The organism is Flavitalea plasmicola, from assembly GCF_030546645.1.
Lineage (GTDB): Bacteria > Bacteroidota > Bacteroidia > Chitinophagales > Chitinophagaceae > Puia.
Genome location: NZ_JAUOTO010000004.1, coordinates 230,687 through 346,029, shown reverse-complemented (window position 1 = coordinate 346,029; position 115,343 = coordinate 230,687). Strand labels below are relative to the sequence as shown.

Annotated in this window: 82 protein-coding genes, 6 tRNA genes and 1 riboswitch (2 of these 89 running past the window's edge); of the genes, 36 read left to right on the top strand and 52 right to left on the bottom strand. The window is 50.9% G+C overall.

Features of this window, described 5'->3' with window-relative positions; genetic code table 11:
- Positions 1-939 carry the 5' portion of a hypothetical protein gene (locus tag Q4E93_RS15640; RefSeq protein ID WP_303586723.1) on the bottom strand. Its footprint begins 612 nt before the window's first position, so 939 of the gene's 1,551 nt are visible here — the first part of the coding sequence; it begins with the start codon at positions 937-939; the stop codon falls past the left edge of the window.
- 199 nt (positions 940-1,138) lie between these two features.
- Here Q4E93_RS15640 and Q4E93_RS15635 point away from each other — a divergent pair, with 199 nt between their 5' ends.
- The 16 genes from Q4E93_RS15635 to Q4E93_RS15560 all read left to right on the top strand — a co-directional run bounded on the left by Q4E93_RS15635 (position 1,139) and on the right by Q4E93_RS15560 (position 24,516).
- Positions 1,139-2,308 carry a 2-isopropylmalate synthase gene (locus Q4E93_RS15635; protein WP_303586721.1) on the top strand — a complete coding sequence of 390 codons (1,170 nt, stop codon included), beginning with the start codon at positions 1,139-1,141 and terminating at the stop codon, positions 2,306-2,308.
- Between the two features lie 9 nt (positions 2,309-2,317).
- A complete protein-coding gene (leuC, locus tag Q4E93_RS15630; RefSeq protein WP_303586719.1) occupies positions 2,318-3,715 on the top strand; it encodes a 3-isopropylmalate dehydratase large subunit in 1,398 nt (465 codons plus the stop codon).
- A 7-nt stretch (positions 3,716-3,722) separates the two neighbouring features.
- The gene (gene leuD, locus Q4E93_RS15625) at positions 3,723-4,319 is read left to right on the top strand and encodes a 3-isopropylmalate dehydratase small subunit (protein WP_303586717.1); all 597 of its coding nucleotides are present in this window, start codon (positions 3,723-3,725) and stop codon (positions 4,317-4,319) included.
- A 33-nt stretch (positions 4,320-4,352) separates the two neighbouring features.
- Positions 4,353-5,468 carry a 3-isopropylmalate dehydrogenase gene (gene leuB / locus Q4E93_RS15620; RefSeq protein ID WP_303586716.1) on the top strand — a complete coding sequence of 372 codons (1,116 nt, stop codon included), beginning with the start codon at positions 4,353-4,355 and terminating at the stop codon, positions 5,466-5,468.
- 326 nt (positions 5,469-5,794) lie between these two features.
- Complete coding sequence (locus Q4E93_RS15615) at positions 5,795-6,688, top strand: branched-chain amino acid transaminase (protein ID WP_303586715.1); 894 nt, start codon at positions 5,795-5,797, stop codon at positions 6,686-6,688.
- A 48-nt stretch (positions 6,689-6,736) separates the two neighbouring features.
- Positions 6,737-8,416, top strand: a complete 1,680-nt coding sequence (ilvD, locus tag Q4E93_RS15610; RefSeq protein WP_303586714.1) for a dihydroxy-acid dehydratase — start codon at positions 6,737-6,739, stop codon at positions 8,414-8,416.
- 119 nt (positions 8,417-8,535) lie between these two features.
- Positions 8,536-10,302 carry a biosynthetic-type acetolactate synthase large subunit gene (gene ilvB, locus Q4E93_RS15605; RefSeq protein WP_303586712.1) on the top strand — a complete coding sequence of 589 codons (1,767 nt, stop codon included), beginning with the start codon at positions 8,536-8,538 and terminating at the stop codon, positions 10,300-10,302.
- A 119-nt stretch (positions 10,303-10,421) separates the two neighbouring features.
- A complete protein-coding gene (locus Q4E93_RS15600) occupies positions 10,422-11,195 on the top strand; it encodes a class I SAM-dependent methyltransferase (protein WP_303586710.1) in 774 nt (257 codons plus the stop codon).
- Between the two features lie 54 nt (positions 11,196-11,249).
- Positions 11,250-11,846: an acetolactate synthase small subunit gene (gene ilvN / locus Q4E93_RS15595; protein ID WP_303586708.1), complete on the top strand. Its 597-nt coding sequence runs from the start codon at positions 11,250-11,252 to the stop codon at positions 11,844-11,846.
- A gap of 58 nt (positions 11,847-11,904) precedes the next feature.
- Positions 11,905-12,990, top strand: coding sequence for a ketol-acid reductoisomerase (gene ilvC / locus Q4E93_RS15590; protein WP_303586706.1), 1,086 nt, complete (start codon positions 11,905-11,907; stop codon positions 12,988-12,990).
- Positions 12,983-14,260 carry a threonine ammonia-lyase gene (gene ilvA / locus Q4E93_RS15585; protein WP_303586703.1) on the top strand — a complete coding sequence of 426 codons (1,278 nt, stop codon included), beginning with the start codon at positions 12,983-12,985 and terminating at the stop codon, positions 14,258-14,260. Before ilvC ends, ilvA begins: the two co-directional genes overlap by 8 nt.
- Before the next feature lie 256 nt (positions 14,261-14,516).
- Positions 14,517-19,031 (top strand): glutamate synthase large subunit, encoded by a 4,515-nt coding sequence (gene gltB, locus Q4E93_RS15580; RefSeq protein WP_303586701.1) that lies wholly within the window; start codon positions 14,517-14,519, stop codon positions 19,029-19,031.
- 128 nt (positions 19,032-19,159) lie between these two features.
- Positions 19,160-20,629, top strand: a complete 1,470-nt coding sequence (locus Q4E93_RS15575; protein WP_303586699.1) for a glutamate synthase subunit beta — start codon at positions 19,160-19,162, stop codon at positions 20,627-20,629.
- A gap of 466 nt (positions 20,630-21,095) precedes the next feature.
- Entirely contained in the window at positions 21,096-22,163 is a 1,068-nt protein-coding gene (locus tag Q4E93_RS15570) for an outer membrane beta-barrel protein (RefSeq protein WP_303586698.1), read from the top strand.
- A 144-nt stretch (positions 22,164-22,307) separates the two neighbouring features.
- A complete protein-coding gene (locus Q4E93_RS15565; protein WP_303586697.1) occupies positions 22,308-23,831 on the top strand; it encodes an ammonium transporter in 1,524 nt (507 codons plus the stop codon).
- 358 nt (positions 23,832-24,189) lie between these two features.
- Entirely contained in the window at positions 24,190-24,516 is a 327-nt protein-coding gene (locus tag Q4E93_RS15560) for a hypothetical protein (RefSeq protein ID WP_303586695.1), read from the top strand.
- A 213-nt stretch (positions 24,517-24,729) separates the two neighbouring features.
- On the opposite strand, the gene Q4E93_RS15555 is transcribed toward Q4E93_RS15560, so the two are convergent.
- The 7 genes from Q4E93_RS15555 to Q4E93_RS15525 form a co-directional block, all read right to left on the bottom strand.
- Entirely contained in the window at positions 24,730-26,094 is a 1,365-nt protein-coding gene (locus tag Q4E93_RS15555; RefSeq protein WP_303586693.1) for a sigma-54-dependent transcriptional regulator, read from the bottom strand.
- A gap of 5 nt (positions 26,095-26,099) precedes the next feature.
- The gene (locus tag Q4E93_RS15550; protein ID WP_303586692.1) at positions 26,100-26,471 is read right to left on the bottom strand and encodes a hypothetical protein; all 372 of its coding nucleotides are present in this window, start codon (positions 26,469-26,471) and stop codon (positions 26,100-26,102) included.
- Between the two features lie 18 nt (positions 26,472-26,489).
- The gene (locus tag Q4E93_RS15545; RefSeq protein WP_303586690.1) at positions 26,490-27,911 is read right to left on the bottom strand and encodes an outer membrane beta-barrel protein; all 1,422 of its coding nucleotides are present in this window, start codon (positions 27,909-27,911) and stop codon (positions 26,490-26,492) included.
- Between the two features lie 333 nt (positions 27,912-28,244).
- The gene (locus Q4E93_RS15540) at positions 28,245-28,607 is read right to left on the bottom strand and encodes an outer membrane beta-barrel protein (protein ID WP_303586688.1); all 363 of its coding nucleotides are present in this window, start codon (positions 28,605-28,607) and stop codon (positions 28,245-28,247) included.
- Complete coding sequence (locus tag Q4E93_RS15535) at positions 28,592-29,350, bottom strand: outer membrane beta-barrel protein (RefSeq protein WP_303586686.1); 759 nt, start codon at positions 29,348-29,350, stop codon at positions 28,592-28,594. The genes Q4E93_RS15540 and Q4E93_RS15535 overlap by 16 nt, the downstream gene beginning before the upstream one ends.
- Positions 29,351-29,377: 27 nt before the next feature.
- The gene (locus tag Q4E93_RS15530) at positions 29,378-29,539 is read right to left on the bottom strand and encodes a hypothetical protein (RefSeq protein ID WP_303586684.1); all 162 of its coding nucleotides are present in this window, start codon (positions 29,537-29,539) and stop codon (positions 29,378-29,380) included.
- A gap of 47 nt (positions 29,540-29,586) precedes the next feature.
- Positions 29,587-30,141 carry an N-acetyltransferase gene (locus Q4E93_RS15525; RefSeq protein WP_303586681.1) on the bottom strand — a complete coding sequence of 185 codons (555 nt, stop codon included), beginning with the start codon at positions 30,139-30,141 and terminating at the stop codon, positions 29,587-29,589.
- A 243-nt stretch (positions 30,142-30,384) separates the two neighbouring features.
- Here Q4E93_RS15525 and Q4E93_RS15520 point away from each other — a divergent pair, with 243 nt between their 5' ends.
- Entirely contained in the window at positions 30,385-30,738 is a 354-nt protein-coding gene (locus tag Q4E93_RS15520) for a DUF7674 family protein (protein WP_303586679.1), read from the top strand.
- Between the two features lie 72 nt (positions 30,739-30,810).
- On the top strand, positions 30,811-32,757 hold the full coding sequence (locus Q4E93_RS15515) for a KUP/HAK/KT family potassium transporter (RefSeq protein ID WP_303586677.1): 1,947 nt from the start codon (positions 30,811-30,813) through the stop codon (positions 32,755-32,757).
- Positions 32,758-32,783: 26 nt separating this feature from the next.
- Here Q4E93_RS15515 and Q4E93_RS15510 read toward each other — a convergent pair whose 3' ends face one another.
- The gene (locus tag Q4E93_RS15510; protein ID WP_303586675.1) at positions 32,784-35,366 is read right to left on the bottom strand and encodes a phosphoenolpyruvate carboxylase; all 2,583 of its coding nucleotides are present in this window, start codon (positions 35,364-35,366) and stop codon (positions 32,784-32,786) included.
- A 352-nt stretch (positions 35,367-35,718) separates the two neighbouring features.
- On the opposite strand from Q4E93_RS15510, the gene thrA reads away from it, so the two are divergent.
- The 4 genes from thrA to Q4E93_RS15490 all read left to right on the top strand — a co-directional run bounded on the left by thrA (position 35,719) and on the right by Q4E93_RS15490 (position 41,647).
- Positions 35,719-38,163, top strand: coding sequence for a bifunctional aspartate kinase/homoserine dehydrogenase I (thrA, locus tag Q4E93_RS15505; RefSeq protein WP_303586673.1), 2,445 nt, complete (start codon positions 35,719-35,721; stop codon positions 38,161-38,163).
- 37 nt (positions 38,164-38,200) lie between these two features.
- Entirely contained in the window at positions 38,201-39,136 is a 936-nt protein-coding gene (locus Q4E93_RS15500) for a homoserine kinase (RefSeq protein ID WP_303586671.1), read from the top strand.
- Positions 39,123-40,418, top strand: coding sequence for a threonine synthase (thrC, locus tag Q4E93_RS15495; protein ID WP_303586669.1), 1,296 nt, complete (start codon positions 39,123-39,125; stop codon positions 40,416-40,418). Before Q4E93_RS15500 ends, thrC begins: the two co-directional genes overlap by 14 nt.
- Positions 40,419-40,492: 74 nt before the next feature.
- The gene (locus tag Q4E93_RS15490) at positions 40,493-41,647 is read left to right on the top strand and encodes an acyltransferase family protein (protein ID WP_303586667.1); all 1,155 of its coding nucleotides are present in this window, start codon (positions 40,493-40,495) and stop codon (positions 41,645-41,647) included.
- Here Q4E93_RS15490 and Q4E93_RS15485 read toward each other — a convergent pair.
- Both Q4E93_RS15485 and Q4E93_RS15480 read right to left on the bottom strand, forming a co-directional pair.
- Positions 41,618-43,183: a DUF6770 family protein gene (locus Q4E93_RS15485; protein ID WP_303586666.1), complete on the bottom strand. Its 1,566-nt coding sequence runs from the start codon at positions 43,181-43,183 to the stop codon at positions 41,618-41,620. The genes Q4E93_RS15490 and Q4E93_RS15485 overlap by 30 nt on opposite strands.
- 19 nt (positions 43,184-43,202) lie before the next feature.
- A complete protein-coding gene (locus Q4E93_RS15480; RefSeq protein ID WP_303586664.1) occupies positions 43,203-44,588 on the bottom strand; it encodes a M48 family metalloprotease in 1,386 nt (461 codons plus the stop codon).
- 241 nt (positions 44,589-44,829) lie between these two features.
- Here Q4E93_RS15480 and Q4E93_RS15475 point away from each other — a divergent pair, with 241 nt between their 5' ends.
- A complete protein-coding gene (locus Q4E93_RS15475) occupies positions 44,830-48,009 on the top strand; it encodes a M43 family zinc metalloprotease (protein WP_303586662.1) in 3,180 nt (1,059 codons plus the stop codon).
- 42 nt (positions 48,010-48,051) lie between these two features.
- Here the strand turns inward: Q4E93_RS15475 and rpoB are convergent, their stop codons facing one another.
- The 5 genes from rpoB to rplK form a co-directional block, all read right to left on the bottom strand.
- On the bottom strand, positions 48,052-51,855 hold the full coding sequence (rpoB, locus tag Q4E93_RS15470; RefSeq protein WP_303586660.1) for a DNA-directed RNA polymerase subunit beta: 3,804 nt from the start codon (positions 51,853-51,855) through the stop codon (positions 48,052-48,054).
- A 215-nt stretch (positions 51,856-52,070) separates the two neighbouring features.
- Positions 52,071-52,445 carry a 50S ribosomal protein L7/L12 gene (gene rplL / locus Q4E93_RS15465; RefSeq protein WP_303586658.1) on the bottom strand — a complete coding sequence of 125 codons (375 nt, stop codon included), beginning with the start codon at positions 52,443-52,445 and terminating at the stop codon, positions 52,071-52,073.
- A gap of 211 nt (positions 52,446-52,656) precedes the next feature.
- Positions 52,657-53,190, bottom strand: coding sequence for a 50S ribosomal protein L10 (gene rplJ / locus Q4E93_RS15460; protein WP_303586657.1), 534 nt, complete (start codon positions 53,188-53,190; stop codon positions 52,657-52,659).
- Between the two features lie 96 nt (positions 53,191-53,286).
- Positions 53,287-53,979 carry a 50S ribosomal protein L1 gene (gene rplA / locus Q4E93_RS15455; protein ID WP_303586656.1) on the bottom strand — a complete coding sequence of 231 codons (693 nt, stop codon included), beginning with the start codon at positions 53,977-53,979 and terminating at the stop codon, positions 53,287-53,289.
- Positions 53,980-54,004: 25 nt separating this feature from the next.
- Positions 54,005-54,448, bottom strand: coding sequence for a 50S ribosomal protein L11 (gene rplK, locus Q4E93_RS15450; protein WP_303586654.1), 444 nt, complete (start codon positions 54,446-54,448; stop codon positions 54,005-54,007).
- A gap of 569 nt (positions 54,449-55,017) precedes the next feature.
- On the opposite strand from rplK, the gene Q4E93_RS15445 reads away from it, so the two are divergent.
- Entirely contained in the window at positions 55,018-55,422 is a 405-nt protein-coding gene (locus Q4E93_RS15445; protein WP_303586652.1) for a hypothetical protein, read from the top strand.
- Between the two features lie 138 nt (positions 55,423-55,560).
- Here the strand turns inward: Q4E93_RS15445 and nusG are convergent, their stop codons facing one another.
- The 10 genes from nusG to Q4E93_RS15395 all read right to left on the bottom strand — a co-directional run bounded on the left by nusG (position 55,561) and on the right by Q4E93_RS15395 (position 60,301).
- Complete coding sequence (gene nusG, locus Q4E93_RS15440) at positions 55,561-56,160, bottom strand: transcription termination/antitermination protein NusG (protein WP_303586650.1); 600 nt, start codon at positions 56,158-56,160, stop codon at positions 55,561-55,563.
- 7 nt (positions 56,161-56,167) lie between these two features.
- On the bottom strand, positions 56,168-56,359 hold the full coding sequence (secE, locus tag Q4E93_RS15435) for a preprotein translocase subunit SecE (RefSeq protein WP_303586648.1): 192 nt from the start codon (positions 56,357-56,359) through the stop codon (positions 56,168-56,170).
- 14 nt (positions 56,360-56,373) lie between these two features.
- Positions 56,374-56,445 (bottom strand) — tRNA-Trp (locus Q4E93_RS15430).
- 87 nt (positions 56,446-56,532) lie between these two features.
- Complete coding sequence (gene tuf, locus Q4E93_RS15425; protein WP_303586646.1) at positions 56,533-57,720, bottom strand: elongation factor Tu; 1,188 nt, start codon at positions 57,718-57,720, stop codon at positions 56,533-56,535.
- 196 nt (positions 57,721-57,916) lie between these two features.
- Positions 57,917-57,988, bottom strand: a tRNA-Thr gene (locus Q4E93_RS15420).
- 49 nt (positions 57,989-58,037) lie between these two features.
- Positions 58,038-58,110 (bottom strand) — tRNA-Gly (locus tag Q4E93_RS15415).
- A gap of 27 nt (positions 58,111-58,137) precedes the next feature.
- Positions 58,138-58,220, bottom strand: a tRNA-Tyr gene (locus tag Q4E93_RS15410).
- Positions 58,221-58,258: 38 nt separating this feature from the next.
- Positions 58,259-58,331: transfer RNA gene (locus tag Q4E93_RS15405), tRNA-Thr, on the bottom strand.
- Positions 58,332-58,742: 411 nt separating this feature from the next.
- A complete protein-coding gene (locus tag Q4E93_RS15400) occupies positions 58,743-59,042 on the bottom strand; it encodes an HPF/RaiA family ribosome-associated protein (protein ID WP_303586645.1) in 300 nt (99 codons plus the stop codon).
- Positions 59,043-59,242: 200 nt separating this feature from the next.
- Positions 59,243-60,301, bottom strand: a complete 1,059-nt coding sequence (locus Q4E93_RS15395; protein WP_303586644.1) for a tyrosine-type recombinase/integrase — start codon at positions 60,299-60,301, stop codon at positions 59,243-59,245.
- A 73-nt stretch (positions 60,302-60,374) separates the two neighbouring features.
- Here Q4E93_RS15395 and Q4E93_RS15390 point away from each other — a divergent pair, with 73 nt between their 5' ends.
- Entirely contained in the window at positions 60,375-61,457 is a 1,083-nt protein-coding gene (locus Q4E93_RS15390) for an acyltransferase family protein (protein WP_303586642.1), read from the top strand.
- Positions 61,458-61,503: 46 nt separating this feature from the next.
- On the opposite strand, the gene rpsU is transcribed toward Q4E93_RS15390, so the two are convergent.
- Entirely contained in the window at positions 61,504-61,701 is a 198-nt protein-coding gene (rpsU, locus tag Q4E93_RS15385; protein ID WP_303586641.1) for a 30S ribosomal protein S21, read from the bottom strand.
- A gap of 128 nt (positions 61,702-61,829) precedes the next feature.
- Here rpsU and Q4E93_RS15380 point away from each other — a divergent pair, with 128 nt between their 5' ends.
- The 3 genes from Q4E93_RS15380 to Q4E93_RS15370 are packed head-to-tail and all read left to right on the top strand — an operon-like array spanning position 61,830 to position 64,517.
- Positions 61,830-62,426: a riboflavin synthase gene (locus Q4E93_RS15380; RefSeq protein ID WP_303586640.1), complete on the top strand. Its 597-nt coding sequence runs from the start codon at positions 61,830-61,832 to the stop codon at positions 62,424-62,426.
- Positions 62,423-63,496: a glycosyltransferase family 2 protein gene (locus Q4E93_RS15375; protein ID WP_303586638.1), complete on the top strand. Its 1,074-nt coding sequence runs from the start codon at positions 62,423-62,425 to the stop codon at positions 63,494-63,496. Before Q4E93_RS15380 ends, Q4E93_RS15375 begins: the two co-directional genes overlap by 4 nt.
- Positions 63,468-64,517: a Gfo/Idh/MocA family protein gene (locus Q4E93_RS15370; protein ID WP_303586636.1), complete on the top strand. Its 1,050-nt coding sequence runs from the start codon at positions 63,468-63,470 to the stop codon at positions 64,515-64,517. Before Q4E93_RS15375 ends, Q4E93_RS15370 begins: the two co-directional genes overlap by 29 nt.
- Before the next feature lie 6 nt (positions 64,518-64,523).
- On the opposite strand, the gene Q4E93_RS15365 is transcribed toward Q4E93_RS15370, so the two are convergent.
- The 4 genes from Q4E93_RS15365 to Q4E93_RS15350 are packed head-to-tail and all read right to left on the bottom strand — an operon-like array spanning position 64,524 to position 73,480.
- A complete protein-coding gene (locus tag Q4E93_RS15365) occupies positions 64,524-65,699 on the bottom strand; it encodes a radical SAM protein (RefSeq protein WP_303586634.1) in 1,176 nt (391 codons plus the stop codon).
- A 33-nt stretch (positions 65,700-65,732) separates the two neighbouring features.
- Positions 65,733-67,250 (bottom strand): ArnT family glycosyltransferase, encoded by a 1,518-nt coding sequence (locus tag Q4E93_RS15360; protein WP_303586632.1) that lies wholly within the window; start codon positions 67,248-67,250, stop codon positions 65,733-65,735.
- A 9-nt stretch (positions 67,251-67,259) separates the two neighbouring features.
- A complete protein-coding gene (gene porU2 / locus Q4E93_RS15355; RefSeq protein ID WP_303586630.1) occupies positions 67,260-72,356 on the bottom strand; it encodes a putative type IX secretion system sortase PorU2 in 5,097 nt (1,698 codons plus the stop codon).
- Between the two features lie 17 nt (positions 72,357-72,373).
- Positions 72,374-73,480 (bottom strand): putative type IX sorting system protein PorV2, encoded by a 1,107-nt coding sequence (locus tag Q4E93_RS15350; RefSeq protein WP_303586628.1) that lies wholly within the window; start codon positions 73,478-73,480, stop codon positions 72,374-72,376.
- Positions 73,481-73,761: 281 nt separating this feature from the next.
- Here Q4E93_RS15350 and tyrS point away from each other — a divergent pair, with 281 nt between their 5' ends.
- On the top strand, positions 73,762-75,036 hold the full coding sequence (gene tyrS, locus Q4E93_RS15345) for a tyrosine--tRNA ligase (RefSeq protein WP_303586626.1): 1,275 nt from the start codon (positions 73,762-73,764) through the stop codon (positions 75,034-75,036).
- A gap of 43 nt (positions 75,037-75,079) precedes the next feature.
- On the opposite strand, the gene Q4E93_RS15340 is transcribed toward tyrS, so the two are convergent.
- From Q4E93_RS15340 to Q4E93_RS15330, 3 genes are all read right to left on the bottom strand, one after another.
- A complete protein-coding gene (locus Q4E93_RS15340; protein WP_303586624.1) occupies positions 75,080-76,531 on the bottom strand; it encodes a glycoside hydrolase family 125 protein in 1,452 nt (483 codons plus the stop codon).
- Positions 76,532-76,569: 38 nt separating this feature from the next.
- On the bottom strand, positions 76,570-77,892 hold the full coding sequence (locus tag Q4E93_RS15335) for an APC family permease (protein ID WP_303586622.1): 1,323 nt from the start codon (positions 77,890-77,892) through the stop codon (positions 76,570-76,572).
- 108 nt (positions 77,893-78,000) lie between these two features.
- Positions 78,001-79,296 (bottom strand): aminotransferase class V-fold PLP-dependent enzyme, encoded by a 1,296-nt coding sequence (locus tag Q4E93_RS15330; protein WP_303586620.1) that lies wholly within the window; start codon positions 79,294-79,296, stop codon positions 78,001-78,003.
- A gap of 83 nt (positions 79,297-79,379) precedes the next feature.
- Here Q4E93_RS15330 and Q4E93_RS15325 point away from each other — a divergent pair, with 83 nt between their 5' ends.
- On the top strand, positions 79,380-80,579 hold the full coding sequence (locus Q4E93_RS15325) for a lipid-A-disaccharide synthase (RefSeq protein WP_303586619.1): 1,200 nt from the start codon (positions 79,380-79,382) through the stop codon (positions 80,577-80,579).
- On the opposite strand, the gene Q4E93_RS15320 is transcribed toward Q4E93_RS15325, so the two are convergent.
- Positions 80,566-80,736, bottom strand: coding sequence for a DUF6728 family protein (locus tag Q4E93_RS15320; protein WP_303586618.1), 171 nt, complete (start codon positions 80,734-80,736; stop codon positions 80,566-80,568). The genes Q4E93_RS15325 and Q4E93_RS15320 overlap by 14 nt on opposite strands.
- Positions 80,737-80,896: 160 nt before the next feature.
- On the opposite strand from Q4E93_RS15320, the gene Q4E93_RS15315 reads away from it, so the two are divergent.
- A tRNA-Ala gene (locus tag Q4E93_RS15315) sits at positions 80,897-80,970 on the top strand.
- A gap of 45 nt (positions 80,971-81,015) precedes the next feature.
- On the opposite strand, the gene Q4E93_RS15310 is transcribed toward Q4E93_RS15315, so the two are convergent.
- From Q4E93_RS15310 to Q4E93_RS15250, 13 genes are all read right to left on the bottom strand, one after another.
- Positions 81,016-83,949, bottom strand: a complete 2,934-nt coding sequence (locus Q4E93_RS15310) for a glycosyl hydrolase (RefSeq protein ID WP_303586616.1) — start codon at positions 83,947-83,949, stop codon at positions 81,016-81,018.
- 56 nt (positions 83,950-84,005) lie between these two features.
- The gene (locus Q4E93_RS15305; RefSeq protein WP_303586614.1) at positions 84,006-85,325 is read right to left on the bottom strand and encodes a MutS-related protein; all 1,320 of its coding nucleotides are present in this window, start codon (positions 85,323-85,325) and stop codon (positions 84,006-84,008) included.
- A gap of 5 nt (positions 85,326-85,330) precedes the next feature.
- Positions 85,331-86,620 (bottom strand): MutS-related protein, encoded by a 1,290-nt coding sequence (locus Q4E93_RS15300; protein WP_303586612.1) that lies wholly within the window; start codon positions 86,618-86,620, stop codon positions 85,331-85,333.
- A gap of 32 nt (positions 86,621-86,652) precedes the next feature.
- Positions 86,653-88,977 carry an ABC transporter permease gene (locus Q4E93_RS15295; RefSeq protein WP_303586611.1) on the bottom strand — a complete coding sequence of 775 codons (2,325 nt, stop codon included), beginning with the start codon at positions 88,975-88,977 and terminating at the stop codon, positions 86,653-86,655.
- 15 nt (positions 88,978-88,992) lie between these two features.
- A complete protein-coding gene (locus Q4E93_RS15290; RefSeq protein WP_303586610.1) occupies positions 88,993-91,350 on the bottom strand; it encodes an ABC transporter permease subunit in 2,358 nt (785 codons plus the stop codon).
- The gene (locus tag Q4E93_RS15285) at positions 91,351-92,280 is read right to left on the bottom strand and encodes an ABC transporter ATP-binding protein (protein ID WP_303586608.1); all 930 of its coding nucleotides are present in this window, start codon (positions 92,278-92,280) and stop codon (positions 91,351-91,353) included.
- 15 nt (positions 92,281-92,295) lie between these two features.
- A complete protein-coding gene (locus tag Q4E93_RS15280; RefSeq protein ID WP_303586606.1) occupies positions 92,296-92,997 on the bottom strand; it encodes an RNA polymerase sigma factor in 702 nt (233 codons plus the stop codon).
- 2 nt (positions 92,998-92,999) lie between these two features.
- Positions 93,000-93,908, bottom strand: coding sequence for a hypothetical protein (locus Q4E93_RS15275; RefSeq protein ID WP_303586604.1), 909 nt, complete (start codon positions 93,906-93,908; stop codon positions 93,000-93,002).
- 50 nt (positions 93,909-93,958) lie between these two features.
- On the bottom strand, positions 93,959-95,491 hold the full coding sequence (locus tag Q4E93_RS15270; RefSeq protein ID WP_303586602.1) for a RagB/SusD family nutrient uptake outer membrane protein: 1,533 nt from the start codon (positions 95,489-95,491) through the stop codon (positions 93,959-93,961).
- A 10-nt stretch (positions 95,492-95,501) separates the two neighbouring features.
- Complete coding sequence (locus Q4E93_RS15265) at positions 95,502-99,161, bottom strand: SusC/RagA family TonB-linked outer membrane protein (protein WP_303586601.1); 3,660 nt, start codon at positions 99,159-99,161, stop codon at positions 95,502-95,504.
- Positions 99,162-99,229: 68 nt separating this feature from the next.
- Positions 99,230-100,426, bottom strand: coding sequence for a FecR family protein (locus tag Q4E93_RS15260; protein WP_303586599.1), 1,197 nt, complete (start codon positions 100,424-100,426; stop codon positions 99,230-99,232).
- Between the two features lie 75 nt (positions 100,427-100,501).
- Complete coding sequence (locus Q4E93_RS15255; RefSeq protein WP_303586597.1) at positions 100,502-101,095, bottom strand: RNA polymerase sigma factor; 594 nt, start codon at positions 101,093-101,095, stop codon at positions 100,502-100,504.
- A gap of 97 nt (positions 101,096-101,192) precedes the next feature.
- On the bottom strand, positions 101,193-101,921 hold the full coding sequence (locus Q4E93_RS15250; protein ID WP_303586596.1) for a head GIN domain-containing protein: 729 nt from the start codon (positions 101,919-101,921) through the stop codon (positions 101,193-101,195).
- A 143-nt stretch (positions 101,922-102,064) separates the two neighbouring features.
- Positions 102,065-102,211, top strand: a riboswitch (cobalamin riboswitch).
- 138 nt (positions 102,212-102,349) lie between these two features.
- Between Q4E93_RS15250 and metE the strand changes: the two genes are divergently transcribed.
- On the top strand, positions 102,350-104,659 hold the full coding sequence (gene metE, locus Q4E93_RS15245) for a 5-methyltetrahydropteroyltriglutamate--homocysteine S-methyltransferase (RefSeq protein WP_303586594.1): 2,310 nt from the start codon (positions 102,350-102,352) through the stop codon (positions 104,657-104,659).
- A 211-nt stretch (positions 104,660-104,870) separates the two neighbouring features.
- Positions 104,871-107,570, top strand: coding sequence for a T9SS type A sorting domain-containing protein (locus tag Q4E93_RS15240; protein WP_303586593.1), 2,700 nt, complete (start codon positions 104,871-104,873; stop codon positions 107,568-107,570).
- A 7-nt stretch (positions 107,571-107,577) separates the two neighbouring features.
- On the opposite strand, the gene Q4E93_RS15235 is transcribed toward Q4E93_RS15240, so the two are convergent.
- The 3 genes from Q4E93_RS15235 to Q4E93_RS15225 are packed head-to-tail and all read right to left on the bottom strand — an operon-like array spanning position 107,578 to position 109,331.
- Positions 107,578-108,228 carry a class I SAM-dependent methyltransferase gene (locus Q4E93_RS15235; protein WP_303586592.1) on the bottom strand — a complete coding sequence of 217 codons (651 nt, stop codon included), beginning with the start codon at positions 108,226-108,228 and terminating at the stop codon, positions 107,578-107,580.
- 1 nt (position 108,229) lies between these two features.
- Positions 108,230-108,625, bottom strand: coding sequence for a (R)-mandelonitrile lyase (locus tag Q4E93_RS15230; RefSeq protein WP_303586590.1), 396 nt, complete (start codon positions 108,623-108,625; stop codon positions 108,230-108,232).
- Positions 108,626-108,674: 49 nt separating this feature from the next.
- Complete coding sequence (locus Q4E93_RS15225; protein WP_303586588.1) at positions 108,675-109,331, bottom strand: metal-dependent transcriptional regulator; 657 nt, start codon at positions 109,329-109,331, stop codon at positions 108,675-108,677.
- A gap of 138 nt (positions 109,332-109,469) precedes the next feature.
- Here Q4E93_RS15225 and Q4E93_RS15220 point away from each other — a divergent pair, with 138 nt between their 5' ends.
- From Q4E93_RS15220 to Q4E93_RS15210, 3 genes are read left to right on the top strand one after another with little or no spacing between them, the layout of a single operon-like run.
- Entirely contained in the window at positions 109,470-110,657 is a 1,188-nt protein-coding gene (locus tag Q4E93_RS15220) for a di-heme oxidoredictase family protein (protein ID WP_303586586.1), read from the top strand.
- 3 nt (positions 110,658-110,660) lie between these two features.
- Positions 110,661-111,089 (top strand): QcrA and Rieske domain-containing protein, encoded by a 429-nt coding sequence (locus Q4E93_RS15215; protein ID WP_303586584.1) that lies wholly within the window; start codon positions 110,661-110,663, stop codon positions 111,087-111,089.
- Positions 111,086-112,315: a hypothetical protein gene (locus tag Q4E93_RS15210; RefSeq protein WP_303586583.1), complete on the top strand. Its 1,230-nt coding sequence runs from the start codon at positions 111,086-111,088 to the stop codon at positions 112,313-112,315. Before Q4E93_RS15215 ends, Q4E93_RS15210 begins: the two co-directional genes overlap by 4 nt.
- A gap of 8 nt (positions 112,316-112,323) precedes the next feature.
- On the opposite strand, the gene Q4E93_RS15205 is transcribed toward Q4E93_RS15210, so the two are convergent.
- Positions 112,324-115,343 carry the 3' portion of a glycosyl hydrolase gene (locus Q4E93_RS15205; RefSeq protein ID WP_303586581.1) on the bottom strand. The gene runs 2,584 nt beyond the window's last position, so only the last 3,020 of its 5,604 coding nucleotides appear in the window; its start codon lies off the right edge, out of view; it ends in the stop codon at positions 112,324-112,326.

Genomic DNA, 115,343 nt, shown 5'->3' with positions numbered 1-115,343 from the left:
GTTGTTCACATTGCCCGTCACAATGGCGGAATGGGAGAACTCCTCGAATTGACGAAGCGTTTCTATGAATTTAGGATAGTTCAGCAGGTCGAAATGCGCCCCCAGCAAATTGTGCATCCCCTTGATGTAATGAGCGGTCTCGATCCCCAACATAAAAGGCTCCTTCTCGAACAGGTCCACCCATTTCTGCGTATATCGGTAGTAAAGAAGAAAATCCTGCCGGATAAAAGCATACCAGCAGAAGCTCTGGTACTGGTACAGTTTCTCATAAAACCCCGTACAGCCGCTGAGGTCCGCAGGAAGATGCGTTTCGAAGAACTCCTGCACGGCAATCTCGTCCTTCTCATTACGGGCTACCCCGTTACGGATATACCAGCTGTATAGCTGCAGCGAGAGGTTGGACAAGGTGCTCACCAGCCTGAGATGATCGTTCACTTCATCCACTTCCGCCGTCAGGCGGTCAGCCCTGTCCTGCATACTACGCGTGATGTGCAGCGATTCGATCGTCTTTTCGAAAAACAGTACCTGCAGCAAAAAGGTGATCTGGTTATGCTCCTTGGCATTCTCCTTGATCCTGTCCAGCACCTTCAGACTTTGCAGGTATAGCCCCTTGTTATAGAGGATACGGGCATGGTCCAGCTGCTCATGTAGCTGAATATCAATGTTTTCCTCCTGCCGGATCAGCCGCAGGCTGGAAAGGATCTCCCTGTATAAATGGGCTTTGGCATTCGACAGCTGCTGCTTCTTAAGGCTTTTGCTTTTTTTTAACAGTTGCGCCTCATCGTACTCCTCCATTTTGTCCAGAGCATCAAATAGTTGTATGCTCTGCAGGTCCTCACTGGCCGAATTTCGCTTGATATACAGCTTGAAATTGCGTTTCTCTGACTTTTCCAGAGACTTAATAAGTTGGAACAGGGCGTCTGACGATCGGTTGGGCATCGTAATTTAAAACTTTAAAATCCTTTACAGCAGTGGGTTTCAGACGAAATAGCCCCTATTAAACCGTGTAAAACCATGCTAATTATGATTTTAAACCGAAAATAAAGAAAGCTAATTTCGGATGGAAGGTTATTTCCGGAATAGGGCCCTCAAAGATACATCCGCCCTCTCCTTTTTGCTAACCCTTTTAAAAAAATCTATGTCCGACAAAAAGATCTACATTTTCGATACCACCCTCCGCGATGGCGAACAGGTACCCGGCTGCAAGCTCAACACCACCGAAAAGGTCGAGCTGGCCCAACAGTTGGAAGCCCTGGGCGTGGATATCATCGAGGCTGGCTTCCCCATCTCCAGCCCCGGCGACTTCCATTCCGTGGAAGAGATCGCCAAAATAGTGAAGGACGTCACCGTCTGCGGCCTCACCCGGGCCGTGCAGAAAGACATCGAAGTGGCCGCGGAAGCCCTCCGGCATGCGAAAAGGCCCCGCATACACACAGGCATTGGCACTTCCGATTTTCACATAAAAAGTAAATTTAATTCCACCCGAGAAGAGATCCTTCAACGCGCTGTTCAAGCCGTGAAATGGGCCCGCAATCTGGTCGATGACGTGGAATTCTTTGCGGAGGACGCCGGCCGCACCGACAATGAATACCTGGCCCGCGTAGTCGAAGCCGTTATCGCCGCCGGCGCCACCGTAGTCAATATCCCCGATACCACCGGCTATTGCCTCCCCGACCAATACGGTGAGAAGATCGCCTATCTGGTCAACAATGTGAAGAATGTCGATAAAGCCATCCTGTCCTGCCACTGCCACAACGACCTGGGTCTGGCCACCGCCAACTCTATCGCAGGTATCCGCGGCGGCGCCCGCCAGATCGAGTGCACCATCAACGGACTGGGCGAACGCGCCGGCAACACCTCACTGGAAGAAGTGGTCATGGTGATCAAACAACACAAACAGCTGGGATTCTATACCAATATCAAAGCCGAAAAGCTCAACCCCATCAGCCGCCTGGTTTCCGACACCATGCGTATGCCGGTGCAGCCTAACAAAGCGATCGTAGGGGCCAACGCTTTTTCTCACTCTTCCGGTATCCACCAGGATGGATTCCTGAAAGACGCTTCCACCTATGAGATCATCAATCCGGATGAAGTAGGCGCAGATGGCTCCAAGATCGTGCTGACAGCCCGCAGCGGCCGCAGCGCCCTGGCTTTCCGCTTCCAGAAGCTCGGCTATTCCTTTACACGCAACGACATCGACGTCCTGTACGAACGATTCCTGAAAGTGGCCGACACCAAAAAGGAAGTGATGGAAGCAGACCTGAATGAACTGGCAAAAGCTTACAACGCGGCAGCAGTTACCGCGTAACGAAACCATATGGCAAAAACATTATTTGAAAAGATCTGGGACCAGCATGTGGTAAAGACCATCGACGGTGGGCCTTCGGTGCTATACATCGATAAACACTTTATTCATGAGGTCACCAGCCCCCAGGCATTCAAAGGGCTGGAGAAAAGAGGGCTGGAGGTCTTCCGCCCCCGCCAGATCGTAGCCACCGCCGACCACAACGTCCCCACCGTCGATCAGCACCTCCCCATCAAGGACGAACTGTCCAGGATGCAGGTGCAGCAGCTGATAGCCAACTGCGCAAAACATGGTGTAGAGCTCTACGGTCTCGGTCACCCCTACCAGGGCATCGTTCACGTCATAGGCCCCGAGTTGGGTATCACCCGCCCCGGCATGACCATCGTATGCGGCGATAGCCATACCTCCACCCACGGAGCCTTCGGCGCCATCGCTTTCGGCATCGGCACCAGCGAAGTGGAAATGGTAATGGCCACCCAATGCCTCCTGCAGAGCCGGCCGAAGCTCATGCGCATCAATGTGGAAGGCGCCCTCAATAAAGGCGTGGTCTCCAAAGACATCATCCTCTACATCATCGCACAGATCTCCGCCAGCGGAGCCACCGGCTACTTCGTGGAATTTTCCGGCTCGGCCATCCGTCAGCTGTCCATGGAAGCCCGTATGACCATCTGCAATATGAGTATCGAAATGGGCGCCCGCGGCGGCATGATCGCTCCCGACGATACGACCTTCGACTATCTCAAAGACCGCGCATTCGCTCCCAAAGGCGCCGAATGGGACACCGCGCTGGCCGGGTGGAAAGAACTCTTCTCCGACACCGACGCCGTATTCGATAAGGAGATCCACATCGATGCTGCCACCATCGAACCCATGATCACCTACGGCACCAACCCCGGTATGGGCATCAGCGTCACCGGCCACATCCCCTCCGAAACAGAGATCACGGAAACGGAAAAACCCTCCTATCTCAAATCCCTGGATTATATGGGTCTGAAAGCAGGCTCCGCGATCAAAGGGAAAAAAGTGGATTACGTTTTCATCGGCAGCTGCACCAACTCCCGCATCGAGGACCTCCGCATGGTCGCCGCCTTCGTAAAAGGGCGCAAAAAGTCGAAAGACATCGAGGCATGGATCGTGCCCGGCTCCAAACAGGTGGAAAAGCAAGCCATTGAAGAAGGCCTCGACAAAATTTTTGAAGCTGCCGGCTTCTTCCTTCGTCAGCCCGGCTGCTCTGCCTGCCTGGCAATGAATGAGGATAAGATCCCCGCAGGAAAATACTGTATCTCCACATCCAACCGCAACTTCGAAGGGAGACAAGGGCCCAGCGCCCGCACCCTCCTCGCCAGCCCGCTGACAGCTGCAGTCGCAGCCATCACGGGAGAGGTCGCAGATGTGAGGGAATACCTATAATAAAGAAATGATGAGCAACCAATCCATACATATCGTCAGTACCACCGCCGTCCCGGTTGATATGGAGAACGTGGACACCGACCAGATCATCCCTGCCCGCTTCCTGAAAGCCACCAGCCGTGATGGGTTCGGTGAAAACTTATTCCGCGACTGGCGCTACAACAGCGACGGCAGCCCGAAAAAAGAATTTGCATTGAACGATCCTGCTTATCAAGGGAAGATCCTCGTGGCCGGCAAGAACTTCGGCTGCGGGTCCAGTCGCGAGCATGCCGCATGGGCCATCAAAGATGCAGGTTTTGACGTCGTGATCAGCAGCTTCTTCGCCGACATCTTTAAGAACAACGCCCTGAATAATTTCCTTCTGCCCGTCACTGTCAGTGAAGGACTGCTCAAAGAAATTTTCAGCGCCATAAAGAACAATCCGTCTGCGCTCATCACGATCAACCTGCCCGACCAGACCATTACCCTGGAACCCACGGGCCGCAAAGAAAGATTTGAAATCAACAATTATAAAAAGACCTGCCTGCTGAACGGTTATGACGACATTGACTATTTGCTCAGCATCCGGGATGAAATTGAAACTTTTGAAAATAGGCACGCATAAATATCATTAAACCCATACCCAAACCCTGATTGTATGCAGAAGAACATCGTTGTCATAGAAGGAGACGGCATCGGGCCCGAAGTCACCCGGCAAGCCGTCAAAGTGCTGAACGCCGTCGCCGAGCACGGTGGGCACGAATTCACCTATAAGTATTGCCTGATGGGAGCCGACGCCATCGACAAGACCGGTACCCCCCTGCCCGATGAGACCATCGAAGCAGCCCTCAACAGCGATGCCATCCTCTTCGGCGCCATCGGCCACCCGAAATACGACAATGATCCCTCCGCAAAAGTGCGGCCCGAGCAAGGTTTGCTCAAACTAAGGAAGTCATTACAATTGTTTGCCAATATCAGGCCGGTGACCACCTATCCGGCCTTACAACATTTGTCCCCCCTCAAGGCAAAGATCCTTGAAGACGTGGACTTCATCATTTTTCGCGAACTGACGGGCGGCATTTATTTCGGCAAGAAAGAGACATCCGCCGACGGCAACCAGGCCATGGACGATTGCACCTACACCCGCGAAGAGATCGAGCGCATCGCACACCTAGCCTTCCGCCAGGCCCAGCAGCGCAGAAAAAGACTGACCCTCGTGGACAAGGCCAACGTACTGGAAACCTCCCGCCTGTGGCGAAAGGTCGTACAGGACATCGCCAGACAATACAGCGACGTAAAGGTCGATTTCCTCTTCGTGGACAATGCCGCCATGCAGATCATTCTCAACCCGAAACAATTTGACGTGATCCTCACGGAAAATATGTTCGGGGATATCCTCAGCGATGAAGCCAGCGTCATCAGCGGTTCACTGGGCCTGCTCCCCTCCGCTTCCATCGGTAAAGGTGCCGCCCTTTTCGAACCCATCCACGGATCATACCCCCAGGCCACAGGCAAAGACATCGCCAACCCCCTGGGAAGTATCCTCTCCGCCGCTATGCTGCTGGACCACTTCGGCCTGCACAAAGAGGCCGGCAGAGTAAGAGAGGCCGCCAACTGGACGCTGCAGAATAGCTTCGTCACCAAAGACATCGATCCGGTGAATTTCTATTTCACGTCCACCATCGGCGAGCTGATCAGCGATTACGTGGGCGGCAAAATACCAGGCGACATCCACAGAGAGAATATCGAGTTGCGGAAGTCGACGATCATATAGCTGCAAGCCACAAGCCGCAAGAAGACCTAAATAAACGCTTGCAGCTTGCAGCTTGAAGCTTGTAGCTAAAAAAAAAGTTCTTTGTTTATTGGAATGGCGGAAGTATATTCGTGGTAAGAATACATCCTTCATGGCCCAGCGCAGTCTAAATAATGTTATCTCCCGGCTAACCTCCATAGTAGTGGTGGTGGTGGTGATTATTATTCCTGCGATCCAGGGAGGAGGGTGGTAATGTAAATAATACAAACTAAAAATACCAGCGACCCGCCTCCAAAAGGCGGGTTTCTTGTTTTATCACGACTCGTCAACTCTTAAAACAAATGATTATGGCATACTACAATGAACACACCGTTCTCTGGCAGGACGGCAGGATATTAAAGGCTTCGGAAGCCAAAACTGATCTCTATGGTCAGTCCCTTCACTACGGCTACGCCGTCTTCGAAGGCATCCGATCCTATCGCACCGCCGCAGGCGCCACGAAGATCTTTAAGGCCGAAGAACATTACCATCGGCTCCGCAGGTCCGCCGAAGCATTGAATATGCCTTACACCTACGACGCAGATACCCTCATCAAAGCCACTTACGATATTCTCGAAAAGAATCACCTCCAGGACGCTTATATCCGCCCCGTCGTATACGGGCCCGCCAATATGAGCTTCAACCCCAACACGGAATCCTTTACGGTTATCCAGACCTGGGAGATGGCTCCCTTCCTGGGCGAGAAGCTGCTCAAGGTCATGACATCCTCTTTCCAACGCCCTAACCCTAAAGGTTTTAAAATAGAAGCAAAGGCATCCGGTCACTACGTCAACTCCATCCTGGCCAGCCAGGAAGCCAAAGGGAAAGGCTTCGACGAAGCCCTCCTCACGGATATGAATGGCAACATCGCCGAAGGACCGGGCGCAAATATGTTCTTCGAAAAGGATGGCAGGCTCTTCACACCGGAAAAAGGCAACATCCTCCCCGGTATCACAAGAGCAACGGTCCTCGAAATATGCAGCGAGCTCGGCATACCCGTCGAAGAAGGCCAGTTCACCATCCGCCAGCTGAGATCGGCAGACGCTGCCTTCTTCTGCGGCACCGCGGCAGAGGTCATAGGCTGGGAATCCATCGACGACACGAAATTCCCCGTCCCCTGGAAAGATACCCTCGGCCGTAAAATTCAACAGACCTATAAAGACCTGGTCATAGAAAAACAAGATCAATTAACAACAGCATAAAAAAACCAAGCTTGAAGCTTGCAGCTTGTAGCTTGTAGCTAAAAAGAAATGGAACTTAACAAATACAGCAAGACACTCACACAGGACCCGACGCAACCGGCCGCACAGGCCATGTTGTATGGCATTGGATTGACAGACGACGATCTCAAAAAAGCGCAGGTGGGCATCGCCAGCATGGGCTACGACGGCAACACCTGCAACATGCACCTCAACGACCTGGCAAAAGTGGTAAAAGAAGGGGTGTGGGACAATGATCTGGTAGGGCTCATCTTCCATACCATCGGCGTCAGCGACGGCATGAGCAACGGCACCGACGGCATGCGCTTCTCCCTGGTCAGCCGCGACATCATCGCCGACTCCATCGAGGCAGTCTGCGGCGCTCAATACTATGACGCGCTCATCGCCCTGCCCGGCTGCGACAAGAACATGCCGGGATCACTGATGGCCATGGGCCGGCTTAACAGGCCCTCCATCATGGTCTATGGCGGTACCATCGCCCCCGGACATTATAAAGGTCAGGACCTTAACATCGTCTCCTCCTTCGAAGCCCTGGGGCAAAAGATCGCCGGCAAACTGAGCGATGCCGACTTCAAAGGCATCGTAATGAACTCCTGCCCGGGAGCGGGCGCCTGCGGAGGCATGTACACGGCCAATACCATGGCCGCAGCAGCCGAAGCGCTGGGCATGAGCCTCCCCTATTCCTCCTCCAATCCCGCACTCAGCGAAGACAAAAAGAAAGAATGCTACGATGCCGGCAAAGCCATCCTCGTCCTGCTGGAAAAAGACATCAAGCCAAAGGATATCATGACCCGCAAGGCCTTCGAGAACGCCATCACCACCATCATGGTCCTGGGTGGCAGCACCAACGCGGTCCTGCATCTACTGGCCATCGCCCGCAGCGTCGACGTTCCCCTGTCCCAGGACGACTTCCAGACCATCAGCGATAAGATACCCGTACTGGCCGACTTCAAGCCCAGTGGCAAATATCTCATGCAGGACCTGCACGAGCACGGAGGCATCCCCGCCGTGATGAAGTATCTCCTGGAAAAAGGATTGCTGCACGGAGATTGCCTCACCGTCACAGGTAAGACACTGGCCGAAAATCTCGCAGACATCCCCGCCATCGATTTTACAACACAGGACATCATCTACCCGCTGGAAAAACCCATCAAAGCCACCGGCCACCTGCAGATCCTCTACGGCAACCTCGCAGAAGGCGGCAGCGTAGCCAAGATCAGCGGTAAAGAAGGGGAAAGGTTCGAAGGCCCCGCGAGAGTCTTCGACGGAGAACATCAACTGATCAATGGTATCAACACCGGAAAGATAAAAGCAGGCGACGTAGTGGTCATCCGCCACGTAGGCCCCAAAGGCGCCCCCGGCATGCCTGAAATGCTGAAACCCACCTCCGCCCTCATCGGCGCCGGCCTGGGAAAAAGCATCGCCCTCATCACCGACGGCCGGTTCAGCGGCGGCACCCACGGCTTCGTCGTAGGACACATCACTCCCGAAGCCTATGAAGGAGGCGCCATCGCCCTGGTCCATGACGATGACATCATAGAGCTGGACGCCACAAAGAATACCATCACCCTGAAAGTAGCGCCTGAAGAATTGGCCAAACGCAAAGCGGCATGGCAGCAACCGCCGCTGAAAGCGACGAAAGGCATCCTTTACAAATATGCCAGACAGGTAAAGAACGCAGCCGAAGGATGTGTAACCGATGAATTTTGATATTGCGCCTCGGGGGTCCGCGGAAAAATACCCCCGGCGCAATATCCGCTAATGATGGCCCTTCGGGCAGCGAACCCGTGGTCCGCTTTGAAATTGAACAGAATTTTTAAAATTATTTTATGAGCAACGCAACAACAACACCCGTACCCACTCCATCAAAGCCCAAGGCGGCTTCCAAAAGCAAAGCCCCCGCACCCCGGGAGATCAACGGCTCGGCCGCCGTCCTGGAAGCTTTCCTGGAAGAAGGCGTAGACACGATCTTCGGTTACCCCGGCGGCGCCATCATGCCTATCTATGACGCCCTGTACGACTACCAGGAGAAGCTGAAGCACATCCTCGTCCGGCACGAACAGGGTGGCATACACGCTGCACAGGGTTATGCCCGTACTTCCGGTAGGACAGGCGTCGTATTCGCCACCAGCGGCCCGGGGGCTACTAACCTGGTCACTGGTCTTGCAGACGCCATGATCGACAGCACTCCCCTGGTATGTATCACCGGCCAGGTCTTCGCCCACCTCTTGGGCACCGACGCCTTTCAGGAGACGGATGTCATCAACATCACCACCCCCATCACCAAATGGAATTATCAGGTGACGGACGCGACGGAGATCCCTGCTGTATTGGCCAAAGCATTTTATATCGCCGGCAGCGGACGCCCCGGCCCTGTCCTCATCGATATCACGAAGAACGCACAGATCCAGAAATTCAGCTACGAAGGGTATAAGAAATGCAGCCATATCCGCAGCTACCGCCCCAAACCCATCGTACGCAAGGAATACATCGAAAAGGCAGCCCAACTCATCAACCAGGCCCAACGCCCCTTCATCCTCTTCGGACAAGGCGTTATCCTCGGCAAGGCCGAAAAGGAATTCCAGGCCTTCGTTGAAAAGAGCGGCATCCCCGCAGCCTGGACATTATTGGGCCTCAGCGCCCTGTCCACGGACCACCCGCTCAACGTGGGCATGCTGGGTATGCACGGCAACTATGGTCCCAATGTCCTCACCAATGAATGCGACGTCCTCATCGCCATCGGCATGCGCTTCGACGATCGCGTGACGGGACGCCTGGATAAATATGCCAAACAGGCACAGGTCGTCCACCTGGACATCGATCCCGCCGAGATCGACAAGAATGTAAAATCGACCATCCCGGTGTGGGGCGACTGTAAAGAGACCCTCCCCCTGCTGACAGAACTGGTCGAAAAAAAGACATATCCCGAATGGCTGAAAAGGTTCAAAGACTATTATAAAGAAGAAGTGGACGCCGTCATTAAGGAAGAGCTCAACCCCACCACCGAACAAATGACGATGGGAGAGGTAATAAAAGTGCTCAACCAGTTCACCGACGGCGACGCCGTCATCGTCACGGACGTAGGTCAGCACCAGATGGTAGCCTGCCGCTATGCCGAATTCAAACAGTCCCGCAGCAACGTTACTTCCGGCGGCCTCGGCACCATGGGCTTCGGCCTTCCGGCTGCCATCGGCGCAAAATTCGGGGCTCCCGATCGTACGGTCGTCGCCATCTGCGGCGATGGTAGCTTCCAGATGACCCTCCAGGAACTGGGCACCATCATGCAAAGTGAATTAGATGTAAAGATCCTGATCCTGAACAACCGCTTCCTGGGCATGGTACGCCAGTGGCAGCAGCTCTTCAACGACAAACGCTACTCTTTCGTGGACATCGCCAGCCCCGACTTCGTCATGGTGGCAAAAGGCTATGGCATCGCCGGACAAAGCATCGAAAAAAGAGAAGACCTCCCGAATGCGATAAAGGCCATGCTCGACCATAAAGGATCCTACCTGCTGGAAGTTTTCGTAGGTAAAGAGAACAATGTATTCCCAATGGTGCCGCAGGGTTGCAGCGTTAGTGAGATCAGACTTAAATAAAGCCTTCGGCTTTATAGCTGCAAGCGACAAGCTTCAAGCTACAAGCCGGACTTAAATAAACATTAAACACCTAATAAAACCAAGCTTGCAGCTTGCAGCTGACAGCTTGACGCTATCAAATGTCCAGGACGCCAACGATAAAATGGAATGCCAGCCTCTACGACGACAAACACTCGTTTGTCTTCAAATATGGCGAGGACCTCATCAGCATGCTGGCCCCGCAGGCAGGTGAAAGGATCCTGGACCTGGGCTGCGGCACAGGACACCTGACCCACCAGATCTCCCTCACAGGTGCACGGGTGATAGGCATCGATAGCTCCGCGCCCATGATAGAAAAGGCCTCCGCTATCTTTCCGGACATCGACTTCCGTGTCATGAACGCCACGGACTTCCAGTTCAACCAGCTCTTCGACGCCGTATTTTCGAATGCGGTCCTGCACTGGGTGCTGGATAAAGAGGCGGCCATCGACTGCATCACCCATCACCTGCGCCCCGGCGGTCGCCTGGTATTGGAAATGGGCGGAAAAGGCAACGTGGAAGACATCGTGGTCAATACCCGTAAAGTCCTCACCAGGCACGGATACTATCACAACGCAACGCAACAGCTGTGGTACTTCCCCTCCCTGGGGGAATACACCTCCCTGCTGGAAAGGAAAGGCTATCGGATCAACTATGCCTCCCATTTCGACAGGCCGACGGAACTGCAGGATACGGAAAATGGCATCAAGGACTGGATAAGAATGTTCGGCAACGCTTTTTTTAAGAATATTCCCGAACAGGATATCGACCCCGTGCTCGAAGAGATCCAGGCAGCGGTAAAACCCACGAACTACCGCAACCACAAATGGTACGGCAACTATAAAAGACTGAGAATAGAAGCAATCAAACAATAAACACCTAAAAAGTCAGGCTTGCAGCTTGAGGCTCGCAGCTTGCAGCTCAAAAATATGAATCCAAATAAGCAGCAATACACCATCACCGTCTACACGGAAAACCAGATCGGCCTGCTTAACCGCATCGCCATCCTGTTCTCCCGCCGTAAGATCAACGTCGAGAGCCTGAACACCTCTCCCTCCGAAGTGGAAGGCATCCACCGTTTCACCATCGTCATCAACGAAACGGAGGAAGTGGTAAGAAAGCTCTGCCGCCAGATAGAAAAACAGGTAGATATCCTGAAAGCCTACTACAACACGAATGAAGAGATCATCTGGCAGGAAATGGCCCTCTATAAAGTATCCACCGAGGAAATAGCCGAGAAAGTAAAGGTCGAACGGCTGTTGCGCGAATACGGGGCTCGTGCCGTAGTGATCCGGAAGGACTACACCGTCTTCGAAACGACAGGACAAAGGGAAGAGACGGACAAGCTGGTGGAGGTGCTGGAACCTTATGGCCTCATCGAGTTCGTAAGAAGCGCCCGCATCGCCATCATCAAGGACAGCCACGGCTTCCACGAAAAGCTGAAAGAATTTGAATCGACGGAGCCCAGCGAAGAGGTCGTCGAGAACGAATTCCTCGACAAACAGGACGAAGTATTCACGATGTAACAAACCAACCCATTATTCAATAAAAAAAAATATCACATCCCAAAAAAACAGAAATAACATGGCAAAATTAAATTTCGGCGGCGTGGAAGAAAATGTAGTAACAAGAGAAGAATTCCCCCTCGCCAAAGCCCAGCAGGTTTTGAAAAATGAAGTAGTAGCCGTCATCGGCTATGGCGTCCAGGGACCCGGTCAGTCGCTGAATCAAAAAGATAACGGTATCAACGTGATCGTAGGCCAGCGGAAAAATTCCAAGTCATGGGATAAGGCGGTAAAAGACGGTTTCGTTCCCGGCCAGACCCTGTTCGATATCGAAGAAGCATTGGAAAAAGGCACCATCATCTGCTACCTGCTGAGCGATGCGGCCCAGATCCAGCTGTGGCCCACGGTGAAAAAACACCTGACACCCGGTAAAGCTTTGTATTTCTCCCACGGCTTCGGCATCACCTTCAACGAACAGACAGGGATCGTTCCTCCCAAAGACGTGGACGTATTCCTGGTGGCCCCGAAAGGTTCAGGCACTTCCCTGAGAAGAATGTTTCTCCAGGGTCGCGGGCTCAACAGCAGCTACGCCATCTTCCAGGACGCAACAGGAAAAGCCAAAGAACGCGTCATCGCCCTGGGCATCGCCGTCGGCAGTGGCTACCTGTTCGAAACAGACTTCCGCAAAGAAGTATTCAGTGACCTGACAGGCGAACGCGGTACGTTGATGGGCGCCATTCAGGGGATCTTCGCCGCTCAATATGAAGTATTACGTAAAAAAGGACACACCCCTTCCGAAGCTTTCAACGAGACAGTGGAAGAGCTGACCCAATCCCTCATGCCCCTGGTGGCAGAGAACGGCATGGACTGGATGTATGCCAACTGCTCTACCACCGCACAAAGAGGCGCACTGGACTGGTGGAAGAAGTTCCGCGATGCTACCCTCCCCGTCTTCACCGAGCTGTACGAAAGCGTAGCCGCAGGTAAGGAATCTCAACGGTCCATCGACTCCAATAGCCAGCCCGACTACCGCGAAAAGCTGGAAGCCGAGCTGAAAGAATTACGCGAAAGCGAACTGTGGCAGGCAGGCAAGACCGTAAGAAGTCTCCGCCCCGAAAATCAGGCCGCACCACAAAAACAATCGAAGGAAGCAGTAAATGCATAATTTGTTATCTTTTCCCCCGGCGCCCCCAGCAGGGGCGCCGGAATTAGACTTCCACGCAGCCGCCGGTAGATTAAAGAAAGTAGTCACCAGGACTCCCCTGAGCTATAATCACAACCTCTCCCGGAAATACGGCTGCCGGGTCCTGCTCAAAAGAGAAGACCTGCAGGTCGTACGTTCCTATAAGTTAAGGGGAGCCTATAACATGATGGTCAGCCTGCCCGCCGCGCAATTGCAAAAAGGCGTGGTATGCGCCAGCGCAGGCAATCATGCACAGGGCTTTGCCTACTCCTGCCGCAAGCTGGGAGTAAAAGGCGTGGTATTCATGCCCAGCATTACCCCCAAACAAAAGGTCACACAGACCAGGATGTTCGGAGAGGGTAATATCGAGATCGTCCTCACAGGTGACACCTTCGACGACTGCGCCGTAGCCGCCCGGGAATACACCGGATCCAACGGCATGACCTTCATCCCCCCTTTCGAAGATCCAAAGATCATCGAAGGACAGGGTACCGTGGCCGTAGAGATCCTGGAAGATGAGCCCGAAGTAGACTATCTCTTCGTACCCGTTGGCGGTGGAGGACTTGCCTCCGGAGTAGGTACTTTCTTCAAAACATACTCGCCCCGCACGAAGATCATCGGCCTGGAGCCGGAAGGCGCTCCCTCCATGACGGAGGCCCTCAAAGCAGGTCACCCGGTAACCCTCGGCAGCATCGAACGCTTTGTCGACGGAGCCGCCGTAAAAAGAGTAGGCGACCTCACCTTCTCCATCTGCCGGGAAGTGCTGGATGATATGCACCTCGTACCGGAAGGAAAAGCATGCTCCACCATCCTGCGGCTGTATAACGAAGACGCCATCGTCGTCGAACCGGCGGGCGCCCTCAGCATCGCGGCCCTGGACGACTATGCCGACGCCATCAAAGGCAAGACCGTCGTCTGTATCGTCAGCGGTAGCAACAACGACATCGATCGCATGCAGGAGATCAAGGAAAGGTCCCTCCAGTATGAAGGGCTGAAACACTATTTCCTGATCAGCTTCTCCCAACGCCCGGGAGCGCTGAAAGAATTTGTCAACCATGTCCTGGGACCCGGCGACGATATCACCCGCTTCGAGTACATGCAAAAACACAACAAAGACACAGCCCCCGCCCTGGTAGGCGTCGAGCTGACCAACAAAGAAGATTATCGGACCCTTTTGAACAACATGGAGAGGTACAATGTATCCTATACGGAGCTGAACAAGAATGACACGCTGTTCAGCTATCTAGTATAGGTCCGTCGATCCCTCCGATCCTATGAGCCGCCTCATCCTTTGTTAGAAAAACCCACCCCTCCAATCCTTGCTAAACCTGATATTTGTCAGAAGATCCTGTGTATAAATCTTCTATCCCTGTGAAAAACAATAATTAACGAATATTTAATTTAATAGGAATTTTTACGTAATTTTATTCGATTGCTTGCTATCCTTCTTAGATTATTATCTAAGATTCTTAATAAAAATTGAAAAAAGTCTAATCTATTAATTGCGTATGGTAAGCAAAGGTTTATATTCTCCTGAGTTTGAGCGTGATGCGTGTGGTATCGGCTTCGTGGCTAACATCAAGAGCAACAAATCCCACCAGATCATTTCGGACGCGCTGACAATCCTGGAGAACATGGAGCACCGCGGAGCATGCGGTTGTGAGAACAATACGGGCGACGGTGCGGGTATCATGATCCAGACCCCGCACGAATTCTTCTTTGACGAATGCGTAAAGCTGGGCATTCATCTGCCTCCATATGGTAAATATGGCGTAGGCATGCTGTTCTTCCCCCGCGACATCCGCCTGAAAGAAGAATGCCGGGATATCTTCTCCCGCTCCGCCGAAAAGCTGGGCCTGGAGATCCTGGGCTATAGAAAAGTGCTCGTTAATCCCGAAGGCATCGGCCCGACAGCCCTTTCCGTTGAGCCGGAAATGGAACAGGTTTTCATCGCCTGCCCCGACCATATCAAGGACCCCGAAGCCTTCGAAAGGAAGCTCTTTCTGCTGCGTAACTATGCCAGCAACACCATCAACAATACGATCAAAAAGGACGCCATCGGCTTCTACGTGGCTTCCCTTTCCTATAAGACCGTGGTCTACAAAGGTCAGCTCACCAGCAGCCAGGTACGCCATTACTTTCCCGACCTCAGCAACAAGCGGCTGGTTTCCGCCTTTGGCCTGGTCCACTCCCGCTTTGCCACCAATACCTTCCCCTCCTGGAAACTGGCTCAGCCATTCCGGTTCATCGCGCACAACGGGGAGATCAATACCCTCCAGGGCAACCTCAATTGGTTGAAAACAGGTGAAAAAGCCTTCACCACACCCTACTTTACAAAGGAGGAAATGGACATGCTGCTGCCCATCATCGCAGAAGGCCAGTCCGACTCCGCCTGCCTGGATAATGTCATCGAGCTGCTGTCCCTTTGCGGCCGCAGCCTCCCCCACGTCATGATGATGCTGATCCCCGAAGCATGGGACGGCAATGAGCAGATGGACCCGGTGAAAAAAGCTTTCTACGAGTTCCACGCCTCCATCATGGAACCATGGGACGGTCCCGCCTCCATTTCCTTTACGGATGGAAAGATCATCGGCGCCACCCTTGACCGCAACGGCCTCCGCCCCTCCCGCTACTGCGTAACCACCGACGATCGCGTGATCATGGCCTCCGAAACAGGCGCCCTCCCCGTGGATCCCCGGCTGGTGAAAGAGAAAGGCAGACTGCAGCCAGGTAAGATGTTCGTAGTCGACCTGGAACAGGAACGCATCATCAGCGATGACGAGCTGAAAAGCGCCATCTGCTCCCAAAAGCCCTACGCCGAATGGCTCAACAAATACAAGATCAGGCTGGAAGAATTACCAGAGCCCAGAGTGCTCTTCACACACCTGGAGCACGAGCAGATCTTCAAATACCAAAAAGCCTTCGGCTATTCCACCGAAGACCTGGATACCCTCATCGCGCCCATGGCGCTGGATGGAAAGGAACCCATCGGGTCCATGGGCACCGACGTCCCCCTGGCAGTGCTGAGCGATCAGCCCCAGCACCTCAGCAGCTACTTCAAGCAGCTTTTCGCCCAGGTGACAAATCCACCCATCGACCCCATTCGCGAAAGACTCGTCATGTCCCTCGCCAGCTTCGTAGGCGGCAATGCCAACCTGCTGGAAGAAGACCCCCTGGCCTGTCATAGCGTTGCGCTCAAACACCCCGTGCTGAGCAACCATGAGCTGGAAAAGATCCGCAGCATCGACACCGGCGTGTTCCAGGCCAAGACCCTGCAGACCTATTTCAGGGCCGACGGAAAACCCGGCTCCCTTCAAAAGGGCCTGGATCGCCTCTGCCGGTACGCCGTAGACGCCGTCGAAGATGGGTTCGAAGTGCTGATCCTGACGGACAGGGCTATCGACTCCGACCACGCGCCCATACCTTCCCTGCTCGCCGCCTCGGCCGTACACCACCACCTCATCCGTAAAGGCTATCGTGGACAGGTAGGCATCATCGTGGAAGCCGGTGACGTATGGGAAGTACACCACTTCGCCGCCCTCATCGGGTTCGGCGCCACCGCTATCAACCCCTACCTGGCCCTCTCCAGCATCCGCGATATGAAGCTGACTGGCCGCCTGCAGACTGACCTCGATGCAGAGCAGCTGAAAAAGAACTATATCAAGGCCATCTGCGACGGATTGCTGAAAGTCTTCTCCAAGATGGGCATCTCCACCCTGCAGAGCTACCAGGGCGCCCAGATCTTCGAGATCATTGGCCTCAACAGGACCGTAGTGGATAAATATTTCACGGGAGCTACCTCCCGCATCGAAGGGATGGGCTTGGACGAGATCGCAAAAGAAACGCTTTCCAAGCACTATTTTGCCTTCAGCCGCAAGGACATCCCCGTGGAAAGACTGCCCGTGGGCGGCATCTACCAGTGGAAGAGGAAAGGAGAATTCCACCTCTTCAACCCCCAGACCATCCACCTGCTGCAATATTCCACCCGGATGAACGATTACAATTCGTTTAAAAAATATTCCAAGCTGGTGAACGACCAGAGTGAGAAGGCCGCCACCTTAAGAAGCCTGCTCACGTTCAAGCGCAACCGCCCTTCCATTTCCCTGGAAGAGGTGGAGCCCGCGGAGAGTATATACAGGAGATTCGCCACAGGCGCCATGTCCTTCGGCTCCATCTCCCATGAAGCCCACTCGACGCTGGCTATCGCGATGAACAGGCTGGGAGGGAAAAGCAACACCGGCGAAGGCGGAGAGGATGAACTGCGCTATGAGACGCTGCCCAATGGCGACTCCATGCGCTCGGCCATCAAACAGGTGGCATCGGCGCGTTTCGGCGTCACCAGCTACTATCTCACCATGGCCGACGAGCTGCAGATCAAGATGGCCCAGGGCGCCAAGCCCGGCGAAGGCGGTCAGCTGCCCGGCCACAAGGTCGACGATTGGATCGGTAAAGTACGCCATTCCACACCCGGCGTGGGACTCATCTCCCCCCCGCCGCACCACGATATCTATTCCATCGAAGACCTGGCACAGCTGATCTTCGATCTGAAGAACGCCAACCGCGCCGCCCGCATCAGCGTCAAGCTGGTGTCCAAGGCAGGCGTAGGCACCATCGCAGCGGGCGTGGCAAAAGCCAAATCGGACGTCATCCTCATCTCAGGACATGACGGCGGCACCGGCGCCTCACCCGTTAGCTCCATCAAGCACGCAGGCCTGCCCTGGGAGCTCGGCCTGGCCGAATCCCACCAGACGCTCGTAAAAAATAAATTGCGCAGCCGCGTAGTCCTCCAGGCAGACGGACAAATGAAGACAGGCCGCGACATCGCCATCGCTACCCTGCTGGGCGCCGAAGAATGGGGCCTCGCCACCACCGCACTCGTAGTGGAAGGATGCATCATGATGCGCAAATGCCACCTGAACACTTGCCCCGTTGGCGTTGCGACACAAGACCCCGAACTGCGCAAACGCTTCACAGGCGACGCAGAGCACGTGGTCAACTTCTTCAGGTTCATCACCCAGGAACTAAGAGAGGTCATGGCCGAGCTGGGATTCCGCACCATCGACGAAATGGTAGGACAGGTAGATTGTCTCCAGGTAAGGGACAACGTCGCCCACTGGAAATATAGCAAGCTCGACCTCTCCCCCATCCTGTATAAAGAGCCCGCCGGAATGTACACCGGCCTGCACAAACAGGAAGAACAGGACCATGGACTGGAAGGCGTGCTGGACTGGAAGCTCCTGGACGCAGCTCAACCTGCGCTCCAGCAAAAGCAAAAGGTCTTCGCCTCCTTTGCGATCAGGAATACAGACCGCACCGTCGGTACCATTCTCTCCAACGAGATCTCTAAAAAGTTCAGGTCCGCCGGCCTGCCGGAAGATACCTTGCATTTCAAATTCACAGGCACCGCAGGCCAAAGCTTCGGCGCTTTCAATACCAACGGGGTCACCCTGGAGCTCGAAGGAGACGCCAATGACTACTTCGGTAAAGGTTTATCCGGCGCCCGGCTCATCGTATACCCTTCACCCAACGCCGCCTTCATACCGGAAGAGAACAGCATCATCGGTAACGTGGCCTTCTATGGCGCCACCTCCGGTGAAGCCTTCATCCGCGGCAAGGCAGGGGAAAGGTTCGCCGTCCGCAACTCAGGCGTGAAAGCCGTCGTAGAAGGCGTCGGCGACCACGGCTGCGAATACATGACAGGAGGCCGGGTCGTTATCCTGGGTGATACAGGCCGCAACTTCGCCGCCGGTATGAGCGGCGGGATCGCTTATGTATACGACGTAAAAAGCCAGTTCTCCGCATTATGCAACAGGGAAATGGTTGAGCTGGACCCCGTAGGCGCCGACGACGTCGCAGAGCTGAAAGACATGATCCATCGACACTATGCCTACACAGGCAGCACGGTCGCCAAGTTCGTCCTGGACGACTTTGAAAACCAGCTGCAGCATTTCGTCAAGGTGTTCCCGACGGACTATAAAAAAGTATTACTGGAAAAAAGTCATAAACAAACGGTCCGTTCCTAGATCGGTCCGCCGGCCACAGAGGCAACGAGAGATAAACAAGAAATTGAGAACGCGGAGTCGGCTCTCATGTGTGACTCAGCCACTCCGTTGTTCTCTGTGGCCGGAAATAAAAAAACAAATCAGCAGAAATGGGCAAACCCACCGGATTTCTGGAATTTACCAGAGAATTACCCTCCAAACGCCCCGTGCAGGAGCGGAAAAATGACTACAAGGAATTTGTATCATTATATAAGGAGTCGCAGCTTAACCAGCAGGCGGCCCGTTGTATGAACTGCGGCATCCCCTTTTGCCATCATGGATGCCCCCTGGGCAACGTGATCCCCGAATTCAATGACGCCGTTTATAAACAAAGCTGGCAGGAAGCTTACGACATCCTCTCCTCCACCAACAACTTCCCCGAGTTCACAGGCCGCATCTGCCCCGCCCCCTGCGAAAGCAGCTGCGTATTGGGCATCAACCAGCCGCCCGTGGCCATAGAAGAGATTGAAAAGCACATCATTGAAATAGCATTCGATAACGGCCTCGTCAAGGCGAAAAAACCCGCCACCCGGACAGGAAAGAAAATTGCCATCGTCGGATCAGGCCCCGCAGGACTGGCCGCTGCCGACCAGCTGAACATAGCCGGTCACACCGTCACCGTCTTCGAAAGGGACGACGAACCCGGCGGCCTGCTGCGCTACGGCATCCCCGACTTCAAGCTGGAAAAATGGGTGGTCGCCCGACGTATAAAGCTCATGGAAGAAGAAGGCATCACCTTTAAATGTAATGCCAACGTGGGCGTCAACATCAGTATTAATGACCTCCTGCGGGAATACCACGCCATCGTCCTGGCCGGAGGCTCCACCATCCCCCGCGATCTGCCCGTCCCCGGCCGGGAACTAAAAGGCGTCCATTTCGCCATGGACTTCCTTAAACAACAGAACAAACGCGTCAGCAAGCTCCCCGTCGAAGGAGAAGCCATCATGGCCACCGGCAAGAACGTAGTGGTCATCGGCGGCGGCGACACAGGCAGCGACTGCGTCGGCACCTCCAACAGGCATAAGGCCCGCTCAGTCACCCAATTCGAGCTGCTGCCCAAACCACCGGAAGCCCGCACCGCCCATATGCCCTGGCCCACCTACCCCATGACCCTCAAAACCTCCTCCTCCCACGAAGAAGGAGCCGACAGACACTGGGCAGTAGCTACCAAAGAATTCATAGGCGACGGAAAAGGCAACCTCAAAGGCCTGAAGATCGTCACCCTCGAATGGAAGCTCACCGACGATGGACGCGCCGCCAACTTCGTGGAAGTACCCGGCAGCGAGAGAGAGATCCCCTGCGAGCTCGCCCTCTTCGCCATGGGCTTCGTCCACCCGCAGCACGCAGGTCTCGTCCAGGAGCTGGGCGTCGAACTGGATGAAAGAGGCAATGTAAAAGCCCCCGAAAAAAACTACCAGACCAATATCGCCAAAGTATTCACCGCCGGAGACATGAGGCGAGGCCAGTCCCTCGTGGTCTGGGCCATCAGCGAAGGCCGCGAATGCGCCCGTAAAGTGGATGAATACCTCATGGGACAATCCTTGCTGGAAAGAAAAGACCAAAGCCTCATCGCTTTGTAAATAAAATATAAAAGCTCCTTCTTCTACCCACCCTCACTTTTTTCAAAAGAGAGGGTGGGTTTTTTCATTTTGCAAAAGTCCCCCCGAAATTCCTTAAACAAACAACTGAATTTTCCCTCCTTTTTTGAACAACTTCGATTTTTAATTTTATAAAGAAAAAATAAAGACCGCTGCAATTAACTAATTATTAATTTTTTAAGAAGAGCTAACACTGTTAGTTATTTCATATTACAATTTATTATATACAATATTGCATATCCCATATCTCCTTTGTTTAACTATATTAGCATTACAAACATCACTTATAATTTTTTTTAATGTGATAATCCAATACGCCTTTCTCCTTTGAGGACTGTCTACCGGTATACAGCGATTGAAGCCATTAATCAAAACTAAAAACTGCCAGAGAACCAATCTTCCTGGTCATTCCGACCCATTTTTATTTACTCACCAAAACCATCAGCAAATGCTTAGGACACTATCGTTTTCCCTTTTCGCTACCCTCATGTCATGCTCAGTTTGGGCCCAAACAGCCGACACAGCCGCTAAACCGGCAGCGCCAGCCCCCGTCTTATCCATCACAGGTTCCGCCGACGTATATTACCGGTATAATTTCAACAAGCAGGTCAATAACAAGACCAGCTTCACCAATACGCATAATGCGGCCACTTTAGGCATGGCCACCCTCAAGCTGGAGCACAAGACCCAAAAGGTCGACCTGGTCGCCGACCTCGGCTTTGGCCCCAGGGCAAAAGAATTTTCTTACAACGACAATGGTATTACCCAAGCTATCAAACAATTGTACATCAGCTATACACCCATTGCCTGGCTAAAGCTCACAGGCGGTACCTGGGGCACCCACGTAGGCTATGAAGTCCTGGACGCTTATGCCAACAGGAATTACAGCATGTCTTATATGTTCACCAACGGCCCCTTCTCCCACACAGGCCTGAAGGCTGATCTGACTTTTGGAAAGCACGGCTTCATGGTCGGCGTATCCAACCCCACCGATTTCCGCACTATTCCGGACAACGGCAAAAGCAACAAGAACCTCATCGCCCAGTATAGTTTTGCTCCCACAGACAACTATAAATTCTATCTCAACTTCGTAGGCGGCAAGGACGTAGCCGATAATAAGATCTATCAATATGATCTCGTAGCCACCGGTAAGCTCAGCAGCCTGCTTAGCCTGGGGATTAATGGCACCATCAACAATTCCAAGTATACCGCTGACGATTATGCCACTTCCCATACCTGGTCCGGTGCAGCGCTCTATGTCAACCTCGATCCGGCTCCCTGGTTCGGCCTCACCGTCCGCGGAGAATATTTCCACGACAAGGATCATATCAAGATCGCATCCGATAAAGTAATAGCTGGCACCCTCTCCGCACAGTTCAAAGTGGATGGCTTCACTTTCATTCCGGAATTCCGCTATGACAATGCCAATACCACCGCTATGTTCCTGAAAAGCGACGGAACCACAGGTACCAAGAGTACCGCCAGTTTCCTGATCGCAGCGATCTATTCTTTCTAACGATCATCATACATCCATCGGAAACCTAATTCCATCAACTGACCTGTTAACACCTTATTATATGCCTGAAACAACCAGCTAAACATTCACAAATAAAAAAACCAAAGCAAAATGGGAGTAACCAATTTTATTAAAGGTAGGCTCATGATGGAAGGAACTGGGACCCTTCCAGTCATGGTCAAGTTATCAAAAAAAGACAAGTGGCGCATTGCCGGAGGCATGTTTGCCGGTAAGATGATAGGCCTGTTCCTGGTCCTCGTGGCCATAGGATTCCTGCCTGCCATCATTATGGGCACACCCGCCCACGCACAGGCGCCAACCTGGACACCGCACGAGACAACTTTCATGAATACGGCTAATACCATCTGGACACTGGTAGCAGCCTTTCTGGTATTTGGAATGCAGCCCGGCTTCGTATTCCTGGAAGCAGGCTTTGCACGCAAAAGAGAAACCGTCAACGTATTGATGGAATGTATCTTCGACACCTGCATCTGCGGTATCCTCTTCTGGGCCATCGGCTACTCCTTTATGTTCAGCGAAGGCAACGGCTTCATCGGCACCCATTGGTTCTTCCTGCAGGGAGCGCCGGATACCTACGAAGCCACAGGTATACCGCTGCTGGCACACTGGATCTTCCAATTCGCCTTTGCCGACACTACCTCCACCGTTACTTCCGGCGCCATGATCGGCCGCACCAGCTTCCGCGGCGATATCCTGTACAGCATCGGCGTCACAGGGTTCATCTATCCCATCGTGGGTCACTGGTGCTGGGGTCCCGATGGCTGGCTGGCACTCATGGGTACGAAGGACCACTTCTTACCCAACCTGGGCAATGGCTTCCGTGACTTCGCAGGATCCACCGTCGTACACACCATCGGAGGCGTCATCTCCCTGGCAGGCGCCATCGTCCTCGGACCTCGCCTGGGCCGCGTCTTCAAACGGGACGGCGGCGGCATGCCGGCACCACACAACCTGACCGTAGCCGCCGTAGGCGGTTTCATCCTCTGGTTCGGATGGTACGGTTTCAACCCGGGCAGCACGCTCTCCGCCATGGATATGCAAGGCATCGGCCGCGTAGCAGCCAACACCACCCTGGCAGCCTGCGGAGGCGGCATCGGAGCGATGTACTTAGCCCTCTGGTTCGGTGATACAAAAGGCAAGTTCGACCTGGGATATACCACCAACGGCTTCCTCGCCGGCCTTGTAGCCGTTACCTGTCCCTGTTATTGGGTGTCCCCCTTCGGCGCCATCATACTGGGCCTTGTGGCCGGCATAGTGGTTTGGCTAGCCATCAACCTGCTGGAATACTTGCGTATCGATGACCCCATCGGAGCCGTAGCAGTACACGGCTTCTGCGGCATCTGGGGAACCATCTCCCTCGGCCTCTTCGCCAGCGGCCAATACGGAGCAACTGGCCCCACCGGCGCCGACAACTCCGCACCCGTTGCAGGTCTGTTCTACGGCGGCGGCATCGGCGTGCTGAAAGCCCAGGTCATCGGCAGCGCCGTCGTCACCATCGCCACCTTCATCGTCGCTTTTATCCTCATGTGGGTAGTCAACAAATTACCCTACCCCTGGAAACTCCGCGTCGAACCCGAAGGTGAAACAGGACCCGGCGGCCTGGACATGTTCGAACACGGCGTCGAAGCATACCCCTCTCAGGCTTAGATCTTTCATTTCGATATCAAAAACCCGGGCTTGCCCGGGTTTTTTCGTTTATTAACAAAATATTTTCAAGAATTTTTCCATCATATTATCCAAATAAAACATGTATTAAACATCCCTTATTCCCTTCCCCACGTCCCTCCAACTTCCGGAAATAAATGGTTTTTTAAAAACTATACCCCCCTTTTCCATATCAACTCCATCCAAAAATTCGCACTTTACATTCACTCCATCGCATGAAACCCTTTACAGCAAAGGGCTTCAGCCGACAGCAGCATCCCCGGCATCACGCAATCTGAACAATATTCCTCCTAACTTTACGTCATATTACAGAGCATTACTAATAAAACCCGTTAAAAATATGCATCAGGATCTTAAACATCGTTTGATCGCATGGAAGAACGATGTTCACCCCGGAGAGATTAAAAAAGTATTCATCTCCGATAGCCCGTTCACCGTAGGAGAAGACATCGTTAGACTGGAAAAAAGCTTGTCCAATACGATTTCCGGAAAGACCAGCCCGCTCACGGCATCCAGTAAATTCCTTACAACCCAGCATCTTTCAGATGATATAAATCACCTCAACAGTGTCATCGTTTCCCTGGAAAAGGAATTTAATGCCCGCTACGAGCAGATCTTCCATGAGACGGACAAGGACCAGTTGATCCGGTATGCCGAGCTTAACTAATGCTAAACTTGAATCTTTATCTATAAAATCTATAAATTAAACATCATGACAACGATTATTTCATTTGCAGCTTTACTAGTCCTGTTGCTGGCTCCCCTGGTAAAATCACAAAATAGAGCCGCACATTAATTAATAGCATAGACTACAAAAAAAAGGAGCGCATAACAATGTGCTCCTTTTGCTTTTCAAATAAATGCGAACGCTCCAGGTTGCTCACTCCTCCGGATAAGTCCCGTTCAACCCGTATTCCTCCATCTTCCGGTACACGGTCGTCAATCCGATGTTCAACAGCTTCGCCGCAGCTACCTTATTGCCACCGGTATGATCGAGCACACGCTGTATATGCCGCCTTTCCACGCTGGCCAGGTCGAAAGCCTGCAAAGCTTGTATCCCAGGCGACTCCATGGCCCAGATCACCGGAAGCGTATCAATACCCAGTTCCTCCGCATCCGAAAGGATGACCGCCCTTTCAATGACATTCTTCAGCTCCCGGATATTCCCCTTCCAGGGCTGCCGCTCCAGCACCTGCAGGAACTCCCTGCTCATCCCGGTCACCTGCTTGTTCAATTTGTCCGCAAACAGCTTCATAAAATACTCCGCCAGTAATGGTATGTCCTTTGCACGTTCCCTCAACGGCGGTATCTCCACCGTGAAAACATTCAATCGGTAAAAAAGATCTTCCCGGAACATCCCCTCTTCCACCTGCTTCGGTAAATTCCGGTTGGTAGCCGACAACACCCGCACATTCGCAGTAGTAGGCACCGTACTTCCTACTTTGAAAAACTGGCTGGCCTCCAGCACGCGCAATAATTTCGCCTGGAGATCCTGCTGCATCTCCCCAATCTCATCCAGGAATAAGGTCCCTCCAAAAGCCTCTTCGATCAACCCCTTCTTGTCCTTCAACGCCCCCGTAAAAGCGCCTGCCTTATGCCCGAATAATTCACTCTCCAGCAAATCTTTTGAAAAAGAGCTGCAGTTCAGCGCCACAAATGGAAAAGATGCCCGCCCGCTGCCGGCATGAATAGCCTTCGCAAATAGCTCCTTCCCCGTCCCCGTTTCACCCAGCAATAAGACCGTCGTGTCCGAAGCAGTCACCTTTCGTGCCATCGCTATCGTCTCCCGGATCGCAGCTGACTCTCCAATGATATGGTCGAAGCTGAAAGCATGCGCCACCTGCTCCTGCAACCGCGATACCCTCTTCTGCAATCGGGCCTTCTCCATGGCATGAGCGATCAGAGGCAACAATCTGTTGTTATCATCTCCCTTTACTATATAGTCGAATGCCCCTGATCGCATGGCTTGCACGACATCCTGGACTTTGGCATGGGCGGTCAACAGGATCACCTCGACTTCCGCATTCCTCACCTTCATGCTCCGGGTAAGCTCTACGCCATTACCATCAGGCAAACGCACATCACAGATAACGACATCTATATCCTCCTTACGCAATATCCGCAATGCACTCTTGCAATCAACCGCCTCATGCACCACATAACCCTCCAGCGAAATAACCCTCTTTAACAACGCCCGCAGCTTGTCTTCATCATCCACCACGAGAATATTTCCTGCCGCCGCCATATGCTTTATTTTGAAGACTGACTATACAGATACTTTAATTTATAAACTTTCAGCTGCTTGTCATAAGCCATCAGCTGCTTGTCACTCCGAAATTCGGCTTCCATCGAATAGCGGAACTTCGCATTGCCCGCAAAAGCCTTTTCCAGGTTGGCTACCGTCAGCTCCATGACAGGAGATTGCCGGTCGATACTGAAATAATAAACCGTTTCCGGTCGCGCGATCTTCTCGCCCTGGACCAGCTTGTTGATACTGTACAGGTAGAACCCGGCCGTATCGACGATCCGGAACTTCTCCTTGCCTACCTTGCGAATATCCTGTCCCTTTGCAATGCCGCCATACAGGCAAATACCCAATAACAACATCATGAATGTTCTCATATACCTTAATTTTTATTTTTAAAATCTTACCATAACAGCAAGTACGATCCTCGATTCCGACTTGGCCAGGTCTGGCATCCAGCCGCCCCAACTGCTCAATGGCGGCGCCACCGAAGCACCGCTGGAGGTGTAAGTATACCCTCCCGTATTCGTATATCCCGATGGTGATGTCACACCGCCCGGACCGGCAAAGTATCCCTTTAATGGTGTCGTGCCCGGCGCAGCGCCAAGCTCCGCAACAGCCCTGTGCACAAACTCCAGCTTCAGCGTCAGGTTCTGGTTAGGCATATAATCGATCGACGTCGAATAATCCCACGCATTGAAAGTTGACCCCGGCCCCGTCTGCTGCTGGAACAGCGTATCCGCATAACCCGTAGGCGCCAGCACGAGGTACTGCCCCGGATTGTGCATATATCCACCCCCGATCGTCCAGGCGAATTTTTGCTTCTCCCCCAACCAAAGCCTGTTGTAGATCATCCCCGAGATGAAATTCTGCGCCGGCAGCTTCACACCTGTCTTGCCATCCGTCTTCCCGAAAGGCGTCACGCCATCCCCATTCTCAAACCCGAAATCCCCCGTGATCGAAAATGCCGCCTTAGTGATAAACCCATGCTTCCGGTTCAGATAACGCAGCTGGTAACTGTTGTCGCTGTGGAATCGATATCTGCCCGGCGCGCCTTGATCATCCTTCCCGTAATAATTATTGAACACATAATCCACCGTCTCCTTCGGCCTGTAATAAACGGAGACTCCCATGCCGGGCGAATGATTAAACCTGCCATAGGTCTGCCAGCCATTCACCAGCCAGAATTCCAGCTTCAGCTTGTCCGTGGGAAATGTCTGCAGCCGCAGGCCATTGAAGAACCAGGGCGTGTTGTCCGATGTATAGGAAGGCTGATATCCCCAGTTCTCGAAATTATTATAGGAGAAAAGCCCGATGTAGGACATGAAGATGCCCGCATCCAGGTTGATGCCATGCCAGGTATCCCAATGATATCCCGCATAAGCTTCGCTGATATACCGGTAAATGGTTTGCAGGTCATACTGGCCCTTATAAGAACTATTGTCGTTACGGGGCACCACCGTCGAACGGGTGCCGAACTGCATCATCACCCGCCCCCGCACATTGTTCACATGGATATCTCCGCCCACACCCATGAAAGAAAGCTGCAGCTCGTTGTTCCGGGCAAGCGCCGTGCTCCCAACCACCGTATTGTCCAAAGGATGGTTGTAGGAATGCGAATAGTTCAGGTCGATGGTCACATCCCCGGTGAAATATTTGGAGTCGAAAGCAGGGGGACTAGTCTTCCGGCTCGTACCGTTCAGCCACGTAAAATCCCCGAAAGCAAACGGATCACTGGCATGCGCAGCAGTATCCTGGCTTTTCCCTTCATGAAAAAGGAACAACATACTAAAACAAACAATTGATCTCTTAAGCATAGTCTGAATTTAAATTGTAAACAATTGCATCGTCCGGATTCTATCCGTCGTGCCCTATAAGGGCGAATTGTGTACCATAGCCGGATTCAGACCAGGCTTAACCACGTGGAACGCTATGCTCGTCAACGTTTTTAAAAATTTATAGCCATGATGGAAGCTGGATGCGCACCACGTAAAATATTGTCACTTTGAAAATAAAATTTCCAAAGTGGAAATTGCCGGCGATCTGTTTTTCAGTCCGGTGAAAAAATTGTTAATGCATGGTTAACCGCTCCAAACAAAAAGAGGCCGTGAAAACGGCCTCCTTTATACTTTACAAACACTACGGCATCATCATAATCTGAACAACACCGCAAATATGATCCTGTCCTCCGACTTCACCAGGTCAGGCCTCCAGTTAGGATCCAATGCCGTCGTCGAATATCCGGTCTGAGACGTCACCCCGCCCGCACCGGCAAAATAAGGTACGCTCGCGTGCCGGTGCACATACTCCATTCTAAACAGGAAACTCTGGTTAGGCATCCAGTCCAGGTTGGTGCTGCAGTCCCAACCTTTAAACTGATCTCCCGGATTGGCGCTGAAAGGATATCTACCTTCCGTCTGTGCAGGGTTGTTAGGATCTGGCAACGGACTGGCCTGCCCTGTAGGATACAGCACCAGGTATCTGCCCGGGTTGGTCATCACACCTCCGCCCACCGTCCATGCAAATTTGTTCTGTGCTTAAAGCTGCTGGTCGGATTCCAGGTGATATTCGCACCCAGTCCCGGCATGCTGTTGAACTTGCCATAGCTCTGCCACCCATTGATGATCCACGGCTCGATCTTGAGATACTTGGACGGGAATAGCTGTATCCTCACTCCATTAAAGAACCAGGGTGTATTATCCGATGTAAAGGAAGCCTGGTAATCCCAGTTCTCCACCTGGTAATAGCTGTTAAGTCCGATATACGACATAAAGAGTCCGGCATCCACATTGATCCCATACCACTTGTTAAAGTGATAACCGACATAAGCCTCACTTAAGTACCTGTATACATCCGCTAGCTTATACTGCCCTCTGTAAGGGCTCAGGTCGTTCCTCGGTACCACCTGTGTCCGCGTACCCAGTTGCATCAGGAATCTCGCTCTCGCATTCTCATAGTTGAGATCACCCCCAAAGCTCAGTTGCGACAACTGTACCTCGTTGTTACGCGCCAACGCCGTAGACCCCACCACCGTATTGTCATTGGGACGATTAAATGAATGCGTATAGTTGATATCCACCATGACAGTAGGAATAAAATACTTTCCATGAAATATCGAAGAATCCCTGCGATCGCTTCCGTTCTGCCAGTTGGTCTCTATCCCGTCAAAAGGAATTTTCGGGGCTGTGGTATCCTGTGACTGTACTTTCGATGCTGCGCCAACTAAAATAGCACATCCAATAATAAATTTTTTCATTCGGTCATTTTTTTTGTGTGATTATTTTCATGTTGACAGGTCCGCCCTTCCTGCCTTATCCCAGGCATTCGCCAGATCAAATACACTCCGCTTCCCATCCATCTGCAGCAGACAGTCGCACAACGTAAGCGCCTGTTCCTGCACACGTCTAATTTCAATAATATCCACTTTCCACTCCTGGCTCTCCACGGACGATAAAGAATGTTGATCATTCCCCGCTTACATACCATTGTTTTTTAAATTGCCATTTTCTTTGGCTCAAATACCATCGCCGTGCATAAACAAACCCTCCTCCCTTTCGCCTCCAGCAAGGGATAGTTGACACATGCCTTGCACTGATCCCAGAATGCCGGATCAGCCGTGATCTCTGCATAGGTCACTGGCCTGAATCCCAAATGGTGATTCAGAGAAAGAACCGCTGCCCCCGTTGTAATGCTGAAGATGTTTGCCTGGGGATACAGTCTTCGGGAAAGCTCAAAGGCCAATTCCTTGATCCTGGCTGCGACATGCAATCCGCGATAAGCTGGAGCCACGATCAGCCCGCTATTGGATACGAATCCACCGTCACCCCAGGGCTGGATATATGAAAAACCAACCCACTCACCCAGACGCGTAAATGCTATCACAGCATGCCCGTCATAGATCTTATGACATACGGACTGAGGACTCCGTTTTCCAATACCCGTCCCCCTTTCGCGGGCCGAACGCTCCATCTCGGAAAGGATCGTGTATACATATTTTACATCGGCCGGCACGGCAACACGTATTATAATCTCCGGTTCTGCTTCCATTTTTAAAGTTTTATGGTTGATCTCAATTGACCAAACCTCATTCCTTATTCATAAGTCATTGAAATCCAATCATAGTACAATTGCCGCCCCCTTCCTTTTTGAAAAACCCTTTCCATTCCGGCGCAGTGCACACCGGCTGCAAATCGTAATGCGGCGCCCCCCAAAACCTTTATTGTCTTGCAGTTATATCTGTGCCCGCCGATCGGGCACCTCTTTTGCCTATCAAGTCCAAATCCTAAGCATATGATAGATGAACTTGAAGTACCCGCTTATATCACCTGTACCTTGCCTCAGTTGAGAAGTGAGCTTACCCATCGGCAGCACATCTACGACTCAATGCACGTGCTAACTGATTATACAAAGCGCATGGCGCTCGAACACAATTTCAGAGAAGTAAAAAAATGTATGTCCCTGGTAGAAAAGATCTACAACAAAGGAAATATCCTGGTAAAAAATGCGGTGGAAAATGTTTTTATCTTTGCCTTTTCTTCGATCAGGATGCTCTGTAATATCGTGGAATGGAGAATGGTGCAATCCTTTATGCCGTCAGATCTATATGCCTTATACCTGCAACAGGTGATCAGTTCGAAAGACTAAGCAAGCCGCCTGAGCGCTTGCATCAGCAACTTTTGAGTATATTCGCAACAAGCCAACCCTTTTAACCAAGATATGGATGCAACTTCTACGGCTTCATTTCATAAGCGCATTTCCGCAGCCGGAATTCTGCTGGCTACAGGTATTGTTTTCGGTGACATTGGCACTTCCCCTCTATATACCTTGAACGCAGTCTTCCATGACCGTGTCATCACAGAAGACATCGCTCTCGGATCCCTATCCGCCATATTCTGGACCCTTTTCTTTCAAACGACACTGAAATATGTTATCATTACGCTCCAGGCGGATAATAAAGGGGAAGGCGGGATATTCTCTTTGTATGCCCTGATACGCCGGTTCTCCGGGCGCTGGTTATTGTTTCCTGCTATGGCCGGGGGCGCCTTCTTAATGGCCGACGGCATTATCACACCACCCATTTCGGTGGCCTCTGCCATTGAAGGTCTGCAGGCGATCGATCCCCATTTGCAAACGGAACGGATCGTCATCGTTATATTGATCATCCTGTTCCTGTTCCAGCAGTTCGGAACAGATAAGATCGGCAAGATATTCGGTCCGGTGATGGTCGTATGGTTCACCTTCATTGGCATATTGGGAACAATGGCCTTAAAGGACACTCCGGGAGTGCTCAAAGCACTGAACCCTTACTATGCTTATACCATGTTGCGCCATTCACCAGGAGGATTCTGGCTCCTCGGAAGCATCTTCCTTTGTACTACAGGTGCCGAAGCGCTGTATAGTGATATGGGACATTGCGGCAGGAATAATATCCGGGTAAGCTGGATATATATCAAGATCACATTGATCCTGAGCTATGCCGGACAGACCGCCTGGCTTTTACAGCACAAAGGCGGCTACACCGGTATCATCAGTCCTTTTTATCACATCGTTCCGCAGGCTATCTACCGGCCGTCACTCGTCGTTGCAACACTCGCAACCATCATCGCCAGCCAGGCGCTGATCAGCGGTTGTTTTACCCTCATCAATGAGGCGATACGGCTGGATATCTGGCCGAGACACCGCGTGCTGTTTCCAGGCAACATTAAAGGACAGATATACATCCCCTTTGTCAACTGGTTCCTTATGGCCGGTTGCATTGGAATGGTGTTATATTTCCGGGAATCTACCCGGATGGAAGCGGCTTTCGGCTTAAGTGTGACCCTGACCATGCTCATGAGTACCGTGCTGATCAATTTCTACCTCCGTGCTAAAAGAGTGCCTTTTCTCGCCGTAATGGCTATTACCAGCCTTTTTCTCTTTATCGAACTGTCTTTTCTGATTGCCAATTTCCGCAAGATAAAGGACGGTGGATGGCTTACCCTGGTCATCGGGTCCTGCCTGTTCGGGATCATGTTCGTATGGTATAAAGGTCGCAGGATAAAGAATGCGATGATCAGTCTCGTGCCATGCGAACAATATATCCAATTGCTGAAACGCCTGAGCGCCGATGCACATATCCCGAAATATGCGACCAACCTGGTATACCTCACCTCCTCCGGCACTTCAAAAATGATCGAAAAGTCGGCTATCGATTCCATCCTTTCCAAATCGCCTAAACGGGCGGATATATACTGGTTCCTTCATGTGAATGTGCTGGATGAGCCGTATGCATTGAGATATCATGTGGAAACAATCGTTCCAAACGACATCTATTTCATCACATTCAATCTGGGGTTTCGGGTCGAACCCCGCATCGATTATTATTTCGGGCGGGTGGTAAAAGACATGGTCAAAAATAAGGAAGTGGACCTTTCAGAAAGATACGAGCAAACTTACCAGGAAAGCATGATTGGGGATTTTCGTTTTCTGATCATGGATCCCTTTCTTTCTTTCGAAAACGATCTGCCGTTCTGGAAGCGATTCCTGATGCACAGCTATTTTAATTTAAAATATGTGAGTGTCAAGGAGACGGTCAATTTCGGTCTCGACCGGAGCAATGTCACCATCGAAAAATATCCTGTAGTGGTTGCCCCGGTGATACATCCTCCCATTGTCAGGGAGTAACCAATGATCCTCAGGATCAACTGGCCCTACGCCGAATTCCTCGCCGCATTGATGATCCCAAAGCTGCTCCGGATGATCAGCTTCTCATACACCTCCTTCATCGGCTTGTTATCCCCGCTCTTCTCCAGCTGCTGGAATTTCGTGAGCGCATATTGCTGGATAGTGCTCAGGGGCAGCACGATCCGCTCCCGCATCTGGATGGACAGCTGCTCTACAGGATAGTCTGCCATCAGCTCATTCTTTCCCGACAACTTGAAGATATACTTCTGCGTGAGCTCGAATTCATCATAGATCAGCGTCCAAATCTCTCCATATACAGGATGACGGGAGTAATGTTCCGTCAGTGGAAAGAAACACTTCTTCATGGCCATCTCGCAGTTGTCCAGCAAAGTCCTGAAAAAGGGCGAGTTCTCGTAGAGTTGCTTCACCTCTTTCCATTTTCCTTGCTTGTCCAGCGTCTGCAACGCTTTCCCTACACCATAATACCCCGTGACATTCTGCTTCAGCTGGCTCCAGGCGCCCACATACGGGATGGCCCGCAGGTCCTTTAATTCCAATCGGCCCGAGCTCTTCCGCTTGGAAGGCCGGCTGGCGATATTCGTCTCACTGTAAAACCTCAGCGGACTCACCTCGTTCAGATATTGCAGGAAGTAAGGATGCTCTTTCAAAGTGGAGTAAGCCTTATAGCTTTCCAGGGATAAAGCCTGCAATAGCTCTTCCTCGTCCTTCTGCAACGTAATTTCTTTGGATGAGAACAGGTCATTGGACACCCCGGCATGCAACAGCTGCTCGATATTATACTGGGCCGTATCGATCGTTCCGAAATTTGAGCTGACGGTCTGCCCCTGGATGGTCAGCTGTATTTGCTTATTGGCGATATTCTTTCCCATGGAAGCATAGAACTTATGGGTCTTGCCGCCCCCCCTGGCAGGAGGACCGCCCCGGCCGTCAAAGAACACCACGTCGATGCCGAACTCCTTCGATATGCACGTCAGTTCCTCCTTGGCCTTATAGATCCCCCAGTTCGCCATCAGGTATCCCCCATCCTTCGTGCCATCTGAAAATCCCAGCATGATCGTCTGCGTACGGCCCCTGCCCTGCAGATGCTTGTTATACACCTTGTTCTCATAAAGCTGCCGCATGACGCCGGCTGCATGCTGCAGGTCATCCACGGTCTCGAACAACGGTACGATGTCCACGGCCAGCTTTTCCTTTTTCCACCCGCTGATAAGAAAAAGCCCGAACACTTCCAGCACATTCAGAGCGCTGTTGCATTGACTGATGATATATCGGTTACAGCCTTCCTCCCCATTGTATTGCTGTATGGTCCTGATGCCGGCAATGGTTTCCAGCGTATCCTTCACCAGGGCATCCTCATAGAGTCCGGGGTTTGCAGCGCCGCCGCCAAGTCCCGTCAGCACCTCCATTTTCTCAACGTCCGTCAACGAACCATAATGCTCGGGGACCAGCTTTTCCCTGGCCGCAACCGCCTCCAGCACCGTCCCATGCACGGTGCTCTCCTGCCTGATATCCAACGTCGCAAAATGCAGCCCGAAGATCATCACCTTCCCGATCAGGTTGTCCACCAAATGGACAAACAGGCTATTGTGCTGGTAAATGATGATCTCCCGTATCTGGATCAGAGGATCCAGGATCTCCTGCTTGTGCAGCTCCGCCTTATGATCAGGAACAAAGATGTTGTTATAGAGCTTCTGCTCCAGGTCCGCAATGATCGTATCCACACCCTTGAAGGTCAGCCGGCGCTTCAGCCGCCGCACGTCCAGGTAATAACATTTGATGATGGCGCCACGCAAGGATTCCGCCACCTTTAAGGTGGTGTCAGCCTTTACAAATGGATTCCCATCCCGGTCGCCCCCGGGCCAGAAACCCATCTTGATCACGGCATTGCGCTTGTCGATCGCATGCGGGAACTGGTTCTGCAGCATGGCGATGATCTTCCCGCAGGCATGATAGAAAATATTCTCCAGGTACCATATCAGGCTGACTGCCTCGTCAAAAGGAGTAGGCCGCTGCTTTTTCAGGAACGGGGTCTTACCCAATTGCTGCAGGTACAGGTTGATATCCGCGGCATTGTTCTCTATGACTGCCCTGGACAGGTCATTGATGATGCCCAGCACCGGACCGGGATAAAATTGCGTTGGATGCGCCGTCAGTACCATCCTCACCGAATAATCCTTCAATTTATCCGTCAGCTCCTCCTCCTTGTTCGTCTGCAGCACTTCCGAAATAAGGTGCTTTAACGTGCCGGCGCCGCCCATGTCATTGACATGCCGGAAAGCCGCATCCTCCAGCGCATCGAACAGCACGATCTGCCGCTCCACGTATTGCACAAAGCGGAAAAGGATATCCGCTTTCTCCCGCTCCCCCGTAAATGCAGTATGCTTCCGGAAGAAATCTTCCATGATCTCCTCAGGACTCTGCTTCTTCTTATAACCATCCTCACAGATCGTCAGCAGCAGCGATAACAGGATTCCCGTCTTCTCAATACGGTGGAAAGGAAGGGAAGTGAAAAGACTGTTATACAATTGGAACTTGATCCCGACCAGGTTCTTGAATTGCTGCAATCCTTGAGAAGACTGAATGCTCATTAGTTAGTTTTTAATAAATGTTCAAAGAAGTTTGACACAGGCAGCAATAATTACAACCAAGAGCCGAAATTACTTTATTTTCATCAAAAAAATAGCTGATTCCTTGTTTTACAACGAACAATCCCTACCTTAGCGCCCGAGGTGATACCTTACAAATACCATATTATTTCTCCTTCAGCTACCGTCGCCCGTGGTGTATCCGCTGCGCAAGTTACGATTATTATTACCTCCACAACAACCTCCACAACCCGTTAAGGGTTGTCAATTTCCATATTACAACATGGGCTTCTCACCAAGCTGTCAAACGTAAGAAAGGTCTTTTTTTATCTACTTCAATTCACAATCCAACAATATGCAGGTCTTAAAATTCGGAGGTACTTCCGTAGCCAACGCAGAAAATATAAACAAGGTCGTTCAGCTGGTGCGGGAGGCCCTGACCAACGACAGGACCATCCTCGTGGTTTCCGCGCTGGGCGGCGTCACGGATATGCTGATCCAGGCTGGTCTGTCCGCCGCCGCGGGAGAAGAATCCTACAAAGAACGCCTCCATGCAGTGGAGCAGCGCCACCTGGAGGCTGTAAAGCAACTCCTCCCCCTCACCCGCCAAAGCAGCGTCCTGAGCCAGGTGAAAACAAAATGCAACGAGATCGAGGACATCTGCAACGGCGTATTCCTCCTCAGCGAGCTGTCGGACCGCACGCGCGATAAGATCGTCAGCTATGGGGAGCTGCTCTCTTCCCTCATCATCTCTGCCAGGTTTGATGCCCTGGACATTCCCAACACCTGGAAAGATTCCAGGCAGCTCATCAGCACGGATTCCCACTTCGGCTATGCCGCCGTGGACTTCCCGGTCACCAACCAAAAGATCCGGGAGTTCTTCGACACGACAAAAGGTGACCTCTTCATCCTCCCCGGCTTCATAGCCTCCGACAGCAAAGGCATCACCACTACCCTGGGCAGAGGTGGCTCCGATTATACGGCAGCTATCCTGGCGGCGGCAACAGACGCCGCTATGGTAGAGATCTGGACGGACGTATCCGGTATGATGACAGCCGACCCCCGCCTGGTCTCCAACGTAAAGGTCATTCCACACATCTCCTACCAGGAAGCAATGGAGCTGTCTCATTTCGGGGCCAAAGTGATCTACCCCCCCACTATTCAACCCGTGATGGCAAAAGGTATCCCCGTCCGGATAAAGAACACCTTCTCGCCGGCCGACGCAGGCACGGTAATAGAATTCGGCACCCTCCGCAATGGCAGCAGCATCCGGGGTATTTCCAGCATCGGAAAGATCGCCCTGCTCAGCCTGGAAGGCAGCGGTATGGTAGGCATTCCCGGTTTCTCCAAACGCCTCTTCGAAGCCCTTTCCAACGAAAAGATCAACGTCATCCTCATCACCCAGGGCTCTTCCGAACATTCCATCTGCGTAGGTGTCGAAGAAGCTTTTGCAATGGAAGCCAAGGCAGCCGTGGACAATGTCTTCAGCCATGAGATAGAAACAGGTAAGGTAGAGCCCCTCATCATAGAAAAACACCTTTCCATCGTGGCCCTGGTAGGCGACCAGATGAAAAGCCACCCCGGCGTCAGCGGCAAAATGTTCGGCGCGCTGGGTCGCAACGGCGTCAATGTCCGGGCCATCGCCCAGGGATCTTCCGAGAGGAATATCTCCGCCGTCATCGCCGCCGCGGATGTGAAAAAAGCCATCAACGTCCTGCATGAAGAGTTCTTTTCCACCACCTACAAGCAGGTCAACCTGTTTATCACGGGCGCAGGCAATGTAGGTCGCCGCCTGATCGATCAGCTCCGGCAGCAACAGTCCTACCTGCTGGAACAGCTGCGCCTCCAGGTCCGGGTCATCGGCCTGGCCAACAGCCGGAAAATGGTCTTCAATGACAATGGCATCCCCCTCGACAGCTGGAAACAAGCCCTGGAAGACGGCCTCCCCATGAACCTGCCGGATTGGGTGGAAGGCATCACTTCCAGGAACCTGCGCAACGCCGTCTTTGCGGACATCACGGCCAACCAGGACGTGGCCGCCTGCTACGACAGCCTTCTGCAGAAAAGCATCTCCGTAGTCGCCTGTAATAAGATCGCCTGCTCCTCGCCCTACGGCTACTACAGACGCCTGAAAGACCTCTCCCGCGAATATAACTCCCTTTTCCTCTTCGAGACCAACGTAGGCGCCGGCCTCCCCGTCATCGGAACGCTCAACGACCTGCTCCGCAGTGGCGACAAGGTCGGTCGCATCGAGGCAGTGTTAAGCGGAACCCTGAATTTTGTCTTCAATCATTACAATGGAGAAAAACCCTTCACGGACGTGGTGCGCCAGGCCCAGGAAGAAGGATACACAGAGCCGGACCCCCGCCTGGACCTCAGCGGAACGGATGTCATGAGAAAAATAATGATCCTGGCCAGAGAGGCGGGTGAAAAGATGGAGATGGAAGACATAGAGAACAACACCTTCCTGCCCGAATCCTGCCTCAAAGGCAGTGTGGAAGACTTCTACAAAGCCATGGCCGGAGAAGAAGAACATTTTAAGGCATTATATGATTCCGCCGCAAAAGCCGGTAAAAAGCTGAAATTCGTAGCTCGCTATCAGCAGGGCAAGGCGTCTGTCGGCCTTCAGCACATCGATCCCCGGCAGGACCTGTATCACCTGTACGGAAAGGACAACGTTGTCCTCTTCTACACCGATCGGTACACGGAACAGCCCCTGGTGATAAAAGGAGCCGGCGCCGGCGCCGAAGTGACGGCCTCGGGCGTCTTCGCGGATATCATCCGGGCCGCCAGACTCTAAACCCTAACCAGGCACCACGAACAACCAACCAAACAATATGAACGAAATTATCATAAAATGCCCCGCCACCGTCGCCAACCTGGTTTGCGGTTTCGACGTGCTGGGAATGGCCCTGGAAGAACCTTACGACATTATGGAAGTAAGCCTCCTGGACGAGCCCGTCATTCGCATCACCAGTAAGGACGGCTTCCCCCTTCCCTCCGACCCCGCACTCAACACAGCCGGCGCCCCCCTGCTCGCCATGCAGGAAGAACTGGGAAGACCCGTCGGCTTCGGGCTGGTCATCCATAAAAAGATCAAGCCCGGCAGCGGCGTGGGTAGCAGTGCCGCCAGCGCCGCCGGCGCCGTGGTTGCCGCCAATCACCTGCTGGGAAACATCTTTTCGAAGGAAGACATGGTCCGCTTCGCCATGTTCGGTGAAAAAGTGGCCTCAGGCGTCAAGCACGCCGATAACATCGCCCCCTGCATCTATGGCGGCATCACCCTCATCCGGTCCATATTCCCGTTAGACATCATATCCATTCCTGCCCCCCTTCTCCACGTCACCGTCGTCCACCCGCAAATAGAGGTCAGGACCTCGGACGCACGCCAGATCCTCCGCAAGGAGGTACTGCTGAAAGACGCTATCCGGCAATGGGGCAACATCGCCGGCCTGGTAGCCGGCTTCATGAAGAATGACTATGAGCTGATTGGCCGCTCGCTGGAAGACGTGATCATAGAACCCGTTCGCAGTATGCTCATCCCCGGCTTCGACCAGGTCAAAAGCCAGTGCAAGGAGGCAGGCGCCCTCGGAGGCGGCATCTCGGGATCAGGCCCCTCCATCTTCATGCTGAGTAAAGACAGACATACCGCAGCAGCCGTGGAACAGGTCATGAAAACCATCTACGACCAGATAGGTCTCGATTACCACACTTACGTCACCACCATCAACCACGAAGGAGTAAAAATACTATCCCCACATGCGCTACTATAGTCTCAACCATCCCGCTGAAAAAGTTAGCTTTAAGGAAGCCACCATCAGGGGACAAGCGCCCGACAAAGGCCTCTATTTCCCGGAACAGATCCCCGTCCTGCCGGCAGATCTCATAAAAAATATCAGCGCGCACTCCCACGAGGACATCGCCCTGCAGGTGATCCGTCCTTACGTAGGCGATACCATCCCGGAAAATGAGCTCCGCCGCATCGTCTCGGAAACCATTGACTTCCCCTTTCCCCTGGTACCCGTCACCCCCGGCATCAGCTCCCTGGAACTATTCCACGGCCCTACCCTGGCATTCAAGGACGTGGGCGCCCGCTTCATGAGCCGCTGCCTGGGATATTTTGTGAAAGACACGCACCAGGAAGTGACAGTGCTCGTGGCTACTTCCGGCGACACAGGCGGCGCCGTCGCCAGCGGCTTCTATGACGTGGAAGGGGTGAACGTGGTCATACTCTATCCCTCCGGCAAGGTCAGCAGCGTACAGGAATTACAGCTCACTACCCTGGGAAAGAATATCTCCGCCCTGGAGGTCAGCGGCACCTTCGATGACTGCCAACGGATGGTAAAAACAGCTTTTGCAGACCCGGATCTCAACCGCGCCCTATTCCTCACCTCCGCCAACTCTATCAATGTCGCCCGCTGGCTGCCCCAGCAATTCTACTATTTCTTTGCCTACCGGGCTTGGACGGAAAAAGCCCACCCGCCCGTGATCAGCGTCCCCAGTGGCAACTTCGGCAATATTTGCGCCGGCCTCCTGGCCCATCGCTCCGGCCTGCCCGCACAACATTTTATCGCTGCCTGTAATGCCAATGATACGGTGCCATCCTTTCTGCAGACAGGACAATATTCCACCAGGCCCGCCATCCCCACCCTCTCTAACGCCATGGACGTGGGGGACCCCAGCAACTTCGTCCGCATCCTGGAAATTTTTGCCCACGAATTCAGCTCCCTGAAAAAAGTATTGTCCAGCTACAGCATCACCGACGAAGAAACACGCGCCACCATCCGCGACGTCTACAAAAAGTATCACTATCTCGCTGACCCCCACGGCGCCGTAGGCTTCCTTGCCCTGGAAAAATACCTGGCAGGACACCCTGGTGAAAAAGGCATTTTCCTGGAGACCGCCCACCCGGTGAAATTCTATGACGCAGTGGAATCCGAGACAGGAGAAAAAGTGCCCCTACCCGACAACGTTAAGATCCTGTTGGGCAAAGAAAAGATCAGCACGAAGATCAGCCCGGATTTTTCAGCATTGAAAAATTTTCTGCTGGCATAAGACACGAATGCTCATTTTTAACCTTAAATTTATCCCGTACAAGCTATTCCTCATCTTCATATTCCAAACTTCCTTTGCAAACAGCTAGCTCTCCAGGCCGCCTTTCCGGCCTGGACCACCTCCGCGCCTTAGCTATTATGCTGGTTTTCGTTTACCATTACCGCATCTTCGGCCATCCGCCGCTCCTGGATGAGATGGGCAGCTTCGGATGGACAGGAGTAGACCTTTTTTTTATTCTCAGCGGCTACCTCATCGGCGGTCAGCTCTTCCGCAGAATGGCCCATCATCAACCCCTTTCCTATGGAGAATTTTATTTCAAACGTTTCTTTCGCATCGTTCCCGCCTACCTGGTCATCGTCGCGCTTTATTTCATCATCCCCGCCTTTAAGGAACGCAGCGAGCTCCCGCCCCTTTGGCGCTTCCTCACCTTCACCCAAAATTTCGGATTGGACATTTTCAACAAAGGCGCCTTCTCCCACGCCTGGTCGCTTTGCATCGAAGAACAGTTCTACCTGTTGCTGCCCCTGTTCCTCCTGTTCGGCACTGGCCCAAAGAAAAAGCTGATCTGGCTCCTTCCGGCATTCTTCCTGCTCGGCTTTATCCTCCGTATCTACAGTTGGTATCATTTCCTCCAGCCCCTGCTGGATACGCCGGAACATACGGGCTTTGGACAGGCCTATTACAAGTATATTTATTACCCCACCCACACCCGCCTGGATGGACTGCTGGTGGGCTTGTCCCTGGCGGCTTTAAACCACTTCCGCCCCGGCGCCTGGCAGAAGATCACCCGCCATGGCAACGCACTCCTGATCGCCGGCCTGCTGCTCTCAACAGGCGCCTGGTGGATCTGCCACGACGAAAAACAATACAGCTTCAGCGGCGCCGTCTTTGGCTTCCCGGTCATCTCCCTCGCCTATGGCGTCCTGGTCCTGGCAGCGCTTAGCCCATCATCCGTCCTATACCGCCATGCCGCTGGCCTCACCCGCTGGATAGCGACCCTTTCCTATTCCATTTACCTCACGCACAAACAGCTGATCCATCTTACCCACCAGGTGCTGGCGCCGCACGGCATCGGGAATGACACCTATACCTCATTCTGGATCTGCGTGGGAATATCCCTTATAGGAGGATGGATCCTCCACCTGGCGGTAGAAAGACCCTTCCTGAAATATAGAGATCATTTGTTGTCCGGTCGTCAGCTACCCCAGCTTTTCAAGACGGAAGTCTAATCGCTTGTCCTTCTTGAAATACTCCAGGATCATGACAGAACCCGCCTTGGCCGGGAACACCTTTAATGTGCTGGCCTTGGACTTCAATGGTATCTTATCGGTGGTGAACTTGCTGCCGTTATACTTGATGGCATTAAAGGTCTGCCCTTTGTAGTCCGAGCTCCGCTCATAGTCGCTGTAACACACGGCAAAATTGGAATTGTCCGCCTCACCCGTGGTAAAGTCATAGTCGAAAGCTCCGATCATCTTCAGGTAAATGGCAAGCGTGTGCTGGCTGTTATAGTCGGACGCAACCCCGGCTATGGCCGTATTGTTCGTCTTATCATAAATGGTGGCCCCCTTCACCTTGTATTTGCCGTCGAATTCCATCATCACCATATCCGTAACGACGATCTTGGTAACACCCATATTCCCGCCGGCAAGCACGCTGAGCGCAATTCCGCCGGCACTCGCCTGGCGTTTGTATCCCTCGCCCACAATGAACATCTTGTGATCCGGCGTGCGTATCACTTTATGGATATAAAGAAACCCCACATCGTCGATCTTGCCCTTCCTGTTCGTAGCCAGGTATTTCGAAAAATCTTCCGTCCAGCTGTTGTAGGTCTTGTTCACGAACTTGCCTGCAGTCGTCATCTCATAGATAGCCAGCCCCTTGCTGAAATCCTTGCCGACATTGTCATCCTTATCATAATAAGGCCCGATCACCAGCACATTGGCCGTTCCTTCCAGGGGAGCGACATAGGTCGGCATCAGCTTATAGTTATCCGCGGCATAATCGATATCGAATTGCTTCTTCTTTGTCACGAAGTTGATGCCTACCAGGTGGGTGGTTACATTTCCGCTCAATGCATGGTTCTTCTTCAACACTTCCAGTATGATCAGGCTGTCCGTCGCGCCCAGGTATTCCGCAAAGGCATACTTCTCCGCATCGTCAGAAGGCACATAGGTCCATTGCTTCTTGTACTCGGATGAATAATAATCCACCTCATAGGTCCGCTGCTTGCCATCCCGCATGGGCAGCACGGATACATACCCCTGGTTGCCGATGTCGAAGACATTCTTGTTCATCCCTTCGTCTGTATGCATCGTTTCATATTGCTTCATAAGAGCATCCGTCTTTTTGTCATAGCCCCTGCTGTAGGTGTTCTTCAATTTTCCATCCATGTCGTAGATCTTCATGTCCAGCGTCTTCTCGTCCTCATTCTTGAAAAGGAAAGAGATGCTGTTGCCATTATAGGAGGATTCCAGCAGGTTCAGCTTCTTCGTATCCTCGAATTTTATGCTCCTCACTTTGTTCAAATTCTCGTCCAGGATCTGAAGGGTATACTCGTTCGTGTGCTTGTCGATCTTATCACTCTGGTACAGGAAGAAATAGCCCTTTATCTGACCCTGGCTGGATATGGTGCCGCTATTCCTTAAATAGGCGGAGTATACCTTGTCGATGCTCAGCTTGCTTTGCGCGAAAGCCGCTTCGCTCATCAGGCCGGACGCGGCCGCCAGCAGCAGTAAAAAGAAAAGTTTCTTGGTGTGTGACATTGTATGGGTGGGTTTGGGTTTAATTTTTCATCAGGCGCTCGCTCTGCTCATAAGCATTCTTAAACGGCGTATAACCATCCATTTGCGGATGGTGTTGCTTTAAATAGTAATAATTGATCGATGCTATGTCCTCCAGGTAAAGGCGCTGGATGAACTGTAACAACAGGTTGTAATTCGCCGGATAGCCCGGAGAAGGCAGTTCGATCACCTTGCTCAACGTATGGGCCTTCTGGGCGGCATAGATCCCATTGAACAATCTCCCGATCTGGCTCACCAGGTAGGCGTCGCCCGGTGTCTTCTGTAATAATTCCAGGGTAAGGTACAGGCTCCTGGTATAGTTGTCCGCCACGAAAGCATATTCGATGGTCTCATAGTGGAAAATGCGTTGAAGAGACGTAAAATTCACGGAATCCAGGGCATATTGTACGGCGCCGGACTGCGTCCATCCTTTCATAAGATTTACCAGCAGGGCCGTCCGCTTCCGGCAGTCAGGATGGGTTTTCAGGGAATCCGCCATCGCCGTATCCGTGGTCAGCGCATGGCCGCCAAGCAACCCATCGTTCCGCGCAGTCCATTTCTTACGGAAAGGATAGGCTGCCGCATTGAACATGGCAGGCAGGCAAACAGCCGTATTCAGCGTGTCGGCATCGATAACATCCAGCAACGCCAGCGTGCTCAGCGCGCCGGAAAGGGCAAATCTCGTATGACGCATCAGCTGGACCGCCATGGAATCCGCCTGTGCCTCATGGTCCCGGCTATGACGGCGGCTGTCAAAGGTCAATCCCTTTACCAGGCTTTGCACCTGCTCATGCTTCTGGTACTCCGATCGCTTGATCCTCCGCAACTCCGCCTGCACCTCCTCCGAATTGATGGCAGTCACATAATGGTCGATGCTGTTCTCCGAATGACGCAGGAGGAGATGGGCCATCTCATGGCACAACACGAAAGCCGCCTGGCTCTCATCCTCCAGGCGCTCAAAAAGCCCCATATTGAACAGGATGATCCCCTCCCCTATATAAGCCGCATTGGGAATATCGCTCCGGGAAAAATAACAGGACAAGGGTACATTGGCCAACGAAGGATTGGCCTGTCTGATCACCCCTACAAGGCGATCCAGGTAATCCTGTGCTACCCTGGAAGTATAGATCTCCTTCTTATCAAATTTTTCCTTAATATTTTCCCAGCGATGCTGATAGGCTTCCACCAGGTCTTTTCTGTTCGTGGAAGGCAGCTTGTCGAGATTTTCCTTGTATTGGCGAAGATACTTTTGCGAAAGATTGGTAAGGAAAAGATCGTCCTGGGCAGCAGGAGAAAAATCCTTCACCTGCGACTGCGCTGACAGACAGGTAAAAAGGAGGAACAGTACAGTGAATAGCGCACAGGGCGCGCCAGTGGGTTTAGTCAAAAGGGTTAAATATTTATCGTAGCACCAACGGTATTCAGGGCGGATTATTTCACAAGTTAACCTTCAGCCCCTTTAATGTGGAAAAAATAATTTTTTCGCCTATCCGGATTTCTGTGCAGGTAAAGTTCTCCCAGGATCAGCGTGTTGAAAATTAACGTAAATTTCTATATATTTTGTGATCCCATCCTATCCAAATATCTTCGTCACTGAGACGTTTTAAAACAACAAGGGCCCTTACCAAATGAAAAACAATCACTTACTGCTTTTCCTTCTGGCGCTGTCGTTGCACGGGACCGTCTTTTCACAGGCCATTTGCGGCTTCGACGAGGTACATCACCAACGATTGCAGACCGATGCCGGCTATCGCCAGCGCGTCCAGGCAGGAGAAGCTGCCATTCGTCAATATATCCTGCAGCATCCACGACTCGGCCAATCAAGACCCATTGCCGTAAATAAAGCAGGCGCGCCCGTTACTACCCTCGGCGGACCTCCCTATACCATTCCTGTAGTCGTTCACATCGTGCATACGGGTGGCGCTATCGGCACGATCTACAATCCCACCGATGCGCAGATCCAGGGTGCCATTGACTATCTGAACGCGGTCTATAACGGCACCTATCCCACGCTCTCGGGTGGCGCAGGCGACCTCGGCATCCAGTTCGTCCTGGCCAAACGGGACCCCAATTGCAATCCGACAACAGGCATCAATCGCATCGACGGCTCCAGCCTCGCCAATTACGTCTCCGGGGGGGTCAGGACACAGACAGGTCAGCCGGGCACGGACGATATCAATGTAAAGAACCTCATCCGCTGGGACCCCACCCAATACTACAACGTGTGGGTAGTGGATAAGATCAATGGAGCCGACGGCACGTCGGGTCAGTTCATAGCCGGCTACGCTTACTTCCCCGGAGCCCCCGCCAGCCTCGACGGCATCGTCATGCTGGCCACCCAGATGATCACTGGACAGAAGACCCTTCCGCATGAGATCGGTCACGCATTCAATTTATACCACCCCTTCGAAGGATCCACCGACGTCAGTTCCTGCCCTCCTAATACCAACAACAGTTGCAGCCTGGACGGCGACCAGGTCTGCGATACAGACCCGATTTCCGAGAACATCAGCGGTGGTATCATAGATTTTAGCTGCAGGTCATCATCCACCGTCAACCCCTGCGCCACTCCCGCAGGCACAAAGTACAGCATCAATACGGAAAGCAATTACATGAACTATACGAATTGCTACACCCTCTTTACAGCCGGGCAAAAGACCCGGATGCTGGCCGCTGCAGCAGGAGCCGCACGCGTCAGCCTCACCACATCGCTGGGAGGCACCGCCCCCAACGCAGGCTCCAGCCCCTGTATCCCGAAGATCAATTTCGAGGTCGACAGTGACCAGGAGAGGGAAACGACCGCCGCCACTTCCGGTTGCCGTGCATATAAGGACTACACCTTCAACATGATCATCGGTAATTCACCATCCGCCACCACCACCGCAACATTAAGCGTCAACGCCGGCGGCACCGCGAAAATGGGGTTGGATTTTGATATCACCACCAATGGCAGTTTCGCCAGCCCTTCGATGACCCTCACCTTCCCATCAGGGTCGATCACCATGCAACCCTTTACCATCCGCATATACGATGACGCCAGCGTCAACGGGACCCGCAGCTTCGTATTGAGCTTTACAGTCAACAATGGTGGAGGCAATGCAGTGGCGGGAAATGGTATTCCTACCCTGACCTTCACCATTAAAGACAATGATTCGGCCCCTACTTCCGGTACCTCCACGGGGACAGCCAGCCTTGGCAACTCCGTCTCTGGCATCACGGAAACCCCCTTTGACGGCACAGCCGCTTCACAACGCGCTCAATTCCTGTACAAAGCATCCGAGCTCACCGCAGGAGGGCTCGCCGCAGGTCCCATCACAGGCATCACTCTGCAGGTAGCCGCCAAGCACAGTATCCGCGCTTTCGCCAACCTCAATATCAAGATAGGTACAGCCAGCGTAAGCTATCTGGTCAATGGCGTTGTAACAGTTGGTTCCGGCATGACGGTGGTAAAAACCTTATCCTCGTACAACACCGTCGCAGGTGCAAATACGTTTATGTTCGACAATCCTTATATCTGGGATGGAACAAGCAATCTGGTCGTGGAATTTTGCTATGACAATATCACTGCAGCGCCGGGAGATGGCGGCGACCAGGTGGCTTATTACCCCGACGGAGGCACCTCGGCCCAAGGCAACATGTTCTGGCAGGACAGTATCAACTGCTCCCAGGCTTTTTCCACCGTCAACGCCTATGGCAACGGTCTCAAGCCGAGAATGAATTTCCTGTACGGCATCCCCGCTACCATAGTACAGACAGCCCTCAACTCCTCCGTTCAGCAATACCTGGGTCCTAATGCGGATATTTACTTCTATGACCAGGTCAATGGCCAGTTGATGGCCAGGATTCACAACCTCACCTCTTTCGACTACGGCTGCACCCAGGTGATCATCGATCGCCAGGGCACCGGCGCCAGCCAGTTCTGGAATAACACGCCGGCCAATTACCTGATGAACAAGACTTTCAGGGTATTGCCCACCACGAATAATGCCACGGGCAGCTATGACATCACCCTCTTTTATACACAGGCGGAAGTCAACGGCTGGCAGACAGCCACCGGGCAAAACCTCAGCAATATCCAGTTGGTAAAGGTCGGCACAAAGATCTCCGACGTCACGCCTGCCAACCCCGGCGGCGCCGGCACAGTGGTCACGGGCGCCCCTGCCATCGGGACGCTGGGCGCCAACACATCGCTGACATATACCTTCACCACTGGCTTCTCCGGCTTTGGAGCAGGCGTCCCTGCCGTGGCCCTGCCTGTCGGCCTGCTGGACTTCGAAGGAAAACTACATGGGCAGAATGTAGGCCTGCAATGGACCACCACCTGGGAACAGAACACCAACAACTTTGGCGTCGAAAGGTCCTACGACGGCATAAGCTTCGGGAACATCGCCTTTGTACCCGCCATCGTCAACAGCAACTCGCCGCACCAATATATTTTTACCGATACGTCCGTTGCGCATGAGAAAAACTACTACCGCCTAAAGCAGACAGATCTGGACGATCAATTTACTTACAGCAAGGTCATCCAGGTGAATGGCAGCGCTGCCACCAATCCATTCACCGCATCGCCCAGCCCCTTCACCACCGGGGTCGACATCCTGTTCGCCGGGCCCCCCGCAGGAAAAACAAGCATCCGGCTGCTGGATATGACCGGAAGATCGCTCCTACGGCAGGACAACACACCCGCAGGCCAGCGGCTCATACACGTCGACCTCTCCAGCCTCAGCCTGCCGGCGGGGATCTACCTGCTGGAAGTCCGTACAGCCGCCAACACCTACATCAGTAAAATAGAAAAAGCCGGGCATTAGCCCGGCTTACGTATTATTCATCAGTTAGCGAGAGACGACAGTTTAATCAAACTTCAAGTCCAACCCTAACCCGCGCAATTCATGTACCAATACATTGAAGGACTCGGGAATTCCCGCTCTTGGAATATTGTCACCCTTCACGATGGACTCATAGGTCTTGGCCCTTCCGATGATATCATCAGACTTCAGGGTCAACAGCTCCTGCAGGATATTGGAAGCGCCATAGGCTTCGAGTGCCCATACTTCCATTTCCCCAAAACGCTGACCGCCAAACTGTGCCTTACCACCCAGCGGCTGCTGCGTGATCAGGCTATACGGTCCGATGCTACGTGCGTGCATCTTATCGTCCACCATGTGGTGCAGCTTAATGATATAGATGATCCCTACGGTAGCTTTCTGGTCAAAGCGCTCGCCCGTTTCACCGTCATAAAGATAGGTATGTCCAAAGCTCGGTAACCCCGCCTTCGAAATATGCTCGGCGATCTCTTCCACCGTGGCTCCGTCGAAGATGGGCGTGGCGAATTTCACTCCCAGCTTCTCTCCTGCCCAGCCAAGCACAGTCTCATAGATCTGTCCCAGGTTCATACGGGAAGGTACGCCCAGCGGGTTCAGCACCACGTCCACAGGCGTTCCGTCTTCCAGGAAAGGCATGTCTTCAGCCCTTACGATCTTGGCGACGATACCCTTGTTTCCGTGACGGCCGGCCATCTTATCACCCACTTTCAGCTTACGCTTGACGGCTAAGTATACTTTGGCCAGCTTCAATACGCCTGCGGGTAATTCGTCCCCGATGGAGATATTGAACTTTTCTCTTTTATAGCGGCCCAGCTCTTCATTGTACTTGATGCTGTAGTTATGCAGCAGGATGTTGATCCCGTCATCAGTCTTGGCATCACCCGTCCAGCCCAGAGGATTGACGTTGAGATAGTCAATGCCAGCCAGGTTCTTGGCAGTGAATTTAGCGCCCTTACCGATCTGTACTTCGCCGAAGTTGTTGTTCACACCGGCAGAGACATGCTCCTTCAGTAACACCTGCAGCTTGCTCAGCAACACGTCCATCAGGTCAGCCGTATTCTTCTCGTGTACTTTCTCGATCTTCTCCAGGGCGGCTTTTTCACGCACCTTGGCATTCTTATCCTTCTTGGCGCGTTGGAACAGCTTCTTGCTGATCACCACACCTTCCGTGCCGCTGGGAGCTTTCAGGGAAGCATCCTTCGCATCACCGGCTTTGTCGCCGAAGATGGCGCGGAGCAGCTTCTCTTCCGGAGTCGGATCACTTTCGCCTTTGGGAGTGATCTTGCCGATCAGGATATCCCCTTCCTTGATCTGGGCGCCTACACGGATGATACCGTTCTCGTCCAGGTCCTTGGTTGCCTCTTCCGAGACGTTGGGAATATCAGGGGTCAACTCTTCTTCACCCAGCTTGGTGTCGCGGACCTCCAGTTCGTATTCGGAGATATGCACGGAGGTGAAAAGGTCTTCCTTCACCACCTTCTCGCTGATCACGATGGCATCCTCAAAGTTGTAACCCTTCCAGGGCATGAAAGCCACTTTCAGGTTACGGCCAAGAGCCAGCTCACCATCCTGTACGGCGTATCCTTCCGTGAGGAAGTCGCCTTCCTTTACCTTCTGGCCCTTCTTGACGGCAGGCTTCAGGTTGATACAGGTTTCCTGGTTGGTCTTGATGAACTTGGTCAGCTTGTATATTTTCAGGTCTTCTTCAAAAGACACCAGCTTCTGCTGTTCATTACGGTCATAACGGACATGGATTTCGTTGGCATCCACGAACTCCACGATCCCGTCGCCTTCCGAGTGGATCTGGATGCGTGCGTCGCGCGCCGCCTTGGCTTCCAGGCCTGTGCCGACAATCGGCATTTCAGGACGGATCAGGGGCACAGCCTGACGTTGCATGTTCGATCCCATCAGCGCACGGTTGGCGTCATCATGCTCAAGGAAAGGGATCAGGGAAGCGCTCAAACCAACGATCTGGTTCGGAGCTACGTCCATATATTCCACCTCTCCCTTGTCCAGGATCGGGAAGTCACCCGTCTGGCGGGAAACGATCTTATCTTCAACGAAGTTACCCTTCTCATCCAGGGCGATATTCGCCTGGGCGATCTTGGCTACGTCCTCTTCCTCAGCACTGAGGTAGGTCAGCTTCTTCAGCTCTACCTTTCCGTCCTGCACCTTACGATAGGGAGTCTCGATAAAGCCCATTTCGTTGATCTTGGCGTGGACACAGAGGGTGGATATAAGCCCGATATTCGGTCCTTCCGGAGTTTCGATGGTACAAAGACGCCCGTAGTGGGAGTAGTGTACGTCACGAACTTCAAAGCCGGCACGCTCACGGGAGAGACCGCCCGGTCCGAGCGCGGAGATACGGCGTTTGTGCGTGATCTCGCTCAGGGGATTGGTCTGGTCCAGGAACTGGGACAGCTGCGAAGTACCAAAGAATGAGTTGATGACGGAAGACAACGTACGTGCGTTGATCAGGTCCACCGGAGTGAAGACCTCATTGTCACGGACGTTCATACGCTCGCGGATAGTCCTCGCCATACGGGCCAGACCTACACCGAACTGGGCGTACAATTGCTCCCCTACCGTACGGACACGACGGTTGCTAAGATGATCGATGTCGTCGATCTCAGCCTTGGCATTGGTCAGACGCACGAGATACTTGATGATCTCGATCATGTCTTCCTTCGTCAGTGTCTTCTGATCCAGGGGCTGGTTCAGGTTCAGCTTGCGGTTGATCTTATAACGGCCTACTTCGCCCAGATCATAACGCTTGTCGCTGAAGAACAGCTTATCGATAATACCTCTCGCAGTCTCGTCATCAGGAGCGTCAGCACCGCGCAATTGACGATAGATATGCTGAACGGCTTCCAGCTCGGAGTTGGAGGTATCCTTGTTCAAAGTATTGTAGATGATGGCATAGTCGCCGCCAACGTCTTCCTTCTGGATAAAGACGCTCTTTACGTCCATTTCCACCACCATGTCGATGGCTTCTTCGTCCAGGATGGTATCGCGCTCCAGCACGATCTCATTCCGCTCGATGGACACGACCTCGCCGGTATCCTCATCGACGAAATCTTCCACCCAGGTCCGGAGAACACGGGCGGCCAACTTCTTGCCGATGTATTTCTGGAGGAGCTTCTTGTCGGCTTTCACCTCGTCGGCCATGCCGAACAGCTCCAGGATATCTTTATCCGTCTCATACCCGATGGAACGCAACAGGGTAGTGACAGGGAATTTCTTCTTACGGTCGATATAGGCGTACATCACGTTGTTGATGTCCGTGGCAAACTCCATCCAGGCGCCCTTGAAAGGGATCACGCGGGCCGAGTAGATCTTGGTCCCGTTGGGGTGGATGGACTGGCCGAAGAATACCCCGGGGCTGCGGTGCAGCTGGGATACAACCACACGTTCCGCTCCGTTGATCACGAACGTACCGCGGGGAGTCATGTAGGGAATGTTCCCAAGGAACACGTCCTGCACGATGGTTTGGAAGTCCACATGCTCTTCATCATTACAGCTCAGACGCAGCTTCGCCTTCAGCGGAACAGCGTAGGTCAGCCCACGCTCCATACACTCCTCGATCGTATAACGGGGAGGGTCAATGAAGTAATCCAGGAACTCCAGCATGAAAATATTCCGCGTATCAGTGATCGGGAAATTCTCTTTGAACACCTTGAACAAACCTTCGATGTTACGCTTGTCCGGGGTGGTCTCTAGCTGAAAAAATTCTTTAAATGATTGGATCTGCACTTCCAGAAGATCAGGGGTCTCGGCAAGGTGCTTGATTTTACCGAAATTGATCCTGTTTTGCAATTTTGTTGAAGACATATTGATTAAAACCGGTTTTTAATGATTCGTGCTCAAAATCGTCTGCCGCCCATTGAATCATCGATAATTGATTATCAATGATTTATATCTATAAACAAATCTTAACGTCACATAACTTTAGGGAAACGGACCGCAAAGTTAAGGAATTAGCAATAAAAATCAAAATACCCCTGACTTTTTAAGCCAGGGGTAAAATAAGTCTCCGATCCCAAAAACTATTGGATCTCTACTTCAGCGCCAGCTTCTTTCAGCTTAGCGACCAGTGCGTCGGCATCAGCCTTGCTGACACCTTCCTTAACGGGCTTGGGAGCGCCGTCCACCAGGTCCTTAGCTTCCTTCAGTCCAAGACCAGTCAGATCCTTAACGATCTTCACAACGTTGAGCTTGTTAGCGCCAGCGGCTTTCAGGATCACGTTGAATGCGGTCTTTTCTTCCGGAGCAGCAGCGCCGGCAGCAGCAGGACCGGCAACAGCTACAGCAGCAGCTGCAGGCTCGATACCGTATTCTTCCTTCAGGATCTTTGCTAATTCGTTTACTTCTTTTACAGTCAGCCCGACCAGCTGCTCAGCAAATGCTTTTAAGTCTGCCATGATAATTAAAATTTTTTCCGCCTTCACAGCTATTCCGCTCCGGCGGAGGGTTTAAAAAAATTAGCCTTAGTTGGTTAGCCCCCAGGCCTGGGCTTTATCTTAGAGCTTCAGGCAGCACGCTACAAGCTGCAAACCTGAAAATCATACATTCTTTAAAGAACTATCTACTCCTATCCAATCCAGCTTGAAGCTTGTAGCTGGAAGCTTGCAGCTAATTGGCGGCTGCACGGTCTTCCAGCGCCTTGATCAGACCAGCCAGCTTGTTGCCCGCATTCAGGCCGCTGATAACGTTCTTCGCGGGTGATTGCAGCAACCCAATGATCTCGCCGATAAGGTCGTTCTTGCTCTTCAGCACAGTCAGGGTCTTCAATGAATCGTCCCCTGCAAATACGTCCCCGTCGATAAAGGCGGCTTTCAATGTCGGCCTTTCGAGGTTACCCGTCTTGCGGAAATCGCTGATGATCAGTGCAGGCTCCTTAGCGTTCTCCGAGAACAGCAGGGCCGTAACGCCATTCAGGGACTCGTATACGCCGGAAAAACGCTTGTCATCCAGGCCTTCCAGGGCTTTCTTGATCAAAGTGTTCTTGGCTACTTTCATCTCTACTTTCTTGTCAAAGCAGATCCGGCGCAGCTTACCCACCTGTTCTACAGTCAGTGACTCGGTATTGGTCACATAGAAGTTATTATATTGGTTGAACTTGTCTTTCAACAGCTCAATCACTTCATTTTTTTGATCTTTGTTCATTTGTTTTCGTTTTACGCCCCTTCTTTAGAGGCCACGGTGTCTGAATTTATTGATTCCTGAGGCTGTCAGCCTTTCGGCCGGTCGCCAGGGACCTGTCTAGTGTACAAAGGCTTTAGTGTCGATCGCAATGCCCGGGCTCATGGAGCTGGCCATAAATACGCTCTTGACATAGGTGCCCTTGGCAGTGGCCGGCTTGGCCTTGATGATCGCATTCAACAGCTCCTGGCTGTTTTCCACGATCTTCTCAGGAGAGAAGCTCACCCGGCCGATGCTGGCATGGATAATGCCCGCCTTGTCGACCTTAAATGCGATCTTACCACCCTTTACTTCATTCACGGCAGCCGCTACATCATTCGTCACCGTGCCCGTCTTCGGGTTGGGCATCAGGTTGCGGGGACCCAGCACCTTACCCAGCTTACCGATCTTCGGCATCACGGAAGGGGTAGCCACAATGACATCCACATCCACCCATCCGCCTTCGATCTTCTGGATATACTCGTCCAGCCCTACATAATCCGCACCCGCAGCCTTCGCATCAGCCTCCTTATCAGGCGTGCAAAGCACCAGCACCCGCTTGGTCTTACCCGTGCCATGAGGCAGGTTCACCGTACCACGGATAGATTGGTCCGCTTTCTTGGGATCAACTCCCAGACGCACATGCAGGTCGACAGAAGAGTCGAATTTCGTAATATTCACCTCTTTCACAAGAGACGAAGCGTCTTTGAGGGAGTAAACTTTATTTTTATCAACCTTCGCTGAGGCTGCTTTTCTTTTCTTTGTAATAGCCATTTCGTAATGTTTTTGGAGTTAAAAGTTAATTTGCCCAGGGAGCCGCACCCTCTACCGTGATACCCATGCTCCGGGCCGTACCGGCTACCATGCGCATGGCGCTTTCCACTGTAAAGCAGTTCAGGTCAGGCATCTTGTCCTTCGCAATAGCCTCCACCTGCGCCCAGGTTACTTTTCCAACTTTGTTACGATTTGGCTCCTTGCTGCCACTCTGTAATTTGGTAGCTTCCAGCAGCTGCACCGCCGCCGGAGGAGTCTTGATGATAAATTCGAAGGATTTATCCGTATAAACTGTGATGAGAACAGGGAGTACCTTCCCTATCTTATCCTGGGTCCTGGCATTGAATTGCTTACAGAACTCCATGATATTGATGCCTTTAGAACCTAAAGCAGGTCCAATAGGAGGTGCAGGATTGGCTTGACCGCCTTTGACCTGCAACTTGACATAACCGGTGATTTCTTTTGCCATGTTGCTTCTTTTTTTGGTGTTAACGTCCCCGCCAACCGGCGAAAACTCCCAATACAAAATTCCTAAAAGAACTATTTGGGGACGCAAAGGTAACAAATACCATGAAATTTGCAAACTTTTTAGCGCCCAATCTAGCCCCATCCCCGCCCTGCTCCGCCTCCCTGCAAACCATGAACCCCACAACCCCACGATATTTCGTCGCCCCCCCTCGCCCCTCCGTGGCCCGCAGGCAGCTATATGCCTGTAGCCGCCTTACCTTTCCTACGGTAGGGGAGATATGCCACTGCCCGGCATCAGTCCCCGCCCAATTTGCAAAAAAGCCCATCGGAGATGGAAAGTACAGCGGCGGAAGGCTATATAGCTGCCGATAACGAGTAAAGGAAAAACATTCAACGCCTAAACAAACTAACCTAAACAAGCCCCTAACCAAACCCTAACCCACACACGGATTATGAACATTTTGTAGAGAAATTTTTTCGTCATTTTTTTCTATTTGAATTTTTCTGACTAACTTTTGCGTTAATAATTCCCATTAAATTCTCATAACAACTTAAAACGCTCAACAAACTATGTCAAAGTCTAAGAAAAAGCCGGCTAAAAAGGCTGCCCCTAAAAAGGCCGCTAAAAAGAAATCAGCTCCTAAAAAAGCCGTGAAGAAGGCTGCCAAAAAAGCTGTGAAAAAAGCCGCTAAGAAAAAAGCCGCTCCTAAAAAGAAAGCTGCCCCCAAGAAAAAGGCCGCTCCTAAGAAAAAAGCTGCCCCCAAGAAAAAGGCAGCCCCTAAAAAGAAGGCCGCTCCAAAGAAAGCAGCCCCAAAAAAGGCCGCTCCTAAAAAAGCAGCTAAAAAGAAAGCTGCCCCCAGGCCCAAGCCCGCTCCAGTTCCTCCGACTCCCGAAGTGTCCGAGCCTATCATGCCCGAAACACCTGAAGAGCCGACGACATCTTTCGGTTTTGACAACGACAATAACGATAATTGACAACTACGGTCATAAAGGAACAAAAGAAGCTGCCCCAATAACGAGGCAGCTTCTTCCTTCTTAATGATGTTCAATTAAAAAGGCTGCCCCTTTTTGAGACAGCCCTGTTATTATAATTTTATCTGATCTTCTCTTCGCTTACGAGATCTTCTCCACCTGCATGTAGTTCAGCTCCACCGGTGTGCTGCGGCCGAAGATCTTCACAGTAACTTTCAATTTCTTCTTCTCGTCATTCACCTCTTCTATAATACCGTTGAAATCATTAAACGGCCCTTCGATGATCTTGATCGTCTCACCAATGATGAACGGCTCGCTCATGCTCATGCCGCCAGATTCCGCCATTTCATCCATCTTACCCAGCATCTTGTTCACTTCAGCCTTACGAAGTGCGATAGGATTTTCCTTACCCAGGAAATGAATGACGCTATTGGTATTCTTGATCGCCTCCCGCAGGTCATCACCCAGCTTGCCTTCCGTAACCTCGATCATCACATATCCGGGATAATAGTTACGCTCACGCATCACTTTCTTACCATTCTGTACCTTATAGACCTTCTCTACAGGAAGGAACACTTGCTTTACCACTTCACCCCATCCTCCACGGGAGATCTCTTTGTCAAGATACTCCTTCACCTTACGCTCCTTGCCACTGACCACGCGCAGCACGTACCACTTGGTTTCCGGTGCGGGCTTGCCTTCGGCTGTAGTCTTGACCTCTTGTTGGTTAACAGTTTCCATATTTTATTTAGAATAACGAATAAGCAAAACGTAATACAGAGCTGGATGCCAGATCCATGACCCAAACCAACGCCGTGATCAGCAGGGTAGCCACCAACACGATCACAGTCGATTGCTGCAGCTGAGCCCATGACGGCCAGGTCACTTTCTCCATTAGTTCCTTATAGGACTCACGGAAGTATGTCGTGATTTTGTTCATGATTACTTATGTTGCACGGGCACTAGGATTCGAACCCAGATCAAAGGTTTTGGAGACCTCTATACTAACCGTTGTACTATGCCCGTGTATGCCGTCTAAGAAAGCTAAAAGCTATCCCGAAGGACTTTCGGAACAGCTTTTAGATTCATTACAAAGATATAAAAATTATCTTATTATTTTACGATCTCAGTCACCTGTCCGGCACCAACTGTACGGCCACCTTCGCGGATAGCGAATTTCAGACCTTTCTCCATGGCGATGGGCTGGATCAGCACAACACTCAGAGAAGTGTTATCGCCAGGCATAACCATTTCAGTACCAGCGGGCAGAGTAACTTCACCCGTTACGTCCGTCGTGCGGAAGTAGAACTGAGGACGATACTTGTTGAAGAAAGGAGTATGACGACCACCTTCTTCCTTGCTCAGTACGTATACTTCACCCTTGAACTCAGTGTGAGGAGTGATAGAACCGGGTTTGCAAAGCACCATACCACGACGGATCTGGGTCTTTTCAATACCACGGAGCAGCAGACCTGCATTGTCACCGGCTTCACCCTGATCCAGCAGCTTGCGGAACATTTCAACACCTGTTACAGTAGAAGTAAGAGGGGCATCCTGCAGACCTACGATCTCGATACCTTCACCCACCTTGATACGACCTCTTTCGATACGGCCAGTGGCAACAGTACCACGACCAGTGATGGAAAACACATCTTCAACAGACATCAGGAAGGGCTGATCAACAGGGCGGGGAGGCAGGGGAATGTAGCTGTCAACAGCTGCCATCAGCTCGTCGATAGCGGCTACCCACTTGTCTTCTCCAGCCAGGGCGCCTGTAGCAGAACCCTTGATGATCGGAGTGTTGTCGCCGTCGAATCCATAGGAAGACAGCAGCTCGCGGATTTCCATTTCCACCAGTTCCAGCAGCTCGGGGTCATCCACCAGGTCAACTTTATTCATGAATACCACAATACGGGGAACACCTACCTGGCGAGCCAGAAGAATGTGCTCCTTCGTCTGAGGCATAGGGCCGTCAGTAGCAGCAACCACCAGGATCGCTCCGTCCATCTGGGCAGCGCCGGTGATCATATTTTTCACATAGTCAGCGTGACCCGGGCAATCCACGTGAGCATAGTGACGGTTAGCCGTCTGGTACTCAACGTGAGCTGTGTTGATGGTAATACCCCTCTCCTTCTCTTCAGGAGCGGCATCGATCTCATCATACTTTTTTGCTTCTGCCAAACCCCTTCCGGCAAGGATGGAGGTGATAGCAGCAGTCAAAGTTGTTTTACCGTGGTCAACGTGACCGATAGTACCAACGTTAACGTGGGGTTTGTCCCTCTTGAAGGTCTCTTTTGACATTGTTATCTGTTTTAATAGTTGTGTTTTAAAATATTGTCCGGCTCCCCTATCCGGGCCAGTCTCCGGTGTCTTTACAAAACTTCTTACGCTTACTCAAGATGTTCGCAATTGGATCTTTTTGAATTTAATCCAATTGCGTCACAAAATCTTATTTCTGTCCTTCGGACAACGAACCTTCGGTTCGTCCGGACTTCAGAGCCGTTGATGAGAATTGAACTCACGACCTCTTCCTTACCAAGGAAGTGCTCTACCCCTGAGCTACAACGGCTTGTTGGTCGATCCATTGGTGAGTCAATCCGGATCTAACTCCATTTCTGAGCGGAAGACGAGGTTCGAACCCGCGACCTACAGCTTGGAAGGCTGTCGCTCTACCAACTGAGCTACTTCCGCATTGCGACAAATCTAAAGAACTTAACGTGGGCAAGGATGGATTCGAACCACCGAACTCCGAAGAGGACAGATTTACAGTCTGTTGCCGTTGGCCACTTGGCTACTTGCCCGGCATTTGTTTTTGAGGCGGATATCCCGCCTCCCGAAGAGCCAAAGAAGGGAGTCGAACCCCCGACCTACTGATTACAAATCAGTTGCTCTACCAACTGAGCTACTTTGGCTTGTCAAAAAACTTCCCCGGCTTCTGGCCGAAGGCCCGTTGTTCTCTCTCCTATCGCACTGATCTACTGCTTTTTTTGGGAAGGCAAAGGTACGTGAATTTGTTAAATTCAAAAATTTTCAATCCTTTTTTTTACTATCTAAATCTCAGTTCCTTGAATTAACGGATTTCCACCCCCTTTCAATCCCCCGGTTTCTCCCAAAAAGAGACGCATCCTCCCCTCCGTCTAACCTTGCGGGACATAATACAAGAAGACCTCCAGGAGAGGTCTCCCTGATCACAGCACCGATCAGGACTTAATACAAAAAGACCTCAGGAGAGGTCTCCCTGACCGGTAGCACCGATCAGGACATAATGCAAAAGGACCTCCTGGGGAGGTCCTTCCTGGAATCAGCGTCAGCTCATTCCGGGACTATGCAAGCTGCTTTTCTTTTTTCTTCTTTACCTGATTGACCAATGATTCGAAGGCGCTGTCAAAAGACTCTTCGAAAGATTTTGAGGAGCATTTTACGAAAAAGTGGTGGCGGGGAACATGGACCCTGATCTCTGCGATCTTGTCCTTGATCGTGTGGACTACATTGTCCAGCTTCAAAAACACATCTACTTTAATGATCCTGTCATGGAAGGTGCTTAATTTTGTCATTTTTTTTGTTACGTAATCTACTAGTTTTCCATCTGCATCGAAGTGCACTGTCTGAATTCTAACGTTCATAACAATCCCATTTTAATCAGTGAACAATAAATAAAAGAACTCTCCTGCTGAGGAAGTGCGGTACATGATGCCTTCGGCATCGTTGTGCGTGATACTGGTGAGGATAAGGCGGTACATTGAAGTTACTCTTTCAGGCCTGCTTTTCCAAATTAAAAACGTTAAATACTAACCTCATAAGACAATTTAAGCCCTGTATAATCTTATGCCTTGGGATGGGCCCTCAGATAAACTTCTTTTAACTTTTCAATCGTATTATGCGTGTACACCTGCGTGGCCGCCAGGCTGGCATGCCCCAATAGCTCCTTGACGGAATTCAGATCCGCCCCGCTATTGACAAGATGCGTGGCAAAAGAATGCCGTAGCACGTGCGGGCTCTTCTGCTCGATGGTCGTCACCTGCCCCAGGTACTTTCGAACGACCCGGTACGCATATTTAGGATATAGCTTCACCCCCTTCTTACTGACAAACAAATATTCCCTATCCATCTCCCTCCCTTGTAGCTTGTCGCTTGCAGCTTGTAGCTCCCCCTCCCTCCCTTGTAGCTTGTCGCTTGCAGCTTGTAGCTCCCCCTCCCCCGCTCGCAGCTCACCGCTCGAAGCTCGTAGCTCCTCCTTCCCCGCTTGTAGCTTGTGGCTTGCAGCTTGCAGCTCCTCCCTCCCCCCCTTCTTCTGACAATAACCGGCGATCTCCCCCATCAGCCAGGCGCCAATGGGTATGATCCGCTCCTTATTCCCCTTTCCCAACACTTTGATGCACCGGTTCCCCCGGTCCACCTGCCGCTCCTTCAGCTGGATCAGCTCGCTCAAACGGATGCCGGTGTGATAAAAAACCGCCAATATCAACCTGTCCGTCCACCCTTCCCAGTCGTCCGGGAAAACCAGCTGACCGAATAGCAGGGCAATGTCCTGCTGCTCCACATAAACAGGCAGCCGCTTGCCCGCCTTGGGACTGGTGATAGCCGCCATGGGAGACTGCTCCACAACGCCACAACGGATCTGGTACTTAAAAAAGGATTTAAGCGTGGATATCTTCCGGTTAATGCTCCGGCTGCTGATGCCGCCATCCTTCATGGACGCCAGCCAGCTCCGGATAAATGAAGGCGTAATAGCCGCCAGGGATACCTCCCCATACTGTAAAGCCATAAAGTCGAAGAATTGCACCAGGTCGTCCTGGTAAGCGCGGATAGTATGAGCAGAACTCCGCTTCTCGAAAGTCAGATACCCTATGAAAGATTCGACTGCCAGTTCCAAAGGAAACATTGTTATTACCACCTAAATTACTAAAATTGCAGATTCAAACCTTCGGAATCCCTGTTTAAGACAATTCCCGCTATTGAAATGGACATGGCTAAATAAAGGTCAGCCGCTTTCGGACCACCTCCGGGACAGGCGACAGAATAATTTTAATCTCATCAGGCTGGCCGCCGCTTTACTGGTCGTCATGGCCCATTGCTATGGCAATGATGACCCCATATTCAAATTGTCTTCCGGATATCTCAGGGCAGGCACGCTCGGCATCCGGATCTTCTTTTTCCTCAGCGGTCTGTTGGTCTCCCGAAGCCTTGATCAAAGCCCTTCCCGCTTGAATTTTGTATGGAAACGCGTCCTGAGGCTTTACCCTGCCGCAATCGTGGCAGTGGTCCTGTGTGCCTGCGTAATGGGCCCCCTGGTGACAAGCCTGGATCTGTATACCTATTTCCGGCATCCCCTGTTCTACCAGTATCTGCGCACCTGCCTGCTGGTAAGAGTATACTACGAGCTCCCCGGCGTATTCGGGCAGTCCCCGCTGGGCCCGGCTATCAACCCCTCCCTATGGACCCTTAGCCTGGAGCTCAAGCTTTACGCAGGCCTGATGCTGGCGGGATATATAAAGAACAGAAAAATACAAACAGCGCTCATTGTCTCGCTTATCGTTTTGCTCGCGTCAGCCAGTTGGTACCTGTACTCGGTGCAATCACCTGGAATGATCGATTTCAGAAAACATTTCAGGCTCCCCTATTGCGACCTGTCAGTGTTCTTTCTCCTGGGCATGCTGTGCAATCGCTTCAGCAAACATATTATGATCTCGGACCGCTGGCTCCTGCTCGTCCTCCCGGCCTGCTACCTCCTGATAGCCGTTCCGTTCTTCTGCAGGATCGGATCGCTGATCCTCCTTCCCCCCGTATTGCTTTACCTGGCGACCAGCCGCCTTCCGTGGATCACAAAGCTCACCCCCCGGCCAGATCTTTCCTATGGGATGTACATTTTCGCGTTCCCAATGGAACAATTGATAATCAATAATTTACATTTGAAGTCGCCGACAACTGTCTTTTTTCTGGATATATTGTTTTCACTACCCTTTGCCCTGGGGTCCTGGTATTGGGTGGAGTCAAAGGCTTTACAATGGAAGAACAAGGTGGGACAAAAACACGTATAGGCCGTCATTAGACGGCCTATACCAGTAATTTATAAAGAGGAATCTCCTAAATTTCGAACTTTCCGGTGGCTACCTGCTGCTTGTAAACAGCCTTCAATACCTCTCCCCTCCTTCTGACCGAAGGCTTGGTATAGGATTGACGCTCCCGCAATTGTATCAGGATCTTAGCCTTCTCAAATTTCTTTTTGTACTTTTTGAGGGCCTTGTCAATGTTTTCGCAATCTTTACTATCGATGATCAGCATAATTTTTATACCTCCTTTAAGTAATTGAACCTGGGGCCTTTCACCTACCCCATTTCTTACGGATTGCAAATATACAATAAAATCCGAAAAATTGAAATATCAGGGGGAATTTCGCGAAATTGCGTTCCATGTTCACTGGAATAATCGAATCTCTCGGCAAGATCCGCACCGCTGGATCCAATGGCACCAATAAGGTTTTTTGGATAGAATCCCCCATCTCCGGGGAACTAAAAGTTGACCAGAGCGTGTCGCACAATGGCGTATGCCTCACAGTAGAAGAAATTGCAGACAACGCGCATCGCGTCACCGCGATCCGGGAAACCCTGGATAAGACCAACCTGGCTTCCTGGCAGGCAGGAGACCTGGTAAACCTGGAGAGATGCCTGGCCATGAATGGGCGCCTGGATGGCCATATCGTTCAGGGACACGTGGATACCACCGCCGTCTGCCTGGAAAAAAAAGACCTCAATGGCAGCTGGCAGTACAGGTTTGAATTCCCCAAAGCATTCAGCCACCTGGTCATTGAAAAGGGCTCCATTTCGATCAATGGCACCAGCCTCACCATCTTCAACGTTAAGAAAAGAAAATTCGATGTGGCGATCATCCCTTACACCTATGAACATACCAATATCCAATCCGTTGTTCCCGGCACGGAGGTAAACATTGAATTCGATATGATCGGAAAGTATGTCTCCCGGCTCGTACAACGTAATTTGCCTGAATGATCCATATGAATGCCGCCCCATCTGTAGCACTGGTGATCTTAAACTGGAACACGTCTCATTACCTCAAAAGGTTCCTGCCGTCATTGCTGAACGCTACTTATGCCAACAAACATATATACGTCATAGACAACGATTCGAAAGACGACTCCCTGCAAATGCTGCGGCAGGAATTTCCTTCCGTTCACGTGCTGCCCATGAAGGACAACCTGGGATATGCCAGCGGCTACAATTTCGGCCTCGGGCAAATAGATACGGACTACTACTTTCTCGTCAACTCGGACATACAGGTCACACCCGGCTTTATCGAACCCCTCATCGCATTGCTGGAAAACAACCCGCACATTGGTATTTGCCAGCCAAAGCTCCTGTCCCTCGACAACAGGTCGATGTTTGAATATGCAGGCGCCTGCGGCGGCTGGATAGACAGGCTGGGCTTCCCGTTCGCAAGAGGCAGGGTGCTGACCACCATCGAAGAGGACCACGGACAATATGATGCCACTGAGGAGATCTTCTGGGCCACAGGCGCCTGTATGTGCTTCAGCGCGGCACTGTTCCGCAAAGTGGGCGGATTCTATGATTATTATTACATGCACCAGGAAGATATTGACCTTTGCTGGCGCGTCCGCAACATCGGCTATTCCATTTATGCATGCCCGCAGTCCGTCGTATACCACATAGGCGGAGGCTCCCTTTCATGGGAGAACTATCTCAAGACATTTCTCACTTTCCGGAACAATTATATCCTGCTCTCCAGGAACCTCCCCTTTCTCCACGCAGCTGCCCTGGTCAGCATTCGCCTGGTAACAGACTTTTTTGGATACTTTTATTTCCTGTTTCACAACGACCCCGGCATCAGCAAGGCCATGGCAAAAGCCGCCTTCTCCTATTTTAAATGGCTGATATTTTACAGGGATAAAAAAAACCAGCAGCCAAAAGGATGGAAAAAGAAAAGTTGCATCTACAAAGGCACGATCCTCTTCCCTTATTTTCTGAAAAATAAAAGAAAATTTGCTGAACTTGTGGGACAAACAAACATCCTTCATGCTCCCGGCGCTTCTCAAAAAATATAACGAGCTTCGAAAAGAGAAATTCTTTCGATCCCCGCTCTTCGGCTCGCAAAAAAAATATGCCTTCATTGGCGTTGGGACCCATAGCTTATCGAACTTCTACCCGCTTCTAAGGCATTTTAATATTTCCCTGAAATACATTTGTACCAAATCCTCGGATTGGAGCAGCAGGATGTCCCCCCTTTTTCCAGGCTGCACTTTCACCCATCGGATCGAAGATATCCTTAACGACCAGGATGTCAGCGGGGTATTCGTCTGCGCATCGCCGGCAGCGCACTATGGGTTGCTCGCCAGCTTGTTGAAGGCGGGAAAGAACGTCTTCATTGACAAGCCTCCTTGTTCAGACCTTTCCCAGCTGCAGGAGCTCATCCGGCTGAATACGGACGTCATATGTAAAGTGGGCCTGCAGCGCAGACACTGGCCCGGCAACAGGTATGCACAGGGAAAAAGCCGCGGGGCGGCAGGATATATCTATCAGTTTCATACAGGCCCCTACCCCCAGGGCGATCCTTTTACAGAATTGTTCATCCACCCCCTGGATTATTGCCGCTTCCTCTTCGGTGACTATACGATCAGTTCGTTTTCCAATCAAAAGGACCAGACAGGCATTACGATCCAAATGCATGTGACGCACGCCGGCGGCACATCAGGCCTGTTACAGCTTTCCACGCATTATTCCTGGAATCCCGCCTTCGAAAGCATATCCGTCAATACAAAAAAGGGCGCCCTCCTCATACAATACCCGGGCAACGTCACGGAAAAGCCTTTGCCCCGCCGGCTGCTGAACATTCCTTCAGAAAGATTGCTCCGTCAACCCGCCATTACAAAGGAGTATTACTCGGCCGGCCCCACTATGACGCCAGCCATGGACCTGAATACACTCGTGACACAGGGATTTTATGATGAGGTCAGCACCTTTGTCTCTCTGGTGGAGGGAAATGGTCACGCGGCCAGCCAGCCGAAGAACGATCTGCCCTCCCTGGTAAATGTCTACCAGACGATGGAGACGCTCAGGGCAGGATGACTTCCCTCACCCTACCACATCCTTGTAGGAAAGCGTCTCGTCCTCATCCCACTTGTAATAGCCCAGCATTTTCGACGCGGCCCATCTACCGAAATATTTTTCAAAGGTCCGGTAAAGAATGATATCATACTTGCGGTGATAGCTCACCCAGCACTGGTTACAGTTGGCCGAATAATGGTGCTGCGTTTTATTGCTTGCCGGAGAATTGAACGCCTCATCCAGGCTTATCTCATAAATATTCCCCAGCCGGTTGCTGAGATGCTGGCATAAAGGAACATCCCCGTCGGGCAGCACGATCAGGCTATCCAGGATGCTGTTGCACCCCAGCCGGATCTTCTTCGTAGACCATTGCTCGTAAAGCCTGATATAGTCATAGTTCTCGCTGTACTCCCTGATCTCCTCCGGAATAAGGCTTGCGTAATCACCCCTCCCCACTGTCGCTTTCCCTCCTGCCACCTCTTCCGCGGCCTCACCGGAACGCTTGCGGTCCTGCATCTCCTTCGCTTTGGTATAGGTCAGCACCTCGCTGTTCTTCAATTGCCCGAACGCCAGCTGCCCCGCGTCCTCGATCGTATCGAAGAAAGGGATGTTATTGTATATGCCCACCCTGAGGAAAACCTTGTGCTCCCTGCAAATGGCAGCTACATGCTTCAGGTCCCCGAAATCATTGTAAGGCGACAGCGTGAACATGACGAACACAGGTACGATGTCCTTCACCTCTCTTATGACCTGCAGCACCTTTTCGTACCCATCCTTGCCCCGCATATGCAGGTAGGTATCCTGGTCGCCATCCAGTGAAATATACAGCCGGTGAGGCTTGTATTTCTTCACGGCCTCTATCAGTTTCTCAGGTCTCAGGCAATTCGAAAAAAGATCATAATTCCTGTGATGCCTGGAAAACCATTCCAGTATGCGGTCCGCCTCGGGATGCAGCAGGAACTCCCCTCCTTCCAGCCCCACCATCGTGGAAGCATGCACGCACTTGCTGCGCATGAGCTTTACTATCACATCAAATGGAAGATATTTGACAGGCCGTTTTGCCCATATCAGGCAATGCTTGCAGCCCGAATCACACAGGTCCGTAGCATAGATCATCAGGGATGAAAGCCTTTTCCGCCCGGGGAACAGCCGGTTATGGATCAAATTGTACCCTCTTCCCGCATAATCCGATAATTGGAACATAATGTGTTTTTACTGGCATGGGGCCAGTACCACTTACTTCAAAATTAAGCTTTTCAATTGTGATTTATCCCAGTAGCAGACCACCGTGCTGTCGCCGGAAAATACCTTTTTAGCGCCATTTCGCAGGTTCTCAACGATATAATGCCCTCCGCTGTCTGATCTGATCAGGGTGCAGGGATAAATAAACGATCCTTCCGCTTTTTCCGTTACGGGGATATTGCCCTTCACAGGTAAATAATCCAGCCTCAGCAGGTAATTGTTCACATACACCTTGCCGGTGTCGGCCTTATTCACCATCAGGTAGTTGGCAAAATTATTTCTAAACACGGGCACCCCTTCCATTTCATCCGGCATATTGATCAGGATGACATTCCTGCCTCCTGCCCCCTTTATCACTTCCGTCACCGACGACGATGCCTTTGATGCCGTTACCCACAATTGGTTGTTACGCTCCAGAAAAAAAATGCTCCCGGCGATCATGACGCCCGTCAAGAGCAATCGCCGCCGCTGCTCCCTTACAAATACAAACAACAAGGCGCTTACCATGATGCATAGAAAACAGGATGGAAAATATAATAGCCTGTCGCCTTCGGACGTCCTGGTGCTGACGCCAAATGACACCAGGGGGACCATCGACAGCGCCAATACGCCGCCTGTCCGTACATACTGGTGCAGGAATGGCTCGTCCGTTCTCCGCCGCCGCCAGAGCAAAATATGGACGGCTGCCACCGCGATGCAGACGATCAAAAAGGCAATGATCGAGATCCCGGTCGCTTCTATGGGAGGCAGAAAGCATCTCCCCGCCGACTTGATCAATCGTACAACGCCCGCATGCCACCCCCCGGTAACAATAGCCTCGCTTTTATGCCGGGACAACAGCGTGCCAACACTAAAATACCTGATGAGCAGATACAATACGACCACTCCCACCCAGCCATAGACGGTTCTTAAGAAGGCACGCCTTTCTCCCCGTTTCTGCCAGGTCAGCAGGAAGATCATCAGCGGCAGCATGACGATCGATTCATAAGCCAGCAGCCCGGTCAGCATGGCCAGACCAGGCAGGATCCAATTCCAGGGAGGGCGGCTCCTGTAACTGTAGTGGATAGCCACCAAAGCGCACAGCGCCGCTATGGAAGAAAGTCGCCCGGAAAGCCAGACAATGCTCTCATTATGGAAAGGGTAGAACAGGAAGAGCCAGCCGGCTGTCCACGCGAGTGCTTCGCGACGCTCGTCTGAAAAAAAACGCATATCCAATGCCACCTTGAATACCATATAGCTCGTCGCCACATGCAAGGCCAGGTTGAATAGATAGTAGCCGCGGGGATGCAGGCCGGAGAAAAGATAATTAAACCAGAAGGTTACATCGATCAATGGCCGGAAAAAACCCTTATGCAGGATCTCTTTTCTGACTGATACCCGGTACAATGCTGCATAATCATCCGTTAAGAACACATTTCCCAACACCGGCAGATATAGCAACAATCCAGCCAGCGAGAAGAACAATAGGACCTGCCAGTTCTTGGAAAGTGGCCTTGATAGTTTATCCAGCATAGTTTTATCCTATCTCATGAGATACATTTTACCGTAGCCATTATTGAAGAATTTATCTGTGTTGTCTCCGGCCGCCTTGTATTTATCCAGCGATTTTCCGTTCAGGTTCGTCACCACATGGTAAAGATATACTCCATTGGCCAATCTTTGACCATACGCATCGGTGCCATTCCATTTAAATTCAGTAATGTTCCGTCCTACATGCAGCGGGCCCAGCTCATCCTTGGTGATCTCCCTTACGATCTTTCCCGTAATGGTCAATATCTGGATCTTGATATTCTGGGGTACATCACTGCCGGTGATAGTGAAGACAAAAGCCGTCGAAGTAGTGAAAGGATTAGGATAATTCAACATATTCGAGATCATCGGCTTGGTGATGATCTTAAAGCTGACCCTGTAGGGCGCGGTCCCGGCCGTGTTGCCCAGCTCATCCTTCCCGGTAACGATCAGCTCATAATCATCCCCGCTGGCATTGTACTGCGTGAGGAACTGTGGCATAAAGTCCACGGTAGCCTCATTGTTCGAAGAGCTGGACGCCGGAGTGAACTTCACGGTATCCGAATTGAAATGATAAGTTCGTATCGAACCATCCGGGAACTTCAGCTGCACCTTGATCAGGGATGTGTCCGTCAGCAAATTATATTGGGACGGGCTCTTGAGCTTCACCTGTATATGAGGCTTTGCCGATACGATGTCATCATTGAGAATGTGTACATTGTCAAATGTAACATCCAGAAAAGGATTTCTGTTATCCCCCACTACGTAGAAATCCTTGTAAAGGAAGTTATTGAAAAGGTACTGCTCAGGCTGGTCATTATCCGGGTTAAAGTTTATATACAACCTGTTGGCGCCCGGGTATGCCTTCGTGTCGATGGTATAGCTCAGTGTCAGCGTATCGCCGCTGATAAGCGGTTTCCTCCTGGGAAGCTGGATCGGATGCGACACATTGCTCTTGTCCAGGATAAACATCTTGATGCGCATACTGTCGAATGCATACGGACTGACATTCTTAAAGGCGATGGAAAAAATTAGGGGCTGGCCCAGCTGAACGGTATCCGTCGACTTAAGGAAAACATTTGGCGCAAGCGCTCCCTCGGGCACTGGGGTATAGTTCAGCCGCCAGTAGTCCAATTGGTAAGGCTTCGCCTTGATGCTGTCTGATGTATTTAGCTTCAGCTGGATATAGGGATACAATTTCGCTTCGACGATGGTAGAGATATCCAGGTCCTGCGTTCCGCGGGGCACATTGTATAACACGACGTGATTGCCCAGCGTATCGATACCCGTTACCTCTATGCCAACCGTATCCGTCACCGGGTTGGTTAGATCGTGACCCCGCCAATGCAGATAGCTCCATTTTTTGGCTGGTCCGAACACGGGGGAAACTACGTTTCCTGAGTGCTGCACGCCCGGGATATCCACGGATAGGGTGATCTTTTCGGTGCTATCGGAAAACTTATACCGGGGAGTCAGCGTATTATCGTTCTTTTTGTAAACCATTAGCCATTCCCTGATCTTATTGATCGAGTCTATTTCTAAAAACCCCGCATTCAACAAGGAATGGTACAATGATTTATCATGCCCGAACAAAGCCGTATCCGATCTCCATGTGCTGGAATAGGAATTATAGGGGGCGTATTTATCATAGTCAAAGCTGCGGATGGCTACTACAAAACCGTCAGGTATGCTATCCATGAACCGCATGATCAGGTTCCTGCTGGTAGGAGTCATATAGGAGAACTCGAAATTCCAGTTCCTTCTGTTGCCTGAGCCGCAATTGGCAGCCGCACTGCCACTGAGGTAAAGGTTATTGCCGTTATTGTCCACATTCTTCCACGGCTGCATGGTTACAGGATCGAATACATTGAAAGCAAGGGAGTGCCCCAGACAGGCGCTCATGATATACGGGTTTTCGTTCACGGCCACAGACCACTCCTGGTCGGCGGTAGCTCCCGAATAACCATACATGGCATTTCTCAGGTATAAATTATTGGTGGTAGCGTTGAATTTCCATTGCCGGCTCGCGTCCAGCTGCATGCTGTCGATCGTAGACCCCAGATGCTGGAAATAATGAGATTGATTGAATCCGGGACTGCTCTTTGCCGGGTTAATATAGGTGAAAGAAGCGATGCTCCATTTATACTGGTCGGTCGGATTCGCCGGCACAGGCGCCACCCTCCAGTAATATACCACACTGTCCATATACACGATCCCGGGATCGAAGTCCAGTACACCGCCGATGGAACTATTGGATTTCGATACTTTCAGGGCGGAATTAAACAGCTGGGTAGTATCGATCTCCATTACATACTGCGTCAGGGGCGCCAGGGGATTGGCCGTAGACGCGGTCAGCTTGGATCTCGGGTCATTGATAATAGCGTAGTTGTAAGGATACACCGGCGTTATCCCTTCCTGGTAAATAAAGACCTCCGCGGTATAGGAATTATTGCTATACGTCACCTCCGGAATGGAATTATCCGGGTTGACGGTGATGATTATTTTGTTCAGGCCTTTGTCCTTCGATCCGCTGATGGGGATCGTAAGCTGGATGGAATCGGAATAGATAAGGCCTTTTATCTTCTTGTTCATCAGCACGGTCGTGGTCCCATCGGGAAATTGACGCTGCACCTTTATGCCCACGGAGTCCGACACCGACTTGCCCAGGTTATAGAATCGGGCGTTCAGGTTAAAAGTAGTATTGCTGATGGAAATAAAACTGGGGTTGACCACCACCTGGGAAGCTTCAATGTCATAATCGGGCATGCTGGCCTGGTTCAGTCTGAGATAAGGATCCCCGTGCGTCGTCATCTCTTCGGAATGGAGGAGGGCGAAGTAATCGCCGGGAGCGGTGGACACCAACTGCTGCAATGCATCCTTCTGGATGATCCCCAGGGGCTTGCCGTAATCCTGCTGATCTATTAATTGGTATAACCCATACAACAGGAGGTTCAGGTAATTAACGATACCAAAGTGCGTACTGGCGACGAAGGCGATGGAACCCTTGTCCTTCGTAAGGAGATATAGCTCCGACAAGGTCATCGATCCGTTAAGACGCTGGTTATTGTATACAAAGAAATCCCCCGCGTCACAACCATTGATAAAGAACACCGGGTATTTTCCATTATTGTCATAATCCTTGGGATCGTCCAGGTTATAGCCAAGTACAGTGTTCGAGGAATGGCCGAAATAGTTCAGCATGCTGAAACCGCCGCTGAAAAGGTTCGCGATAAGCCCTGCTGATTGCTGGTTGCCTGTCCCGCTGTTCCCTTCGCACAACGTATATACCTTGGCGCCAAAAAGGCTGTCGGAAATGAGCCCTTTATATACGGACATATAATTACACAGGATCGTCCCCAGGAAAGGTTCGCTCACCCCGGTAAGCTGCAGCACATTCTTCATCCACAGCCGCCCGTCGATCGTGTTGGGTGCCGTAGCCTGCACCTGCTCATACTGTTTGAGCTTATTCAGATAAACTTCTATTTCGGCGCCATTTACGACGGACAGCCTCCCGATCGGCGTTTCGGGTACGCCATCCAGTACATTGTTTGCGCTTAGCTTATTATCCGAGGCCGGGTTACCGAAAGTGGGGATGATATTCAGCTTGTCGGCCAGGGGATCCTTCAGCGTCTCGCTGTAAGTATTGTAGTCATTATAGGTCATGCCATGCCCCATCAGCAGCACAAACTCCGGTTTGACGCTAAAGGTAGCCCGGGCATACCGCAGAAAATTATGTACGGACAGGGGGTGCTTCTTGATGCCGAAAGCAAACTGGTCCACCAGTTCGTCAATGTCATAAATATGCACGTTAAAGCTGCCCCCGGCAGGAGAGCTCCGGTAGTTCTTATAGTCCACGACCGGGTTATTCCCGCTGGAACCGGTGTACAGCAATGGGCTGCTGATGATCATGTAATTACCCTGGTTGCTGGTGCTGGCATAGTTCGTAAAGGTCCTGGCGGTTAGGGACGTCACCGTCTTCACCGTGGCCGGATCTTCATTCACAAGCACCAGCCTCCGTGTATAGGCCGACCCGCTCAGCAGGAACGATAAGGTGCTGCCAGGCCCGACAATCGCCGTATAACGCTGGCCTTCCGTAAGGTCATATAATACAGGTGTATTGCCACCCGACATAGCAAGGTTCGTTATCTTCAGGAAATAACCCGCGCCCTTTGCCGGCAGCTCGAAAAAGAAATTGGGCTGCCCCCCGAAATTGAATTGACGGGGATAGTTCAGCTCATAAAAAGAAGCCACCGTCCTATCCTCCGAATTGGAGCAGTTGTTGATAAATTGTACGCTGATGGAATTGCTGCTGAGCTGACTGATCGATACAGGCTTCGTGGTTATCATGTCATAGAAGCTGTCCATGGTCGTATCTACCATCGTCGTGCCGTTAAGCGTCACCCGCACAGATCGGCTATTGTCCGCACAACCCGTCATCCCAAAGCTCAGCGTCGCATCCGGCCCCCCGGTATACGCATAAAGGTTGCTTTGGCCATCCGTCAATGGCGTTGCAGGCTTGATAAAGCTCGACGCCCAGAATTCGCCGATGTCATACGAGGAAGAATAGATATATTGCTGTACCACCTGCGCAAAGCCGGGGTTGATCCCCCCTTGCTTGAAATAGGTGCCCGCCTTATGAAAAAAATAAGGCTCCGCCGTGAGCAGGGTGCCCGTAGTATCGTTCGTGGCATTGGTAAAATGAAAAGGAGCGCCCGAGGTCTTCACCGTCAGAAAATAGACAGCCGTATCCGTTTCCAGGCTCCATTTCTGCGTATGTTGGTAGGTAGGGCTCCTGTACAGCACCTGGTCCGGCGCACCGTCATTCATCCTCCCCCAGAATTCGATATAATCATTGGTGCCCAATGGACCGCTGGCCACGGAAGTATAGACAGGCACTTCCTGTCCGTTGCGGAATAGCTGGAATTGTTCCGCCGGCACATTTTGCAGGTTCACGCTTGCCAGCACGGACTGGGGGATCCGGTAAAGGCCGTTGGAAGCTATCTTGAACTTATAATAGGTCTTACTGAAATCGATCCATTCATTGTTGTACGATTGGGCGGAGAGACCTACCGTCACCATTAAGAGAAAAACAGTAAAAAATGTTTTCATACGTTTGGGATTTCGGTTCATTTTTTCTTTTCCTTTCTCTTCAAATCTATCCTGAGTGAAAATACATGCGTATACAGTGGATAAGATTGGTTGGCCAGATTGGTGAATGCATAATCGATCTGCACATCCCCTACCTTGAACCCGGCCCCTACACTGGGCTGGTAGATCCACAGCTTCTTCTGATTGGTCGTATCCTTGTCGTCCAGCGCCTTTTGAAAATTATTGATGCCGCCACGGACAAAAAATACATCCTTAAAGGACAGCTCCAGGCCCAGCTTCGGATCGATGCTCACAGGGTTGGTGCTGATCACGGTATTACGGCGTCCGTCAAAGGTGATGTCCAGGTCGGCTTCAGCCAGCAGGTTCAATTTCTTTCCCAACCTGAAATTATAGCTGCCCCCCACGATCAGCTGCGGAGCCGTGAGCTCCGTCGACTTGGTGGGGATCTCGTTTTGCGTCATATAGAACACCTGCCGCATCGCCGTATCTATATTGTACGACCAGGCATTGAAAGTAGTGGTGATATCCTTGGCGACGATCCCCGCTTTCCAGCGATTGCCGATGATCTGCACCGACGCATCAAATCCAAAACCCCAGGCAGAGGCAAAGCTGCCCGCTACCCGGTGGATCACCTTGGCATTCGCCCCGAAGTTGATATGCTTCCCATTGCCCAGATCCTCCCGCTGCGCAAGAGAAAAGAGAAAAGCATAGTCAGCCGAAGAGAACGTAGTGATATTGTCGAAATTCACCGTTCCGTCCGGCTGTACCAGAAATATCGTATTGGGAATATCGTCCACGGCAAATCGCAATGCCGTTATGCCCAGCGTTCTCTTGTTGTCCTTCAGCGGCAGCACCAGGTTGGCAAAATCGTATTTGCCGATGCCTGCATAATATTCCGAATGCATCAGGTTCAGTTGCGGATGATCCCGGATATCCGCGAGAGCAGCCGGGTTCCAATAGCCGGCCGTGCCGTCAGAGACGCTGGCCGCCTGGGCGCCAGCCATGGCCATGCCACGGGCCCCGGCGCCGATATTGAGGAATTCATTTGAATACTTCGTGAATTGAGCAGATGCGGAAAAACACAAAAACGATCCGACAAGTAGTAAAGGGCAAATTTTGGTCATCTGACTCATATATGTCTTTAGGGTTCCCCTATACAGCCACCCCTCCAGTCTTTTCAGCATAAGCCTATGGTTATGGTTTTTTATACGGATGCTTTCCAGGGGTTTATGGATCATTTTTCCGCCGGCGACGGCCCTTAAAAAGGCCACTACAGGCTGTCAGGTATAACGCCCTTTCATTCAGATTATTGTACCCGAAATACTGTACTTTTGCGCCGTTCGCCTAAGTGTTCCAGCTTATGGAAAAGCATGGGCGCATCAATTACAAAAGATTGATTATCAACATGAATTTAATAGCTGAATTACAATGGAGAGGCATGATCCAGGACATTATGCCGGGCACTGAAGAACAACTGTCAAAAGAAATGACCACAGGCTACATCGGCTTCGATCCCACAGCCGATAGCCTGCATATTGGAAGCCTCGTGCCCATCTTATTGCTGGTCCACCTGCAAAAGGCTGGTCATAAGCCTGTTGCACTGGTGGGCGGCGCCACCGGAATGGTGGGCGACCCCAGCGGCAAAAGCGAGGAAAGGAACCTCCTGGACGAAGCCACCCTCAACCACAACCTCGAAGGCGTAAAGAACCAGCTGAAGAAATTCCTGGACTTCTCCCCTTCTCTCCCCAATGCAGCGGAAATGGTGAACAACTATGATTGGTTCAAAGGCATCACCTTCCTCCAGTTCATCCGGGACGTAGGCAAACACATTACAGTCAATTATATGTCCGCTAAGGACAGCGTCCGCAAGCGCCTCGAAGGCGAAAACGGGATGAGCTTTACCGAATTCACCTACCAACTGGTGCAGGGCTACGACTTTTACTGGTTATATGTGAATAAGAACGCAAAGCTGCAGATGGGAGGCAGTGATCAATGGGGCAATATCACCACTGGCACAGAGCTGATCCGGCGCAAGGCTGGCGGGGAAGCTTTTGCTTTCACCTGTCCACTGGTGACCAAAGCAGACGGAACCAAATTCGGAAAGACCGAAAAAGGCAATGTATGGCTGGATCCCACCAAAACCACGCCGTATGAATTTTACCAGTTCTGGCTCAACTCCACTGACGCCGACGCAGAGAAATGGATAAAGACCTTCACTTTTATGGGGCAGGAAGAGATCGAAGCGCTCATCGGACAGCACCGTACAGCGCCCGACCAGCGTCTCCTGCAGAAAAGGCTGGCCAAAGAGATCACCGTCTTTGTGCATGGTACGGAGCAATACGAACAGATCGTCAATACCAGCAAAGGCTTCTACGGCGGAGACCCCATCAACTTCATCAACACTTCCGATGATAATGTTTTGCTGGGCAGCGGTATCCCTTCCTCCACATTCACCAGCGCATGGCCTGTGGATGTCGTCACTTTCCTGGCCGAATGTGGCAGCAGCTTCTTCTCCAGTAAAGGCGATGCAAGGAAGATGATCCAGCAGGGCGGTGTCAGCATCAATGAAATAAAGATCACCGATCCCAAGACCATCATCGACGCATCCTATTTGTTAAAGGAAAAATATATTCTCATTAAAAAAGGAAAGAACTTCCACCTGGTGCTGGCACATTCCTAGTCCGCCAACCCCAGCCTATTCGTCCTTATCGCACTGTACCCTGCTAGCTTAATAACGCCGGCCGTTCCCGGTACGTCTTCAGCACGAATTCGCCGAACAGGGTATTGGCCCACGCAAACCATTTCCGGGTGAACTTCGCCACATCGTCCTTGTGGAAAGACTCATGCATGAACCCCGTGTCCGCATGGCTTTTCTGCAGCATTTTCAGACAGAGTGACATCTCCTGCGGATCGTGGCTGGTAAGGCCCCGTACGATGATGCTCAATGGCCAGATCATGTTGAGTCCGGCGTGCGGACCGCCGATACCTTCTCCAGCCTTGCCTTTAAAGAAGAAAGGATTGGACTCGCTCAGCAGCATCCGCCTTGTATTCTGATAGACGGTATATCCTCTTTTTTCAGCACGCAGCACTGACAGGTCGCCCCCAAAGGCAGTCGACTCCAGATAGGGCAGGGCCAGCAGGCTGGGTACGTTGGCATCGTCCATAAAAGTATGGTTGCCGAATCCATCTACTTCGTAGGCAAACACCTCGCCATAGATAGGATGCGTCACGACCGCGTGTTCACCCAGCGCCTTGATCAGGTCATTCTCCAGCGCAAAGCAAGGCTCTACCAGCTCTTTGCCTTTACCCAGAGCTTCCACAATCGTTCGCAGGTTGCGAAGGCTGCTCAATGCAAACAAATTGGAAGGCACCAGGAACGGGTAGATCGTGGCGTCATCGCTCGGCCTGAACATGGAATGGATGAGACCGACTTTTTTGGTGGGGTATCCATAGCCGCCCAGGGGCACGCCGTCCGTCGCCCAACTCGTCTTGCGCTGGAAGCTATAGGGACCATCGTTATCCTTACGTTGCTGCTCTTTGAATGTCTTTAAGACCAGGCGCATCGCTTCCAGCCAGTCCTGGTCAAAAGCAGAAGTGTCCTTTGTTTCATTCCAGTATCCAAACGCCAGGCGAATGGGATAGCAGAGACTGTCGATCTCCCATTTCCGTTCATGGATACCCGGCTTCATATCCGTGACATCGGTGCTCTTCCATTCGCTTACCTTGCTTTCATCTTTGTAGAAGGCATTGGCATAGGGATCCTTGAGGATACATTTCACCTGGCGGTGGATCACACCCCTGATCAGCTGCTGCAGGTCCTTGTCGTCCTTGCACAGCGAGAGATAGGGATACACCTGGGCGCTGCTGTCCCTCAGCCACATCGCGTCGATATCGCCTGTGATCACGTACGTGTCAGGCTTGCCGCCGATGACCTCGAACTCCACTGTCGTATCTAAAGTATTGGGAAAGCAATTTTCGAAGAGCCATCCGATCTCCTTGTTCCCGATATTCGTTCTCACCTCCCGGATGATCTTCTCTACCGACTTACTTTTAAATTTCCTTTGCGCTTCCGGGATCCGGACCACCGGAAAATCCTTTGCATGTCCGAATGATGGCTTGACTAAAAATCCCGCGGCAGCCAGTGTGCTCTGTTGAAGAAAGGTTCTGCGTTCCATACAGCAAATAAAATTTCAGTTTTTAAGAGGCCGTAAACCTACGTTATTTTTTTCCATCTATTTCTCGTCACGTAAAAAACTATTACCCCGATGGCCGCCAGCGCCAGACCATAGAATGCAAACTTTCCCGTCGCCCCCCATACGAACAACCATATTCCCACGGAAAGTATAACAGGCAAGGGATAGAGCCACATCCTGAAAGGCAGGTACCTCGTTCCCTCTCTTCGCCGGAGTACCACCACGCCCACCGCCTGTGCAACGAATTGCACCAGGATCCGCATTGCTAAAATGGCGCTAATGGCGTGCTCAAGTTTTAGCTGAATGCTAAAAAGAAAACCTAAGGCGCCGATGAACAGCAGTGAAACATAGGGAAATGCTTTCGTCGGGTGCAGCCGGGCGAAAAAAGGGAAGAAGTGCCCGTCGACGGCTGCCGCATAGGGCACCCGCGAATAGCCCAGCACAACGGCAAACAGCGAGGCGAATGCCACCCATAGGACCAGTCCCGTAGCCACCATGGCCGTCCTGTGGCCGTATATCTTCTCCATGAACATGCTGATCACAAAATCCGAATGCATGGCCTCCTGCCAGGGTATCACGCCCACCACGCTGAGGTTCATGCACAGGTAAAGCACCGCAATGCAGATGATGGAGATAAAGATGCTGCGGGGGATATTGCGCCCCGGCTCACGGATCTCTCCGCCCAGGTGACAGACATTGTAATAGCCCAGGTAGCTGTAGATCGTTTTGCCTGACGCCTGGCCCAGCAGGATCGCAAAGCTCCCGGTGAACATGGATTGATCTCCTGAAGGCATGAATGTAAACGGCACCGTCCGGTGCATAAAGCCGCTGATGATGATCCATAGCATGGTGATGATCACCCCCGCCCAAAGGAATACCGAGATCTTTCCGATCGTTTTTATATTCCTGTACAGCAGCAGCACGATCAGTACGACGATGGTCCCCGAGACGGCTTTTCTTCCTGCTTCCCCCAGGGGCACCAGGTATCCAAAATAATGTGAGAAGCCGATGGCGCCGGAAGCCACCACCAACGGAGCTTGCAGACAGGTCTGCCAGACGAAGAGGAACGACATCAGCGGTCCCCATTTTTTTCCGTAAGCCGCCTTCAGGAAATTGTAGCTGCCGCCGGCAAGCGGATAGGCCGCTCCCAGTTCCGCCCAGATCGCGCCGTCGACCAGGGCCGTCACCGCGCCGAAGATCCATGCCCAGAGAAAGAGATTGCTGCCCACGATCTGGATCACCAGTGACAACATGACGAAGGGGCCGATGCCCACCATATCGATCATGTTGATAGAAGTCGCCTGTAGTAATCCGATTTCCCGCTTCAGTTGAGGTGAGGGCATAGGCTGTCGTTGTCGTCCTTTCTGATCAGCGAATATCGGTGAAAAACTTCACATCCTGCTCAGCACGTAACTTCTTCTCCCCTTTGTGGCTTGCAGCTGGTTGCGCCCTCACGCCTTCGTGAACTCTCCGATCGCCTTGATCAGCAGATCGAGATCCCTGGTCGTCGTATATACGTTGGGCGTTATCCTCACTCCATGCAGGTTCTCCCAGTCGATGCCCACCGTATGGATCCTGTATTCCGTCCAGAGAAAGGTCTCCAGCTCGGATGGCTTCTTACCTTCGACGCTCACCATTCCGATGGCACAGCCAAAACCCGGCTTCAGCGAAGTCAGCAGCTTCACCTTCGGGACATGCTGAACGGCGCTCATCCAATAGTTCTTGAGATACAGCAGCCTTTGTTCTTTGCGGGCCGGCCCGATCATGTCGTAAAAGCCGATGGCCTTGCCGATCGCCTGCTCGATAAAAAAGGGGCGGGTACCCAGGCTTTCGAATTTCCGGATATTGCCGGACCTGGGCTCCGGTGTGGCGAAAAGAGGATAGATCGCAGGGATCTTCTCCTTTTTTACATACAACAGGCCGCTGCCAATGCAGGCGGCAAGCCACTTGTGAAGGCTCGTTCCGAAATAGTCGCAGCCAAGCGAAGGGATCGTGAAGGCAAACTGTGCAAAGGAATGGGCTCCGTCCACCAGCACTTCGATCCCCTGTTGATGCGCTGCGTCCGCGATCTTTCGCACAGGCAGGATCTGCCCGTTCCAATTGATGACATGCGTGATATGCACCACCTTCGTCCGCGGCGTAAAAGCTTTGGTATACTGTCCGGCCAGGTAGTCATTGTCTTCGCTGGGAAGGTCCAGGTTGATCCACACCAGCTTGATGCCTTCCCGCATCTCTCTTTGCTTCCAGGCATTGATCATATTCGGGTAATCCTGTTTGGAAAGCACCACCTCGTCGCCAGCCTTCAGCTCCAGGCCAAAGATCACCGTCTCCAGCGCTTCGGAGGCATTGCGGTGAATGGCGATCTCTTCCGGCGATGTCCCCGCAATGCGGGCAAGGTCCTTGCGGAGCGGCTCTCTGCCCTGGTCCAGGACCCTCCACATATAGTAGCTCGGCGCTTCATTGGAAAGGTCGTGATAGCGCTTCATGGCGTCCTGCACGATCTTCGGGGAGGGAGATACCCCGCCGTTGTTGAGGTTGATCAGCTCCGGGGACGTAGTGAATGACTGCTGTACAAAATACCAGAAATCCTCGTCTTCCGCCAGTTCCCCCGGCAGCCGGTCGCCCGCATGCTGAAGGGCCTTGTCCAGGTTGCGGCTCCATACAGGCCGGGTGATCGAACTTAATAACGCAGTGGCGGAAAGTTTTCCAAGTGTATCGAGAAACCGGCGACGGTTGGTTGCAGTCATGTTTGGTTGTTTGAATCCAATATAACGAAAAATTAGCTGGCCCCCTCAACCCAACCTCCATCAAATCGTATATTTGCCCCTCCATGAAGTATTATATTATTGCCGGCGAAGCCTCCGGCGACCTGCACGGCAGCAATCTCATCAAAGAATTGAGAAAGGCCGATCCCCGGACCGAGGTCCGGTGCTGGGGGGGCGACCTGATGGCGGCTGCCGGAGGTGTACTGGTAAAGCACTATAAAGACCTTGCATTCATGGGCTTCGTGGAGGTCCTTAGCAACCTCCGCACCATTTTCCGGAATCTCGAATTCTGCCGCCAGGACATTCAGGCCTACCAACCCGACGCCCTTATTCTCGTAGACTATCCCGGCTTCAATATGCGCATCGCAAAATGGGCCCACCGCCAGGGAATAAAAGTTATTTATTACATCTCCCCCCAGGTATGGGCCTGGAAAGAGGGCCGTGTGCGGCAGATCAAGGAGCACGTGGACAAGATGCTCGTCATCCTTCCTTTTGAAAAAGAGTTTTACAGACGCTGGAACTTTGAAGTAGAATACGTAGGCCATCCCCTGGTGGAAGTGATCGACCGCTTCCTCGCCGATGACCGCCTGCATACCATGCACACCCTCACCCCCACCAATCCCCTCGCCGCTCAAAGCCCACAGCTCTCCACTCACAGCTCACCGCTTGTAGCTAACAGCTTGCAGCTTGCAGCTCTTCCCATCATCGCCCTGCTCCCCGGCTCCCGCCGCCAGGAGATCCTGAAAAAGCTTCCCCTCATGCTGGAAGTGTGCCGCCACTTCCCCAACCATCTCTTCATCGTCGCCAAAGCGCCCGGCCTGGAAGATGCCTTCTACGAGGACATGCTGAAAGCCTATCCCAACGTCTCTTCCGTTCGCAACGAGACCTATGCCCTTCTCTCCAAGGCCAGCGCCGCCTGCGTCACCTCAGGCACAGCCACCCTCGAGACAGCCCTCTTCGGCGTGCCCGAGATCGTCTGTTACAAAGGCAGCCCCGTCTCCTACCAGATCGCCAGAAGACTGATAAAGGTCAAATACATCTCCCTGGTGAATCTCATCATGGACAAACTGGTGGTGAAAGAGCTGATCCAGGACCAGCTCACCCCTGACAACCTCCGTAAAGAGCTCGACGTCCTCCTCAACGACCCCCAAAAGCAAAGACAGCTCCGCGCCGATTACAAGGCCCTGAAAGAGCTCCTCAGCCAGGGCGGGCACGCCTCGGCCAATGCCGCTCACAGCATCCTGCAATTCCTTAATGCTTCTTGAAGATCAGCTTGATAATTAAGACGATAATGGCCACGAGGAACATGAATAGCGAGATCCGGTTGATCCCGTGCATATATTTCATCCATTGCGTATGCGGCGCATTGGGATCCCTCTTCTTAATGTAGAAATACTCGGCAATTTGTCTCCACACGCCCATACAAAGTAAATTGAATCTTAAAGGTAGATAACAACCCCCATTTTTGAATTGTTTAATCCAAAATCCTCTATATTTGCACTCCCAAACGGATTTCCTGTCGCGCAGGCTGATCCATGGGCCATTCCGGGCCGGTCGCCTACAGCCGTCCCGAAATGTGAAAGGGGGTTTAGCTCAGTTGGCTAGAGCGTTTGCATGGCATGCAAAAGGTCACCGGTTCGACTCCGGTAACCTCCACTTAACCGGAGTTTCACTCCGGTTTTTTATTTTTATCCATCCATTTCACAGCTTACCAGCCAAAACTTTCACGGGACCGAGAAGCCCTGACGCAAGGATAGGCGTATGCACATTCAACATATCGAACCTAAACACTTCGTGCGTCTTCGTCAACCGCTGACCTACGGGTAAGCTCAGATCGTGCACCACCCTGTTACACCAGAGATTGACAACCTCTACCTCCAGGATATTCCCCCCGGACAGCACGGCGTCCGTTATATCCATTTGCCACGGGGCGCACCAGAGAACGCCCAGCTTCTTCCCGTTAAGCCGTACGGTTGCTACATTCTTCACGTCACCCAACGATAGATAAATATGTCGCACTTTACCATTTTGTGGCGCAACATCCTGTCCCAGGTCAAAGGTCTTCCTGTATGTAGCCCTTCCTGAATAATACTTGATGCCTTCTTCAGGTCGTTGGGTCCAGCTGACCAGCGCGGGAAATGACACGTGGGAAGGTCCGCCCCAGCTGCTGTCGAAAGAAACATCCCATGGACCCGTAAGACGCTTGATCTCGCTCAATACGTCAAAGTTTCGTTCGGCATGACCATTCATGTCTTTCGGCAACGGCTTTCGGAAGACGATAAAGAAGGCGCCAAAGGGGTCCAGTTCCAGCGGCAGGGAAATGTTTCCTCCTTTCTGCCGGAACGCGTTGGCAGAAAAATGCTTCCCTGTCACGGGGTCCCAGATCTCAGGTAATCTTCCTGTGACACGGAACGTAAATTCACGGGACTGATGCTGGTCGGTTCTGTTGATCACAAAGTATATTTCGGCATCGGATGTCGTGCGGTGAATATAATCGAAGTCTTCCGCATGATCGGCCTGTCCATCAAATGAAAAGTCCTGTCCGACCCCGTCCGCCAGCAGAACTTCCCTGGGCGTTTTTCCCCAGATGATTCGTCCGCTTCCAAAATTCCGTTCTGTTTTGGTTGTACCATTGAGGTCGCCCCAAAGCTCGGCGGCGATACGCAGGACCTCCGCGTCATTTCTTACATAGTCATGTGCACTGGCGGATGCTTGAGGCGGCGGGCCGATGACAGTGGCGCCGTTCATCACGAGCTCCCTGATCCTCTTTATCACAGTCAGCGACATCGCATTCGCTGGTGCCACCGGCACATCGAGTTGCTGATAGCGGCTGACCTCCTTTGCAATCTCCGGTGAAGGACTGACACAATTCTGTAAAACCAGTAATTTATAACGCATTCCGTCCGGCAATTCGATCTGGCCGTTTTTCACTGTCATACGGTTCAGCAAAACATCGGGATTAACATAGTCACAATCATAGCCGGCTCCCAGGGAAGGAATATTGTACTTGGGCGGGACCAGCAATGGCGGCCGCTCCCCCAAATAGAAACAAACATCCCCGACAAAATGCCCTTGCTGCAACATGAACTGGCATCTCGCCAGATAGGAAAAAAAGTCGTTGGACATCTCCCACCAGGTAACATTAGGAGTGAAATGGGTCCCGGCACAGTATTCAAACCCTGGCTTTCCATCGGTCGGCGGCTGGCAAGTGGCCGAGTGAAGCATGAGCCGGTTGATCCCTTCACAAAAAGCGTCGTTGGCATATGGCTTCAGGTCGGAAGGCCCCAAAGTCCAGTGCGTCGCATCTTTTTCCTGCTCGGTAAATGCCTCCGCTTCTGCCTGTCGCTTGCCGTAAACATGGGCCGCGGTGGCCGTTTGTTTAAGGTTTAGGCGTTCCATTCGATCCTTATTGTAACCGCCGGGCGCATTACGATGTCCGTTGACCCAAAATTCTCCCGAGACAATGTCTCCTGTACTAAAATTCTTCAACACATCCTGGGGAGGTATATCATTGGGGCCGCCGGCTTCATTGCCGGCCTTCAAACCATATCGATGACAAAGCTCGGTAAAATGGCCATAGCAGTTCGCCGAAATGCAGTCCTGGATCGTGCGGTTGAAGTCATCCTGGAACCTGTTTGAGATTTGACTGTTCACCACGTTGAATCCTGCCAGCACAGGAAGGTAGCCGGTCAGGTCATAGCCACGGAATCGGCGGAATTGTGCGCGAAGATCCTGCGTCCAGGTCAGTTTACCACACTCCCAACTATCCGACCACAGGTAGTCCAGATGTCCTCCGGCCTTTTTAGCTTCCGCCAGCACCGTTTTTCCCAGATGGTCAAAATATCGATCCAGCGCCGCTGCGCTCAAATAGTCGATTTCATAGCCCTGTCCTCCTTCGAATGTATCTCCTTCAGGATATGCTTTCCATTTACTCCAGGGATGACCCGTAAGTGTATAGCCGCTCCGGAGGACCACCCACTTTCCCGGTGGAACATCCCACGTAAAGACCCCGCTGGGCCTTAGATTCAGTGTCACATCGATGATGCGTGCCGGATCGATGCCCTCATCGCCATCAGGCAAAGGAAATGCCTGTATCATGATATCATGATAATAACCTTCTACTATCCCGGGGCGGACAAGGGTATCGGAATACCTTCTTCCTCCTTCCAGCGTAATTTTTGAAAAAACGATCTTCTTCATGGCATCATCCTGCGTCACCGACGGTCCCATAAAGGTCCACCCGCCTGCCAGGTTAAACCCGATCTCAATGTGCAGCCTGTTGGCCTCTCTGATGGCATGACGAAACAGGGCCCTCCACTCCGCTCCCAGGAACTTTACCCCGGGTAGTGGCGCTGCTCCGGCGTAACCGCCATTGCAAATAAGATTTACACCGCTGATACCCTTTGCCTTGAATTGCCGGAGGTCGCGGGTGATGCCTTCCCGTGTAACCCTGTTGTATATCCAAAACCAGTATACTCTTGATTTGGCTTCATCTGGCGGTGAAATAAAAGACCGCAGCAGTTTGTCACCCGCCTCACCGGTTCGCCTCACCTGCGAAAACGCACGGATAGTCACTAACAGTGAGGATGCGTATATCAAAAACAGCCAATGAATAGAAGTTGATCTTTTGCCCATGTCTCTAAAGATAAAACACTGACCGAAAAAACCATCCCTTTCTATCCTGTCCGGTACTATTTCCCCTTCAACAACTCCAATATCCCTTCATTCTTGATGATCAACATTCCCTGCCGGTCTTCCGTAATGCCCTCCTGCAGCCGGTAAGTATACCTGGGACGATGCCCCTCCATAATAGTAGGCATGTATACAAACCGGATGTTGCCCCGCTCTTTCAGCCCTTCGCCCACTTCTGTAATATGGGTGGAAACAATGAACAAACATTCCTGGTAGTCCGCAAACCCTTTTGTCACCGCCAGTGTACCGTCATATGCATCTTTTACATTGGTGCCCTTGAACAATTCATCGAACATCAGCAATAATCTTCTACCGCTGGCGGTAGCCTCCGCTGCCTGTTTTACCCTTATTACTTCCGCATAAAAATGACTATACCCCAGGCCGATATTGTCTGCCACATTAATAGAAGAATACATGCCTTCCCTTACGGAAAAGATCATCTTTGACGCAGCCACCGGAAAGCCGAGATGGGCAAGGTACAAAGCAATCCCCACCGATTTCATAAATGTTGATTTACCTGCCATGTTAGCGCCTGTAAGGAACAAAACGTTACTGTTCCTTCCCAATCTGATATCATTACCTACGGCTTTGTCAATACAAGGATGGGAAAGGTTGGCTGCATCCAATACATTATCTGTCCCTGGAAGTGCCTGGGCAAATACAAAGCCTTTCGCCCGGGCTACGTCGCTTACGGCTATATACACATCGGTCTCATAAATGAACGAGAGGATGGCTTGCATTTGCTGCCGGAGTTTACATTTCAGCAGGTAGTCATACCCGGCCAATGTTTTCACCGGTATGGCCTGGTATATGTCTGTATGGTATACTTTTTCTATCCGCTTATCGTGAAGGATCTGCTCGATAGCTGCAACTCGGTTGGCATAAGGCCCGGCCGCATTGCGGAGCCCACTTGCGAAAATTTGGCATTTATTCAGGGTAATAATAGTCGCCTGCAATCCCTGCACTATCTTTTTATAGCCTTCGTCCCTTGTTAAGGAGGCTAGCCCCTTCTTAATGAAGATGCCAGCAAAAGTAAGGAGAGCGCTCCTGCCCGTTCCGGCATCCAGGTACTCCCGCATGAGTGTCACCTGCTTCGGGTCGAAAGGGAAGGTCAGTTGTTGTTGGAAAAAGAACTGGAAGACAGCGGTGCGGTCATTGATGGCCTGCTCATCATTCAGTGGATGGTAGAACATTCTGTCAAGTTCCTGCTCTCCCCCCCTGGTCTTCGTACGGTTGAACATATGGTACACGGACCCCTGCCGGAACTTGCCCGGGAGGTTCAACTCTTCCAATGTTTGCTTATCAGTTTCAAAAGACATAAATATTATTTTTTCCCTTTGGCCAATATATCCAGGATGCTTTCATTTCGAATGATGATCATGCCGTGCCGGTCGTCGGTTATTCCCTTTTCCAGCGTATAGGTATATTCTGGCAGGTGATCATTCATCCGCGTTGGCAGATACCAATAATCAATATTCGATTCTTGTCGCAGATCAGCCCCTGCTTCTACAATATGGGAAGAGACAATGAACATGCTGCTGCGCTGTAGGGCGAACCCCTTTACTACCGCTACGGTGGCCTCATGTGCATCTTTTACATTCGTACCACGGAACAGCTCGTCGAACAAAATAAAAAAAGACTTTCCCGTAGCCAATTCCGTCGCCATTTTCTTTACCCTCAATACCTCCGCATAAAAATGGCTGGCGCCAATGCCAAGGTTATCCGGCAGGTTGATAGTTGTATACAGGCCGTCCATCACCGAAAATTCCATAGATCTGGCCGCTACGGGAAAACCAATGTGTGCCACATACAGCGCTGTACTTAATGAGCGCAGAAAGGTTGATTTGCCCGCCATATTTGCGCCGGTTAAGAAGATCACGTTCTGAGCAGCGTTCATCCTGATGTCGTTCCCCACTGGCTTGCTCAGCGCCGGGTGATATACCTGCTCGATTGTAAGATGGCAGGACCCTTTTTCCAGTGCTTTGGGGAAAACGAATTTTCGTTCTCTGGCTGTTTGAGCCACGGACATGTATACATCCAGGTAATAAACATGTCGCAGCAATCCTTCTATCTTCTGCCTTTCGCTTACACGGAACAGGGCATCAAAGGCCGTTACGGCGCCATAGGATAATTTTTCCTTCGAGTCGATTTTTAACACCGGCTCAAAAGCCGCATTGGCCAGTAAATGTTCAACAGCTTCACGTTCGGCAGTATAGGCGACCAGATCCGATATGGCCCGTTGCTCCATAAAGACTTCTGTGCGCCGGATGAGCTCTATGACAGCGCTCACCCCATTCTGTATCTCTTTTTCACCAAGGGTACTCCGGCTATTTTTATTTTTCTCATGCTCTGCTCCATTGGCCAGGTATTTTTCTGCCATGTCAAACAGAGAGGCATTATAGGGAAAGGAGAGGTTCAACCTTGCAAAACCTTCAATAATGGCGCTGCGTCGGTTGATGGCTTCTTTGTCGGCCAACGGGTTGCGGAACAGTTCTTCCAAAAGGGCTTCGCCACCCCGCGTGTGAACATGGTTATAGATATCATAAATACCGTCGCCATCGCGCTTGCCGAATATTCCCAGATCCTTTATAGTTTGTTCATCTGTGCGTAACATATTCATTATTAACTACTTGAATGTCAAACAAATTATTGTCTTTTTCGCCTTATCAGCAATATGATTGCACATAATAATATTAAGCCGGGCAATACCCATACGTACAGGATCTTCTGTATGTGCGCGCCCCTTTCTCCCGTGTTCAACAAAATATCTTTCGGAGCGGGGCGGAACATTTGAACAGGAAATCCATTATACGTCACCCAGCTGTACAGCGCAATAAGATAATCGTAATTACCCTTGAGTCGCATATTGCTGGCAAAATCGGCATCGCCGCAAATAATAATGCGTTGCTCCTTATTGGAGAGCCGCCGGGTTAATTGAACGGCCGTTGTAAAATTCTTTTCGGGCAGATCACCCTCTGCCGGGTTAATAGCGGGCAATGTTGAATCAATCACCAGATTACCTGCCTTTAACCACACCCGGCCGGGACTGCTGATCAGCAATGGCCTTATGGTGAAAGCACTGTCGGGTGTACTGACCATTCCCATAACGCCAGGCATCAGCATCTTTGCCGTATCTCCTCTTTCCAGGGCTCCCTGTATCCCTGCAAATGATTCGATAAGCGTACTGTTGCTTGCAGTCAGATAAGGCGTCACTTTGTCCGGTGTTTCATGATAGCTCGGCTGCACCAGTTGCCCGTTCATAAATTGCACGCCCATTTGACGAAGAACGGGATTGAGCACAGCTTGTTTACCCGGTTCGCCAAGAATGATCATATTTCCACCATTCTTTACATAATCCCTGAGTCTGTTTTGAGCGGCCATGTCCATGAACATTTTAGGGTCTGCCAGTATCAATGCTGTACAGTTGCCTGGTATATCCTGGGCTGCCAAATTAAGCGTATCCACGTCAAAGCCAATATTTACCAAAGTGCTCCGTTCTGTCTTTAAAGAAGAATGAAACGCATACTCCCGTTCCGCAGTTTTGAAGATATTCCGCTCCAGCTGGCCGGTGGCAAAATAGATGGTGGGTATTGTTTCGGGGTGTAACAGCCGCTTAAAGGCAGCAGCCACATTTACCAGGTCCGGCCAGGGTTTATCGTAGCTGGGATAGGTACGCAAAAACTGGGTACGTCCACGATAGGTAAGCTGCATGATCAACCGGTAATCTTCAGGCTGCAGATCCACGATCTTGCGTATCTCTTCAGGTGCTTTGAACAGGGAAATATCGAAATCAAGTGACGCTGCCCTGTCTTTTGCTATTTGCCTGAGTGTTTGCCCTGAAGGGGAATGTAAGAAAATACTGTCTTTCGTATCGTAATAGTAAACATATTTAAAGTTGATATCCGGCTTAAAGCGCAAATACGGCTCCCACATTGCTGCCATGTACGATGCGTTGCGTGTTTCCGGTAAAGCATGGGCCAGATCGCTTCCCAGCAAATTGCCGTAGAGCGTCACTTCCAGCGTACTATCCCCCATAGCATGAATGAGGTCTTGCATCCGTTTGGGGATGGTATTCGTCTTTGCCGCAGTTGCATCAAGATACAGGGTGAGCATCGGCCTTGAACTTGTATACCCAATCAGCAATGTCACAGATAACACGGCCAGATACCTCCCGGTTTTGACATACCATGGCCTGGCTTCCCTGCCGCCTTTGAGTTTGACGATGGTAAAACCCACAAACATGAGCGCCACTACCATAAAGTAAATAACATCGCGGCTAACGATAAGCCCGTTCAACATTTTCATGGTGCGGTTTTGCAGGGAGAGGAAGTATGTGAGATCGCGCACCAGGTCATAGCGCTGCCAAAATCCGCCGATAAGGCCCAAACCGAAGATGACGATGAAGGTGCTAAGTGCGGCAATTACCTGGTAACTGGTAAGTGCGGACATAAGAAGTCCGATGGCCGAATAGGTGCAAGTGAGCAAATAAAACCCAAGGACCGCTGACAGCAGCAGGCCATAGTCTACATGTTGGATATTGAAAAAGGCAGTGATAATAAAAAACAACAAAATGCCCACCAGCAGCAGATTATAGAGCATGATGCCGATGTACTTCCCCACTACTATCTGTCGAATGCCTACCGGGGCGGAATAAAGGAGCTTGGAGGAACCGCTGTGCGTTTCCCGGCTGATCAAACCCATGGTTAGCACCGGTATAAAAAAGCAAAGATTACTCAGAACATTTGCAAAAACGTTGCTTCCAAGGAATAGTCCGGCTGTTAAAGAAGAACTAAACCCCTTAAAGGAGGGACTGTTCTGCTGCATAATGTCCTGCCAGTTGGCGTAATAATAAAGGGGATTACTATAAAGAAAAGCGCACTGCACCATAAAAACCAACAGCACAAACCAGGCAATGGGTGAGTAGAACAGATAACGCCATTCGTTTCTTGCTATTTTAAACAGGATCATCATGAATCATTTTAATTTTTATTGCCGTTTTCTTCTCACCAGCAGCACGGTGGCAATTATCAACAGCACCCCCGGCAATACCCATACATAAATTGCTTTTTGAAAAGCTGCCCTGCGCGGGCCAAGTGTTATAATATTGTCTTTGGCGGCAAAAGCCCTGGTATACACGGGGAATCGGTTATACACCAGCCAACTGTAGACTGAACGTACCAGCTCTGTTTGAAGTCGAAGGTTGCTGGCAATGTCAGCATCTCCATACACCACGATCCGCTGCTCCCTGTTTTGTTTTTTTCTGGTTAACTGAAGCGCTACGGAAAAGGAAGGTTGCTTAAGGTCCCCCTGTTCCGGGCTAAATACAGGAGGTACAGAATCCGTAACGAGCTTGCCCATCTTTGACCAGGTTTGACCTGTAAGAGTCAGCAGTAAGGGCTTGGCAGTAAAACCGCTATCCGAAGAAGAAGAGATACCCGTTACCCCCTGCAGCAAACCTGCCGTAGTATCCGGCTTTAGGTTAGTACCGAGCCACCGTCTCCAAAATATGAACGTTGGTTCATCCGCAAGATGGACGTACGTCGGCGTCCAATACGGCGCTATCTTATCGGCGGTTTCACCGTCGCTGGGTTGTACCAGCTGACCATTGGTAAATTCAATACCTAATTGCCGCAGCACCGGGTTGAGTACATATTGTTTGCCGGGTTCGCCCAATATAAACAGGTTACGCCCCTGATCGATGAAATTCCGCAACTTGCCCAGCACCACAGGGCTCAGTTCTCTTTTGGGGTCGGCCAGTACAAGAACCGCCAGGTCCGGGGGGATCTCCTGCGTCGTAAGATTCAGTGTATCCACATCAAAACCCAGGCTTGTCAATGCATTGGATTTTACGTTCTGAGGCATTAGCCTTGCTATGGTGTGGCCGTAATATTCGCGTTCACCCCATTTATAAATGCTACGCTCCAGTTCACCGCTTACGAAGGCAATTTTGGGCATCGATGTGCCCAAAAGTCGGTGCAACGCGGCAATAATGTGAGGCTCTGTCGATCCGCCATTTATATCCAGCCCTGTTTCGCCGGGAAAAAATCGCAAAATGGTACTGCGCCCTTTGTGCCTTAATCGCACAAATAGTGTGTAATTTTCCGGATCGTTCAGGTCGATCACGCTGCGAATTTGTTCAGGTGATTTGAACAGGGCAGAATCCACCTGCAATCCCCTTGCGACAAGACCCGCTATCTGCTTTAGATTCTTACCGGGAAAGGTCTTGTAATAGGAACTGTCCCCCGGCGCTATTGCATAAAAATATTCATACCTGAATTCAATGTCCGGTTTGATACGAATATAAGGCTCCCATAGATCCAGCCAGGTGTTACGGGCCTTTGGCAATCCCGCTGCAGCATCTTTAGACAATAAATTGGTGTAAAGCGTCACCTCGAGTGAACTATCACCTAATTCCTTTAAGATTTCCCGGGTTCGGTGATGGAGGGTATTAGCCTTAATGGCCGTAGTATCCCAATAACCCGTAAAACGCGGGCGCGAACCTATATACCCTGCCAGTAACCCCGATACGATGATGACGATGTATCTTCCTGTTTTAACATACCAGGGTTTGCTGTCTCTTCCGGCGCGTAGCTTCGCTATCGTAAAGCCGACAAACATATAAATGATCGCCAGGTAATAAATGAGGTCTTTGCTCCGTATCAGACCCTTGATCATTTTTTCGGTACGATCCCTGACAGAGAGAAGCCAGGTAATTTCCCTGACAAGATCATATTGTTGCCACAATTCTCCAATGGACATCAGCAGAAAAAGGACGGTAAAGCTGGCAATGGCAGCCACAATAGGATAGTTGCTGAGGCTTGATGTAAAAAGTCCTATGGCCGTCAATGCGCACAGGAACATATATAGCCCCAGGCTTGCAGAGAACAATTGGGGAAGATCCAGGTCCTTAATATCAAAAAATCCGGACAGGACAAAGATCCCCGTGATCGAAAGTAAAATAAAATTGTAGATCATAAGAGCAAGGTATTTGCCCAGTACGATCTGGCGCGTAGCCACCGGTGAAGAATACAGTAGCTTGTAGCTGCCGTTGTTAAACTCCCGGCTGATTATTCCCATGGTAAGCAACGGAACAAATAAATACAGCTGAGGCAGGATGTTCGAAAAAAAAGCCTGGTATACCGAGGCGGTGACCGATTGCGTTAGAACATTTACAATGCCCGGACTGTTCTCCAGCATCGATTCGGCAAACTGAGCAGAAGGTTGCAATATGGCCATATACGTATAACCACACAACATCAAAAAGACAATGGCCATGAACCATGCAACGGGGGAGTAAAAAAGATTCCGAAGCTCGTTCTTTGCTATATGTATGATCGTTTTCATTTAGGCCGGTGCTTGAGTGGATAAATGTTTAAATACATCATCCAGCAATCCCTTATCCGGAGTGATCTCTCTTAATCCCCACCCCCCGGCAACGGATGCTGCGACGAGTGCGTCGCTTACATCCTCTTGGCTACTATCAAAATGTACCCTTAGCTGTTGCTCGGTCAAAAAATCAACTTTTGTAACGCCCGGCACTTTCAGCAGTTCCTCAGTCAACGGCGGGTTCTCCAGGCGCATCAGGATGCTTTTGGTCTGTACATAATTATTAAAGGCATCCATGGTATCGGCAAATACGATGCTGCCTGCTTCTATCATAATTATTTCTCTGCAAAGAAGATTGATCTCGGAGAGAATGTGAGAAGAAAGAAGCACCGTATGCTCCCGGGCTATTTCTCTGATCAGCTTCCTCGCCTCTATCAGCTGGTTGGGATCCAACCCATTGGTAGGCTCATCCATCACCACCAGCCTTGGCTTGTGTATGATGGCTTGCGCAATACCTACCCTCTGTCGGTAACCTCCGGAAAGGTTCCTGATAAGCCTGCTGCTGAAATGGGTAATGCCACAACGTTCCTTTACTTCTTCCACTGCGGTCTTTACTTTGTCCTTATCCATCAATCGAAGTTGGGCGCTGTAGGTGAGGTATTCATCAATGGTAAGGTCTGTGTAAAGGGGTGGGGTTTGCGGCAAAAACCCTATTTGCTTTTTGGCTTGTTCGGGCTCCCTGCGCAGATCGATGCCATCGATATACACATCGCCTTCCGTTTGATTGAGCACCCCGCAAATAATGTTCATGGTGGTCGACTTCCCGGCGCCATTGGAACCCAGTAAGCCGATGATGCCTCTTTCCTGGATCTCGATATTGATATCGCGTATAGCCCACGAGCTGCTGTACTGGTGAGAGAGATGCGCTGTTTTTAAAATAAAAGACATGTTGTATTGAAGATTTTACTTTGTATGCTTGCCCTGCCGTTTGAGGTCCGATCTCGAGCCACTGTATAAGATCGTGTACACTTCTTCCATCTGGGACTTCCTGTTCATCTTCCCCTCTCCGTTATATAAATCCCTCAATGGCGGTTTTGTACTATTCGAAATAAAAAATAAATGATTAAGCGAAACAAATGCAATAAGCAATCCACAGGTTTGAATATGACCCTTCATAAACTGCACGGCCTTGAGCAAATGGTTTTTAACTGTATGGGGGGAAATGCATAATTGACAGGCAATTTCATCGCGGCTTAATCCCTGCTCGTGGCTAAGTCGGTACACTGCCTGCCGTCTTTCTGGCAGCCGCATACACGCAGCATCATACGTATTTTGGCTTTCCTTTTGCAGCAGACGGTCTTCTACATCTGTATGCCAGTCTTGCCCGGCTTTATTCCGTTTAACATAAATACGGCTCCTTTTTTCTTTCTCTACATGCTTATACGCCAAATGGGTGGTCACGGTATGCAGCCACCCGCCCATATTATAGGGCACGATCTTATTTCGATGTTGCCAAAGCCTCAAAAATGCTTCCTGCACGATATCTTCTGCGGATTGCTGATGCCTGGTCAAGTGCATTGCCGTGCGCATCAGGGTGTCGGAATAGGATTGCACTATACTGTTGAACGCCTTCTCATCGGCCACGGATGCATCATTCTCTAACATCGTTATCCCGGCAGTTTGAATTTCAGATCGGTTAGCATACTTCTTATAACGGCAAATTTCTTAAGCACCGCAGGATAGTTGGCATAGTTGGCGTTAAAGGCATCGGGGGTATTGGAAATCACCGCTTCCAGGTATGATTGTATATCTCTGGTCTTATCAGGAGTATAGACTTTATTATGATACAGGACCGAAGTAATAAAACCAAAATCTTCAAGGGTTTGGGACCCGTCAGATATTGCCGCAAGCTGTACAAAGTAGGGATCGAGGTAAGGTGATAATCCCCTGGAAATACTATAAAAATCAGTCTCCAGTAAGGCACTTTTAAGCACTTGCAGCTTTTGAGAAGCTACCCTGGTCAATATCGACAGCACATATTTTCCTTTTGCATCTGCGGTCATCGTGTCAGGATCGACAGATCTTATCGCTACGGTATTAAAACCTACGTGTGCATCCCTTATGATTGGGGTGCCTTGCGCTGGTGTGAATAAAGAATCTGTCAGGAATACACTGGGTAGAGGGGGAAGCACGGTGAGCAGTTCGTTTTTCAGCAGGTCCAGCATGCTTTTCACCCGTCGCTCCTTTGGCAGCAATGTGTACCTGGGATCATTGGATGCTCCTGTTGAAGGACTATAAGCTACCATGAGCGTTGTATAAAAGTATATAGGAATACCAGCGCTATCTCCCACCTGCCTTCTTGCCAGGGTGTCGTTATAAAATACCGGTATGCCTGTCGCCTGGTACAGTTCATAGACCGCGTGCCCGATCGGATCGTTGGGATCATCGTGCACCACCAGATAATTTTCGTCCTTATTGCTGGGCGTCGGCGCCGCTTCCTTTTTACTGCAGCTCCCCGACATAAACATCGCTGACAATAGACCGATGCACCAGATGTTATTTTTATAGTTGACCATTGAATTATGAATTATACGTTGCTAATGCTGTTAAGCCCATGGTTCTCCATTCATTGGATCAGCGGCCTTGCCGGCCTCGGCTCGTTTGTCAGAGTTCCCCTGTTGAATTGGATATCAAATGGGTGCAGGGGCACGACGTAAGCCGCAGCATCCTGTGAATAAGGCTTCAGTTCATAATAACCCTGTAAATAGCTTGCCAGCGAACTGTTGTAGGCATAAGAGTTATGCCGGATGGATTTGCTGAAAGGATATTGGTCGTTTACCCCGTAACGTCGCAGATCAAACCAACGGTGCCCTTCAAAACAAAGCTCGCGCCGCCGCTCATCCCGGACAAAATTAACCAGCGCCGCCCCCGCGGCGGGAGGAGAAGGAGGAGTTACCGCAAATCGTTTCTTCCTGAGTTCCTGCAACGTACCGATGGCCTCGCTATTGCGTCCAAGCACCGCAAGCGCTTCAGCTTTATTCAAATAAACTTCCGGCGCCCGGATCAGAAATATTTCAGAGACATTCCCCGACAGATCAAATCCCCGCACCTTTGCATAAAGCTGACCGGGTCTGTCTCCCTGATCAAAAAAGACGGATGGCCGCAAATCATCGGTCTCAAAACTTTGCAGCAGGTCGTCAGAAGCGCGATAGGTGTCGACGGTTGCGCTCAAATCGTGCGTGAACAGGCACGGACCAAACACGGGGTAAAGGTAGTTGATGGCATCCTCGCCCATGTTGAAAATGGTTTCCGGAGACGAAAGCTGTAGGAAATTATTAGCGAAATTAAAATTGTTCAGATTGCTGATCTGGTAGTTGTTGGCCAGTACCTTGTCAGCATAGGAAACAGCTTTTTCATACGCTTCCGTATAAAGATATATCCTGCTGAGCAAAGCTTGCGCAGCTGCCTGGTTGGCGCGGATCACGGATCCCTTATTGTATCCTTCCAGCTCTTTCTCGGCCTGTAACAGGTCATTGGTCATCTGATCATACACCTCCTGCACCGTAGCCCGGCTAAAAAACCCGGCCTCTATTGCAGGATCTGTTTTCAACGGTACGCCATAATCCGTCTTTGCGGTGGCTTTATTATAAGGCTTGCCGTACGTATTCACCAACAGAAAATAATACAATGCCCTTAAAAAATGGGCTTCCCCATCTACCCTTGTCAGAATGTCATCGGGCTCTCCTTTTTCCCGCATCAGCGGAACATTGAATATGACGGTATTTACTGTTGAAATACTTTTATACACCTTAGTAAAGATCGTGACCTGATTGTCCTCCTGGGTACCATCGCTGTAAATATAAGGGTTGGGTTGCCAGTTATAATATCCGCTGAAATAGGAAGTCTGGACAATATCTTCCGGCTGAAGCTCAGGTTTTGGATTTTCTTCCACATCGTCATCCATGATAAATAACATCTGCGTTCTTCCATTACCGTAAAAAGACGCCGTATACCCGCCCCCTATCAAAAGCTCATCCAGGTCCTGCGCGGTCGTTAAGAAATCATTGTTCTGGGACTGGGTTTTCAGGAACTTCTTGCAGGAGAAAGCCGGTAACATTAACAGGATGATCAAAAGGGATTTAGTTATTACTCGTTTCATAGCTTCATCATTAAAGACTCACATTAATATTAAATGAATACACCGGCCGTATAGACAAGTTGATATTGGGCGCGCTGCCGGACTGGGAAGGATCCTGCCCTCTCAATGCCTTATCGGCAATGGTAAACAAATTGGAGCCTGCCAGGCTAAGCGTGGCTGCTTTTAAACCAAGTTTATTACAAACCTCAGGGCTGCAATTGTAACTAAGACTTGCCGATTGTAATTTGATGTAATCGCCGCTGACCACCCTTATATCCGCATCATCATACATTTGGTAATAGTCACTGCCAAAGGGAACATAAAGGCCTTTTTCAGCCCACCAGGGTTTATTGTCTGTCCCATTTCCATTGACAGCAGGGATATTTGTTCTTGTCTCGTCCCCCGGATAACGCCACCGGTTGACAAATTCTTTGCGTAGATTCTCCTGTGATTTCGGTCGGTTAGAGCCATAATTGCCCGAAGCAATGCGGAGCAGACGTACTTTATTTCCGAGACTATAAGTGAACATAAAATTGAGCGACCAGCTCCGATAGCCAAAATAATTCGAAATACCCCCCTGCAGCACCGGTTCGCGCCGGCCAACAGGGACCAACACCTGTTTAAAAATATCGACCGCGCTCATTTTCGAATATTGCTCAAACAGCGCATCCCCGTTGTCAGGTTCTGCTCCATAAAATATAGGCTGCCCTGTATTATGGTCAAGGCCCTTGAACCGGTAAGCATAAAAAGTATTGACAGCCCTGCCGTTGATATTGGCCGATCCGCTTAAAAAATCCTGGTAAGTAACATTACCGGAACTTAAGAAGTTTTGGATACCGCCAACTACCCTATCATCTCCTTTTCTCAATATATTATCCAAAAGCTTATTGAAGACCTGACCTAATTGCGGGTCAATACGCCAAACAAATCCTCTTTTGTTTTTCGATCCCACATTGTTGATAGGCGTAAAATCGAAAGACAGCTCTACTCCCCTGTTTTCCAGTGTGCCGCCGTTTACAACATACTCCTCGATGCCATTGATGGAAGAAACCCCTTTCGTCAGGAAAGCATTGCTGGTTTTCTTCCAGAAAAATCCAATGGAGCCATTCAGTTTGCCATTTAACAGGGAAAAATCAACTGCTGCATTGTAGGAATCCGTTCTTTCCCATCTGAGACCAGGATTCGGGTAGTACGCAATGGTGGAACCAAATGCATTGTAATAGGTGTTCATATATCCTTTGTCGATGATGGTATAGGGTGTTTGATAAGGCAGCATATTGCCCTGGGTACCCCAGGAAAAACGCAGCGCTGCATCATTAACCCATCGCATGTTCTTCAAAACGTCCTTATGCATGTTCCATCTCGCCGACAAGCTCCAGGTGGGTAAGAACTTTTCGTTGCTGCGATCCCCAAAGGCATTGGAAAAATCACTTCGGGCGTTCGCGCTTACGACATAGCGGTCGTCATAAACATAGGTAGCAGTGGCGTATCCCGACACCAGGTTGGTTAGCCCCTCCGAGATAAGCATTCTACCGCCATTGGGTGCAGGTTGCTGTAACCACTGTCTGTAGGCAAAATAACGGGTGGGGTCAATATCAGTAAACCGAAGGCCTCTTTCAGGGTAATAGCCTCTCCGGCTTTGTTGAAATCCACTGTTTGCAGTGGACGACATTTCTCCTCCCAGGCTGGCCTGGAGAAGATGCTTTTTTGCTGCATCCACAAAATGGCTGTAATTGGCCTGTCCACGCAGATTATAGGCCTTTTGACGGTTGCCCTGCTGACGCAGCTCCCCGCCAAACGGGATCGCATCGACATCAAGGCCCCGGGTATCGTCGCCCGGATAAGTCCCTCTCTTCGAGTAAACCCAGTTTGTCTTCTCGTCAAACCAGGTACGTTGTTCCGTATTGCCCGCGGTATACGACAGAATGGCTTCTAATTGCAGATCGGGTATCAACTGGTAGTTCAGATTCGCCGTTGCGGTGTAGGTGTTCCCATCCAGTGTTGCACTGGAATGATTCATCTCGTTGAGCACATTAAATGTCGGTTTCTGGGCAAAATCCTGCTGGGCCCTTGGGTAAAAATAAAGGCTTCCATCTTCATTATACAGAGGTATGGCGCGGCTCGTGCCATACGCATAATTGAGGATGCCTATATCCGATGGAACATAACGCCGCGCGTTGTTGTTGACATTGATGCCGAACTGAGCTTTCAACCTTTTATAGTTGACATCGAATTTTACCTGGCCTGTATAGCGTTTATTGTACTCTCCTTTAATGACACCCTGTTCGTTCGTATAACCAATGGAAGCATAATATCGGCTGGTTTGCGTGCCTCCTGATATCCCCAGGCTATGGTTGGTGGCAAAAACATCGTTGGTAACGGCTTTAAACCAGTCGGTATTCAAAGTTTCAGCTTTGCTTACCCGTTTTTTGTACGTGTCAAAATCGATATTGCCATTATAATAATCGATGGTAGCTTTTTCATAGGCTTCAAAAGGCCCATAAAGCTTTTGATGTTTTTCTATCAGCTCACGCGACACATCTACCCGCTCCTGCGAATTCATCATGTACACTTCTTTGTCAGTATAACGGGGACGGCGGGTATAAGTGCCGCTCACCGAATAGGTCACCGCGGGAGGGCCTGGTTTGCCCCTTTTTGTGGTAACCACAATAACACCATTGGCAGCCCTTACCCCGTAAAGCGCTGTCGCAGCGGCATCCTTCAAAACATCGATCTGCTCGATATCGTTGGGATTTAATCCTGATATAGCATTGCCCACCAGGTTTACAAAGTCAAGATTATTGATATTTTTTGCATCCACCGGTATGGGATCGGCCTGAACAATGCCATCCACCACCCACAGCGGCTCGCGCGTGCCTAATATGGTAGATGTACCCCGTATGCGCAATTTGGGCGCGGCGCCCGGCTGACCGGAGTTTTGCATAAATATCATGCCGGGCACACGGCCTTCCAGCATTTTGTCGACAGTGGTAAGCCCGGGTTGCATGATGGAATCCATACGCAATGAAGTGACGGAGCCGGTTAGATATTTTTGCTCTATTTTCTGGTAGCCTGTGGAGATCGTAACTTCGTTCATGGAAGTTATTGCAGCCTCCATTGCTACATTAATAACAGAACGGCCTTTTACATGTACTGATTGCCTTTTATGATTCACATAAGAAAAAATAAGCTGGTCTTGCGCACCGGCCATAATCGTATATTCACCATCCTTGCTGGTGACGGCAGTTATGTTCTTGTCTTTCACCTGCACGGTAGCCCCATCAAGTGGCTGATGATCCGCGTTTGTGATCTTTCCACGAACAAAAGAAGGTAGTGAGTCACTGGACGCCGCCGCCGGAAGAGAGGCTTCCGCTGCGCCTTTTTTTTTCACAACGATAGTCCCTTCCACAACGCTGCAGGTCAGATCAGTACCTTTTAAACACAGATCCAGCGCTTGCTTCAAAGGCATATCCTTTACATTTAAGGTAATTTTCTTTGCACCGGTAATAATACTTTCAGAAACCACGATATTCAGTCCCGTTTGCGTCTGTATCGTCCGGAATATTTCCCGGAGCGGTTGATTTTTGGCTGATATCGTAACCCTGGGCTCATTATTCTGGGCGCCGGATGTAATAGCGCACAATAATAGCAATAGGGAAAAGAGGGAAACCAATCCTGGGCGTCTCTTCATATAAGCAGTGTGTTTTGGAGTAGAGAATACATTATTTCTCAGTCGGGCTTAGTCGCGGGCCCGGCTGGCTATTTGCTGGATTTCACAGTCAATTTTTTTCCGTTGATATTGAATTGAACGTCATTGGCCTGAAGTGCTTTTAACACGGCCGACAAACTACTGTTCCGGTTGATGATCGCGAAGAATCTTTCTTTGCTGACTACGCCTTCATACGCCACATCCACATCATACCACCGGGCAAGTTCGCGCAGAATGGTAGGCAGATCGGCGCTTTCAAAATGAAAGAACCTATCCCGCCATGCCATGACATCATCTACATTTACATTCCTGTTAACAGAAAGACTTCCAGTCACATCCGATATAGACTGTTCATTAGGAGATAAGATTACGGTCTTGCTATTCCTCGTTACTTTCACGCCCCCTTCCAGGACCGTGGTGGCGAAGTAAGGTTCGTCGCCGTATGCGTTGACGTTAAAATGAGTTCCGGTCACCGTTATCATCATATCATTGGCAGCTACGCGAAAAGGCTTTGATTTATCTTTTGCAACCTCGAAATAAGCCTCCCCGCTGACGGTCACCAGCCGTTCCGGGCCGCCGAAAACTATAGGGTAGGTAATGGAAGAAGCAGCATTCAGCCACACATTTGTTCCATCAGGCAATTCCAGCTCATATTGCCTGCCCCGAGGGACGGTAAGAGTGTGATATTCCATTTTACCGGCTGCACCCTTATATGTCAGAGAGCCTTTTTTGCTATCGACCGTTAATGCTCCCTTTTTCACAATGCTCCCATGCAGGCTGTCCAGATAGAGCTGCTGCCCATCAGGTAGTTTTAAAACGACCTTTCCCATGGCGGGCATCACCTCGGTGGCCGGTGGATGCACCGCTGTGCGCCGGGTACCAGCATCGTTCTTGTTTATAGTCCGGAGAAGCCCGCCCATACCCAATATAATAATAATAATAATAGCTGCAGCCGCCCAACCCCAACGAGGCATGGCATGGATACGACGAACGGGAGCTTGCAGATCAATTTCTCCTTCCGGACGATTATTGGAAAGGATATGCTCGATCATCGATGCCGTTTCTCTTTCTGAAAGAACATGCTGGCTGGTTTGCGCATCCCACATTTCCTGCAACCCGGGCTCTACATCGGACAGTAAGGTCTGCTCGTTAAGCAGTCCCGCCAATTCCCCTTTTTCTTCCAGGGTAATGGTATTCTCCATCCACCTCTTGATCAATCGCTTAATATGATCTTTCCTTTCCTCCATTGTTTAGGGAATTAGCCGTTTAATAAGTAAGACACCGGCTTCTCAAAAAAGGGGCTACCCGGCCGGAAGATTTTTTTAAAATAGCTTTCTCAACAAGAGGCCGGCTAATGCAATAACCACTTTTTGTTGAACGTATTTTGTTATGGACGCCTGGGCATACTGGAGGTACTTTTTTACGGTTTCCCTTGACAGACCCGTTTCCAGGGCAACTTCCTGGTACTTCTTGCCTTGAACCCGGCATAAAACCCACACTTTTTTTTGTTGATCTGGCAGCTGTTGTACAGCTTCTTCCACCAGGCCTATATAGGGGGTATAATCCTGGGCAGGGGTGTTCTCGGCCGTACTGGACGGTTGATCCTGAAGCCATTTTAGATGTCGCTTTTCCTCCCGCACCATATTCCTGATGGCATTCAAGGCATGGTTTCGGCTGGCTACATATAAATAGCGTCGAAAGTTATTGACCTGGCTAAGAGATTCCCGGGATAGCCACATTTGAGTAAATACGTCCTGTACAATCTCCTGGGTTCTTTCTTTTGACTTGGTAAATTTTAGAATATATGGCGCTAATAAAGGGGTAAACTGGTGGACCAACTGTCTGAAAGCCGCCTCATCGCCTTTTGCTATACGCTGAAGGATCTCGTTTTCCTCATATGGTGGATGAGTCGACAATAAATTATGCCTTAACAATTTAAATACAATAGTAAAGAAAAATCTTTCTAACTTTTATATTTAAAATATTTTATATATTTACACAGCTACCAGCCTCCTAGTCGATCTTCAGCACATCGACATCCCCGATATGGACCCCCTTTATAATATCCGGATTCCCCATATAACGGAGCTTCGCATCACCGAAGGCCGTGATCTTAATACGATCAGAAACATTCATACTGAATTCGGCTTCCCCGAAGGAGGTTATCTTGCCCGTCCTGCCGGTAATAGCCGTAGTGTTGATCCTCCCTTCTCCATAACAAGTAAAGTGCTGCTCGTCCGCTTTACCCGATTGGATCTCCAGGGTACTTTCACCATATATCACCGCACGCAGTTTCCGCACACGCATCTCGGTAAAAACGACGGTAGACGCTCCGTACACCCGTAGCGCAAATTTATTTGCAGTGAGCGGACTTTGACAAAGATGAGTCTCTGCCCCCCGTAAAGAAAGCGTCTTCAGCGCCCTGTAAGTAACAGTAGCAACGACGGCATGGTTAGGGTAGAGCCCCTTATTGTTATACGACTTGTCATTATACGGAATATCTTTGGCCCCTTCCAGGTAAATACGCAACGTGCCTCCATGTACTTCTATATGCAGTTTACTGCTGTCTACCAGCAGTCTATTCACAGTCACGCTTTCCGTCTCACCCTGTTCGAAAACAACCTTTATGTAAGGGCTTATGATCACCTTATTGAAATGGTCAACAGATATGGTTTGGGCGCCGGCGGCAAGAGTCGCCGCAAAAAGGAAGGTGATAACAAATAAGGTTTTCAATAGTCGCATAAAATGTGTTTAACACATCATACGGGCCAACAACAGTTTTGTTACAGGCCTTCCGCATAAATCTCCAACTTTGATCAAAAACATGGTCCAAATAGATAATTTAATTTTCGAAATATTCTATACCTTCGCCTCCTCGTTCTTTACTTTATTGTAAGTTTTCAGGTGAGCATGTACTGTCTGTCAGGCATGCTCTTAAAAAGGAACCGTGTGCGAATCACGGACTGTTGCGCAACTGTAATGTCCTCCCTACGAGGATGAAGTCAGATACTTGCCTGCAAAACCAGACAAATGCTTTCGCAGTTTAAAGCAGAAGTCAGGAATACTATCCCACAGGATAGTTATATCCTCTCTTACTTAAATTCCGGAAGCATACTCATAAACGTAAAGGCATTAATTCATTTTAATGTTTAACCTAAAAGTTTTTGTGTATGCTGACAAACAATTTAGGCTACCCCCGCGTGGGCGCCAATCGTGAGCTCAAAAAAGCCTGTGAACAGTATTGGGCAGGCCAGATCACCCGCCAGCAATTATTCGTTGTAGCCAAACACCTGCGTGAGCAGCATTGGCGATTACAGCAGGACGCCGGATTCGATCTCATACCCTGTAATGACTTCAGCTTTTATGACCAGGTGCTGGACATGTCTCTCCTGCTGGGCGTGATTCCGGACCGCTATGCCCCGGTAGTCACCGATGTCAATGGCAATGCGGAGATCGACCTGTATTTCGCCATGGCAAGAGGCTATCAGAAAGATGGTCTTGACATCATCGCAATGGAGATGACCAAATGGTTCGACACCAACTACCACTACATCGTACCCGAATTCACCGCAAAGCAGAAATTTAAAATTTTCTCCAACAAGCTTTTCAACGATGTCAGCGCCGCAAAGGGCGTCCTTGTTAAAATCCCTAAGCCTGTGCTCATCGGGCCGGTGTCTTATTTGCTCCTGGGGAAAGAAAAGCAACCGGGCTTCCACCGCATCAGCCTGATCAAACAGCTGGTACCCGTGTACATCGACATCCTGAACAAGCTCAATGATGACTACCTGACAGAATGGGTACAGATGGACGAACCCTTTCTTTGCCTTGACCTGACCGAAGAGGAAAAGCAGGCCTTTACCTTTGCCTATACGGAGATCAGGAACAAATGCCCCCATATCAAGGTACTCCTCGCCACCTATTTCGAAACCCTCGGTGACAACACCGCCCTGGCTAAAAACCTTCCCGTCTGTGCCCTGCATATCGACCTTGTACGTGCGCCGCAGCAACTGGATGATGTACTGAAGGACCTCCCCGCCAAACTGACCCTATCCCTGGGCGTCGTAGATGGCCGGAACATCTGGAAGAACGACTACAATAAAAGTCTGACACATATCAATAAAACCATCGAAAAACTGGGGACCGGCCGCGTCTTCATCGCCCCCAGCTGCTCCCTATTGCATACCCCTTTCGACCTGGAGCCTGAAACAGCCATTGCCCCCCAGGTCCGCAACTGGATGGCCTTTGCAAAACAAAAGCTGAAGGAGATAGCCCACCTGAAACAAATTGTCGAAGGCAACAAAGACCCGCTCGCCGAAAACCAAAAAGCCATCGAAAGCCGTCGCATCTCGACCCTCATTCATAAGATGTCGGTAAAAGACCGTGTCGGAGCCATTAAAGAAAGCGATGCCCGCCGCAACAGCCCCTTTCCCGCCCGGCAAACCACCCAGCAAAAGAAATTCGGACTGCCCCTCTTCCCCACCACGACGATCGGGTCTTTCCCCCAGACGGAGGAGATCAGGCAATTGCGTGCACGACTGAAAAAAGGCGAGCTTACGCCGCAACAGTACGACACCGCCATCGAAAAAGCCACTATCGATGTCATCCGCTGGCAGGAAGAAATAGGCATCGACGTACTGGTACATGGCGAATTTGAGCGTAATGATATGGTGGAGTATTTTGGCCAGCAGCTGGATGGATTTCTCTTTTCAAAAAATGGCTGGGTGCAAAGCTATGGCAGCCGTTGTGTAAAGCCGCCCGTCATTTATGGCGACGTCAGCCGCCCCACTGACATGACAGTGCGCTGGAGCCATTTTGCCCAACAGCAAACCAAACAGCTGATGAAAGGTATGCTCACAGGTCCTGTCACCATCCTGCAATGGTCCTTTGTACGGGATGATCAGCCCCGATCGATGACAGCTAACCAGATCGCGCTCGCTATCCGGGATGAAGTGGTGGCACTTGAAAAGGCAGGCATCCGGGTGATACAGATTGACGAGCCGGCCATCCGCGAGGGCCTTCCACTGCGTAAAAAAGATTGGCCGGCTTACCTGGACTGGGCCGTCAAAGCCTTCCGTATCTCCGCCAGCGGCGTAAAAGATGAGACACAGATCCATACACATATGTGCTATAGTGAATTCAACGACATTATCGAGCACATTGCCGCGATGGATGCCGATGTCATCACCATCGAAACGTCCCGCTCCCAAATGGAGCTGCTGGAAGCCTTCGCGGGATTTAAATACCCCAACGAGATCGGCCCCGGCGTCTACGACATCCACTCTCCGCGTGTGCCGACTACCGAAGAAATGGAAGCCCTGCTGGAAAAAGCTTCGCTCCTGCTGCCGGCACGCAACCTTTGGGTCAACCCGGACTGCGGCCTAAAAACAAGAAAATGGCCGGAAACCAAACAGGCGCTGATCAACATGGTACAGGCAGCGGCAGCTTTAAGGAAAAAGATACATCAGCCCCAATTGTCCTGATCATACAATAAAACATGCAAGGGAAACCCGCTACAGCGTAATAGCGGGTTTCCCTTTATAGTCCCCTAACGCAGCAGCATAAGTGATCCACTAAATTTTAGCACCGAAAAATTTAGCAAATCTTAGCCCGGAACTATTTCATATCTTAATTCATCGCTCCTTCCCTTTTCGGCCCTTCTGTTTAATTATAAAGAATAAAACGCTAACGATCATGACTACCATAACAAACCTACCTGTGAAGTATGTAGCATTATTCTCGCTGCTGATATTGGCAAAACTTTCCCCGGCACAGATCACCTGGCCCCAGGGACAGCTCCTGCCTTCATTCCCTGCGCGGGCAAATAACCAGGACCTCTTTTACCTCAATGAACAGTCATGGCGTTGGGAGGCCGAAGGCCCCTCCATTGGACATAAAACAGGGCATTTGGACACGGATGGCTGGCTTTGTCAGACAGGCATCGATGCGGCAAATGACCATATGGTCTATGGCCCCTATGACACCAGCTTGACAGCAGGATGGTACGTCGCCGAGTTCAGGATGAAAATTGATAACAACACCGCGAATAACGATTCCGTCGCAGACATCGATGTCAGAGACGCCGCCACCGGAGCAACCCTTGCCTATCAGGCAATCACCCGTCAGCAATTTCCGATAGCCGCGAACTATACAAGCTTTACTTTGCCATTCACCATGCCTGTTAGTCATCACGCCATCGAATTGCGGGTTTATTGGCGGGGAAGAGCCTATATTAAAGTAGACTATGTTGCCGCCCGCCAGGACAATACAGCCGAAATGTACTTGTTTTCCTCACTGAAAGGCATCGTCAACAGGACTCAGCCGCGTATGTTCTCCTATGAAGGGGACGCCTTTGCGGAAGGGCCTTACGCCTGGATGCAGTCATTAGGCCTGACGTGGACAGAACATGCAGACAACTGGGAGCTCCTCACGAAGTACCGCAGCGAAATAGCCGGCCTCATCGTCTACGATCCCGCCCAGTCGCACACGGTCAATCTGGCCACCATGCTTGCAAAAGATAAGAAGGCGGTCATAGCCTCACCCTCCTTGTTATCACGACTGACGGCAGCCCCTTACAATCTTCCGATCCTCACAGACCTGCGTGGGCAATTTAGCAGCAAGCTACAGGTGTACCAGACCTTGTTCAATACCTATTGGCCAACCATGGATCACAGGATGCTCATCGGGTTGAGCCCCGAAGCCCATCGGGCCGGTTTACGCGAATATGCCGCCGCCCTGGGCGCCGCCGTGATCTGGCTGGACCCCAATGTATCGGCTGAAAGCACGCTATTGAACAGCTTTTTATCTTCTATGCCCGCGGGCGCAGTATTCACAGGCTGGTGGCCCGAAGAAGGCGCAGGCATCACCAGGGCGTCCAGCTACGGCATCGCAACAGTGGCCAGTGATTATTGTTCCAACCTGACGGTTCACAGCGGTACTTCCAGGACCGTAACGCCTAAACCCATGCCGGCTAAGCCCGCTTTGCAAAACAAGATCTATGTTGCCTTTATACTCAGCGATGGCGACAACTTACAATATGTGGAACACCTGATGCGCAAGCTTTGGAACAATCCTGATCGCGGTTCCGTACCGATGGGATGGACCCTCTCTCCGGCAATGCTGGATGCAATGCCCGGCGCTTTAAATTACTATCATCAGACCTCCACCGACAATGACAACCTGATCTCTGGTCCATCAGGATATGGGTATGCCTATCCCAATAACTTCCCCAATCAAACGCTCCTGAACCAGTTTGTCACGAAATCCGAAGACTACAACAAAAGAGCCGGGTTCCGGGTAGTGACCATTTGGAACACCATCACAGGCGGTATTAACCAGAACGTCGGTGAAAGCTATGCCGACTACGCCCCCTCATTATTAGGATTGACGGCCCAGAACACAGGTGGACCGCTTACCATCTACAAACAAAGCCTCCCCGGAATGCCGCTTTCCTGCAATTACTGCACAGGGGAACAGGCAATGAAAGATGCCATTGCTGCCGCATCCTCAGGATGGAATGGGTCGACACCCAGGTTCATCATCATCCAGGCGCAGCCATGGACAGACGTAAAACCCACCAATTTCAGGAACGTGATGAATTCGCTGGATGCAAATCACATCGTCGTACGCCCGGATCATATTTTTCAATTAATGCGGGAAGCAAATGGTCTTCCCATTGACCCGGCCCCTCAAGGCATCGATATCACCGACCTGGGTGGCCCCATCAGCGCCCAATACCAGACAGGCTCTCCGGCAGGCGAAGCATATACCAATCTCATCGACAACAATGTCAACAGCAAATACCTGACGTTTAATCCCTCCGGCTGGATACAATACCAGGCGCCGTCAAGCTACATAGTAAAAGGTTATACGATCTCCTCAGCCAACGACTTTCCCGAGCGGGATCCCCTGAACTGGACTTTGCAGGGGTCGGCAAACGGAAGTAGCTGGACCACCATTGACACGCGCGTTAATGAAGATTTTCCAGGCCGCCTGCAAAAAAGGATTTTCAAATTCAATAATACGTCGGCATACCAGTACTATCGGCTCAACCTGTCCAATAACAGCGGAAACATATTACAGCTGGCAGAGATTGAATTGTTTGGCGATCCTTCATCCGCCGCGTCAATTGCCATGGTGAAAAACCTGGGAGATTCAGTCAGCCTGGAGGAGAAAAAGGGAATTTCCCTGTATCCAAATCCAGTCTCTTCCATAGTGCACGTCCGTGGATTAAAAGATGCTGCCCACCTGGAAGTGTATAATAACCTTGGCCAGTGTAAGCTAAAAGGATCGGGGAGATCAATGGACGTCAGTAGTCTGGAGCCGGGTGTATATTTCCTGAAAATCAGCGCAGGTGAAAAAACCGGCGTCTACAAGTTCATTAAAAAAACTTGAGTCCGGCCTATTCATTTCGCAACACCACCGTACTCATACATCGAATATCATTAACATTCACCGTCTTCAACGGTTCCAGGAAGGATAATCCGTTCTTTCGCATGACGTCCGCCAGTAAAGTCCTGGTCAGCAGAAATCGACGGGAACCATCAGGTATGTCATACACTCCGTCCCCTGCCTGCAGCACTTTATCTTCAATACCTATGTCTGATGTCATTCGGATGAATAACGAGCCGGAAGGTTTTAAAACACGCACCATCTCCGAGATCATCTGCCGGAAATGTTCGGTATCCTTTGCAAAATGTAATACCGCACTGCTGATAATGTGGTCGAATTGATCATTCTCGAAGGGTAACTTTTCTACTGCCGACTGACGGAATCGCGTTGCTACCGCCGCCCACCGGCCCTGCAGATCATGAATAGCCCCGGCATCCTGGTCTACGCCGTATATCGCGACATTGTTCCGGAGGAACCAATGCAGGTTCCTGCCGTATCCACAACCCGCATCCAGGATGACGTCATTCGCTTTATATCGTCCTTTCATGATCTGATCCACCAGGTATATATCCGTGGACCCTATTACTTCTTCTATCGAATCCAAATTGATCCATTTTTTATTGATGAACCCTGAGTCATTATCGCATCTTCTTTCAGCCATACTACCTGCGATATTGATCGTCGCTTACTTTCTCCATCCATTCGACCGCTTTGCCATTCAGCTGCTCCTGTATAGCGAAATGTGTCATTGCCGTGACAGGTGTGGCGCCATGCCAATGCTTCTCACCGGGCGGGATCCAAACCACATCACCGGGATGGACTTCCTCGATCGAACTACCCTCCCGCTGAACCCAACCACAACCCGCCGTGATAATCAAGGTTTGCCCCAGCGGATGAGTGTGCCAGGCCGTACGGGCGCCTGGTTCAAAAGTAACGCTGGCCCCGCCTACCCTTGCCGGATCGCTCGCCTGGAACAGGGGATCTATGCGCACCGTACCGCTAAACCATTCGGCAGGGCCCTTACCTGAAGGCTGCGAGCCAACTCTTTTTATTTCCATACCTGATAATTTTATCCAACAGAAAAGGACTGATCAGCTGGGACTCTGACTATTCCACCAATATCTTTTTCGCCGCCTCCGCACTTAAATACACTTCTCTTTTCCCTTTGACCTCTACCAGCAAGGATTTATCGAAATCCTGGATCTCCTTCACGATAAGACTGTCGGCCAACGCGATCCCCTGCTTGTCCAGGTACTTCAGGAACGAAGCCGTATTATCCGCCACTTTCACCACCTTCATTTTCTTGCCGGTCTCGATCTCTGATAAATTTTTACATTTTTGATTCGGTATCCTGCCGTTCTTATCAGGGATGGGATCCCCATGAGGATCAAAGCTCGGGTTGCCTAAGAATGTGGTCAGCTCGTCTAATAATTTGTCTGATTGAATATGCTCTAGTTGTTCGGCCACCTCATGTACCTCATCCCAGGTGAAATTCAAATGCTCGACTAAAAAAGTCTCCCACAGTCGATGCTTGCGAATGACTTTTATCGCAGCCTTCAATCCTTCCTTGGTCAATTTTGCCCCGCTGGCCCGGTTATATTCAATCAGCTTCTTCTCGGCCAGCTTACGCAACATCTCAGTTACCGAGGCGGGATTGATACCAAGCTTTTCAGCGATCAGCTGGTTACCAACCCTGCCTTCTGCAGGATAGGTCACTGAAAAAATAGCCTTGAGATAGTTCTCCTCTGTAACTGAGATCGTCATAGTTCTTGCAAAAATAACTGAATTTACCCAAGCGCATGGTAAATACGACCCCAAATAATACCCGTTGGCATCCAAAGTCAAATATTTTGGTATACCTAAATTTTTATATTAGGTTTGTGAAAATTAAGGGTATTAAGAATGAAGAAGCTTTGGGTCGTAATAGGGATGCTGGCCCTGGTAGTTTCCTGCTCGAAGCTGGAACCCGCCGCCCCGGCCAAAGACAAGGTCCTCGATGGGCCCGTAGATGGATTGACCTACGCACAAGCGGCACAGCATGGGTTAGGCGATGCCGATTTCACCGGCCAGGTCTTTACCAAAGAAACAGGGCTCGGACCGATTTTCGTAGCCACGAGCTGTGCCAGTTGCCATGCAGGGGACGGGAAAGGACATCCATTCAGCACCCTTACCAGGTTTGGTCAGATAGATAGCACAGGCAATCGGTTTTTGGACCAGGGTGGGCCGCAATTACAGGATAGGGCCCTGCCCGGATTCCAGCCCGAACAGATCCCCGCGGGAGCCACCTCTGCGAAATTTATGCCGCCGGGCAACACGGGATTGGGCTTTCTGGAGCTGGTCCCCGACGCTGATATCCTTTCCATGAGCGACCCCAATGATACCAATGGCGATGGCATCAGCGGCACGCCCAATTGGAATACGATCCCCCCGTTTGTAACCCCGGCGCCAAATGCCCTGACCAGGAATGGGAAATATATATGTCGTTTTGGAAAAAAGGCAAGTGTATACGATCTGCGGCAACAGACGACCAACGCCTACAACCAGGATATAGGCATTACCTCCGCTTTTGAACCCTATGATGTTTATTCCCATTTGGAAATTGACCCCGAAACATCAACAACCACCATTAATAATGTAGTGTTTTACCTGCAAACATTAAAAGCCCCCGTTCAACGCGATCAATCCAACGCAGAAGTAATGGCTGGCAAACAGCTTTTCATCGGCATCAACTGCTCCGGCTGCCACAAGCCGGAATTAAGAACAGGCGCTTCTCCCGTAGCCGCCCTGAACAATAAAACATTCGCTCCTTACACCGATCTGTTGTTACATGACATGGGCCCTGGCCTGGACGACGGCTACACGGAAGGCAACGCAGCCACCAGCGAATGGCGAACAGCGCCCTTGTGGGGTTTAGGCCTTGCCCCCGGATCGCAGGGTAGGCAATACTTTTTGTTGCATGACGGAAGGGCCCATAGCATTGAAGAAGCCATCCAGATGCACGGAGGCGAGGCCGGCAATGCGAAAAATGCCTTCAATGCCCTCACTGGATCAGAGAGACAGAAGATCATCACATTCCTGAAAAGTTTATAGCAAATGAAGAGAAGAGAATTCATAGCGACAGGTTGCGTCGGCTGCTTAAGCGGCGGTTTGATATTATCCCTGCTGGAAAGCTGCGGCTCCACGAAAATGATAACGGCATCAATAGTAGATTCCGACATGGTCGTACCCCTGTCCGCCTTCAGGAACAAAAAAGGATATAAGAATTACCTGGTACTGCAAAATGACATATTACAGTACCCTATCTGTGTATACCGGAACGTCGACGGCAAATATGAGGCCTTACTCATGAAATGCACGCACCAGGGAACTGAATTGCAGGCATTCGGCGACAAACTGCAATGCCCTGCACACGGCAGCGAATTTAACAGCCATGGTAAAGTGGAGAACGGCCCCGCCAACGCTTCGTTGAGGACTTTTCCGGTAACCATTACGAACGATCAACTGCTAATATCTTTGAAATGAGAAGAAAATATTTGATAGCCATACTTTTCATCATCCGATTTTCACCTGCCACTGCGCAAATAGACCCCAGCCTGTTAAGACGCGTACCCAAAGACACCTCCAGGCCCGTAATGAACATGGATGCCATGTATAACAGACCTTCCCTCCAGTTGGGCAAACTTCCCGTTTCCCTGGGCGGCTACGTGGAAGCCAACTGGCAGCACCTGGGTACGGACGGCATATCGGAAGGCCATCAATTTCAGTTTAGAAGACTTAGCTTATTTGTTTCTTCCAGCATTTCCAAACGCATCAAATTCTTATCCGAGATAGAATTCGAACCTTCAGAGAATTCGATTGAGGTGGAATTCGCAGCGGTAGATATTGAATTTCATCCGTTATTCAACCTCAGGGGCGGCATGATCGTAAACCCCATCGGCGCTTTTAATCAAAACCATGACGGACCTAAGTGGGAATTTACAGACAGACCCATATCCGCCGAAAAAATGCTGCCTGACACCTGGAGCAATGCAGGCTTTGGCCTGTATGGGAAATACTATCGTGACAAATGGATGCTCGGTTACGAATTTTATTTAACAGGCGGATTTAATAATTCCATAATTAATAACAATCAAAATAAGACTTACTTACCAGCGGCAAAAGACAACCCGGAAAGATTTGAAGAGAGTGCAAGCGGCGAACCCCTGGTTACAGGCAAACTGGCGCTTAAAAATACCAGGATAGGAGAAATTGGCCTATCCTATATGGGTGGAGTATATAATAAATGGCAGGATGACGGCTTGATCCTGGATAAAAAAAGAAGAGTGGATGTGTTTGCGGTAGACTTCAATACCCTCATTAAGAGAACCAATACCAATATCATCGGGGAATGGGCCTGGATCCTCGTCGATGTCCCCAACACCTATACACAACAGTTTGGCAACAGACAGCGGGGAGGCTACATGGACATTGTCCAGCCTGTCCTGAAAAACAACATACTAGGATGGGAAGGAGCCGTCTTGAATGTTGCCTGCCGCCTTGAATATGTAGATTGGAATGTGGGAAGATTTAAACAAACGGGAGGCAACATCGCCGACGATGTCTGGAGCGTCATGCCCGCCGTAAGCTTCAGACCAAATTCACAAACTGTTCTCCGGTTAAATTATCGTATCCGGAAACAAAGGGATCTGCTGGGCAATCCGCCTGCAAATACCGCCGGGTTTATATTCGGCATTTCCACTTACTTCTAACTACTGCGCTAATATTTATAAATGTCAATCTTGACCGGCCCCAATAACCCCGATGATTCCAGGCCGGCTCCCGCATCTGGACCAAATAAAGTAGTCGTTTTCCGTTGTTCTGCCGGCAAAAGAGCATCTCCCAGCAAACGGTTCACCCAGGTATTCACTACTTTTATTTCTAGCTTATTGTCGCCAGGCTTAAGCCCGCCGGTAATATCGACCTCGTAGGGCGGCGTCCAGGCCCCTCCCATTTCAACACCATTCACGGACACTTTGGCGATGTCCCTGGCAATGCCAAGGTCGATTACATAGCGCAGCCCTTCCCCGATCTTTTTAATGGATACAACATTTCGATAATACGCGGCGCCGGAATAGTATTTTATACTGTCATTGGAGTGCTGCGACCAGTCTGTCAGTGCATTGAATATCACCGGCTTTTCAGGCCCTCGCATCTTGCTGTCAAAGGTCACCGTCCACGGTCCCCTTATCGCCATGCTATCCATAGCCTTCGGATAGTTCCCACCCAACGCATCGCCCTTTGTCCCGTCTTTCCTGAAAACAACGAAAGCACTGCCATTCGCCGCAAGGTGAATAGGCATTGAAGTACCGCCGCCTTCCTGAATAAAGGTTGGCAGATTACGCACTGTCCCTGTGACGGCATCCCATAATTCCGGTTTCTTTCCCGCTATGCGAAATGTAGCGGCAATGTCAATGGGCTCATTTTTCTGATTGGAAATAAAATAAATTGACCCTCCCTTTAATTGCCGGTGGATGTAAAGTACGTCGCCGCCCCCGGTACTTGTAAAGTCGGGTATTATCTTGAACAGGTCCAGCACGTCCTGCATATTCATGCCACTCAAAACCCATCCTTTGCCGTAGGGATGCACCCTGTTTTTCCCGCCGTCGATATTGCCCCACAACTCATCCGCCATAGTTTTCACTTGCTTATCTGCTTCTGGATAACCCTCCAGGCTGGGCGACCTTTCGGGCTTTGGCCCCAACACCACCGCACCTTGCTGCACCAGCTCCTTTATTTTTGACAGCAGTTCCGGGCGCATGGTAGTAAGTTTGGGCAATACCAGGATGCTGTAGCTTATGCCACTGGGTAAAGTTAGTTTACCGTCCTTTACAGACAGGCTGTTTTCAATCACCTCACTATTTATATAATCGAATGAATACCCCTTAGGTAAGGCAGGATCAGTAACTCCGATCATCTTAGGGGCATCCTCCCCAATGAAATAGGCAACATCTCCGACAAATTGCCCTTGCTGCAACATCAGGTTGCACCGTTTGATATATTTCACAAAGAGATCCATATCAGAGAACCACGTATTCGCCCTATTGAATTCGGTCCCAAACCATGCGTTCAAACCCGGCTTAGGGTCATGCTCAGCCTGGTGAATATAAACATGGAGCAAGGTATTATTGATCCCGTCAGCAAAAAAACGGTCGCCTCGCGATTTCAACATGGCCGGATGCCGGCGCCAGTGATTGCCTGCTGACGTAAATGACTCTGCAGACACCTTGGTTTTCCCATAAATATGTGCCGCTGAAGAAGCTATCTTATTCTCAACATTTCCAAGATGCCCTTCACACCAGAATTCACCGGCGACTTCATCCGACTGACCGCCATACTGTAGAAACTCCGCCGGGAATCCAAAATACCCGTAATTTTCGAGCCATGTGGTCAGCCCGTGTTGATGACTTACCTCCCGCAGGCCCGCAACATAATTATAAGCAACATCGTCCGCGATCAATCTCCGGAGATCCCAGAGAAATCGGTCTGAAAGATCTGCGCTGCCCACTATTTTCCCCTGTAAAACAGGAATAAAGGGCGTGGCATCATAATGATATCTCTTTTTAAATTCCGGTATCAGCAGGTCAGTCCAGTTCTGGCTGCCCGTCTCGTAGCTGTCCGCGATTACGACAGTGAGGGTCTTGCGGTCTTCCGGCGGGATCCGCTTTAATATCTGCCCCAGATAGGCGTCAAAATGTTCAGCGATGTGCGCTTTACTCATTTTGTCCGTTTCGAGGCCCGTGGCCTCCGGCGTTGCAGGTACATTTTGTGTGTTTGTCGTCGTCATGCCTGTCCGTTCAATTACCCAGTCCCCCGGAGGAACATTCCAGTGCAACGTGCCGTCGGCAGCCATATATTGGGAGATGTCAACCACCTTGGCAGGGTCGATGATATAAGCCGACTGCTCATCTGGCTGTGGGCTCCACAAGTAAGCTCCCCAGACAAGATCTTCCGTCTGCCACATTTTAGCCATCGTTTTCTCCATGTAACTATCAACCATGGGCGTTGCCGATAATTTCAATTCGGATATCCCCGAATTACCTGAGACCTTTGTCAGTAATACCCTGAAGTTGCTAGCGGTCGTGGCAGGTATGGAAACGACGGCCCTGCCCCAGGGTATAAAGCCGTGTTGTAGTTTGGGGGCTCTGCGATCTATCGTAAAATGTTTAAGGGTAACATATTCATTATTCAACTTTGCCTGGATCTCGCCTTCAAGATACACGGGTTGGTGCATCATAGAAATGCTTACACTGCGTACCGTATACGGCTGCGGCGTACTTACATCCAGCGAAAACTGCTGGCCTTGGGTAAGAGGGATGCCAGTCGCCTCGTCATGATCCATCAGTCTCGCAAGCGAATCCATAGCCGGCGCTGATGACAGCCTGGGGCCCGACCCACTCATATCTGCACCGTAATCAGAAGTAACAGGATAGGCAAGTACCTTTACATCCTGAAAATTCCCCTGCGGCTTAACCAATTTATCATTAAATAATAAGGGTCCTTTCACCATCACCTGTGCCGAGGTCAGGTAACGCATGGCTTGTTCCGGCCGAACCCAAGGTCCGCCTGCCTGACTCCATCCGGGGCCATTGAACATTCCGATCTTGATATTCAGTTGTGTTGCGGTCTTAAGGGCAATATGCAATATATCCCACCATTCATCCGAAAGGAATTTCACCTTTCCATAGGGTACGTCGCCCAGGCCAATATCACCTATGAACGCCCTGTTGATCCCAACCC

What these genes read in the sequence shown, in the direction of transcription:
- leuD (WP_303586717.1), top strand. Translation starts at nt 3,723, where the DNA reads ATGATGAGCAACCAATCCATACATATCGTCAGTACCACCGCCGTCCCG.
- rplA (WP_303586656.1), bottom strand. Translation starts at nt 53,979, where the DNA reads ATGGCTATTACAAAGAAAAGAAAAGCAGCCTCAGCGAAGGTTGATAAA.
- Q4E93_RS15370 (WP_303586636.1), top strand. Translation starts at nt 63,468, where the DNA reads ATGCTCCCGGCGCTTCTCAAAAAATATAACGAGCTTCGAAAAGAGAAA.
- tuf (WP_303586646.1), bottom strand. Translation starts at nt 57,720, where the DNA reads ATGTCAAAAGAGACCTTCAAGAGGGACAAACCCCACGTTAACGTTGGT.
- Q4E93_RS15575 (WP_303586699.1), top strand. Translation starts at nt 19,160, where the DNA reads ATGGGCAAACCCACCGGATTTCTGGAATTTACCAGAGAATTACCCTCC.
- Q4E93_RS15615 (WP_303586715.1), top strand. Translation starts at nt 5,795, where the DNA reads ATGGCATACTACAATGAACACACCGTTCTCTGGCAGGACGGCAGGATA.
- rpoB (WP_303586660.1), bottom strand. Translation starts at nt 51,855, where the DNA reads ATGTCTTCAACAAAATTGCAAAACAGGATCAATTTCGGTAAAATCAAG.
- Q4E93_RS15560 (WP_303586695.1), top strand. Translation starts at nt 24,190, where the DNA reads ATGCATCAGGATCTTAAACATCGTTTGATCGCATGGAAGAACGATGTT.
- Q4E93_RS15515 (WP_303586677.1), top strand. Translation starts at nt 30,811, where the DNA reads ATGGATGCAACTTCTACGGCTTCATTTCATAAGCGCATTTCCGCAGCC.
- tyrS (WP_303586626.1), top strand. Translation starts at nt 73,762, where the DNA reads ATGAATTTAATAGCTGAATTACAATGGAGAGGCATGATCCAGGACATT.
- leuC (WP_303586719.1), top strand. Translation starts at nt 2,318, where the DNA reads ATGGCAAAAACATTATTTGAAAAGATCTGGGACCAGCATGTGGTAAAG.
- Q4E93_RS15400 (WP_303586645.1), bottom strand. Translation starts at nt 59,042, where the DNA reads ATGAACGTTAGAATTCAGACAGTGCACTTCGATGCAGATGGAAAACTA.
- Q4E93_RS15285 (WP_303586608.1), bottom strand. Translation starts at nt 92,280, where the DNA reads ATGTCTTTTATTTTAAAAACAGCGCATCTCTCTCACCAGTACAGCAGC.
- Q4E93_RS15295 (WP_303586611.1), bottom strand. Translation starts at nt 88,977, where the DNA reads ATGATGATCCTGTTTAAAATAGCAAGAAACGAATGGCGTTATCTGTTC.
- thrC (WP_303586669.1), top strand. Translation starts at nt 39,123, where the DNA reads ATGCGCTACTATAGTCTCAACCATCCCGCTGAAAAAGTTAGCTTTAAG.
- Q4E93_RS15445 (WP_303586652.1), top strand. Translation starts at nt 55,018, where the DNA reads ATGTCAAAGTCTAAGAAAAAGCCGGCTAAAAAGGCTGCCCCTAAAAAG.
- ilvD (WP_303586714.1), top strand. Translation starts at nt 6,737, where the DNA reads ATGGAACTTAACAAATACAGCAAGACACTCACACAGGACCCGACGCAA.
- Q4E93_RS15570 (WP_303586698.1), top strand. Translation starts at nt 21,096, where the DNA reads ATGCTTAGGACACTATCGTTTTCCCTTTTCGCTACCCTCATGTCATGC.
- Q4E93_RS15215 (WP_303586584.1), top strand. Translation starts at nt 110,661, where the DNA reads ATGAAGAGAAGAGAATTCATAGCGACAGGTTGCGTCGGCTGCTTAAGC.
- gltB (WP_303586701.1), top strand. Translation starts at nt 14,517, where the DNA reads ATGGTAAGCAAAGGTTTATATTCTCCTGAGTTTGAGCGTGATGCGTGT.
- Q4E93_RS15270 (WP_303586602.1), bottom strand. Translation starts at nt 95,491, where the DNA reads ATGAAACGAGTAATAACTAAATCCCTTTTGATCATCCTGTTAATGTTA.
- Q4E93_RS15380 (WP_303586640.1), top strand. Translation starts at nt 61,830, where the DNA reads ATGTTCACTGGAATAATCGAATCTCTCGGCAAGATCCGCACCGCTGGA.
- Q4E93_RS15240 (WP_303586593.1), top strand. Translation starts at nt 104,871, where the DNA reads ATGACTACCATAACAAACCTACCTGTGAAGTATGTAGCATTATTCTCG.
- Q4E93_RS15375 (WP_303586638.1), top strand. Translation starts at nt 62,423, where the DNA reads ATGATCCATATGAATGCCGCCCCATCTGTAGCACTGGTGATCTTAAAC.
- Q4E93_RS15520 (WP_303586679.1), top strand. Translation starts at nt 30,385, where the DNA reads ATGATAGATGAACTTGAAGTACCCGCTTATATCACCTGTACCTTGCCT.
- Q4E93_RS15565 (WP_303586697.1), top strand. Translation starts at nt 22,308, where the DNA reads ATGATGGAAGGAACTGGGACCCTTCCAGTCATGGTCAAGTTATCAAAA.
- Q4E93_RS15225 (WP_303586588.1), bottom strand. Translation starts at nt 109,331, where the DNA reads ATGACGATCTCAGTTACAGAGGAGAACTATCTCAAGGCTATTTTTTCA.
- Q4E93_RS15525 (WP_303586681.1), bottom strand. Translation starts at nt 30,141, where the DNA reads ATGGAAGCAGAACCGGAGATTATAATACGTGTTGCCGTGCCGGCCGAT.
- ilvB (WP_303586712.1), top strand. Translation starts at nt 8,536, where the DNA reads ATGAGCAACGCAACAACAACACCCGTACCCACTCCATCAAAGCCCAAG.
- Q4E93_RS15485 (WP_303586666.1), bottom strand. Translation starts at nt 43,183, where the DNA reads ATGTCACACACCAAGAAACTTTTCTTTTTACTGCTGCTGGCGGCCGCG.
- metE (WP_303586594.1), top strand. Translation starts at nt 102,350, where the DNA reads ATGCTGACAAACAATTTAGGCTACCCCCGCGTGGGCGCCAATCGTGAG.
- Q4E93_RS15305 (WP_303586614.1), bottom strand. Translation starts at nt 85,325, where the DNA reads ATGTCTTTTGAAACTGATAAGCAAACATTGGAAGAGTTGAACCTCCCG.
- Q4E93_RS15220 (WP_303586586.1), top strand. Translation starts at nt 109,470, where the DNA reads ATGAAGAAGCTTTGGGTCGTAATAGGGATGCTGGCCCTGGTAGTTTCC.
- Q4E93_RS15275 (WP_303586604.1), bottom strand. Translation starts at nt 93,908, where the DNA reads ATGGTCAACTATAAAAATAACATCTGGTGCATCGGTCTATTGTCAGCG.
- Q4E93_RS15535 (WP_303586686.1), bottom strand. Translation starts at nt 29,350, where the DNA reads ATGAAAAAATTTATTATTGGATGTGCTATTTTAGTTGGCGCAGCATCG.
- Q4E93_RS15280 (WP_303586606.1), bottom strand. Translation starts at nt 92,997, where the DNA reads ATGTTAGAGAATGATGCATCCGTGGCCGATGAGAAGGCGTTCAACAGT.
- Q4E93_RS15335 (WP_303586622.1), bottom strand. Translation starts at nt 77,892, where the DNA reads ATGCCCTCACCTCAACTGAAGCGGGAAATCGGATTACTACAGGCGACT.
- Q4E93_RS15325 (WP_303586619.1), top strand. Translation starts at nt 79,380, where the DNA reads ATGAAGTATTATATTATTGCCGGCGAAGCCTCCGGCGACCTGCACGGC.
- Q4E93_RS15635 (WP_303586721.1), top strand. Translation starts at nt 1,139, where the DNA reads ATGTCCGACAAAAAGATCTACATTTTCGATACCACCCTCCGCGATGGC.
- Q4E93_RS15600 (WP_303586710.1), top strand. Translation starts at nt 10,422, where the DNA reads ATGTCCAGGACGCCAACGATAAAATGGAATGCCAGCCTCTACGACGAC.
- Q4E93_RS15545 (WP_303586690.1), bottom strand. Translation starts at nt 27,911, where the DNA reads ATGCTTAAGAGATCAATTGTTTGTTTTAGTATGTTGTTCCTTTTTCAT.
- Q4E93_RS15510 (WP_303586675.1), bottom strand. Translation starts at nt 35,366, where the DNA reads ATGAGCATTCAGTCTTCTCAAGGATTGCAGCAATTCAAGAACCTGGTC.
- Q4E93_RS15300 (WP_303586612.1), bottom strand. Translation starts at nt 86,620, where the DNA reads ATGTTACGCACAGATGAACAAACTATAAAGGATCTGGGAATATTCGGC.
- Q4E93_RS15555 (WP_303586693.1), bottom strand. Translation starts at nt 26,094, where the DNA reads ATGGCGGCGGCAGGAAATATTCTCGTGGTGGATGATGAAGACAAGCTG.
- Q4E93_RS15310 (WP_303586616.1), bottom strand. Translation starts at nt 83,949, where the DNA reads ATGGGCAAAAGATCAACTTCTATTCATTGGCTGTTTTTGATATACGCA.
- Q4E93_RS15475 (WP_303586662.1), top strand. Translation starts at nt 44,830, where the DNA reads ATGAAAAACAATCACTTACTGCTTTTCCTTCTGGCGCTGTCGTTGCAC.
- rplL (WP_303586658.1), bottom strand. Translation starts at nt 52,445, where the DNA reads ATGGCAGACTTAAAAGCATTTGCTGAGCAGCTGGTCGGGCTGACTGTA.
- Q4E93_RS15320 (WP_303586618.1), bottom strand. Translation starts at nt 80,736, where the DNA reads ATGGGCGTGTGGAGACAAATTGCCGAGTATTTCTACATTAAGAAGAGG.
- rplK (WP_303586654.1), bottom strand. Translation starts at nt 54,448, where the DNA reads ATGGCAAAAGAAATCACCGGTTATGTCAAGTTGCAGGTCAAAGGCGGT.
- secE (WP_303586648.1), bottom strand. Translation starts at nt 56,359, where the DNA reads ATGAACAAAATCACGACATACTTCCGTGAGTCCTATAAGGAACTAATG.
- Q4E93_RS15250 (WP_303586596.1), bottom strand. Translation starts at nt 101,921, where the DNA reads ATGCGACTATTGAAAACCTTATTTGTTATCACCTTCCTTTTTGCGGCG.
- Q4E93_RS15500 (WP_303586671.1), top strand. Translation starts at nt 38,201, where the DNA reads ATGAACGAAATTATCATAAAATGCCCCGCCACCGTCGCCAACCTGGTT.
- Q4E93_RS15210 (WP_303586583.1), top strand. Translation starts at nt 111,086, where the DNA reads ATGAGAAGAAAATATTTGATAGCCATACTTTTCATCATCCGATTTTCA.
- Q4E93_RS15360 (WP_303586632.1), bottom strand. Translation starts at nt 67,250, where the DNA reads ATGCTGGATAAACTATCAAGGCCACTTTCCAAGAACTGGCAGGTCCTA.
- Q4E93_RS15330 (WP_303586620.1), bottom strand. Translation starts at nt 79,296, where the DNA reads ATGACTGCAACCAACCGTCGCCGGTTTCTCGATACACTTGGAAAACTT.
- Q4E93_RS15340 (WP_303586624.1), bottom strand. Translation starts at nt 76,531, where the DNA reads ATGGAACGCAGAACCTTTCTTCAACAGAGCACACTGGCTGCCGCGGGA.
- Q4E93_RS15395 (WP_303586644.1), bottom strand. Translation starts at nt 60,301, where the DNA reads ATGTTTCCTTTGGAACTGGCAGTCGAATCTTTCATAGGGTATCTGACT.
- rpsU (WP_303586641.1), bottom strand. Translation starts at nt 61,701, where the DNA reads ATGCTGATCATCGATAGTAAAGATTGCGAAAACATTGACAAGGCCCTC.
- Q4E93_RS15365 (WP_303586634.1), bottom strand. Translation starts at nt 65,699, where the DNA reads ATGTTCCAATTATCGGATTATGCGGGAAGAGGGTACAATTTGATCCAT.
- Q4E93_RS15235 (WP_303586592.1), bottom strand. Translation starts at nt 108,228, where the DNA reads ATGGCTGAAAGAAGATGCGATAATGACTCAGGGTTCATCAATAAAAAA.
- Q4E93_RS15265 (WP_303586601.1), bottom strand. Translation starts at nt 99,161, where the DNA reads ATGAAGAGACGCCCAGGATTGGTTTCCCTCTTTTCCCTATTGCTATTA.
- porU2 (WP_303586630.1), bottom strand. Translation starts at nt 72,356, where the DNA reads ATGAAAACATTTTTTACTGTTTTTCTCTTAATGGTGACGGTAGGTCTC.
- Q4E93_RS15260 (WP_303586599.1), bottom strand. Translation starts at nt 100,426, where the DNA reads ATGGAGGAAAGGAAAGATCATATTAAGCGATTGATCAAGAGGTGGATG.
- Q4E93_RS15550 (WP_303586692.1), bottom strand. Translation starts at nt 26,471, where the DNA reads ATGAGAACATTCATGATGTTGTTATTGGGTATTTGCCTGTATGGCGGC.
- nusG (WP_303586650.1), bottom strand. Translation starts at nt 56,160, where the DNA reads ATGGAAACTGTTAACCAACAAGAGGTCAAGACTACAGCCGAAGGCAAG.
- leuB (WP_303586716.1), top strand. Translation starts at nt 4,353, where the DNA reads ATGCAGAAGAACATCGTTGTCATAGAAGGAGACGGCATCGGGCCCGAA.
- Q4E93_RS15350 (WP_303586628.1), bottom strand. Translation starts at nt 73,480, where the DNA reads ATGACCAAAATTTGCCCTTTACTACTTGTCGGATCGTTTTTGTGTTTT.
- ilvC (WP_303586706.1), top strand. Translation starts at nt 11,905, where the DNA reads ATGGCAAAATTAAATTTCGGCGGCGTGGAAGAAAATGTAGTAACAAGA.
- ilvA (WP_303586703.1), top strand. Translation starts at nt 12,983, where the DNA reads ATGCATAATTTGTTATCTTTTCCCCCGGCGCCCCCAGCAGGGGCGCCG.
- ilvN (WP_303586708.1), top strand. Translation starts at nt 11,250, where the DNA reads ATGAATCCAAATAAGCAGCAATACACCATCACCGTCTACACGGAAAAC.
- Q4E93_RS15290 (WP_303586610.1), bottom strand. Translation starts at nt 91,350, where the DNA reads ATGAAAACGATCATACATATAGCAAAGAACGAGCTTCGGAATCTTTTT.
- thrA (WP_303586673.1), top strand. Translation starts at nt 35,719, where the DNA reads ATGCAGGTCTTAAAATTCGGAGGTACTTCCGTAGCCAACGCAGAAAAT.
- Q4E93_RS15230 (WP_303586590.1), bottom strand. Translation starts at nt 108,625, where the DNA reads ATGGAAATAAAAAGAGTTGGCTCGCAGCCTTCAGGTAAGGGCCCTGCC.
- rplJ (WP_303586657.1), bottom strand. Translation starts at nt 53,190, where the DNA reads ATGAACAAAGATCAAAAAAATGAAGTGATTGAGCTGTTGAAAGACAAG.